The following is a 115,343-nucleotide window of genomic DNA, read 5'->3' as shown; positions in this document are numbered from 1 at the left end:
GCCGACTATTTCTCAGCAACAACAGACTCATCAGCCACTTTCTTTGCTGTTGGTTTAGGCAGTAAGGCTTCGCGAACTTGACCTTCAATTTCAGCAGCTATCTCGGGATGTTCAGCCAAATATTTAGCCGCATTCGCCTTACCTTGGCCAATTTTATCACCTTTATAGGCATACCAAGCACCGGCTTTGTCGACCAAGCCCTGCTTGACGCCCAAGTCAATGACTTCGCCAAGACGGTAGATACCCTGACCGTAAAGGATCTGAAATTCTGCTTGTTTAAAGGGTGGCGAAACCTTGTTTTTAACAACTTTAACTCGCGTTTCGTTACCAATCACTTCTTCGCCGTCTTTGACCGCACCGGTGCGGCGAATATCGAGACGTACTGATGCATAGAATTTTAGTGAATTACCACCAGATGTGGTTTCAGGGTTACCAAACATTACCCCGATTTTCATACGAATTTGGTTAATAAAGATAACGAGGCAGTTCGCGTTTTTAATATTACCCGTTAATTTACGTAGCGCTTGCGACATTAAACGCGCTTGCAGACCAACATGGGTGTCGCCCATTTCACCTTCAATTTCGGCTTTGGGCACTAACGCGGCTACCGAATCGATAACAATGACATCTACCGAGCCTGAGCGAACCAGCATATCGGTAATTTCTAATGCCTGCTCACCCGTATCTGGCTGGGAAACCAGTAAATCTTCAAGATTAACCCCCAGCTTTTCCGCGTACTGAGGGTCTAGTGCATGCTCAGCGTCCACAATCGCAACGGTTTTACCCGCTTTCTGAGCCTCGGCCATAACCTGTAAACACAGTGTGGTTTTACCAGAGGACTCTGGCCCGTAGATTTCAACTATTCGACCATAGGGTAGGCCGCCAATGCCTAGGGCAATATCCAGTCCCAGCGAGCCAGTAGAGACAGATGGCATCACTTCCCGTGAGCTATCGCCCATTTTCATGATTGAACCCTTACCAAACTGGCGCTCAATCTGGCTAAGTGCCGATTCCAGTGCTTTTTGCTTATTGGGATCCATATGTTCTCTACCCTTTGTGAATGCTGATATTAAAATGAATAATGGCTGACTGAACTACTGGCCAAACAACTGTATGTATAATCAGTATTATTCATGCTCTTGTCAATGCCAGAAGCTAAATTCTTTAGAACTCATCATATCCGCCCAGCGGGATAAACTTAGCCCCACTTGCCTATCGCAAACATTTCATTGCTGTTAAGCCTAAAACAGCCTGTGTTAAAGTGCAGCCCAACTTTAGCTCAGCTCCCAGAGGCCACATGATTCCCTGGCAACACCTTGGCACAGCACAAATACCCAATAACGGCGGCGAGCTGAAACTGAGCCGACGCGGTGAGGAGTTCTCTATTCGTTTATCTGGGGTGCGCGGCGAACTGATGAACAGCCGCTTGTACAACTCCGAAGAAGCACTGGCCGACTTGGCCTGCAAACAGCTTAAAGCCCGCGACAATAGCGCGGAAATCTCGGGCGCTGAGATTTTAGTTGGCGGCCTAGGCATGGGCTACACACTAGCGGCGGCGCTGCGCGCGGTGGGCAGCACGAGCCAGGTCACTGTCGCGGAACTGATTCCGGCCGTTGTCGAATGGAACCAAGGGCCACTAGGCGATTGCGCTGGCCAGCCCTTGAACGACCCTAGAACAAAGGTTCATATTGGCGACGTGGCCGAACTATTACGCGACAACCCCAAAGCCTATGACGCTATTTTATTGGATGTCGACAACGGCCCAGAAGGCCTGACTCAAAACGACAACAATTGGTTGTATTCTCAAGCAGGGCTCGACGACCTTTTTACCACCTTGCGCCCCGAAGGTGTATTGGCAATTTGGTCTGCGGGCGCCGACTCGATGTTTGCTATCCGCTTAAAGAAAGCGCGTTTTAAGGTCACTATCCACACTGTGCGCGCCCGCCCCGGCAAGGGCAGCCGCCACACTATATTTCTAGCCCAAAAGCCTTGGCAGGCAGTAGATCAAGGTCGTTAACAGCGGCAGAGAATTAGTGGTTTTTAATGCAATTTGCTATTCTTGCCTGCTTATATTTATTGTGTAATTTCATCGCAATTTCCAGCTTAAAGCTTGTACAACACACACTTTCGCCTAACGAATAAGGCCACTATCTAGCAATGACTAAAGACGCCAATACCAGCAGCGCCGAAGTATCCCACACGCCGATGATGGTTCAGTATTTAAAGATAAAAGCGGAACACCCCAATGAAGTGGTTTTTTACCGCATGGGCGACTTTTACGAGCTGTTTTTTGAAGACGCAAAAAAGGCGTCGGAACTACTGGATATTACCCTCACCGCGCGCGGCAAAGCCGGCGGCAACCCAATCCCCATGTGTGGTGTGCCCTACCACGCTGTAGAAGGTTATTTAGCCAAATTAGTCAAAGCCGGTGAATCGGTGGCAATTTGCGAACAAATCGGCGACCCGGCGACCAGCAAAGGCCCCGTTGAGCGCGCCGTCGCACGTATTGTGACGCCCGGCACCATCAGCGACGAAGCGCTACTCGATGAGCGCCGCGACGCGCTGCTTGTCGCCGCCTGTGGTGATTCAGGTGTATTCGGTATTGCCGTCTTAGACATGAGCAGCGGCCGTTTCCAAGTACTTGAGGTTAAAGGCCAGACTGCTCTTATTGGCGAATTACAGCGCTTGCGCCCGGCGGAGCTCCTTATTGCGGACGACCTCCACATCGACGACATGCCCAAATTTGGCGGCCTGCGCAAACTCGCTCCCTGGGAGTTTGATTTTGACGCCGCCACCCGTGGGCTCTGCCAGCACTTTGGCGTGCAAGATCTGGCCGGTTTCGGCTGCGAGCAGCTTCATCATGGCGTCGCCGCCGCCGGTTGTCTGCTGCACTATGTTAAAGACACTCAGCGCAGCGCCCTTCCCCATATTCGCCAACTCAAACATGAGTCTCGCGATGACGCCGTAGCCATGGACGCCGCAACCCGGCGCAACTTAGAACTGGATTTAAATCTGAGCGGGGGCACTGAAAACACTCTGGCATCGGTGTTTGATCGCTGCCAAACCGCCATGGGCTCGCGACTTCTGCGCCGCTGGCTACACCGACCATTGCGTAATCAAGCGATTTTGAGCGCCCGTCAAAGTGGTGTGGTCGGGCTAATTGACAATTATCAGTTTGAAACCCTGCGCGCTACGCTTAAACAAATAGGTGATTTAGAGCGTATTCTGTCCCGCGTTGGGCTGCGCTCGGCCCGGCCAAGAGACTTGTCACGCCTGCAGCGCTCACTGGCGACTCTGCCCGAGTTACAAAGCCAATTGAAACCATTTGATATCCCGTATTTAAAAGACTTAGCGCAGCAGATCAGCGAATTTCCAAGTCTGGCCGACCTGCTCAGCCGTGCCGTGGCCGAAAATCCGCCAATGGTACTGCGCGACGGCGGTGTCATCGCCGAAGGTTTTGACCCTGAGTTAGACGAGTTACGGAGTCTTAGCACCGACGCAGGTGAATTCCTATTGGCCATGGAGCGCCGCGAACGCGAGAAAACGGGCTTAAGCACGCTAAAGGTCGGCTACAATCGTGTTCACGGCTATTACATCGAAATCAGCAAGCTGCAGGCGCATCAAGCCCCGGTTGAATACATTCGCAGGCAAACCCTAAAAAATGCCGAACGGTTTATTACGCCAGAGCTTAAAACATTTGAAGACAAAGCCCTAAGCAGTAAAAGTCGGGCCTTGGCGCGAGAAAAATTCCTCTACGAGAGTTTGCTGGACGCCTTAAATGAAGAACTAGCCGCGCTGCAAACCAGCGCGCAAGGTCTGTGTGAACTCGATGTTATCGCCAACCTGGCCGAGCGCGCGATCCAGCTCGACCTATGCCAACCCGAGTTCAGTGACAAGCCAATACTGGATATCGAGCAAGGTCGTCATCCTGTCGTTGAAAGCGTGCTCGATGAGCCCTTTATTGCCAACGACCTCAAACTTGCCGACGACCGCCGCACACTCATTATTACCGGCCCAAACATGGGCGGTAAATCGACGTATATGCGGCAAACCGCGCTAATTGTACTGCTAGCCCACATCGGTAGCTTTGTGCCAGCCAAGTCCGTAAAACTCAGCTTGGTGGATCAAATATTCACCCGCATAGGCTCTTCAGACGACCTGGCCGGTGGACGCTCGACTTTTATGGTAGAAATGACCGAAACGGCCAATATTCTGCACAACGCCACCGCAAAAAGCTTAATTTTGATGGATGAAATAGGCCGTGGCACCAGCACCTTCGACGGCCTGTCTCTGGCCTGGGCCTGCGCCATTGATCTCGCCGACCGCGTTCACGGCTTTACTTTGTTTGCGACCCACTATTTTGAATTAACCGTTCTGCCAGAAAGCTACCCCAAGGCCGCTAACGTTCACCTCGGCGTCACCGAGCACAACGACCACATTGTGTTCCTACACCGGGTAGAAGAAGGTCCCGCCAACCGCAGCTACGGTTTGCAGGTGGCCAAATTAGCCGGAATTCCGGCCAAAGTAGTCAGTGCAGCTAAAATCAAACTTCAACAATTGGAATCACAAGCCATTAAGCACGGTCAACTTAATACGGCGGGGCCGCAAACCGATTTATTTGCCGCGCAAGCGGCGCCGGATCACCCCGTGGTCACGGAGCTTGAAGACATTAAACCCGACGACCTCAGCCCTCGCCAAGCCCATGAATTACTTTATCGGCTAAAGGACTTACTGAAATAAGCTGGCTAAACGGGCTAATGTGTAAAAACGATAATGCACAGTTAAATTATTGTTAAGGCTAAAGCTATACCCATATTTTTTACTGGTGTTACAATACCGCGCTCTGCGAGTTACTCAACCCACAGTCAGGATTTAAAAGGGGCTGACCAAAAATGACTTTTGTTGTAGGCGAAGATTGCATTAAGTGCAAACACACTGATTGTGTTGAAGTATGTCCGGTAGATTGTTTCTACGAAGGCCCGAATTTCCTCGTCATACACCCTGACGAATGTATTGACTGCGCGCTGTGTGAACCAGAATGCCCAGTCAACGCGATTTTCTCTGAAGACGAGCTACCCGAAGACCAGCAAGTATTCTTAGAATTGAATGCGGAATTGGCTGAGGTTTGGCCAAATATCACTGAAATGAAAGCACCGCCAGCAGACGCAGAAGAATGGGCTAACAAGCCCAATAAACTTCAGTACCTCGAGCGCTAGGCTATTCGCTAATTGCTTAGCTTGCTTTCTGCACCATAAAAAAACCCGCAAACGCGGGTTTTTTTATGGTGCTAACTATGGCGCGAACTCAGCTTAATGACTTTCAGCAAACAACGACGCTGCGTTTAAGCCATTCGCCTCAAACAGCACACGCATACTCTTCAGGGCTTCGACCTGTATTTGTCTTACGCGCTCTCGTGTCAGCCCAATCTCGCGACCAACCTCTTCAAGGGTGGCAGGCTCGTGGCCACGCAAGCCAAAACGACGAACCACAACCTCACGCTGCTTTGAGCTCAAATCGCCCAGCCACACATCGATGCTATTCGACAGATCCTCGCCCTGCAGAATATCACTAGGATTCAGCGCCTGCGTATCTGCGAGGGTATCGAGTAAGACCTGATCTGAATCTTGCCCCACCGGGACATCAACAGAGCCGACACGATCCTTTAAACCGCACAAGCGTTTAGCTTCAGCGACAGGTCTGTCTAGGGCTACCGCCATCTCTTCTGGCGAAGGCATATGATCGAGCTTTTGCGTTAATTCGCGCTCGGCGCGCAAATAGCTATTTAGCTCTTTTACTACATGGATTGGCAATCGAATGGTGCGAGTTTGGTTCATTATCGCCCGTTCAATCGTTTGACGAATCCACCACGTGGCATAGGTTGAGAAACGAAATCCACGCTCTGGGTCAAATTTTTCTACCGCGCGAATTAAGCCGAGGTTACCCTCTTCAACCAAATCTAATAGACTCAAGCCGCGATTAAGATAACGTCGAGAAATTTTCACCACTAAACGCAAATTGCTTTCGATCATGCGCTTGCGCCCAGACTCATCACCTTTTCTTGCGAGGCGAGAAAAATACACTTCCTCCTCTGCGCTTAACAACGGCGAAAAGCCAATTTCACTGAGATAGAGCTGGGTGGCGTCGAGATCACTCGACTGCCGACGACCACGACCTGGCTTAGCAGCCACTTTACTGGGTTTCTCCGGTGCAGAATCTTCGTCATCCCGCGCATCGGAACCTTCATGAATATCTGTGCTTGCTAGCACATCGTTAACATTTGAACGATGTCCATCTTTTTCATATACCCGCATCGTCGAATCCTTTTATACGTTTGTTATTGCTCGACTAAGTGATACTTAAGGTGCCTTGCTGGCTTTTATGACGTCAACGCCGTGGGAGCAGCCTTAAAGGATCAACCGGTTTTCCGTCTATACGAACTTCAAAATGTAATTTCACCGAATCAGTACCGCTATCGCCGACCTCCGCAATAAGCTGACCCGCTTTAACCTTTTCTCCCTCCCTTACCTTAATACGCCGATTATGGCCGTAAGCACTTAAAAAACGGTCTGAGTGTTTCAGTATCAGTAGATTGCCGTAACCGACTAAGCCACTGCCTGCATACACTACCTCACCGCTTCGTGATGCATATACAGGCTCACCCATTTTACCTTTTATATCAATACCCTTATGTTCTTGCCCGGAAGCAACAAACGGTCTCACTACAGGGCCGTTCAACGGCCACTGCCACCCTTCATTTACAGAGCTTAGCGGCGCTGTTCCCTTGGCAGTAGGCCTTGTTGTTCGCTCTTTTTTAACATTGTTTGATTTTGGTGTCGGCGCAGATGTAGCGACCGCATTAGTCGAGGCATTTTTAGATACTAGCGACTTACTACTCTCTTGTAGCAGTATCGCTTGGCCAGGATAAATGGTGTATGGCGGCCTGAGGCTGTTAGCAGACGCTAACCCTTGAAGCTCGAAACCATAACGCCAAGCAATGGAGAACAAGGTGTCGCCAGCACTAACAATATAATATGGAGGGGTACGCTCTGCAGGATTATAACGATCAGAAACAGGGGCGAAACTGCCACTGGTAGTACAGGAAACCAAGACACAAATTACACTGCAAAAACCAATAATTTGCTGCAATTTACTCATCACATTAAGGACCGATAAACCGCATGAAAAAACCTTTTTTGGGCAGATGGTAAGTTAAGTTTAAAAATATGCGTGACAACTCAATCCTATCAAAACGTTTAAATCTCAGTTTTGAGTACTATTTGACCTTTCAACTGATTCTATTAGAAATAAATATTCTTAAGAAAATTAGGCTTTTTTGGCAAACCTCTCTATCAAGAGTACCAAAACAACGCCAATCAAGGCCAATGCCAATGAAAAAAGCAATTGGGCATCGCCTTTTACCGCATATTGCCAGGGCAAAACATTTTGCCAGCCCGGCGCTAAAGACTCTGCGAGGATGCCGCCGGTGGCATCTAACTTCCAAGGCCAAATAATACTCAATGAGCCTATTAGCAGGCCACTTAAGCCCGCCAAGAGCTGGGGGCGGAAGTGTTGCATAAGCCAGGACAATAAGCGCACAAATAGCATCAAACCTACCCCACAGCCTGCCATAAAGCTCAGTAAGGCAAATAGATCCATGCTTTTAACGGCCTCGATCACCGGCTGATACATACCCAGAAGCAGCAAGATAAAGCTCCCAGATATGCCGGGTAAAATCATGGCACAAATCGCTAAGGCGCCAGATAGAAATAAATTGAGCGGTGTACTGGCAATGTCCGCCGGACGAAACTCGCCTATCAGCAGGGCGAAGCCAATACCGCACAATAGCCATCCGATTTGTCGGCCAGCGCCGGGAATCTGCCGATACACCAATACCGCAGATGCCAGTATCAAACCAAAAAATAAGGCTGCCAAGGGTACCGGGTGATGGTGTAATGCATAGGAAATAAAGCGCGCCAAGGACAAGACACTCGTCGCAATACCCAGCAGCAAACTCATTAAAAAGCCGCCGTTGATGTGCTGCCAAAATGCAGTAGGCCCAGATTGGAACAACAACTGAAGGGCCTGAATATTACACGACTTTAAACTTTCAATAAGTTCGTCGTAAATACCGGTGATAAAGGCAATCGTGCCGCCTGACACACCTGGCACTACGTCGGCGGCGCCCATGGCCAATCCGCGAATAAAAACCGCAGGATAAAATCCTTTCATTAAAATTCCTTCGTGGCCAAAATTGATATCGTTATTGCACTAAGACAATAAACCCGCGAGTAAAGGCACAAATAAAACAGGCTCAATAATTTGTTCTTGGATACCCTCTTCTGTCTTATCATAAACATAGAGGGCCTGCTGCTTGCCTTGCGGGCCAATTGGTATCACTAAACGGCCGCCCATCGCCAATTGCGCCAATAATTCTTGAGGGACTTCAGCCGGTGCTGCTGCCGATAAGATCGCGTCAAAAGGCCCACGGTCCTTCCAGCCCATACCGCCGTCGGCATGGCGTAACTGAACATTGGTCAGGCCCAGCTGACGCAGACGCTGACGGGCTTTTTCTTGCAGGGGTCGAATACGCTCAACGCTAAACACCCGCCCTACTAGTTGAGCCAATATCGCGGTTTGATAGCCCGAGCCGGTCCCCACCTCCAAAACCCGTTCTCGCGGGCCATTTGCCAGCAGTAACTCGGTCATACGAGCAACAATATAAGGTTGCGACAAGGTTTGCTGAAAGCCAATGGGCAGCGAGCTGTCTTCGTAGGCGCGATGAGACAGTGCCTCATCAAGAAAGATATGGCGCGGCGTGCCGCGAATCACATTTAGAACCGTGTTATCAGTGATCCCGCGTTCACTCAAGCGCTCAATTAAACGGTCCCGGGTTCGCTGGGAGGTCATCCCGATGCCTTGCAAATTTAAGATTGTCACCCAGTTATCTCTATTAACACTAATAAACAACGACGCTATTGCCGCCCCTAACTCGCCAGCGGGTAGCGAATTAATTCTCGCACAAGCGCTGTGGCGAAACAGCCCCTAGGCAAGGAAAAGCTCAGCTCCAGCGACTTATTACCCGTAAACTGCCATTGGAAATCTTGGGGGATCAGCCGCAGTGCCCGTCTCTCCATACTCAAACCATGTTTAAGCAAGCCCTCACATAAATCTGCGTGCAGGCTATACACAGCCTCTTCCGCACTGGCCGCGGCGGCACTCACTACTAAGCGCCCAGCCTTACCGAACAGCGGCCCAGTGGCTTGAATATCGCCACTGGCTAATCGGGCCAACGTCTCCTCGTTGCGTTCGGCGCTAAATACGCTACCGCTGTCTCGCAGCGCGTAAATTTCGCCCTCTAAACCGGTATTCCAACTGCCATCAAGCACCCGATTCGCCAATACGGTATTAAACAGGTAAGACCTAGCTGCAGAAAGATACATGCTGCGCTCAAAACGGCTCGGCGTTAGCGTACCCGCAAACCACTGTTGGCAAGCACTTATATTACCGCCTTGGTGGCCAAAGCGCTGCTCACCAAAGTAATTCGGCACGCCCTGAGATAGCTGCGCTGCCCGGTGGCCAAGCTCATCAAGATCACCTCCTAAGGCACTTAAGCACAAGGTAAATCGGTTATAGCGATGGCTGCCCAAACGCAGCTTTTGACGGTGGCGGCCCTTGCGCAATATTTTCCAGGTTTCCGCTTCCGGCACATCCCACGCGGGAAAGTTTTTACCGGGCAGGTGCACGCAAAACCACTGACGAGTGATGGCCTGGCGATCTTTCTGACCCGAATACGTTACGGCTTTAGGCTGCACACCCGCTAAGCGCGCCAATTGCCTAGCGACGTACTCCGTATTATCACCGCGCTTTTCTATCCACAACCAGTCAAACTCGCCATCGTCGCTAAATTCAACGGGGAAAACCTCTTCAACAACAAAATCTTCAGGTTGGGCTTTTAATACACCACTAAGCTGCGGAGTACCGAGTGCACGAGGCCAATCAGGCAACATCGCCACGCTCCAATAACACCACGGCGTCTACCGCAATACCTTCGCTGCGGCCGACAAAACCTAATTTTTCGGTGGTGGTCGCTTTCACGCTAATCTGACCAACTTCTAGATTCAAGACCTTGGCAATGGACTCGCGCATGGCGGGAATATAACTGGCCAGTTTAGGCGTTTGCGCTGCAATGGTGATATCCGCATTACCCAGCGCATAGCCCTCTTGCTGGATTAATTGATAGCAATGCGCCAATAACTGCGCACTGTCAGCGCCTTTATAGCGCGGATCGGTATCGGGGAAGTGCTTGCCAATATCACCCAATGCCAAAGCCCCAAGCAATGCGTCACAGAGCGCATGAAGGGCAACATCACCATCTGAATGCGCAATGAGTCGGTACGCACACGGCACCCAAACCCCGCATAAATGAATGCCTTCGCCCTCATCTAGGCGGTGGACATCATAGCCATGGCCAATACGAATTCTAGTCATTCACGCCTCCAGCCAAAAAAGCTGTCGCTATGGTGAGGTCATCAGGATAGGTAATCTTAATATTACGGTGACTGCCTTCAACCAAGAGGGGCCGCCCGCCAAATTGCTCTATTGCCGAGGCCTCGTCGGTTACCGGCAAAGCATGCTCACGACAGTGTTTGAGCGCAGCACGAAGCTCGCCGTAGCGAAATAGCTGCGGTGTTAACGCCCGCCACAAGGCATTTCTATCAACTGTTTCGACCGCTTCACGCTGGCCGTTGACTCGCTTAACAGTATCGACCACCCGCGCCGCCAATATTGCTCCAGGAGGATGCTCGCGCCCCTCTAGGAGTAAAGCGTGGATATCCGCATCACTAAGACAAGGCCTCGCAGCGTCATGCACCAGCACCCAATCCGTCGCCGCAGCACCGTTAAGTGCAGCCAGAGCCAACTCGACAGACTCCGCGCGTTCTAGACCACCGGTGACAGACCTTACCTTTGGATGCTTAGCACAGGCGAGTTTGATAAAGGTCTCGTCTTCCGCATGCAGGGCGACAAGGACCTCATTGATCTCAGGACAACGCAACAATGCAGCGATGCTGTGTTCAATTACCGTTTTTCCAGCTAGGGGCAAATATTGTTTGGGAAGCGCTGCACCAAAGCGGCTGCCTCGGCCTGCGGCGGGCACTACTGCCCAAAGGCGAGATGCAACTGCCTTATCCTCAATCATGTTAGCACTGCCTGTTTCGTTTCAAGCTATTATTCTGTTCCAACTATTCTTCAACGATGAGATAAAAGGTCTCATCGCTCTTAATCAAACCCATATCATTGCGGGCGCGCTCTTCAATGCTATCGAGATCATTCTTCAAGCTACGCACTTCGCCATACAGGCGCTCGTTACGTTGACTCAATTCGTCGTTCACCTTTTTTTGCTGAACGATATCCCGGCGCAAACTGGTAATTTGCTCCCAACTACCCGTACCCGTCCACAGCCTAAACTGCAGCATAGTCAAAATGACCAGCAGTAATAAAAGCAATCGCCGGCGCGTCATTGTGCTGCCATCTCACTCATATCCATACTGATCCTCAATACCCGCAATGTCATTAAGGGGCAGCGCAAGCTGCCCCTTAAAACTTAAGCGCGGAATTCGTCGCGACCACGGTATGCCGCGCCCAACTCAGCTTCAATACGAAGCAAACGATTGTACTTAGCGACGCGATCTGAACGACACAGCGAACCTGTTTTAATTTGGCCAGCCGACGTCGCCACGGCCAAGTCGGCAATGGTAGTGTCTTCGGTTTCGCCAGAGCGATGCGAAATAACCGCGGTATAACCCGCATCCTTCGCCATCTTAATCGCGTCTAGGGTTTCCGTCAGCGAACCAATCTGGTTGAATTTAATCAAAATGGAGTTAGCAATTTTGTTATCAATACCACGCTTTAAAATTTTAGTATTGGTTACAAACAAATCGTCGCCAACCAACTGCACACGGTCGCCAACTTTGCGAGTCAAGGTTGCCCAACCGTCCCAGTCACTTTCATCCATGCCGTCTTCAATCGAGATAATCGGGTATTTTTGGCTCAGCTCGTCTAAATAGCTCGCAAAACCTTCAGCATCGAATTCTTTACCTTCGCCGCTCAGCACGTATTTGCCGTTCTTGTAAAATTCGGAAGAAGCGCAATCCAGCGCCAGCGTGATGTCTTTGCCCAATTCATAACCGGCGTTGGCAACGGCCTCAGCAATGGCTTCAAGTGCGGCTTCATTCGATGGCAGGTTCGGTGCAAAACCACCTTCGTCACCTACTGAGGTGCTCAGACCACGAGCGACCAATACTTTCTTGAGGGAGTGGAAAATTTCCGCACCCTGACGCAAGGCTTCAGCAAAAGTCGGCGCGCCAACGGGCTGAATCATGAATTCTTGAATATCGACATTATTGTCGGCGTGCTCACCGCCATTAATGATATTCATCATTGGCACGGGCATAGTGTACTGACCTTCCGTGCCATTGATTTGCGCAATACGCTGGTACAGGGGAATACCCTTTTCAATCGCTACCGCTTTTGCCACCGCCAAGGAGACTGCCAAAATAGCGTTGGCGCCCAAATTTGATTTGGTCTCGGTGCCATCGGCAGCAATCATGGCATTGTCGATAGCACGCTGATCTTCAGCGTCCATACCGAGTAATAAGTCACGAATAGTCGTATTGATATTGGCAACGGCTTTAAGCACGCCTTTACCCAAATAACGGCTGGCGTCGCCATCGCGCAATTCTAGGGCTTCACGAGATCCCGTCGATGCCCCTGAGGGCGCACAAGCACTGCCTACAGCGCCAGATGCAAGTACAACATCCGCTTCAACGGTGGGGTTACCGCGAGAATCCAGGATCTCATACGCTTTAATATCGACAATCTCTGCCATGTGAGTTTTCTCCGTGTCAGTCTTTATAAAATTAAAAATCTATTGAATATCGAGTGTCGGCAAGGATTTAACAACATCGTCCACTGCCTTCATATGTTCTAGGAAGCCTTTAAGCGCAGACAAAGGCAGTGCGCTGGGGCCATCGCACTTGGCTTGATCTGGATTGGGGTGAGCCTCGAGGAATAAACCAGCGATACCCAAGGCCATACCTGAGCGGCCAAGCTCGGCAACTTGATTGCGACGTCCGCCCGACGCTGCCCCCATCGGATCGCGGCATTGCAGTGCGTGAGTAACGTCAAAAATCAGCGGCGCACCGCCGCTGACATCGCGCATAATTTTAAAGCCAAGCATATCGACAACGAGATTGTCATAGCCGAAATTGCTGCCGCGCTCACACAGCATAATTTTATCGTTACCACATTCGGCAAATTTTTCGACAATATTTTTCATTTGCGCTGGGCTTAAAAACTGCGGCTTTTTGATATTAATAACCGCGTCGGTGGCCGCCATCGCCGCCACTAAATCAGTCTGTCTGGCCAGGAATGCGGGCAACTGAATAACGTCACACACTTCAGCGACCGGGCCCGCCTGATAAATTTCGTGTACGTCGGTAATAACGGGGATGTTAAAAGTCTGCTTAATTTCTTGAAAAATGCGCAAACCTTCTTCCATTCCCGGCCCTCGGTAAGAGTGCACTGAGGAGCGATTGGCCTTATCAAAAGACGCTTTAAAAACGTAGGGAATGCCTAATTCAGCACACACCTTTACATAATGTTCGGCGACCTTCATGGCCATGTCCCGGGATTCAAGAACGTTCATGCCACCAAATAAAACAAAGGGCTTGTCATTCGCCACATCAATGCCGGCAACACTCACTACTTTATCTTTCATCTTTCTATTCCTTAAATCCCGAGACTGGTCAATGTGTTCGCAAGCGCCAGTTACGCTTTACTGTGGGCATACGCAGCGTTAACAAAACCACTGAACAGCGGGTGGCCATCGCGCGGCGTAGACGTAAACTCGGGGTGGAATTGACAGGCGATAAACCAGGGGTGATCTGGTATTTCTACCACTTCAACCAAGCTCTTGTCCGCTGACCAGCCGCCAACTTTCAAACCATTAGCCTGCATGTTTTCAACGTATTTATTGTTCACTTCGTAGCGGTGACGATGGCGTTCGGTAATCAATTCGCTGCCATAAACGGCACTTACCGCAGAACCTTCAACAAGATGACACTGCTGGGCACCGAGACGCATACTGCCGCCAAGATCAGTATCTTCATTGCGCTGCTCAACACCACCTTCAGCGGTGACCCACTCAGTAATTAAACCGATCACCGGATCGCTGCACTTATCATCAAATTCAGTACTATTGGCGCCGCTAATACCCAATACGTTGCGGGCAAATTCAATCACCGCGACCTGCATCCCTAGGCAAATACCCAAGTAGGGAATTTTATTTTCTCTGGCATATTGTACGGTGAGAATTTTACCTTCCACGCCCCGGTTGCCAAAACCACCAGGCACCAGAATGCCGTCAACGCCGTCGAGCACGCCAAGGCCTTCATTCTCGATAATTTCTGAGTCGATATAACGTACCGCCACCTTAGTACGACTGTGAATGCCCGCGTGTTTCAAGGCTTCGTTTAGCGATTTATAGGCATCAAGCAATTCCATATACTTGCCGACCATGGCGATTGTCACGGTCTGGTCCTGATGTAAATCACCGTCGATAACAGTATCCCACTCAGTGAGATCCGCTGGCGGGCAATCGAGGCCAAAGCGCTCAACCACTAGCTCATCTAAGCCTTCTGAAGCCAATAAAGATGGAATACGGTAAATTGAATCAACGTCGCGCAATGGAATAACCGCGCGGGACTCAACATTTGTGAACAGTGCTATTTTATGGCGGCTGCTCAAGTCGATTTCGTGGTCTGAGCGACACAGCAAGATGTCAGGCTGTAAGCCAATAGAGCGCAGCTCTTTAACAGAGTGCTGGGTGGGCTTGGTTTTGGTTTCACCAGCGGTGGCAATATACGGCACCAAGGTCAGGTGCATCAGCATTGAGCGTTTGGCACCTAATTCAACTTTTAACTGACGCGCCGCTTCAAAGAAGGGTAAACCTTCAATATCACCAACCGTGCCACCAATTTCAACAATAGCGATATCGGCATCACCGGCACCCGCGAGAACTCGGCGTTTAATTTCATCGGTAATATGGGGAATTACCTGTACTGTGCCGCCAAGATAGTCGCCGCGACGCTCTTTACGCAACACGGTTTCATAAACCCGGCCAGCAGTGAAATTATTACCCTTGGCCATTTTGGCGCGCACAAAGCGCTCGTAATGACCAAGATCAAGGTCGGTTTCTGCACCGTCTTCGGTAACAAACACCTCACCGTGCTGAAATGGACTCATGGTACCGGGGTCTACATTAATGTAGGGGTCCAGTTTCAACATGGTCACTTTGAGGCCGCGAGCCTCGAGAATAGCGCCCAGCGATGCTGAAGCGATGCCTTTACCGAGAGACGAAACAACACCGCCGGTGACGAATATAAAACGCGCCATGTCATGCCTTTTTGATAGTGCGATAAGATATAGGGCTGGAAAAAGCGGTGCTTCTTTGCCCCTTGAGATGGGACGTCAGTCTAACAGGAAGGCCCTAGCGAAACAATGAAATTAGGCCTCCGTCGCGCGCCGAGTCTCTGTTATAATGCGCCTCCAATTGCTTGCACATTCAAGGCCTTAGTACTATGCAACCCATGCTGAATATCGCATTGCGCGCCGCCCGTAAGGCGGGAGACATTATCGCTCGCGCATCTGAACAACTGGATCGCGTTCAAATCGAGTCCAAAGGCGAGAACGATTTTGTGACCGAAATCGACCGCAAAGCCGAGCAGGAGATCATTTACCACCTGCAAAAAGCGTATCCTGACCACGGTTTTCTGGGCGAAGAGTCCGGCGCGTCGGGAAATGCCGACAGCGATTACCAGTGGATTATCGACCCCATCGACGGCACAACCAATTTTGTGCGCGGCATTCCCCACTTTGCCATTTCGATTGCCTGTGTATTTCAGGGCCAAATCGAACACGCAGTGATTCTCGACCCGATTCGGCGCGAGGAATTTACCGCCAGCCGCGGTCGCGGTGCGCAGGTCAACGGGCGCAGAGTGCGGGTTACCATGAACCCCAGCTTAGAAGGCGCCTTAATCGGCACCGGCATTCCGTTTAAAGCCCATAACGCTCAACACCTGCCAGCCTATATGCGCAGCCTAGAAGCCGTGGCCGCAGAAACAGCGGGTGTCCGCCGCGCTGGCGCCGCATCGCTCGATTTAGCCTATGTTGCGGCCGGACGTCTCGACGGATTCTGGGAAATAGGCCTGAGTAAGTGGGATATCGCGGCAGGCATCCTGCTCGTGCGCGAAGCCGGTGGCTTGGTCAGCGATTTCAGCGGTGGTGGCAATTATTTTGAAAGCGGCAATATTGTTGCGGCCAATCCCAAGTGTTTGAAGGGATTACTGCAGGCAGTGCGCCCGCATTTAGAGAAATTGCGCTAGCCTCGGGAGAGGCTTGACGGGAGACGGGAGAGGCAAAAGACCTGCCCTAGCGCCTCCCGTCTCCCGTACAGCATTAAGCGCCTTTATGGCAAATCATCTACCTCTGCCCCTTCCTTCTCCTGCACGATCAAGTCATCTTGGCTGATATTCATTGTTACCAGCAAGCTGGCGACGATGTAAATCGACGAGTACGTACCCACACCAATACCAACGAGTAGCGCGAGCGCGAAGCTATGAATCATTTCGCCACCAACGACCGCTAAAGCAATCAACACTAATAAAGTGGTTCCGGATGTGACCAGCGTACGGTCGAGGGTTTCCGTCAGCGAGATATTGATGACTTCAACCGCGTCGTGCTTGCGTAATTTACGCAGGTTTTCACGAATACGGTCAGCTACAACAATTGAATCGTTTAGCGAGTAACCAATTACCGCCAAAACGGCCGCCAATACGGTGAGATCGAAATCCCAGCCCACCAAAGCGAATACACCTAAGGTTATGATGACGTCATGCCCCAAGGCCGCTACCGCACCGAGAGAAAACTTAATTTGGAAGCGCATCGCAACATAGATCAGCACCACCACCAAAGCTAACAGAACGGCTAGTCCGCCCTGCTCCCGCAGCTCCTCGCCAACTTGTGGGCCCACAAATTCAATGCGGCGCAAATCGATTTCGCCGGTGGTGCCGTTTTTCAGCACTTTTAGCACTTCTTCGCCGAGAGTCGGGCTCATACCCTGCGGTAAACGCACCAACACATCAGTATCAGAACCAAAATTCACCACCACCGCGTTGTCGTAACCAGCCGTCTTAAGCTGATCTCTCACTTCTGGCAGTGCGACAGGTTCTTCGTAAATGACCTCAATTAAGGTGCCGCCGGTAAAATCCAAACCAAAATTCAAGCCCTTAAAGGCAAGTAAGCCAATAGCAACCAAAACTAGGCTGGCAGAAAGCATAGTGGCCAGCTTACGCAAGCCCATAAAATCAATAATTTTTGTGTTCTCAGTCATATGTTTCCCCTAGATCGCCAGCTTAGTGACGCGACGACCGCCGTAAAGCATATTCACAATGGCTCGTGTACCCATAATTGCAGTAAACATTGAGGTGACAATACCCAACGACAAGGTGACCGCAAAGCCTCGTACCGGCCCGGTGCCTACCGCATACAAAATCACCGCCACCAGCAAGGTGGTAATATTCGAGTCCATAATAGTGACAAAGGCCCGACCATAGCCGGCCTCAATAGCATGCTGCACCGATAGCCCCGCTTTTAACTCTTCTCGTATTCGCGAGAAAATCAGCACATTGGCGTCGACCGCCATACCCACGGTCAAAACGATACCTGCAATACCCGGCAGCGTGAGTGTAGCGCCTAGCATCGACATACAGGCAGTGAGCAGAACAATATTAAAACCCAGCGCGGCAACGGCGATGACGCCAAACACGCGGTAGTACACCACCATAAACACCGCAACCAAACCAAGTCCGATTTTTACTGCATTGAAACCCTGAGCAATATTTTCGGCGCCCAGCGACGGCCCGACCGTGCGCTCTTCAACAAAGTCGATTGGCGCCGCAAGCGCACCAGCGCGCAGCAATAACGACAGCTCAGCTGCCTCACCCGGCGCGTCTAAACCAGTAATCCGAAACTGGACGCCAAGCGCATCTTTAATTGTGGCAAGACTAATGATTTTTTTCTCGTCATACGGCACTTTGACAATCTGCTCTTTACCTTGCGCATCCGTTTCATAATAAGTGCGACTTTTCCGTTCAATAAACAACACCCCTAAACGGCGATTGATATTGTGACGAGTCATGCGGTGCATCAGCGTACCGCCCTCACTGTCGAGGGTAATACTGACCTGGGGCATGCCGTTTTGGTCAAAACTTGCCTGGGCATTAGCCACCCGCTCACCAGTTATTACCACGTCGCGCTCTAACCAGGCGCTCGGCTCGCCTTGGCCTGGATTGCGAAATTCAAATTGCTCACGATCAGACACCGGTGCGTCGTAGCGGGCCTCTAATCTAAAGTCGAGGTTCGCGGTTTTACCCAAAATCCGCTTAGCTTCGGCAGTATCTTGAATACCGGGCAATTCAACCACAATACGATTGCGACCTTGACGCTGCACCAAGGGCTCTGACACGCCCAACTCGTTCACGCGGTTACGCAAAGTCGTCAAGTTTTGACCAACCGCGTAATCTTCAATTTCTTTGCGTTTGGCCTCACTAATTAAGGCACTGAGATAATAAGCGCTGTCTCCAGCCGGTGAATCCACCCGCTGCCCAGTTAATTCCGTAAACTCCTTCTTAATGATGCTCAACGCTGAGTCACGCAACTCGGACGACGTAAACTTACCGGTAATAACGCCGTCATCACCCAAACTAATAAAACCACGCACACCCTCTTCACGCAGTTTCTTTTTTATCCCAGAATTATAGTGTTCAAGGCGAGTAGCAATCGCTGAATCGGTATCGACTTCAAGTAAAAAGTGCACCCCACCACTCAGATCGAGGCCAAGCTTCATCGCTTGCGCACCAAGATTACTCAGCCACTCTGGCGTGTTGGAAGCCAAATTCAAGGCAACAATATAGCCGTCACCCAAACTACGCTGCACTACGCGCTGTGCGCGGAGCTGCACGTCGGCATCGTATAAACGAATCAAGCCGCTTTTACCGGTCTCATTGGCTTTTTCGCCAAAGTGTTTAATACCACTGGCTTCCAGTGCCGCCGACAAGCGTTCCATCTGAGCTTGGTCAATGATGACACCACTGCTCTCCCCAGATATTTGCAGCGCCGGATCGGGCCGATACAAATTGGGAACCGCGTACAGTAAACCTAAGCTCAGAACCGCCAAAATCAGCAGGTTTTTCCAGAGCGGATATTTATTTAACATTCTATTTCCACCAAAACCGCCTGTTGCGACGGTGTCCGTTTAACACTGGGCGAGACACCCCTAACACCCACATTACGAGACCTTCACACGCTCGCTATTTTCCCTTAGCAGAAAATAAAATCTCAGCGTGTGTGAAGATCTCTACATATATTAAAAGGCCGGTAAAAACCGGCCTCTTTTTATTAAACTTATCCCACCCAAACCCGAGCATTGCGGAATAAGCGCATCCAGCCGCTGTCCTCTACCGAGTTATCCGCGATCCAAGAATTCTGCACGGTGCGGAAAACCCGTTCGGGGTGAGGCATCATGATGGTTACGCGACCATCGGCACTACTGGCACCGGCAATACCTGCCGGAGAACCATTCGGATTGGCCGGATACTGCTCAGTCACCGCCAAATGATTATCAATAAATTGCAGCGCAACTTTACCAGACTGCTGCAAATTGCCAAGCTGAGTCGCATCTGCAAACTCCGCGCGCCCCTCCCCATGCGCAATGGCCACTGGCAAGTGAGAACCAGCCATGCCCGCAAGTAATATGGAGGGTGATTCCGGAATTTCAAGCTGCGCGACCCGCGCCTCGAACTGTTCTGAGCGGTTGCGCACAAAACGCGGCCAAAACTCAGCGCCAGGAATCAGCGAATGTAAATTCGACATCATTTGACAGCCATTACAAACACCGAGGGAAAAAGTGTCGTCGCGCTGAAAATAGGCGGCAAATTCGTCCCGCGCCCGAGCATTAAACAAAATTGTTTTTGCCCAGCCCTCACCCGCGCCCAGCACGTCACCATAAGAAAAACCGCCACAGGCCGCTAAGCCCTTAAAATCGGCTAGGCTTACACGGCCACTGAGAATATCACTCATGTGTACGTCAACCGCGCTGAAACCAGCACGGTCAAAGGCCGCCGCCATTTCCATTTGGCCGTTAACGCCCTGCTCACGCAGTATCGCGACTCGTGGCCGCACACCCGTTTTAATATAAGGCGCAGCAACATCCAATTGCGCATCAAAACTGAGCTTGCTGCTCAAACCGGGATCAGCCTCAATCAGGCCGTCGAACTCTTGTTGCGCGCATTCAGAATTGTCCCGCAGTGCCTGCATGCGATAGCTCAATTCCTGCCACTTGCGATGAAAATCTAAGCGCTGGCCATGCAACACGACGCTACCGGCAAAACGCATCTGCACATCGTTCCCCGCTACTGCGCTACCGATATTTTGAACCAAATCGCCTAGACCGTGCTCGGCAAATATCGCCATTACATCGCTAAGATCACTGGCCCTAACCTGAACCACTGCACCAGCTTCTTCCGCAAACAAGGCGCCATGAACCGTGCCACCAGAGCCGAGATCGATATCTAAACCGCAATGCCCCGCAAAGGCCATTTCCAGCAAAGTGATTGCAGTTCCACCGTCAGAGCGGTCGTGATAGGCAATTATTTTTTTGTCTTCTAGCAATTGCTGAATGGCATTAAAGAAGCCCGATAGCAATTTAGGATCGTCAATGTCCGGTGCGGTATCGCCAATCTGCTGATAAACCTGCGCCAAGCAAGAGCCGCCGAGGCGCTGCTTACCTGCGCCGAGATCAATCAACAGCAAGGCGGTATCGCCCAAATCGGTGCGTAGTTGCGGAGTAACCGTCTTGCGCACATCACTCACCGGACTAAATGCAGTGATAATTAGGGACATTGGTGCGGTGATGGCTTTATCGGCTTCATCCTCACGCCAAGTGGTGCGCATTGACATGGAGTCTTTGCCGACAGGGATGGTAATACCTAACGCCGGGCAAAACTCCATACCAACGGCTTTCACGGTATCAAACAGCACTTCGTCTTCGCCGCCGTAACCCGCCGCACACATCCAGTTGGCCGACAGCTTTATATCTGAGAGCCTTTCTATGCGCGTGGCAGAGATATTGGTGATAGCTTCGGCTACCGCCATCCGACCAGAGGCTGGGCCATTAATTAGGGCTAGCGGCGTGCGCTCGCCCATGGCCATGGCCTCACCGGCGTAGGAATCGTAACTCACTGTGGTTACTGCGCAGTCCGCCACCGGTACCTGCCAAGGGCCAACCATTTGGTCACGATGGACCTGACCGGTAATTGAGCGGTCACCAATGGTAATTAAAAAGCTTTTACTGGCGATGGTCGGCAGTGCCAGCAAGCGATCCAAGGCTTCATCTATTTTAATAGCCGCGGGCTCAAAGCTCGGTAAGCTTAGCTTTTGGCGATTAAATTCCCGGGTCATCTTTGGTGGCTTACCAAACAAAATCGACATCGGCAGATCGACGGGATTATTGTCAAAGTGGGTATCGCCAAGACGCAGACGTTTATCAATAGTCGACTCGCCAACAACCGCGTAGGCCGCACGTTCCCGCGCGCAGATTTCTTCGAATACCGCTAAATCTTTCGGCGCAATCGCCATGACATAGCGCTCTTGGGACTCGTTACACCAGATTTCCAGTGGCGACATACCCGGCTCGTCATTAGGCACTTTGCGCAGTTCAAAATTACCGCCACAACCGCCGTCTTTCACCAGCTCAGGAAAGGCGTTAGACAAGCCTCCAGCACCAACATCGTGGATAAAGGCAATGGGGTTGTTCTCACCCATAGCCCAGCAGCGGTCAATCACCTCTTGGCAACGGCGCTCCATTTCTGGGTTTTGGCGCTGTACGGAGGCAAAGTCGAGGTCTTCAGTGGATGCACCACTGCTCATAGATGAAGCCGCGCCGCCACCCAAGCCAATCAACATTGCAGGGCCACCCAAGGCGATTAATTTATAACCGGCGGGAAATTCAGTTTTAAGCACATGCTCGGCTTTTACATTACCGTAGCCGCCAGCGATCATAATAGGCTTGTGATAACCACGCCGCTCTTCGCCATTGGCACCAAAGGCATTTTCTTCAAAGCTGCGAAAGTAACCACAAAGATTGGGGCGGCCAAACTCATTATTAAAGGCGGCGCCGCCAATGGGGCCTTCCAGCATAATATCGAGGGCAGACACAATGCGACCAGGCTTGCCGTAGTCGGCTTCCCAAGGCTGCTCGTAACCGGGCACCCGCAAATTGGACACGCTAAAGCCAGAGAGCCCGACCTTGGGCTTGGAGCCCCGCCCTACCGCACCCTCATCACGAATTTCGCCACCAGAACCGGTACCTGCACCAGAAAAGGGTGAAATCGCCGTGGGGTGATTATGGGTTTCAACCTTCATAAGAAGATGAATATCTTCTTCGTGGTAAGTGTACTCGGCCGTACCCGGCTCAGGATAAAAACGTCCCGCACGATGCCCTTTAACCACGGCCGCATTATCGGAATAAGCGCTTAATACGTCTTCGCCACCTAACTGGTAGGTGTTTTTAATCATACCAAATAGGGAGTGAGACTGAGCCTCACCATCTATTGTCCAGCTGGCATTAAAAATTTTGTGGCGGCAGTGTTCAGAGTTCGCCTGGGCGAACATCATCAACTCAACATCACTGGGATTACGCCCCAATTGCAGGAAGCTCTCCAGCAAATAGTCGATTTCGTCTTCGGCTAAGGCCAAGCCCAATTCACTATTCGCTGCAACTAAGGCGTCTCGACCACCGACAAGCACATCCACCGCCTGCATTGGCTTAGGAGCTTGGCGGCTAAACAATACCTCAGCGCCCTCCGGACTGGTCAAAACCGTCTCGACCATGCGGTCATGAATCGCCGCCAACAAGGCCCTGCGCTCGCCATCTTCCAGAGGCGCGGAAAGATCAACGCGGTACAAAACCCCGCGTTCAATACGGGCAATCATATCAAGCCCGCAATTGCGGGCAATATCACTGGCCTTACTCGACCAAGGTGAAATAGTACCGGGTCGCGGCACCACAAAGAAGCTCAGGCCATCACTCTCGGCAAATGCGGCGCGGGGCCCATATTGCAAGAGTTGGCTTAATACTGCCGTGCGCTCACTATCGAGCGCCACCGCGGTATCGACCAAGTGAATATATTGAGCGCTCAGTCCGCGCAGGCTGGGAATATCACCTGTCAAACTGGCCACTAATTTAGCTATGCGAAAATCTGAAAGCGCCGGAGCACCTGGAATAATGAGCATTCGGGGCGACAACCTTGATCGAATGGATTGAAGCCGGCCATTGTAAAGGAAATACGCGGGAAATTTTATCCCAAATACTCTTTATGGTGCGATCAATCGCTAAGCGATACAATCGAGCCCCAGATTCTCGGAGCATCACACTTGCTAGATTGCCCCAAAACACGACGATTTCTGCTGCGCGCCCTGCTGCCAGTGCTTTTTATCGGCCTTTTTACGCACTGCAGTGAAAATAGCGACAGCCTGCAAAAAATTCGTGAAGACGGCGTTTTACGGGTAGTAACACGCAATGGCGCCACTACTTATTATGAAAGCCAGGGCGCACCAGCCGGTTTTGAGTATCAATTGGCCCACGCCTTTGCCGAGCACTTAGGGGTAAAACTGCAAATTATTCCGGTAGTCGGGCTCGACGAAGTGTTTGATAGCCTGGCCAATGGCAGCGCTGATATCGCTGCTGCAGGCCTAAGCATTACCCCTGAACGCCAAGACTCGCTTGTATTTGGCCCAAGCTACTTAAGCGTCAAGCAATTTTTTATCTACAACCGCGATGTAAATGACCCTATAAAAGGCGCGGAAGACTTAATCGGCAAGCAAATTCGAGTATTAGGAAATACCGCCCACGTCAACTTATTGAACGAATTAAAACAAACTCACCCCGACCTAACATGGGCTGAAAGCCGAGATTTTGAAACCATTGACCTACTTGAACAGCTCGCCGATGGCCAAATCGACGTGACAATCATCAATTCCAATGAGTTTTACGCCAACCGCGCCTTTTACCCCAGCTTTCGCATCGGCTTTAGCGCCGGCAAGCCCCGCAAGCTGGCTTGGGCTATGCAAGCAACACCCGCCAATGCAGGGCTAACCAAGGCCGTTGCTGAGTTTTTTAAAGTCATGATTGACAACGGCAAATTGCCGCGTCTCGTGGAGCGCAACTTCACATTCAATGAACGCCGCACATTTATTAACACTCACGCGTTCCTCCAACTAAAAGAAGAGCGGCTGCCAGAAGTAAAGGGCATGATCGAGCAAGTAGCTATTGAATACGACCTAGACTGGCGATTACTTGCCGCCATAAGCTACCAGGAATCCCACTGGAACCCGGACGCAAGATCGCCCACCGGGGTCCGAGGCATGATGATGCTCACCCGCGCCACCGCTGAAGAACTCGGCGTGGATGACCGCCGCGACCCCATGCAAAGCCTTAGAGGCGGTGCTCGCTACTACAAGAAAATGCTAAGTCGACTGCCCGGCTCAATAGAGAGCCCGGATCGTAGCTGGTTTGCCCTCGCCGCCTACAATATTGGCCTTGGCCACGTTGAAGACGCACGGGTCATCACCGAACAACTGGGCGGTAACCCCAACCTATGGAATGACGTCCGCGAAAATTTGCCATTATTGCGCCAAAGAAAATGGTTTAAGCCCACTCGCTACGGCTATGCGCGCGGTGACGAAGCAGCGCGCTATGTCCGCAATATTCGCGATTATTATTCACTGCTAACTTGGGATGAGCTGAACCGTTATCGCGTGCCACCGCCACGCATAGCCGCAGACTATTTACCCGCAGAATTAAACCGTGGTTTCGACGCCATGTAAGCTGGTAAAGCCGATATCTGAACTGAGTAGTCCGACAAAAGGTAGCTCTCACGTGCGAAAGCTACCTAAGAACACTGGAAGTTAACGAAGTACCATCGGTATAAGCTGAGCAGCAGGCTTGTAGCCGGGAATCAAACTGCCATTCTCTAGCACAATAGCAGGCGTCCCGGTAACACCCATTGCCGCCCCCAACTGATACTGAGCAGCGATGGGGTTATCACACTTCTTCGGCGTAACAAAACCGCCACTTTTTAAGGCATCCATTGCGGCATTGCGATCATCAGCACACCACGCCGATGCCATTTTGTCATAGGTTGGAGTTCCCAAACCTGCGCGGGGGTATGCCAAATAGCGAACCTCAATTCCCGCCGCATTCAGCTGCGGAACTTCTTGATGCAACTTCTGGCAGAACCCGCAATCCACATCGGTAAAGACATAAATCGCGCCCTTAGCCTTTCCTTTAGGGCTAAAGATGATCATATCTTCCCGCTTAACCTCACTAAGCCACTCTTGACGCTGTGGCGCGAGCTTTTTCTCGGCAACACTCTCAATTCCCGCAGCGCTGATTTCAAACATATCACCGACGATAAAATATTTACCATTTGCACTGGCATACACCACCGGGCCGTTTTGCATGGTCACCAAATAAAGACCCGGCAATTCTTCGCTGGCGACAACTTTACTAATCACAATATCAGGACGGGTGACTTTAAAAGAAGCCCTAATGGCAGTTTCGGCTGCCTTATCTACCACTACACTGCCAGCATTGACCTGCATCGCAGGCAGTATTAGCCCAGCTAAAACAATCGCCCACAAAGCCCCACCGGCAATGCGCTTATTTAAAATATTCAAATAATTTCTCCAAAAAATAATCGTAGTACTGCCAAACCAGTATTTTAAGAAACCCTTCAAGACAACAAGTTCAGTCACCCCAGGCAGCTCTAACCACGTGGATGATGCATGCTGTGCAAGGACTTCATCCGCTCCCGGGCAACATGAGTATAAATCTGTGTTGTACTCAAATCACTGTGACCCAGCAATAATTGCACGACCCGCAAGTCAGCGCCATGATTTATCAAATGTGTTGCAAAAGCATGACGCAAAGTATGCGGAGAAATCTGGCTGCTAAGCCCTGCATTCAAAGCATGATACTTAACGCGATGCCAAAAAGTCTGCCGGGTCATCATTTGCCCGCGACGACTAGGAAACACCACATCCGGCGCGGTTCCAGCCGCGAGCAAACTCGGCCGCCCGGCGCTCATAAACCGCTGTATCCAAAGACTTGCTTCTTCGCCAATGGGGACCAAACGCTCTTTATTACCCTTGCCAACGACCCTCACCAAGCCCTGAGATAAGCTAAGTTGAGCAAATTTTAAACCCACCAGCTCTGTAATACGCAAGCCCGAGGCATAGAGCAACTCCAACATGGCCTTGTCGCGTAATTCTAGGGGATCATCGGTGTTTGGCGCAGCCAGTAAAGCTTCAACATCTTGCTCGCTCAACGACTTGGGCAAGGGCCGCCCCAGCTTAGGCGAATCAATGTCCAGCGTTGGATCTGCCGCTATACGCTGCTCGCGGCACTGCAGCCGATAAAAGCCGCGCAAGCAGGATAACATCCTCGCTGCGCTGCGAGCAGAGAGCTTCTCGGCCCGCTGAGCGCCGAGATAGCTCAAGACATCAGCCTTGCTTATAGACAGCAAACTCTGACCGCGAGATGCCAGCCAGTCGCTAAAGGCCTGTAAATCCTGACGGTAGGCCGAAATTGTATTTGCACTCAAGCCCTTTTCTAGCCACAAGCTATCTGCATAGAGCTCAATAATATGGGTATCCTGCATTCTGGGGTCCATACCGCCAGCAACCTCGGCTTTGCAAAAGTAAACTCGGAGTTTTCGCTCATCCTAAAACAAAAAAGGCAGCCAATGGCTGCCTTTTTTTATCGCAAAAGAAAGTTTACGCTTTAGCGCCAAGCTTTTCTTTAATACGTGCTGCACGACCGCTCAGTTCACGCAAGTAGTACAGTTTGGCTTGACGAACGTCGCCGCGACGCTTGACTTGAATGCTTTCAATCAGCGGGCTGTAAGTCTGGAAAGTACGCTCTACACCAACGCCGTGGGAGATTTTACGTACGGTGAAAGCCGAGTTCAGGGCACGGCTACGAATGCCAATGACAACACCTTCGAAAGCCTGCAGACGCTCACGTGCACCTTCCTTAACTTTCACTTGGACAACAACGGTGTCACCGGGGCTGAAATCTGGCAGCTCTTTGGTGGACTGCTCTGCTTCCAGTGCGGCAATAATTTTGTTGGTGCTCATGGCATGCTCCTAAATTCAAAGGTTTGTAGCTTCGCAGCTAGATGTCAATTAATCGTCAAGCTCGCGGACAAATTCCGCCAGCAGTTTATTTTGTTCGTCGCTCAGTTCTACCTGTTCAAGTAAATCTCTGCGCCGCAACCATGTCCGACCCAGTGACTGCTTCAGCCGCCAGCGTCGTATCGCTTCATGATTACCACTTAACAGCACGTCTGGCACCGCCATGTCTCGGTAGTGCTCAGGCCGCGTGTAGTGCGGACAATCCAGCAAACCATCGGCAAAAGAATCTTGCTCTGCCGACAAATGATGACCCAACACACCCGGCAATAAACGACTTAATCCGTCAATCATTACCATGGCCGCTAACTCACCACCACTTAATACATAATCGCCAATCGACCATTCTTCATCGACTTCGCTGTCAATCAGGCGCTCATCCACACCTTCATAACGGCCCGCTAACAATACCAGCGAAGGCTTTGTCGCCAACTCAGCCAAACCAGCCTGCGTTAGCGGTCGCCCCTGGGGTGACAGATAAATCACTGTCGCCCCCGGCGCTACCGATGCCTTTGCAACCGCAATGGCACGCTGCAGCGGCTCGGTCTTCATCACCATACCTGGGCCGCCCCCATAGGGCCGGTCATCCACTGTTTGGTGACGATCCGTGGTGTAATCTCGAGGATTACAACACGTTATACTGAGCAAACCGTTCTGAACTGCTCGCCCCGTAACGCCGTAATCGCGCACTGCGGCAAACATCTCGGGAAACAGGCTAACCACCGATATTTCCACGACACTGTCCCCTATGGCCCAGCCTCGTTGGCCTAGCACCTTTGCCCCGTTTAACTAGAACTCAGGATCCCAGTCCACCGACATGATCTTGGCGTCAAGATCGATATCTTTTACAAACTGCCCCGGAACATAAGGAATCAAACGCTCCTTATCATCAATGCTGCCAGCGCACTTACGCACCACCAGCACATCGTTGGCACCTGTTTCGAGAAGGTGATCCACCTCACCCAATAAACAGATGTCACCGGAAGCCAGCAGCGTATTGACCTTTAGGCCAATCAACTGATGCCAATAATACTCATCACCTTCCAGCACCGGCAAGGCGTCATCAGCTACAGCAAGTTCTAAACCACAATATGCAGCAGCTGCATCGCGATCATCCACGCCCACCAAGTGACCGACTATGCCTTTGCCGTGAGGCCGACACTCGTCAAACTCGGCGCGCTGCCACTTTCCAGACCTGCAAAAGTAAACATCGCTGTAGCCAAAAAAATTACTTAGCGGGTCGGTGAAAGAATGTATCTTCACCCACCCTTTCACCCCATAAACCGCTGTAATCTTAGCGATTATCACCCGGCCTTGCGGGGCAAGCGCTGACATTTAAGCGACAGCAGATGCGTCTTTCAGCAACTTTGCAACGCGATCAGACACTTGCGCGCCTTTAGACACCCAGTGTTCAACGCGTGCGTTATCAACACGTAGACGCTCTTCATTGCCACGGGCAACTGGGTTGAAAAAACCAACGCGTTCAATAAAACGGCCGTCGCGTGAAGTGCGGCTGTCAGTAACTGTCAGATGATAAAATGGGCGTTTTTTAGAACCACCACGTGCCAAACGAATAATGACCATTCTTGTTCCATTTCCTAGCATTTGGGCAGGCAAAAAACGCCTGCTTATCGAAAAATTCGAAGCATTTACTGGCCGAAGCCATAAAGGCGCGGAATTATAAGGGAATTAAGTGATATATGAAACACTTAGCGCAGTTTTTCTTCCAAGGCGACCGCCCTAGGCAATATCATCGCGACAATATCGAGAAAAAATTACGCACTCAAAACATCAAACCCTTAATTATCAACACCTTAAGAATCAATTAAGAGATTAAATCTAGCTATAGCACACCGTTAATTCCACGAGAGAATTAACGGTCTTTAGGCGCTACTCACTGAGCAAAGACATCACATACCAGGAAAACGACCACCACCGGGTGGCATCATCCCACCCATGCCACGCATCATATTGGTCATTCCACCCTTTTGCCCCATCTTCTTCATCATTTTAGCCATCTGCTTGTGCTGCTTAAGCAAACGGTTCAAATCCTGAATCTCAGTACCTGACCCCATGGTAATACGGCGCTTGCGGGAGCCATTGAGCAAATCCGGGTTGCGGCGCTCAGCCGGAGTCATGGAGTTGATAAGCGCCTCCATGCGGGTAAACATTTTATTGTCAATCTGGCTTTGGGCCATTTGCGCCATATTGCCCATACCCGGCAACTTATCCAGCAAACTTTTCATACCACCCATATTCTGCATCTGCTGAAGCTGATCACGCAGATCCTCCAGATCGAATTTTTTACCCTTTTTAAGCTTTTTGGCGAGCTTTTCGGCCTTGTCTTTGTCGAGCTTAGACTCGGCCTCATCAATAAGCGACAGCATATCGCCCATCCCGAGAATGCGCGATGCAATGCGGTCTGGGTAAAAGGGGTCAAGTGCATCAGTCTTTTCACCAACACCCATAAACTTGATCGGCTTACCGGTAATATGACGCACCGACAGGGCTGCACCACCACGGCTATCCGCATCGGCCTTGGTTAAAATCACCCCCGTCAGAGGCAAGGCCTCGCCAAAGGCCTTAGCGGTATTAGCCGCATCTTGACCGGTCATGGCGTCTACCACGAACAAGGTTTCAACCGGATTAATCGCCGCATGCAGGTCTTTAATTTCGGTCATCATATCGGTATCGATATGAAGGCGACCCGCGGTATCTACAATCAGCACATCGTAAAAACGCAGCTTCGCTTCGGCTATCGCCGCTTTAGCGATATCGACTGGCTTTTGCTCGAGATTACTGGGGAAGAATCCCGCGCCCACATCCGCCGCGAGGGTTTCAAGCTGTTTGATTGCCGCAGGCCGGTAGATGTCCGCACTAACCACAAGCACTTTTTTCTTGTGCTTTTCTTGCAAGAATTTAGCGAGCTTGGCAACCGAGGTGGTTTTACCTGCACCCTGCAAGCCCGCCATCAAGATGACGGCTGGCGGCTGAGTTGCCAAATTCAGGGCTTCATTTTTAAGCCCCATGATTTGCTCCAGCTCCTGCTGGACGATTTTAATGAACATCTGGCCAGGACTAAGACTTTTACTGACCTCCTGCCCAACTGCGCGACCGCGCACCGCGTCGACAAAATCTTTTACCACTGGCAGCGCGACATCGGCCTCGAGCAAGGCCATGCGCACATCACGCATAGCGTCACTGATATTGTCGTCGGTCAAACGCGCCTGACCAGTAACATGGCGCAAGGTTTGCGATAGACGTTCCGTTAAACTCTCAAACATGCGTGAACTCTCTTAATATCTTTGATTCTGCAGAAGGTTTCAGGGAAAACGTGGTTCAAGTCGACATTATTGCGCGAACCCGCTTACAATCTTACCCACTTGTGTACTTCCGACTTACACGATAGCGCAGCAGTATAACCGAGTCTCAAGGCAGACCCAACGCTCAGTACACACATCAACGACATATTGGCCATACTGAACCTATGAATCTATACAGCAGCATCGCAGCCATCACGCTCTATCTTGTTGCCGCGGGTATCCAATACCGCTTAATAAACACCCCCATAAGCTACCGCAGCCTAGCGCCGGGCTTAATGGCAACCGTCTGCCACGCCCTCGCGGCATTTACTGCCATATCCACTCCTGTCGGCATGGATCTAGGCGTTATTCAGGTGCTATCCCTTATTACATGGCTAATCTGTGTCATCACCCTCAGCGCCAGCTTGCGCCGCCCATTACACAATTTATTAATAGCCCTATACCCCCTCGCCGCCATTAGCTTAACCGCCGAACTTCTCATACCGGGTAAGCAGCAATTCTTACAACACCAAAGCCCCGGCGTATTAAGCCACATACTATTGTCCATACTCGCCTACAGTATGCTCACCATTGCCGCCGTGCAGGCCATTGTTCTCGCTTTGCAAAACCGCATGCTGCGCGACCACCGCCTGAAAGGCCTACCGAGTATTTTGCCGCCACTTCAAACCATGGAGGCGATGCTTTTTGAGCTAATTTGGGCTGGATTCGTACTGCTAAGCCTGGCCATTATTACTGGCGCCGTCTATGTAGACGACATTCTTGCCCAACACCTGCTGCACAAAACCGTGTTTTCAGTATTATCTTGGGTGCTACTTGCGATTTTATTATGCGGTCGGGCGGCCTTAGGTTGGCGCGGCAATATCGCCATACGCTGGACACTGTGGGCCTTTGCCTGCCTATTACTGGGCTACCTTGGCACCAAAATTGCGCTATCACTAATCATTCATTAATACCGAAGCCGAGATTACGCTTGTCGTACCTCACATTTTTCTTCAAGATTGGCACTCATTTCATATTAAGGGGTTCTGGGCTTTTTGAACGAGGCACCGCTGGGTCTTCTCTTTGGCATATTAGCTGCACTGATCATTCTGTCCGGATTTTTTTCCGGCTCCGAAACCGGAATGATGTCCCTCAACAGATATCGCCTGCGGCATCGTGCCAAATCAGGCCATCGCGGCGCGAAACGCGCATCCAAATTACTGGAAGAACCCGATAGCCTTATCAGCACGATCTTGATCGGCAATAATCTGGTTAACAATTTAGCGGCGTCGATCGCTACCATTCTTGCCATTCGCATGTACGGCGACAACGCGGTGGTGCCAGCATCAATACTGCTGACCTTGGTATTTTTAATATTTGCTGAAATTATCCCTAAAACCATTGCCGCCTATAAATCAGAAGCCGTTGCCTACACGGTCAGCCATGTTTTACTGCCGCTAAAATCGCTGCTATTCCCCGTCATTTGGATGGTTAGCCACGTTACCCATTTTGTCTTGCGGCTAACGCGCATTGAGAAAAACGACGGTTCAGAACATATTGGCTTAGAGGAATTGCGCACAATCGTCGGTGAAGCTGGGCATTTAATCCCCAAACACCACAAGGGGATGTTGATGAATATCCTCGACCTAGAACAGATCACCGTCGACGATATTATGATTCCGCGCAATGAAGTGTTTGGCATTGATATCGACGCCAACACCGACACCATTATCCGCAAACTGCGCGATGCCGAGTTCACCCGCATACCCGTTTACCAAAACGACATCGACAATATTGTTGGCATCCTCCATCAACGCGACATTATCAATAGCGTCGATGAACAGGGTCGCGTGCAGCGCGACGCTCTACTGCAAGCTATACGGGACCCCTATTTCATTCCCGAAGGCACGCCGCTCAACACCCAGCTATTTAACTTTCAGAAACAAAAACGCCGACTCGGCATAGTGGTCGATGAATACGGCGTTATGCAGGGCATAGTCACTCTTGAAGACTTGTTGGAAGAGATCGTTGGCGAGTTTACCTCCAATTTAAGCACCGACACTGAAGACATAATTCATCAAGCCGACGGCAGCTATTTAGTTGATGGCACTACCACAGTTCGCGATATTAATAAGATTATGAAATGGGAATTACCCACCGACGGCCCCAAAACCCTCAATGGCCTTTTACTCGAAAAATTAGAGTCATTTCCGGAAGCCTCAGTCGGCGTATCAATAGGCCGCTACCGCTTTGAAATTATCGAAATGAAAGGCAATCTTATTCAATCAGTTCGCGCTTATATTAAGCCCAAAATACGCAACTAAAGGTCGTATTTGCTGCGGCAGCGCTGATTAGCCAGAAAAATCACCTCGCGCTTTGCCATATTGCTTAGCGCCGACCAGTCACTAATTTCATTCAGGCTGCGATAGCAGCCTGTACAGATATCGTACTCATCCAAGGCGCAGACCGACACACAAGGCGAGGCCACCGGCTTCTCTTTTATCTCTACGCTCATTTCTCTGGCATCACCTGGGGACGAAGCTCAGCAATAAAACGCTGACCATTTTCCACGTAATGTGCCGCAGACATCAGTAGTGCTGCCTGCTCTTCAGGGCTAAGCATGCGCTTAATTTTTGCTGGCGCGCCCATGACCAGAGCACCATCAGGAATCTCCATACCTTCAGTTACCAGCGAGTTGGCACCGATTAAACAGCCCCGACCAATCTTAGCACCGTTGAGTACCACTGAATTAATACCAATCAAGCTACCGGCGCCAATGGTGCAGCCGTGCAGCATCACCTTATGCCCTACAGTGACACCCTCACCGATATGCATAGGGATACCCGCATCGGTATGCAACACAGATGCGTCTTGAATATTGCTGCGGGCACCAATCACGATATCGTCTACATCACCGCGAATAATCACGTTAAACCAAATACTCGCCTGATCACCCACCGTGACCGAACCTATAAGCGTCGCGTTATCGGCAATAAAATGCTCGCCGCCCTCAAGAGTGACGCGTCGATCACCCAGTTCATACAACATAAGAATTCCTCAATTTGCACCAACTACCCTGCCTTCCGACATTACTAAGAATGCCATAAAACCATGGTTATATTTGCACTAGCGGTAAAAATTCATAAGCGGGCTCTTCAAATGGGTGCGCAGCAACGAGCGCAGCCTTCACCGCGCTGGCGCAGTCGGCAGGACAAAGCAATTCAACCCGATACTCGGCGACCGACTCTAGATTACCAAGCTCACCCAAAAACGGCGAACTTCCGGCCATCGGTCGGAATTGCCCTTTCCCCAACACCTGCCAACAGCAGTGTTCATAATTTCCCTGACACCCAGCTCCCGCCGCAAACACGGCCGCTTTGACCACCTCAACATGACTAGCTGGCACAAAAAATACGAGTTTAAGCACCGGACTCGTCATTCTCTTCACTCCGCTGGGCAGGCTGCTCAGCCTGATCCGGTCGCACTTCTTGACTGGCATAATACTCTGCGGCAAATTGCGCGAGACGCCCTTCCTCTATCGCCAAACGAATCGCCGCCATGTGATTTTGGTAGTAGCGCAAATTGTGGATGGTATTCAATTGCGCACCGAGAATCTCTTTGCACTTATCTAAATGGTGCAAATAGGCGCGACTAAAGTTCTGACAGGTATAGCAATCACAATTCGCATCCAGCGGCGCGGTGCTGGTTTTATGGGCTGCGTTACGGATTTTAATCACCCCAGTAGAGGTAAACAAATGGCCGTTACGAGCATTGCGAGTGGGCATCACGCAGTCGAACATGTCTACGCCGCGCATTACGGCTTCGAGAATATCCGAGGGCTTACCCACACCCATTAAGTAGCGGGGTTTGTCGGTGGGTAAATGATCTGCAAGGGAATCGAGCACCTTCAGCATCTCGTCCTTGGGCTCCCCCACCGACAGACCGCCAATGGCATAACCATCAAAACCAACCTCGGCCAGCCCCGCTAACGATTCCCTGCGCAGCTCAGGATACATACCACCCTGAATAATACCGAACAGCGCCGCATCATTGCCCGCGTGCGCCGCCTTACTGCGCGCCCCCCAGCGTAGCGACAACTCCATAGATGTGCGCGCCTCAGCCTCTGTTGCAGGGTATGGCGTACATTCATCAAAGATCATCACAATATCGGAGCCCAGATCCCGCTGAATTTGCATTGAGGTCTCGGGATCAAGGTAAACACTGCTGCCATCCACCGGCGATTTAAACGACACCCCCGCTTCAGTGATTTTACGCAGTTTACCCAAGCTCCAAACCTGAAAGCCGCCCGAATCCGTCAATATTGGCCCACTCCAACCAATAAAGTCATGCAAGCTGCCGTGGGCTTTTACCACTTCCGTACCCGGCCGCAGACTGAGGTGAAAGGTATTACCCAGAATAATGTCGGCGCCAATTTCATGAATATCCCGCGGCAACATACCCTTTACGGTGCCGTAAGTACCCACCGGCATAAATGCGGGGGTTTCGACCTTGCCCCGAGGAAAATCCAAACATCCTCGCCGCGCCATACCATCAGTGGTTTTTAGCGCAAACTTCATGCGACAGTCGCTCATACAGTATTTCCTGTTATCTCGGTATTAGTAGCGGGAAACACCAACATGGCATCACCATAGCTAAAAAATCGGTACTGCTCGGCCACCGCTTCGCGATAGGCATTTAGCACAGCAGCTTGGCCTGCAAAGGCGCTAACGAGCATGATCAAAGTCGATTCCGGCAAATGAAAATTCGTTACCATCATATCGACACTGCGAAATTGGTAACCTGGGTAAATAAAAATGCGGCTATCACCGGCAAAGGCCGCAATCTCGCCGGATTGCGAGGCGGACTCCAAACTGCGAACACTTGTTGTACCCACCGCCACTACGCGACCGCCTCGAACACGGGTGGCGCGCACTTGCTCAGCAACTTCCTCAGGTACTTCAATATATTCAGCATGCATTTGATGGTCGCGAATATCATCGGCGCGCACTGGCTGAAACGTACCCGCCCCCACGTGCAAGGTCACAAAGGCAAGTTCGACGCCTTTTGCCACACACTGCTGAATTAAGTTTTCCGTAAAGTGCAGACCTGCCGTTGGCGCTGCTACCGCGCCATCGCGGCTCGCGTAAACTGTTTGATAACGCTCGCGATCCTCGGCAGCATCCTCTCTTTCTATATATGGCGGCAGCGGCATATGCCCTAAACGAGACAAAACCGTCAACACCGGCTCAGCAAATTCAAGTTCAAATAGCGCATCGTGGCGACCAAGGACGGCAACAGACTCTGTGCCGGGGGCATCGGTATTATTTGCTGCGAGCCAGAGCGTCGCGCCAGCCTTTGGCGACTTGCTCGAGCGCACATGCGCTAACACGCGATATTCGTCGACAATCCGCTCAACCAATATTTCAATTCGGCCACCGCTTTCTTTGGTGGCAAATAGCCTGGCAGGAATTACCCGCGTATTATTAAAAACCAGTAAATCACCCGCCCGCAAATAATCCGGCAGCGCCTTAAACTGACGATGCTCGCATTGTTGCTGGGAATTCAATACCAATAAACGACTGGCATCGCGCTCTGGCATTGGATAATAGGCGATGAGGCTTTCGGGAAGCTCAAAATTAAAGTCGCTGCGCCGCATAATGTCTGCTTTCATTTGGAAGGGCGCAAGATTAGCGGAATTTGTCAAAAGACTCCACCGAGGCAAGCAACTCCCGAGTTTCAGCACTTAAATTGCAGATATATTAAGAAAACTGTCATGGTCGATTGACCCCAGAGAAAAGCTTGCTATAATCGCGCCCCAATCACATGCCAGTGTGGTGAAATTGGTAGACACGCTAGATTCAAAATCTGGTTCCCTCGGGAGTGGCGGTTCGAGTCCGCCCACTGGTACCAAAATACGCTGCGGTATCAATTACTTGCAGCTAGCGGAGAGCATGTCTCTCGGCAATAAAAAAACCGCCTCTATTGGCGGTTTTTTTATTTCTACAAATCAGCAACCCCCTCCCCAACTGGGCTCTACCCCATTATCGGGGGATAGCACTCATCAAACCCTGTTAATCACTCCGTCCCACCCGCAGTGGGCCAGCACTCTCATCCTGTAATTTTCAAAGTTTCTAAAACCATACGCTCGTCGTGTCATCATTTCCATTTTGTTGTGGAAGCCCTCAGTTATTCCGTTACTTTTACTAAATCGCCACATGGCCACAATGGGCTTCAACCAGGAGCGCAATGTGTTAGCTAGCGCTCGTAGCGGGCTCTCAGCTAGCTCATCAAGCAATTTCATGAATACCGGCAACTTGATGCTGGCTTTCTTGCGCGTCAGGGTCTTGAGCAACACAAATCGGATTAATCGTTGCTTGGCCACATACAGTGCTTGCAGCACTGGGTACTCAGCCAAATACTGCATAAGGTTGGCGTGCTGCTCATCCCGCAAATTCCATTGATGGCGACGCATTAAACTGATCAAACCGCGGTTCTTTCTGCCCTCAGGATCATGCTGCTTCCAGACACTTAAAAAGTGCTGGTTAATAAGCCTGACCACATGGAATCGGTCAGCCACGATCGCGGCATTGGGAAAGTAGCGGCGGGCAATGCTGCGGTACGTTTCCGAGAGATCCATCACCACAACCTGAACGCGCTCTCGTCCCTCAAGGGCCTTTAAATAGCGGCGCAAACTCAATTCTGATCGTCCTAGTTGGACATCAAACACTTTGTGATTCTTGAGGTCGGTAAGCGTGGTCGCATAACCCTTTTTACGGGTAAAGAAATGCTCATCTATCCCTAATACGCGAGGGCAATATCGGCGATCCCCCTCGGAACGCTTTTGCTTAATATGGTGCTGATACCAACGCTCTACCGTCGCTGGGCTGATTTGATGGGTTCGAGACAACTTGCGCTGCGTTACACCGCCATCGTGGGCTTCGAACACTTCCAGTCGATAGGCTTCTGAAGCGCGAAAACGCGGACGAATACCGGTAAAGGCGTGACGAAAATAGCGCTTACACTCCTGGCAATGGTACTTGGGTACTCGAAGGTGCAAGGTCATCACTTGATTCCCCTGACGAGTGTGCTTCACCGTCCTGAGATGCGTGGCTTTAATCCTCAGGCCATTGCCCTGACAATGCTTACAAGGCGGCCTGTGCACAGGCTTTGCCCAGACTTCGATCCCTTTCCTGCGGACTACCCGTTCAATCTCAAGGCCAGGTATGCCTATAATTCTTCCTGCGTGGGACATCGGTATTCTCCATCAAACTGTTTCTTCGCAAATTCAGTTTAATGAATGCCGGTGTCCCCCGTTAATGATGAAGAGCCCCCAACTGCCGAAACCGGGCACTGTCAATTGCGGAAAAGCCGAGTAGACAATTCGCCGTCCTTTTTCCACGATGACGCATTGGTCTGCATCAAGCAGTCGAACGCCTTCATCGCATTCTTTGTTACAGTGCTGTAACATCGAGTATTAGCGAAAATCGCAGCTTTTACCGGAGTCTTGCAATGCATCAATTACCTAAGGCGCTGCTTGCAGCCATTATTATTAGCTCCCTTGCCGCCTGCGGTGGAAGCTCCTCGAGTAGCAGCCGGCCTTCCACGCCGACAACGCCCAGCCCTCAATGTAGCGACGGTCTAGACAATGACCAAGACACCCTAATTGACAGCGCTGACCCCGGCTGCAGCAACGACCAAGACAACGACGAAACTGACCCACCACTTGACCCACGGTTAAGCCGCTATCAAATGAGCAACGCCTGCTGGGTAGTAAAGGCCGCCGGCAACGGCAAATATTTAGTCGCTGACGGAAGTAATTACAGCGCCACGGCTACCGACAGCGCTAGCGCTGAAGGGTTTTACCTAAAACCGACCGCACTGGGCAGCTATATGTTCTATAACAGCAGTCGGCAGCTAATGGCGGCAGGCAGCACACCAACCTTAACTAACCTCCCTAGCGCCAGTGCCAATGACAGTGCCGAATGGCGGGTTTTGGCCAGTGGCGACACCACTGATTACCCAGAAACACCGGCTTATCATGTAGAACCAAGCCCAGAACAAGTGGCAAATTGGCACGGTTTTGTTGACCCAGACATCAAGGCCGACACTTTTACGATTAGTGCCAGCGCACTCAATCGGAACTTAGCAATTGACGATACCGGCAAAGTCCAAACCGTTGCACCCGGCAGCGCCCCCGCCAACGAAGCCTTCATTTTCGAAGCGGCAGCAAATTGCGAAACCTTCCCCGAAGCCCAGAGCAATTTCAGCGGCCAACCGTTTAAAGGCACCCAACCCGACGGTACGGTACTCGGCCACGCCGATGTTCACGTACATATTAGTGCCACTGAATTTCTGGGCGGCGCTCACTGGGGCAAACCCTTCCATAAATTTGGTGTAGAACAAGCACTGGGCAATTGCGCTGTAGACCACGGTGACGATGGCCGCCGCGACGTCGTCGGCGGGCTATTTAGCATGAACCCTAATGGTCACGCTACTGATGGCTGGCCAACGTTTAGCGAATGGCCAAAGCGCGACAATTTAATTCACGAGGCGATTTACTGGAAATGGTTGGAGCGCGCTTGGGCCGGCGGCTTACGCGTTATCGTCAACGATTTGGTCGACAATGAAACCCTCTGTGAATTACAGCGCAATGTCTCTGGCGACCTCACCCAAGATTGCAATTCAATGAATAACGCCGGTCGACAGGCTGGCACCATGTACGCCATGGAAAATTATATCGACGCCCAATACGGTGGTCCCGGCAAAGGCTTTTTCCAAATTGTGCACACGTCAGATGAAGCTCGCGCAGTCATTGAAGACGGCAAAATTGCCGTGGTCCTCGGCATAGAAATTTCTAATTTATTCGACTGTAAACTAAAATTTAACCCCCTCCGCCAGCAGCGTCCCCATGAAGAAGACGGCAGCGGCTTTCCGGAAAACAGTTATGAATGCACGGTGGAAGAAGGCAAGCCCAACTCCATCGTTACGCAAATGCAGCGGGTTCACGACTGGGGCGTACGGCAAATTATTTCCATTCACGAATTTGACAATGCCTTTGGCGGCAACGGCATATTTGACGGCTTAATCTTAAACCTCGGCACCCGTGAAAACAGCGGCGGCATACCGTCTGGAGACCTCGCCGGACTCACCAGTTTATTTAGTGGCCAGCCAAATGAAGCGCAATTTACTGAACTAGTCAGCAATTTACCTACAACCGAGCTGGCCACTGGCGAATGGTGGACGACCTACAATTGCCCAGAAGAAGGCAAAACACCTGGATTTACTGGCTATCTCTGGGGCAGCACTGGCGGTAGCACTCAAAGCTACCTGCCGCAGCCCGCCTGCATACCAACTGGGCAAGATGGCCGCTCTGGCGGAACAACGCCCTGCTACCCCGCCGATGTTCGCCAATGTAATGCCCGCTGGATGACGCCTGCAGGCTTATACACCTACGGTAAAATGATGGAAATGGGCTTTATCTTTGACTGGGATCACATGGAAATGGGGATGAAAACCCAAGCCCTAGAGCTAGCGGAAGCACAAACTCCCGTTTACCCATTCGTGTCTACTCACGGCACGTTTGGCGGCACCACCATAGATCAAGCGACTCGCCTCATCGCGAATGGCGGCATACTGTACCCCAGCAATGGTTCCAGCAAGGGCTTTAGGGAAGACATGAACGAAACCGTGGGCATTTACGCCAACGCAATGACCAAACGCGCCAGCGCGGGCAAGCCTTCATTACTGTTTGGCTTTGGCTACGGCACCGACACCAATGGCCTATCGGCCCAAACCGGGCCGCGCAACAACCCGGCAAATCCCATTGAGTATCCCTTCACCCTATTTAGCGGCGCACCGTTCAACACCATGACGGAATTCGATAATACCTCGGTCGTCAGCTTTGAGCAGCCCAATAGCATTGATGCTGATGGCAATATTAGCCGTACCTGGCATGAAGATCTTGACGGCAATGCCCACTACGGCATGCTCAGTGATTTCGTAAAAGAAATTGTTCTCGACAGCCCCAATGCCGCCAGCCAAGTTCGGCATTTATTCAACTCAGCTGAAGTGTTTTTGCAAACATGGAAGCGCACCGAATTGGCCAGCGCAGCAATTCAAGCCAATGGTTTAAAGAATATTCCGGCGACCGCACCAGCCATCTTACGCCCCGCTCCACCAATCGGTAGCTACGCACCGTAAACCACTCAATTTAGCGCTTTATCCAGCCCGCAATTGCGGGCTTTTTTAGATCTTAGCTTCCGATAGGCTGTGACAATATCCACAAACCACTTACCGTAAACACGAGCATTAGCAGCAGCAAAGGCAACTGACTCAGCGTCGCATTACGCGAGCTTACAAAGCTGCGCAATGCCAGCACATGGGAGACGTAAACACTGGCAATATGCCCCGCAATAATTAAGGTCAGTTGGACATGCCATGTTGTGGAGGTATCGGGAATGAAAACGCGCTGCAACCAGTTTGCGGTGCCAAACCAATTACTGCCCCAACCAAAAGGGTCCGACACCAAACTGACGATTTTAATGCCCTGGGTTTGAATCAAGGTGTAGTAATGGGCAACATGATAAACCAGCGCAATGGGCAGTAACGAATAGCTAAACCTAAACAGTAAGACCTTAACCGGCACCGGCGATTTAGTAATAAATTTGCCCATTGCAATAAAAGCAGCAAACACCAATAAATATAAAAATGGTGACAACAGTAAACACAGACCTTGCCAATAGCTGTACAAGCGCGACATTGCCGCAAAAGCAACAAATGGATTAGTGTCGGTCCAGTATTGTAAAAATCCGTGGTAAAAATCCAGCCAAAATAATTTTTTCCACACCACTGTTTCGTGAAGGCCGTCAAAGGCCGTAGAGGACAACATGAACAAAACAAAAACCAATAAACTTAACTGCTTCGGTGGTTCAGCAAGCACGCCGCTAAAGGGAATACGTAGACGCAAATGCCCGCCCTCGCCGTGTGCATCGCTCGGTTTGTAGTCGATGGGCGCCATGACCGCAAGGAGTCTAAAGAAAACGCTAAAAAACTCACAATACTCAAACCAATTGTGACGGCCGATTAAGGCCACCCCAAGAATATTTAATGCGGTATAGCCCGTTAATAGCACCGCCAGCGTAAATGGCGTATTTTGAGCAAACAACTCGAACCAAATAAACCCAATATACAGAAACAGTGCGGGCCAAAACGCCAAGAAACTCGGATAGCCCACACAGCCGCGCAGCAGACTAGGTTTGATCCTAGCGAGAATATCGATCATGAATTGCCAAGGATTTATTGCTGCGTAGAGATTGCCAAAGACTACCGTTGCGTAGCTAAAGCCCAAAACAAAAACAATCCAAAAAAACGTCATATTGAAATTGCCATAGGGACTGCGAACGCCCCAAAAGCCCGTTGCAATGCAAAAAAGCAAACTGCCAAGACTAAACAGTTTCAATAATTTCAGCAATTGCCAACGCTTAAGGAGCTTGATCAGGGCCGTGTCGCCGATATCGCGCGTACTCCCCTCGCGAGTAAGCAGCCGCTCTCGATCAACAAAAATCAAAACCAAAAAAGACGTAACCAAGGCGGCCACGGCGCCCCAGGCATACAGCCAGAAGGGTAATGGCAAGGTATAAACAACACCAAAGGAATGGGCCTGACTCTCGGTTGCCGCAACCAAGAAAAACAGTAGTAATAAAGTAGGCGGACATTTTTTTAACATATTGCCAATTTCGCTAAAAATAACATTAAGGACCAAACCGATATCAATCACATCCAAGCTTGTTAGGATATCCCAATAAGCCCCTTCCTGCTTAGATATGAGAAGTGGGTAACCGAGGACGATGACTGCAACGGTAATCCCGAAATTTTAGCCTTTGCGACGGTCCTGCGCTTTCCAATCGCCTTAAGGGCTATTACACTCAGGCGCTCAATAATTCACTCACGAGCAAATTTATCGATGCCGGCAAGCGAATCACAGCGCCAACAACTAAAAGGGATCATAGAGCAGCTCAGCATAAGCATAGAAGCGAGCCAAACCCTAGGCGGCACCAGCAGTGAACTGGCCGAAATTGAATCGACATTACAGCAGCTAAATCAAAAAATGATGAAGCTTAGTAATCGCAAGATATTAGAATTCTACGACCCAGACTACGGTAATGATTTACGTAAAATTCTACCCTGCAGCCCGTTTAGCGGATACTTCAACCCGATTGCGGCCAAACTTAAGATCTATAGCGTCGACGATACGGTGGTCGCCGAGGGCGAGTTTGGTCTTATTCATCAGGGCCCACCCAATTGCGTGCATGGCGGCATAATCAGTGGGGTATACGACCAAGTTTTAGCCTATTGCGGCATTGCCAATGGCACCCCCGGCTTTACCGCTAGCCTACGAATTAACTATCTCAAGCCCACCCCACTCTTCAAGCCCCTGCGCTTTAGCTGCCAAATTAGTAAAATCGATGAACGGCAAATTCACATCGAAGGCCAATGCTATTGCGTAGAAGAGCTACTAAGTACCGCCGAAGGCCTATTTATTCATTATGAAAAACGCGACAATCCCTAGTTCAGCAGATTCAATTAAAGGACAGTCTCAGCAATGATAACAAAACAATTAAGCCCCCTTGCTCTGGCATTCTGCCTGCTACCGAATACCGGCGTGGCCGCCGAGTCCAACACTGAACCGGCCCAAGAAGTTGTCTCCGTGACCGCAGATCGTATAGAGAAGCAAATACGAGAACAGAGCCTGGCCATCAGTGTTATCGACAAACAAGACATCGACAATATCGGCCACACTCACATCAGTGAAATTCTGAGCCAAACTCCCGGCGTATGGATCAGTCGCGGCAATGGGCAAGAGCACCTCACCGCCATTCGCTCGGCGGTACTTACTGGCGCAGGCAGTTGCGGTGCATTCTATTTTGCTGAAGATGGTATTCCCCTGCGCGCCCCCGGCTTTTGTAATGTGAATGCCTTATTTGACGTCAATGCCGAGCAAGCCGAGCGCATCGAAGTCATTCGTGGCCCAGGTACCGCCGTTCACGGCTCAAATGCCTTAAATGGCGTAATAAATATCATTAGCGCCGCGCCCTCCGAAGAAGCTGAGACACATCTTTCACTGGAAGGTGGCCCAGATGACTATGGCCGCGTAAAATTTAGCCACAGCGATACTAACGGCAAGCATGGCTACCGCCTGAGTGCTCAAGGCAACCACGATGGCGGCTATAAAGACGATTCTGGCTTCGATCAACAGAAGCTCAATTTTCGTCATGATTTCCAAGGTGATATATGGACAATTCAATCCCTGTTGTCTGCCAGTAATTTAAATCAAGAAACAGCGGGCTACCTGATTGGTAAAGACGCCTACAAAGATGCCAGCCGTAAGCGTGAAAACCCCAATCCTGAGGCCTTCCGCAATAGTCAGAGTGTCCGCTTTTATAGCCGCTTTGAACGTGAAGGCGACAAAGATTCGCGATTTGTCGTCACCCCCTATGCACGCTTTACCGAAATGGCCTTTCTACAGCACTTTCTTCCAGGCACGCCCCTTGAGGAAAATGGTGAACGCAGTGTGGGCGTACAAACCGCTTTCTACCAAAACTACAGTGAAAACGTGACACTCTACAATGGCTTCGACATGGAGCTTACTAGCGCTTATTTAGAACAAAGCCAAGCGCTCCCAGGCGTCGGCCCCTTCCCGACCGGCCAACACTATGACTACGATGTCGATGCATTCTATGCTGCGTGGTTTGTGGGCGGTGATTGGCAGGCGGCAAAAAACACCAAAATTAATTTTGGCGCGCGCTACGACCTGCAATTTTACGATTACCAAAACAATATGATTAGCGGCAATACCGCGGCTGATGGCAGCGCTTGCCTCCCGAGTGGCTGCCGTTACGCTCGCCCAACAGATGACAAAGAGCATTTTAAAAACAGCTCCTTTAACGCCGGCATTATTCAAAGCCTTAGCGCCAATACCGACCTTATAGCCAACGCCAGCCACGGCTTTCGCGCTCCCCAAGCAGCAGAGTTATATCGCTTACAGGCACAGCAGCTCAATGCTGATCTCGACGAAGAGTCTCTGAATAGTGTGGAATTTGGTTTTCGGGGAATTTGGCCTGCATTGAACTACCGGGTAGCCCTGTATTGGATGCAGAAAGACGATGTCATTATTCAAGACAGCACCCGCCGTAATATCAACGGTGGCAAAACCCTAGATCGCGGCATTGAAGCTGATTTTAATTGGCAGCTCAGCCAAACTCTACAGTGGCAGCTACAGGCCAGCTATAGCAAGCACCAGTACGGCAATGACGCGCTGGCGCCAGAAGGCAATGAACTGGACACCGCGCCCCGTCAACTAGCGAGCACCCGTCTGCGTTGGCAGCCATTTATCAGCAGTACTTTTGAATTTGAAGTGCAGTATCAGGGCGATTACTTCTTGGATGGCGACAATCTGCATCGTTACGAAGGGCACACCCTGGGTAATGTGCGCTGGCGCCAGCAATTAAATGAGCAGGTTTATACGGTATTGCGAATAAACAATATTGCCGGTATAGACTATGCGGAACGCGCCGATTATGCCTTTGGCAACTACCGCTATTTTACCGGTGAACCCCGCGCAGCTTATATCGAGCTGGGCATCGACTTCTAAGGCTTTAAATACGGCCCTATTGGGCCGTATCTTCTTTGCGCTTTACGCAAACCAAACATTAGTGCTCTGCATAAAGCGACTCTCGCAGACCTACTTACGAAAACGCCGCCAAGCCAACCGCCTTGCGCACCTTCGCTAACATCGGCGCGGCGTGGGCCCGCGCTTTTGCTGCGCCTTTCAGCAGTTCAGCTTCGAGCAGGCCGCCATCGAGCAAAAGCTCGTCATAACGTTCGCGGGCTGGCGCAATATGAGCATTAATTAATTCAAACAGTTCCTTTTTAGCCTGTCCCCAGGCAATACCCTCAGCGAATTTTTTTCGCATTTCTGCCGTTTGCTCAGGGCTGGCAAACGCCTGCCAAATTTCAAATACAGTCGAGGTGTCGGGGTCTTTCGGCTCGCCAGGTTCCAGCAAATTCGTTTTGATTTTATTAATGTGCTTTTGCAATTTCTTTTCAGGCAAAAATAGCGGGATGGTATTGCCGTAGCTTTTACTCATTTTACGACCATCTAGCCCGCTTAGTACCGCAGCGTCATCACCAACCACCGCCTCTGGCAACACAAAGGTGTCGCCATAAAGATGATTAAATCGCTGGGCCATATCTCTGGCCATTTCAAGATGCTGTATCTGATCGCGACCAACCGGCACTTTACTGGCGTTAAAAGTTAAAATGTCAGCAGCCATCAAAATCGGATAGCTAAACAAGCCCATCGTTACGCCAAAGTCCGGATCATCACCCTTTTGCTCATTGTCTTGCACCGCCGCCTTATAGGCATGGGAGCGATTCATCAAGCCCTTGGCACACACACAAGTTAAGATCCAACTTAACTCCGTAATTTCAGGAACGTCAGACTGGCGGTAAAAGGTGGTCGCATCGGTGTCGAGACCCAGAGCCAGCCACGTTGCGGCAATTTCGCGACTCGATTGATGAACCACGGCCGGTTCGTGGCTTTTAATAAGCGCGTGATAGTCGGCCAGAAAGAAAAATGCGTCGTACTCACCGCGCTGGCTTTCCGCAATAGCAGGTTGAATCGCCCCCACGTAATTACCTAAATGGGGTGTGCCGGTGGTGGTGATACCGGTAAGAACCCGCTGCTTGCCCATAATATTATCCTATTGCCGATACATAAGGCCGCCACAACGACCTTGAATATGATGCGAATTTACAGCCGCTTATGATACTGGCTCACCTCCTTGCTGTCACCGCAGATTGCCGCTACAAAGTAAGCTCCACTATGTATTTCAGCCCTCGGCTAAGCACTGTAATAACTGACGGTACAAGGGCGCCAGTTGCGGCCATGTCAGCGCCGCAACATCAGCCACAGGCAGACTGCCCGCACGCTTGCAGCTCAAAAAATGGACGAGTTTTTCACTCGCGCCTATCGCCTCTTGGGCAATATCATCGCAGTGAGGATAACGAAACATTGGCTCAAACCACTGGGGATAACACAGCCGGTCAGGAACCAATGGCGTGCAGCCCGCTGCAGCCGCTTGCAACACCGCTAGGCCCTGAAAATCGTGAATTGCAGTCGACATCACCACGTCGCAGCTCATGATCAACTCTGCGTAGTGCTGGGCGTCTTTTACAAAGCCAAACTGATTCAGAGTCAGGCTACTGCTGCGTCGAATAAGCACTTCAATTTGCGCAAATTCCGGGGGCCGCTGCCGGAATTGTTGCCCCGCAATATAAATATCCAGTGGTAAGCCGCGTTTGTCGCACTCCGCGATTAAGGCCAGTAGACGGTCTGGCCCTTTGTCATACTCCCAGCGGTGATTCCAAAGTACTTTAAGCCGCTCACCCGCAGGCCGTAGAGCAATTGTTTGACTGCCAACAGCAACCCCCACTGGCAGAACGCTAGCACGAGAAAGTAGCGCTGCTACTTGCTCTCGCGGCGCATAATCCGGCAATTTCGCGAGTAGCTGGTCGCAGCCGTCCAACATGGTCTGGCGATTATAGTCACTATTAAAGACCACTTTATCCGCCGCTAGCGCGGTATACAGATTCAGTATTTGCGGCTCAACGCCTTTGCGCTGCAGCTGGCTTTGGGGATAAGCAAACTGATTCTCATGAAAATACACCAGCGTTGGCCAACGACAAAGCTCAGGAACCAGTCCACGCAGGGCTGACAGGTCGGTCATTGATGTCGCTACGACCACCTCGTAGTCTGCTGTAAGAATTTCGCGATTCATCATCGCCCACGTCAAGCTATTGCCGCGAATACGCCAGCTAAAATACCGTGGCGGCAAGCTCAGTACCGTCCAGCTAAGTTCTGGTAAATGCAGCATCAAGCCGTCTAACCAACTGCGATGACTGTCGGCGTGATAGGCCGACAAAACTAAAACCCGCATTTGTGTATCACCCTTTATAAAACGCGTCGGCTAAAATAAAGCAAATTGACCCAGACGATAAGCTCCATTACCCTCTTGGCAATTATTTATTCCAGCCGCTGAGAAATGACTATGCATCAATATAAAACCCTGTTGTGGGAACAAGCCAATGGTGTCGCTACAATCACTTTAAATCGACCTGATTCCGCCAATAGCCTAAATTTAGAAATGGCCCGAGAATTGATGCTCGCCGCCATGCGCTGCGATGAAGACGAGGATATTCGCGCAGTGATTATTACGGCCAGCGGCAAAATGTTCTGCGCTGGTGGCGATGTTATGAGTTTCATAAATGCCGGCGATGATATTGGCATATTACTGAAAGAAATTACGGCCTATTTGCATTCTGCAAATGCTCGCTTCGCGCGAATGTCGGCGCCCCTGATTGTTGCCGTAAACGGCACCGCCGCCGGTGCAGGCTTTAGCTTAGCGATTTCTGGTGATTTGGTTCTCGCCGCCGACACTGCCAAGTTCACCATGGCCTATACTGGTATTGGCGCCAGCCCCGACGGCAGTTCAACTCACTTTTTACCGCGCTTGATCGGCCTGCGTCGCGCTCAAGAGCTGATGTTGACTAACCGCGTTTTAAGTGCCGAAGAAGCACTTGACTGGGGAATGCTGACCAAAGTCGTCAAAGCCGACGAGCTGTTAACAGAGGCCCAAACGTTAGCCCGTAAATTGGCCGACGGCCCCAGCCTCGCTCACGGCGAAATTAAATCTTTATTGCTGTCTAGCTATGCCAACACCCTCGAAACCCAGCTCGAGTTGGAAAGCCGCGGCATCGCTAAATGCATGAACAGCAGCCAGGGCAAAGAAGGACTTAAGGCATTTAAAGAAAAGCGCAAGCCGACGTTTAACCCCAGCTAAACTACACGCCAGGATCGGTGTTGCAAACAGAATGTCAGTTTGCGACACCCAGCTCCGCCAAACCGTAGAACGCCGCTAACACTTTCGTTAATTTAAACGCGTCTTGGCTTCCCGCCAGCTCCCTAATCGAATGCATAGCAAAGGTTGGCACGCCAACATCCAGGGTTTTAACTCCGAGTGCCGCCGCAGTTAACGGCCCTACCGTACTGCCACACGCCATATCACTGCGCACCACAAAGCTTTGCACGGCCATGCCCTCATCTGCGCACAGGCGTCGAAATAGCGAGCTGGTGTCGCTGTTAGTGGCGTAGCGCTGATTGACATTATTTTTAATAACCGGACCGGCATTTAACAAGGGGCCGTGATTGGCATCGTGACGATCACTAAAATTAGGGTGAATACCGTGAGCATTATCGGCTGAAATCATCATGGAATTCGCCATCGCTCGCTGCAGACTCACCTCGTCGCCGGCAATCCGGCGCAACACCGACTCCAGCATTGGCCCCTGCGCCCCTACAGCCGATTGACTACCTACCTCTTCGTGATCATTGCACACTAATATCGTATGAGACTGGGCATCGCTATTTAACAAGGCCTGCATACCAATATAACAAGACAGCAAATTATCCAGTCGCGCACTGGCAATAAAATCGCCATTCCAACCCACTATTGCGGCATTCTGACAATCGTAAAAGCTTAATTCGTAATCCAGCACCGTCGCAACATCGGCGACCCCTTGCGCGGCTAACGCCTCGGCCAACAAGGCGCGAAAGTCCTGCTTCTCCTCGCTTTGCAACAACACTACGGGCAAATCCTTTTGCGGATTAACTGTCCGGCTATTATTTGCTTCGCGGTCAAGATGTATTGCCAAACTGGGGATCAAGCCAACAGGACGCGCGATATTCAGCAAACAGCTACGCATATCGCCTTGGCTATTTTCATAATTTACACGCCCCGCCAAACCTAAATCCCGATCAAACCAAGGATTAAGCAAGGCGCCGCCATAAACCTCCACGCCAAGCTGAAAATAGCCGTGACGATGTAATTCCGGCGTCGGTTTAACTTTTAGGTTTGGACTATCAGTATGCGCACCGACCATTCGCCAGCCGCGTTGTAATAAATTGCTTTCGCCACAGGAAAACGCCACTAACGACGATCCGTTGCGTACCACAAAATAACGACCACCTGGTTTGAGCTGCCATTCATCACGTTCATCCAGCGCTTCAAACCCCGCCGCGCGCAAAGCGATGGCCATGGTCTCGACCGCGTGAAATGGCGTGGGGCTCGCATCTAAAAAGCGCAGCAAATCTTCATTAAAACCGTGTATATCGCTCATTTATTTCAACCTTTAACGACGCGACTCAGCGCCTTGCTGTAACGCGAGTAATAAACTGGAGGTATCGAGTTGACCGCCATCCATATTTTGAACTTGGCCATAAAACTGGTCGACCAGCGCGGTAACCGGCAGACTTATTTTACGCTGCCTAGCCTCGTCCAACACATATCCAAGGTCTTTACGCATCCAATCTACCGCAAAGCCAAAATCAAACTCACCAGCGAGCATCGTTTTAGCGCGATTATCCATTTGCCACGATTGAGCGGCGCCAGCACCAATGACATCAAGCACCGCGTTCATATCTAGCCCGGCCGCAGCGCCAAAGTGCATGCCCTCCGCCAGCCCTTGAACCAAACCCGCGATACAGATTTGATTTACCATTTTAGCCAACTGCCCTGAACCAACCGGACCTAAACACTGATAACGAGTAGCATAGGCCGCCAAAACAGGTTCAATTCGCGCAAATACCGTTTCATCACCGCCCGCCATTACCGTCAAACGACCGTTAATTGCACCTGCTTCACCGCCAGATACTGGCGCATCAATAAAAGAGATGCCGCGCTCTTGAGCGCAAGCAGCCATTTCTCTCGCCAAGGCTGCCGAAGTCGTCGAGTGGTCAATTACTACGCCACCACGAGGCATGGCAGAAAACACCCCGCCATCTCCGGCTAACACTTCTCGAACATCCGCGTCTGCACCTAGGCACACCGCGACAATTTCAGCCTCTGCCACGGCCTTTGCCAGCGTAGTACTGGCGGCAATTTGGTATTGCGTAGACCACTGCTGCGCCTTGTCTTTGCTGCGGTTATACACCGACAAGTCAAAACCTTTTTGTTGTAAATGACCGGCCATGGGATAACCCATAGTACCTAAGCCAATAAAACAAACCTTCATATCCAGCCTCGTGTTTTCAATACTTAATTAGCCAAGACCGCAAACAAAATACCCGCTAAAACAACGCGATAAATCGCAAATGGCATCATTCCCATCCGCTCAACCCAACGCATAAACACATGAATACAGGCGTAGGCGGTCACCGCCGACACAGCAAAACCAATAAACAACAAATCCCAGGGAACATCGGCACTGCTCTGGATTAATTCCAATAACTTGTAGGAACCTGCCGCCGCAATAATTGGCATCGACAATAAAAAGGAAAAACGTGCGGAGTCACTGCGACTCAAGCCCAACATTAGCGCCGCCGTAATGGTAATGCCCGAACGCGACGTTCCGGGAATGAGCGCGATGGCTTGGGCAAAACCAACAATCAACGCAATACGCAAGCCAATATCGGCAATATGCTTGGTGTGTTTGGCGTACCGGTCAACCAGACCCAAGATCACACCAAAAACCAATGTTGTAGTCGCCAACACATAACCGGTTCGCAAATTTAGCTCAATAAAATCATTAAAAATAAGCCCGGCAACAACGGCGGGAATAGTGGCGACAATCACCATCCACCCCAAGCGGCTATTCTCATTTTGACCACCGCCGAAAAAACTGCCAAACCAATCTTTTAATATTCCGGCGACTTCAACGCGAAAATACCAAAGTACCGCCAGCAGCGAGCCTACATGTACTGCAACGTCGAACGCCAAACCTTGATCAGCCCAGCCGAGGAGCGTCTGAGGCAACACCAAATGCCCAGAGCTGGACACCGGTAAAAATTCAGTGAGACCTTGAATTGCCGCCAGAATTACCGCTTGAAACGCATCCATTGTGTTGTATTCCCTCAATCAATATTAGGATTTCTGCCAAGCGACACTGTCGCGTAAGTACACGGGTTGGGCTAACTCGGCAGTGGTGTGTCGACCCGCTGAAAATTCACGATTTGCCAAGCGTAATACTGCGCTCGCTCTGGGATAAACCTCGACGTCAACCACATCCATTGTGCGGTTTAGACTAAAGCGCGACTGGTATGACCAGCCACTCCCTATTCCCAAAATTCGGCCGCCCTCTGGCATGGCCTGAATACTCTCTGGGGTACGCAAACTATCGGGGATGATCGCCTGGGCAAAACCGGAAACAATTTGATATTGCCCCCAATAAATTTCATCCATGCGGGCATCTAAGGCGGGCAAAACAATATCGCCATCGCTGATTTGTCGATTGACTACAGCATCTTGAGCCAATGCCTGTAAAGTAGACACCGCCACAACGGGAATATTTTGCGAAAACGCAAGACCTTGAACAACCCCTGCGCAGACTCGTAAACCCGTGAACGAGCCGGGGCCCGCGGCAAAACCAATAGCGTCAATTTGCGACAAACTCAGATCTGCTTCAGCGAGAATTTGGGCTACCATTGGCAATATAAATTGAGTGTGAGCACGGGGCAGCATACGGAAATCTTCTATTTCTCGGCCCTGATGTAATAAGGCTACCGAGCATGCTTCTGTTGAAGCCTCTATCGCGAGTAAACTGCTCATGAAGGGAAAACCAAAAATGAAGTATGGCGTGAATCATACCATACTGAGATTAAGCACTTCATAAATTAGCAAGACATTCATCCACTATGACAGCAAAAATAAACACCACTCAAACAAATACAGTCACCGTCCTTATCTTGGCCGGCGGCGCGGGTCGGAGGATGAATGGCCAGGACAAAGGTTTACTTCTGTGGCAATCCAAACCCCTCATCGCACACATTATTGACCGCCTACCAAAAGATGTTGCCCAGGTCTTAATTAGCTGTAACCGAAACATCGACCACTACCAGCAATACGCCGCTACCGTCTGCGATGACTTGCCGGACTACCAAGGACCGCTAGCAGGCCTCTATGCCGCCTTGCAGACCATTAACACCCAGCAGACACTCATATTGCCCTGCGACTGCCCAACACCGCCAAGGGGCTTGTTAGACCGACTAAACAGAGAGCTAACAAAACACCAAGGGGATATTTGCTACGCCCACGATGGCAAACGCGGCCAGTACCTATTTGCTTTGCTCAATACCGAGCTCAAAACCCATTTAGCGGGGTATTTACGCTCGGGCGAGCGCAGTGTCAATCAGTGGTACAAGCAACTAAACTGCGTGCCTGCCGACTTCAGCGATCAGACCAGCGCTTTTCGCAACATCAATGAGCTCAGCGATTTTCCGTCAAATGACGAAATTTAAAACATAAAAAAAGGGGAGCTGATTAAAGCTCCCCTTTTTTTCTAAGCAAACAAGAAATTAATTGCTAGTCGGCTCAGTCGAAGTTGCTACCGGGCTTGGTGCTGGTGCTGCCGCAGCTGCTTTCGCTGGCGCGCGCTTGGCACGAGGCTTCTTAGCCGCCGGTGCCTTTTTAACGGCTACTTTCTTCGCCGCTGGTGCCTTCTTTGCAGCAGGCGCCTTTTTCGCTGCTACTTTCTTGGCAGCAGGCTTCTTAGCCGCCACCTTTTTAGCTGGCGCTTTTACTGCGGCTTTCTTCGCAGCCACTTTCTTTGCTGGTGCTTTCTTTGCAGCCGCAGCAGGCTTAGCGGTTACCTTTTTAGCTGGCGCCTTTTTAGCAGCAGCTTTTTTAGCACCACTAATTTTAGCGTTCAACTGCTTTACTGCCAACTTGTGCTTAGCCAGTAATTTCTTCTCAATTAAGGCTACCTTGGCTTTATTGGCCGCCGCGCGCTTCTTCTTAAAGCGCTGCTCGAACAATTTCACCGCTTTTGCAAGATCAGCATCAGCCTTTTTGCTAAGCGCCAACGAGCGCTCGGCTACCTTTTGGCTTATCGCGGTTTCAGATGCCTTGATTCGGGCAACTGCTTTAGTGTTGGCAAGGTCGGCTTTACTCACAGCCACTTTAGCGCGAGCTGCTTTTAACTTCGCATTCACTTTCTCTGCTGCAGCAACCGCACGCTTAACTGCATTTTTATCTGCTGCACGGGCGGTTTTTTTCGCCTTGGCGCGCGCCGCTTCAATTTTGGTTTTAGCCTCAGCAAGCGCCTTGCGCTCGTTGGCAACTAATGCCTCAACTTTTTTCAAACCTTCCTCAGCTTTAACAACTGCGGGGTTCGCTAAAGCGGCATTTTTACTTCTTGGTTTACGCTTTGCTGGGGCTGCTTTTGCACGTGCTTTTTTTGCTGCGGGCATCATGTATTCTCCTTGGCGTCGACGATGCTAGTTTAATTGCTCTAAAAATAGCACATAAAATAACCAACGCAAAAAAAAGTCGTTGAATTAAGTACAAATTCTTACTTTTTTACGAAAATAAATGCGTTTTTTCTTCAATAAAGGACTGACAAAGTAAAAACATAAGATTTTGATGCGCCTCGCTGTCATTCAAACACGGTATGTAACGAAATTCTTCTCCGCCATTTTCGACAAAATATTCATGAACTTCACCGTCAATTTCTTCAATTGTTTCTAAACACTCAACCGCAAACGCCGGGCATAAAACATCCAGCTTTTTTATCCCAGACATTGCCAAACTGATTACCGTTTTATCTGTGTAGGGCTGCAACCATTCCGCTTTTCCTAACCGCGATTGATAGCTGAGCTGCCACTCGTTGCTATTTAAGCCCAGCGTTATTGCCAGCGCCGAAGCGGTCTCTTCGCAGTGGCGCTGATAAGGGTCGCCCAACTCTACATTTCGTTTAGGTATGCCGTGAAAAGACATCAATAAGCGCTCACCGCGGCCATGCTCAGACCAATACTGCCGGACGCTCTGTGCCAAAGCTTCAACATACGCCGCTTGGCGATGGTAATTCCTAAGCCAGGACCACTGAGGGATATCTCGGCGCCGCGAAAAAATTCGATTTATTTCATCGTGTACTGCCGCCGTGGTCGTTGCGGAATACTGAGGAAATAACGGCAGAAAAAATAAACGCTCGCAACCCGCCGCCAACAATTCATCAACGGTGTCTGAGATTGATGTTTGCCCGTAATTCATTGCCAAACGCAGTTCAATTTCGTCATTCGGGTAACGCTCCCGAACTTTTTTTGTCACGCCATCAACTAAGCGCTGGGAAAAATACCTCAGCGGCGACATATCGTTCATCCAAATCTGCTGATATGCCTTAGCGACTCGAGGGGAACGGAATGGCAAAATTATGCCATAGAGAATAGCAAGCCAAATTAAACGAGGTACTTCCACAACCCGGCGGTCAGAAAGAAATTGTTTCAAGAACTGCCGAACAGCGGAGGTAGTCGGCGCGGCGGGGGTACCCAGATTAATAAAAACAATCCCTGACTTCATGTTTGCACCTGCGTTAACAAATATCGGCAAGATAATAAGGCGTTCAGCATACTAAATGATAATAAAAAAGGGCGCCCTAAGGCGCCCTTTTTCGATCTTTCTTAGCAATTTTAACCCGCAAGTGCGGCAAAAACCTTGCGCGTGATCTCTTCTACCGAACCAACACCCTCGATGCGAGAATATTGCGGCGCATCACTGCCCTGGAGATTGCTATAAAAAGCGACCAAGGGCTTTGTTTGTTCGTGGTAAACCTTGAGACGGTTGCGAACCGTATCTTCATGGTCATCTTCACGCTGCACCAACTTTTCGCCGGTAATATCATCTACCCCATCTACCTTAGGAGGGTTGTAAATAAGATGATAGGTTCGGCCAGAACCCTCATGGCTGCGTCGCCCACTCATGCGCGTCACGATTTCTTCGTCAGCTACGGCAATTTCGAGCACATTATCAATGCTCACACCAGCGGCAATCAGCGCTTCAGCTTGTGGAATTGTCCGAGGGAACCCGTCAAACAGGAAGCCATTTTGACAATCGGCTTCGGTAATCCGTTCTTTTACCAAGGCAATAATAATTTCATCAGATACTAGGCCGCCAGAAGACATCACCTCCTTCACCTGTAAACCCAAGGGGCTGCCGGCTTTCACCGCCGAGCGAAGCATGTCGCCGGTAGAAATCTGAGGAATCGCAAATTTCTCGGAAATGAACTGTGCCTGAGTACCTTTACCTGCCCCAGGAGGGCCCAATAATATAACGCGCATAGCGGGAAACTCCCCAATAATTACAATTTATAGCCTGCGCCGTAGGGGCCGCCGCAGCAAAAGCGCACAACGATACACAGCAATCGCCCAGCACACAAGACTTATGGCACCTCTACGACTAAAGGACGAGACCAGAAAGCGTGGGAAATACTCATTTTACACCAAGCAAACCGTAAAGAAGGACAAATACCGTGCTTAAGCCTGAATTCATTCAAAAACCGACCACACTGGGCAATCCATCTACAACCATCAAGATAATTTGCGCGGTGACTGTGTAAAACGACAGTTATACAAAAAAGAGTTCCCTAACAATAAGGAATAGTATTTACAACGATAATGCTAGTAAAAACACCCCTCTCGTAGGTATTATTTATTTACGGGTGGCTATTTTTTGCTGCCCCTGGATGACAGGTACCGCATTATGAAAGTACGAGAATTGTTATCTCTTTGGGAAGAAACCGCCAGCGGCACACTAACCGCTGACTGCTATGAGGTTCGCCTATCCATAAAAGACGCCGCACGGTTAAATGCTTTGGCTGAGCTTTTCCCGCGCCGAAACATAGAGGAGTTAATCACCGATTTGTTAAGTGCAGCCCTTGATGAGATGGAAAGCGTTATGCCGTACCGACAAGGCACTAAGGTAGTTGCCACTGACGAGCAAGGCGACCCCTTGTACGAAGACGTTGGCCCCACTCCCCGCTACCTCTCGTTAACTGAAAAACACCTTAACCGCTACAAACATCAAGAGAGCCATTAAGCTCAACGCAGGTCTTTTCTCTAAAGACCTGCCGCTTTTGCCTCATTCCAAAACAATTCCATTTGCGAATTATGCTGGCCCTTAGCCGCGATAACCCCCGTTTCCTCACAGCGCTGTTCAACGAAACGAAACCGCCGCTCGAATTTAGCACAGGCACCGCGAGTCACTGCCTCAGCGTCCAAATTAAGGTGGCGCGCCACATTCACAGCAGAAAACAGTACGTCCCCCATCTCATCGGCAATTTGCTTAGGATTAGCCGCGCCAATGGCCTCTTCCAGCTCGTCTATTTCAGCTCGAAATGCACTGATGACTTGCTGTAATTCCTGCCAGTCAAACCCCTGCTGTGCGGCTCTTTTTTGTAGTTTGGATGCTCGTGTTAGGCCCGGCAATGCCTGGGGCACATCGTCCATAGCGCTGTGCTGAGACTTTTGTTCGCGCTCTTGTTGCTTTATCTCTTCCCAACGCGCCTTAATGGCCTCGTCGGCCGGCGCATCAATTTTACGCTCGGAATTCAACTCTCCGCTCGGAAACACGTGGGGGTGGCGTCGCAACAGCTTAGCGACAATCCCGTCTACCACTTCAGCAAAACTAAACTGGGCGGATTCCGCCGCAAGCTGGCTGTAAAACACAATCTGGAATAAGACATCACCCAGCTCTTGGCGAATTTGATCGCTGTCACCTTGTTCAATAGCGTCAACTAGCTCATATACTTCTTCAAGCGTGTGAGGCACCACACTGGTGAATGTTTGCTTTAAATCCCAAGGACAGCCGGTCTCCGGATTCCGCAGTCTCGCCATTAAATACTGCAAATCACTAATAGTATAAGCCACAATCAGTTCTCTCTAATTCGGCGCACAGCCACAACGTTAGGCAAGCCGTTAAGTCGATTGAATAAATCGGACAAGGTCGCAAGGTCGCGAATTTCCAAGCGAATATTCATCGTGGCCATGTGGTTGGCCTTATCGGTAACCGTGCTCATGGACAGAACATTGACTTTCTCGGTGGCCAATTGCGAAGTAATATCCCGCAGCAAACCCTGTCGGTCATAGGCCTCCAGCTCAATGTCCACAGGGTAGGTTTCAATCTGAGTATCTGCCCAGTCCACCGCGATAATGCGTTGGGGCTCTACACTTTGTAACTGCAATAGCTTTTTACAATCTTGTAAATGCACACTCACCCCTCGGCCAACGGTGATATAACCCGCTATCGCTTCACCGGGCAGAGGCTTGCAACACTGAGCAAAATTAGTCAGTAAGTTGCCCACCCCACTAATACGTATCTGACTACCGTCGCTACTTTTGGCACTAGGCGCCCGCAATCTAAGGGCCGCTTGCGGGTTGTCCTCTTCCCTACCCGCCAAATTATGGGCGGCTTTAATTAACTGGAAAGTGCTAATTTCACCAGCACCTACCGACGCATACATATCTTCGACACTTGCGCAGTGCATTAGATCAGCAAGGTATTTGTAATCAATGCTGTTCAAGGCCAAGCGCTTGAATTCTTTTTCCAACAAGGCGCGACCGGCGAGAATATTGTCTTCTTTTGCCTGTAATCGAAACCAATGCTGAACCTTGGTTCGCGCCCGCGATGTTTTGAGGTAGCCCAAGTTACTTTGCAGCCAATCTCGACGGGGCTCACTGTCTTTACCCGTTAAAATTTCGACTCGTTCACCCGTCTTTAAGGTGTAGGTGAGCGGCACAATCCGGCCATTTACCTTGGCGCCGCGGCAACAATTCCCCACCTCAGTGTGGATATGGTAGGCAAAATCTAATGGGGTCGCGCCGTTTTGCAAGTTGACCACATGGCCGTCTGGGGTAAAAACGTATACACGATCTTGGGTATGGGTAAATTGCTCGGCAACATCGCTGCTGCTGCCACTCTCCTCGTGCCAGTCGAGGACCTGACGCAGCCATGCGATTTTTTCGTCATAGCTATTACTACTTTTTGCACTTTTATCGGCGCCCTTATACATCCAGTGCGAACACACACCAAATTCCGCTTCCTCGTGCATGGCCCGGGTACGAATTTGTATTTCCAGCACTTTGCCATCGGGTCCAATAACCGCCGTGTGCAAGGAGCGATAGCCATTTTCCTTGGGGTTGGCAATATAGTCGTCAAACTCATTGGGAATATTACGCCAAAGGCCGTGCACTAAGCCTAATGCGGCATAGCATGACTTTGTATCCGGGACTAATACGCGAACAGCACGTATATCGTATACTTGGGAAAAACCGATTCCCTTGCGCTGCATTTTTCGCCAAATACTGTAAATATGTTTCGCTCGCCCAGCAATATCGGCCTGGATATTGTCTGCAGCTAATGCCTCTTCCAACATCGTTATGGCATGTTCAATATAATGCTGACGGTCTAAGCGTTTCTCATCCAGAAGTTTGGCAATTTTTTTATAGGCCAAGGGCTGCAGATAGCGAAACGAAAGGTCTTCCAGCTCCCATTTAATGTGCCCAATTCCAAGACGATGTGCTAGCGGCGCATAGATATCCGCCACTTCTCTAGCAACTCGGTAGCGCTTTTCTGGTTTGTTTTTTACAGCTCTTATTGCCGAGGTGCGCTCGGCAAGCTTAATAAGCGCTACGCGGACATCGTCAACCAGTGCTACCAGCATTTTGCGGATGGTTTCACTTTGCGCCTCGGACTGACCAAGCACCGGGGCGTCTAATTCAGCGTTGACCCGCGAAATCGCCGCCATGCCCAAGACACCATCTACCAATTTTGCGACGGAGCGACCAAAATCTCGCTCCAACGCCGACATACTTAGGCGGCTTTCACGCACAGCCCTAAATAGGGTTGCCGCAATCAAACTATCTTGATCCAAGTGTAAATCAGCGAGAATTTCGACCATTTCTAGCGCTGTAAAAAAGCTACTTAGCCCTTCGGCCTTTGGCGCCTGCTCAGGCGCCGGCAATGCCGCACACGCCTCTGCAACCGCAAGTGCCCGCTGTAATTCAGCGCTATCAACAACCTGGCTATCCATCGGCAGCCGAGCAATCCAGCTCACTACATCCACTCGGCCATCGTCGAGGAGTGGAAAATCTTCCCTTACTTTAACCATGGATTCCCACCCTACGCAGTTCGAACACTGCCGTGTCTCTAGTTGGCCAAGGCGGCATCGAACACACCCGTTGACAAGTACCGATCACCTCGGTCACATACAATTGCTACGATAATCGCATTTTCAAGATTTTCACTGATTCTCAAGGCGCCAGCCACTGCGCCTCCCGAGGACACACCGCAAAAAATACCCTCTTGCGCCGCGAGCGCGCGCATTGTGTTCTCCGCCGTCACTTGGTCCATATCAATAACCCGATCAACTCGCGCAGAGTCATAGATACTAGGCAAATATGCCTCGGGCCAACGCCGAATACCCGGAATACTTGAACTGCCATCTGGCTGTAAACCTATGACTTCAATACTGGGATTTTTCTCCTTTAAATAGCGAGATACACCCATTATGGTGCCCGTGGTGCCCATGGAGCTTACAAAGTGGGTAATGCGGCCGTCTGTTTGCTGCCAGATTTCCGGGCCAGTACTGTCGTAATGAGCTTTGGGGTTATCAATATTAGAGAACTGGTCCAAGACCTTGCCCTTACCTGCCGCTTGCATCTCCAGCGCCAAATCCCTGGCCCCTTCCATCCCCGAGGTTTGGGATACCTCAACGAGCTTGGCGCCGTAGGCCGCCATTGCCAGTTTACGCTCTACGCTCATATGGCTGGGCATGATAAGAATCATCTTATAGCCCTTTATTGCCGCTGCCATGGCCAGCGCGATGCCAGTATTGCCGCTGGTGGCCTCGATTAGCGTATCACCGGGTACAATATCTCCGCGCTGTTCGGCATGTTCAATCATACTCAGCGCGGGACGATCTTTAACTGAACCAGCCGGGTTATTACCTTCGAGCTTGACCAAAATCGTATTGCTCGTATTGCCCGGCAAACGCTGTAACCGTACTAAGGGCGTGTTACCTATATACTGATCAATCGTTGGAAACGCTTTCATATGGGAATTCAAACCTCTAAACACCGCTGACGTCTGCGTTAGCAAGCCAGCTAAAGTACACATTGCCGATTACGTCATTGCAGCGTTGGTTTCTCTGCACAATAATAGCAGCGGTCGTATTTTTCGGTCATGATAATACCACTCCAACCCCAGAAGGCTCCACCAAGCAATGCCTAGGCGCTTAGGAATCCGAAAACTAATCTTGATTATGGGCTTACTGCCCGTACTGACACTATCTCTTGGTCTCAGTACCTATCTTATGTACAGCCAAATTCAAGAGTTGCGCAACATGATGACCGCGCGCGCAAAGACCTCGATTGAGCACCTCGCGATTATTGCCGAACATATGCTGGCATCAGATCATGGCGAGTCTTTACAACAAATTGCCACGGCCGCGCTTGAGGAGCAAGCCGTTAGAGCCGTGGGAATTTACAACGCTAAATTACAGCGTGTCGCCCAAGCTGGCCCTAGATCAAACTTGCCTGACGAACAAATAGTGCAAGGCAGCGCCACTGCGCAACTGTATTTTGAAAAAGACGGCCTTTTTATTCTGCAACCCATATTTAGCCCCGCCGACCATGACGTGGCACCCTTAGGCTGGGTGGGGATGCAATTTAACTGGCAGCAACTTGAAATTCAGCAATACCAAACCCTACTTATTGGCACAGTATTTTTAATCTGCTCCATTATTATTTGCATCCTGCTGTGTAGCTATATCAATCAACTGTTAACCAGAGACTTAAACACTCTGCGCCAGACCGTGAGACGGATGGCCACCGGCCCCAAAAATTTCCACGCACACATTCCGGGCAATGATGAATTCAGTGAAATTGCCGAAGAGCTAAACCTGCTCAATAATGCCCAGCAAAACGAGCTACAGGAACTGCAGCGAAATATTGAACAAAGCAATACCGATTTACGAGAGACCCTAGAAACCGTTGAAGTTCAAAATATCGAACTGGACCTAGCAAGACGTGAAGCGGTCAATGCTAGCCGGATTAAATCGGAGTTTTTAGCCAATACCAGCCACGAAATTCGCACGCCACTCAATGGCATCATTGGGTTTAGCAATATTTTGCTGAAATCAGAGCTGGAAATTCGTCAGCGTGAAGCAATTGAAACCATCAATAGTTCGGCCAATAGTCTGTTAACCATTATTAATGACATTTTGGACTTTTCAAAGCTCGAAGCGGGCAAATTGGTGCTCGATAGCGCGCCAGTCAATCTCCGCGAGCTTATTGAAGATACCTTACAAATTCTCGCCCCTGGCGCCACGGATAAATCGCTAGAATTGATTCTAACGATCCAGCAAGGATGCCCCAAAACCGTATTAGCTGACGCCCTACGTTTAAAGCAAATCCTGACTAACCTAATTAATAATGCCATTAAATTCACACAGGCTGGCCATATTCTAATAAACGTTCTGAGCAGTGACCACAACGAGCAACATGCCGCAGTTACTATCCAAGTCAGCGATACCGGAATTGGCCTATCCAAAGAACAGCAAAAGAAAATATTTAAAGATTTTGCTCAAGCCGACGCGTCAATAACCCGTCAATACGGTGGCACTGGACTAGGACTGGTCATTGTCAAAGGCTTAATTGAACAAATGGGCGGTGAAATCGGTATCGAAAGCGAGCTGGGGCAAGGTACTACATTCTGGTTTACAATCAACTTCCCGATTGCCCACAATGCTATTAAATTACGCGATTTCACCACACTTAAGAATAAATCTCTTGAGCTATATGACCCGAGTCCATTGCATGCAAACTCGCTCAAGATGCTTTTCAATAGCTGGGGTTTGGTCGTTCGTCATTACAATAATATTGATCATGTGCAGGCCGACGCCGATTACCTCGTTATTTGTGTTAACAACCATGATGAACGCGCAGGGAATTTTATAACGCGCCTAAATAGCTCGGCCATTATCCTCAGCCCCTTCACGCATGACCCTGACGAGAGTGACCAGCATTACTATCTGAGCAAGCCCATCTCGCATATTAAATTATTTGACGCACTCAACCGGGGAGTAAAGGCTGCCCCGCGCAGTAAAGCGTCCTCCTATTCTAATATCAGTATTTTAGCGGTAGATGACAATCCCTCAAACCTACATATTTTAGATCGATTCTTAAGCGATTTAGGTGTCACCACGACCAGCGCCAAAGACGGCAGCGAGGCTGTCGAGCAGTGCACAAAGCAGCGCTTTGATCTTATTTTTATGGACATTCAAATGCCCAAAATGGACGGCATAGAAACTAGCCGCCGCATTCGCGCCAATGGCCTAAACCGAGAAACGCCCATCATCGCGCTCTCAGCCTATCTGTCGCCGGAAAATCCATTGCAACTGCGGGAAGCAGGTATTAACGATTACCTCAGCAAGCCGGTTACCGAGCATCAACTCGATGAACTTCTTCATAACTATTTAGTGGAAGCAAACCAAGTTGAAGTACCGCGACCGGTAGATATCTCGCAATGCTTAAAATTGAGTAAGGGGCGGCCAGCTCTTGCGGCAGAAATGCTTGGCATGCTTTTGGAATGTTTACTCAACAGTAAAAATGAGCTTATAGCTGCCCAGCAGCACAATGACCTTAGCAGTCTCACAGAAGTAAACCACAGCCTCAAAGGCGCCTGCTGCTACACTGGCACACCCATTTTACACCGCCGTGTTATCGAGCTTGAAAAGGCGCTTGAGAATAACGAAGAAATTAATAACGCGGTTGTTAATGTCATCGCCGCTATCGACGAATTATTACAATGGCAAGATCAACACGAACTCAGTGCCGTATTCGAAAGCTAAAACGCACTTACTCCACTTTTACCGCGGCCGTAAATAGCGCGCGACTGCGCAGCGGTTTACTTCCAAGCAAACCATGCAGCGCTAATCTACTGAGCCGTTTTGCAGCCAGCTGCGCGTCACCACTAAAATCCCCGCTAGCCAGCTGTAACAGGACCTCGCCGGAAAATCGCGACGTCGTTACCTCTTCGTCGGCCAAGATTAAACCTTCGTCGGGGTGAAAAATATAAAATCTATCAGGACTAAATGCCTGGCCAGAACGATTGCAGTGGGTAAAATTTAATCCGTAGCCCAGCTTTTCCAATAAGCCAAACTCAAAACGCCGAAGACTTTCTTCGAGCTCAACACCGCCAATAAGCCGCGTCAAACATTGGGTATACAATACAAAAATGTCGGCTTGAGGGTCATGTTGATGCAGGAGGCGCTCAAGCAGCTCATTAACATACAAACCACAAAACAAGGCTCTGCCCTGTAAGCAGTAGCTTGCCTGATGCTGTACGTCGAGAAGGGATTTTAACTCACTTCGCCCCTGCCAACTGACTGACACCAAGTTAAAAGCCTGCAGATTCGCTCGCCAGGACTGCCTCGACTTACCACCGCCACGCAAACCCTTAGCAACGCAGGTGAAACGGCCGTAATTAGGGCTAAAGAAATTAACAAGGGCGCTAGTATCGCGGTATGGTCGAATATGCAGAACAAAACACGCTTCGCCATCAACGCGATTCATAGCTTACTTCAAATTAATATCGGTATAGCCTAGGCTACGTAAAGCACGCTCGTCGTCTGACCAGCCAGACTTCACTTTAACCCACAGGCGCAGCATGACTTTATTGTCAAAAGCGCGCTCCATGTCTTTACGGGCCTCAGTACCGATTTGACGAAGGCGACTACCACCCTCACCGATAATGATCTTTTTCTGACCGTCGCGCTCCACCAGAATCAATGCGCTGATCTCGAGTAAACGCGGAGACTCGCTAAACTCTTCAATTTCTACGGTCATTGAGTAGGGAATTTCCTCCCCCAACTGACGCATAATCTTTTCCCGCACCAACTCTGCCGCCAAAAAGCGCTCGCTGCGGTTGGTTATTTGATCCTCAGGATACATATGGTCGTTTTCAGGCAAGAAGCGCGCGATCACCTTTTCCAACTCTTCGCGATTATGGCCCTGCAATGCAGACACAGGCACGACATCCGCAAATTTGTATTTGCTCTGTAATTCGCTAATTAATGGCAGCAGCTGGCCTTTGTCGTCCAGTCGATCTACCTTATTAATAACCAGAACGACGGGGCTGCGCGCATTTTCGAGAATTCTTAACACCATCTCGTCGTCGTCGGTCCAGCGATCTCGATCGACCAAGAATAGGATCAAATCAACATCTTTAATCGCCGCACTCGCGGTTTTATTCATGTAGCGATTTAGGGCCTTCTCTTCTTTTAAGTGCATCCCTGGAGTATCGACATAAATCGCTTGGACCTCACCTTCAGTCTTAATGCCCAAAACCTGATGACGTGTAGTCTGGGGTTTGCGCGAGGTAATACTGAGCTTCTGCCCGAGAATATGGTTAAGCAAAGTCGATTTACCGACATTGGGACGACCAATAATGGCCACAAAGCCGCAGCGCTGTGGTCCCAACTGTGTATCTTCTCCACTCGAACTCATTCTATTTCCTTTAATGCCAACAACACCTTTTCGGCGGCGGCTTGTTCAGCTTTACGACGACTACTTCCAGAGGCGGAAACAGACGATTTTAATAGGCTAATTGAGCAGGACACAATAAAGGTCTGCTGATGATCAGCACCAGCGGTTTCAACCAGCTGGTAATCTGGCAAAGGTTGCTTACGCCCTTGTAAAAATTCCTGCAAGCGCGTTTTCGGGTCTTTATGGCTGACCTCGGGATTCAGAGATGCTAATCGAGGTGCAAACCACGCTAACACTCTTTCGCGACACACTTCAAAGCCAGATTCTAAATAAATCGCACCAATAAGTGCCTCAACCGCATCAGCTAGTGTTGAGGCTCGGCGCTGCCCGCCGCTGTTCTTTTCACCAGCGCCCAGGCGTAAGAAACGACCTAATTCAAATTCTACGGCGACCGTAGCCAAGGTCTTGCCACTGACAAGTAGCGAGCGAATTCGACTTAAATCACCCTCATCGACATCCGGAAAACGAAGATACAAGGCTTCAGCAATAATCATATTAAGTAGCGAGTCACCTAAAAATTCGACTCGCTCATTATTCACCGCGCTAAAGCTGCGATGGGTCATTGCCATCGTCAGTAACTCGCTATCCTTAAAATGATAGCCAATTTTCTGGCAAACTTCGTCTAAACTAGCCAAACTCAAGTCCGAGGCACAAGAAACTGAGCGTCGTCAAAGTGCACCACGGCGTCAACATTGAACATAATGGGTACCCTTTTCTCATATCGAGCATCGATGATAATGCCTGTTTTATCGCTGCTAATTTTAATGTCTTTCAAGTCTACTGACTCTACCCGGTTAGTGATGAACCGGTTCGACAGCTCTCTTCTAACCGAGGCCGGCGTCGCATCGCTGGTGCGAGATTCTTCCGTTATATCCGTAATAATACGGCTGAGCGTCCAATAATCCAGGTAGATTGGCGCCAAGCGTACGGCCAGAGTGGCAAAAAACAAGACCACGCCCAACACGCACAGCGCGGAGAGCATACTCATACCTTGCTGTTTTGCTTTCATGACTATTTCCTATATTAGCGTATGCGGCCTACGCGACTAAAACTGGGTAAATCATTGAAGGACTGCCAATGCATCCATATAGCAAAGGCCTGACCGACAATGTTTTGCTCCGGCACCTGCCCCCACACTCGACTATCGCTGCTATTGTCACGATTATCACCCATCATAAAGTAATGACCAGGTTTAACGGTGGTGACAAAGTCACCACGATAAATTCGCTTATCGTGGTGCACTAAATGGTCAACATTATCCAATTGCTCTTTAATAACTTGAGTAATTGGCTGCAGCGGCGGCACTTCGGCCAGCACAGTTTGCTGCACTAGCTCATCATTAATATAGAGCTGTTTGTTGATATAGCGAATTTCATCGCCGGGTAACCCAATTACCCGCTTAATAAAGTATCGCTTATCATTTGGCGGGAAAAACACCATTACGTCGCCACGTTTTGGTTCCCCAACCTCAAAAATTTTGGTGCCCAACACCGGCAAACGCAAACCGTAGTTGAATTTATTTACCAGTATGTAATCCCCCACCTCCAAACTCGGCACCATCGATGCAGACGGAATTTGAAAGGGTTCAATCACAAAAGAGCGCAACACCAAAACCACTAAAAGTACCGGAAAGAATGACCGTGCGTTTTCAGCAATCGGCAAGGGTCCAGCAAATTCATTTTTAAGTGAATCTTGGTCTTTTTTAATAAAATAGGTGATATAGACCGCGACGTTGCCGGCGCTGACATAGGCTTGACGAGCCTTTTCAAAGACAAAGCGGTCAAGCCCACCAATGATGCCGGCGATTATCGTTAACACCACTAAGGCTAAGGCAAAGTCCCCGTCCTTAATCAGCACCACACTGGCAATCCACACAAACCAGCCCAGCAAGACCAGCCGATAGCTCCACTCGATCCAGCCGGGCAACGCCTGTTGACGCAAAGTAGCCGCATCGCTGGCGGTGCGCTTTTCTGAACACCACTGCAAGGCCTGCTGCATCTGGCGGCGGCCTTTCACTTCTTGGACTAACCATACGACTAAAGAAAGCGCCGCAACCGAGATTAGAATCAAATTTACCATGCGGCTAGTTTCCTTTAACCATCAATATTGAGCACAGCCAAAAACGCTGACTGGGGGATTTCAACATTACCCACCTGCTTCATGCGCTTTTTGCCCGCTTTTTGTTTTTCTAACAGCTTGCGCTTACGCGACACGTCACCACCGTAGCATTTTGCGGTCACGTTTTTACGCAAAGCCTTGACCGTTTGCCGAGCAATAACTTGGCCGCCAATCGCCGCTTGAATCGCCACATCGAACATTTGCCGCGGAATCAATTCCTGCATCTTTTCAACCAATGCGCGGCCTCGGCTTTGGGCGATATCCCGATGAACAATCATGGCTAGCGCGTCAACGCGATCGCCGTTAATCAATATATCCAATTTAACAAGATTAGCAGCCTCGAATCGCTCAAAACTATAATCTAATGAGGCAAAACCACGGCTCACCGATTTTAAACGGTCAAAAAAGTCGAGTACAACCTCACTCATCGGAATTTCCCAATTAAGTGACACTTGCTGCCCTAAAAACTGCATATCTTTTTGAACGCCGCGTTTCGAGGCACACAAACTAATGACGTTACCTAAATGCTCTTGAGGCACAAGAATATTCACACGCGCAATGGGCTCCCGAGTCTCTTCTAGCTCACCAGGGTCAGGCATAGATGAGGGGTTATCGACCATTACGATCTGGCCATTTTTCTTTAGCACTTCATAGATAACGGTCGGCGCAGTGGTAATTAGGTCTAAATCATATTCCCGCTCAAGACGCTCTTGAATGATTTCCATATGCAAGGTGCCAAGGAAACCGCAGCGGAAGCCGAAACCCAATGCATCGGAGCTCTCGGGCTCATAAAACAAAGAGGCGTCGTTTAAAGTCAATTTGCTCAGGGCATCACGAAAATCTTCGTAATCCTCGGTCGACACCGTAAATAGACCGGCATAAACCTGTGGCTTTACCTTTTTAAAACCCGGTAAAGCAGGCACATTGGGGGTGGAGGCATGGGTAAAGGTATCCCCTACCGGTGCGCCGAGAATATCTTTAATACCGGCGATAATAAATCCTACTTCACCGGCTTTCAGAATCCCTGTAGACGTTTGTTTAGGTGTAAATATACCAACTACATCAACAATCTGCGGCTTACCCAGGGTTTTGCTAATGATTTTATCACCGCGTTTGAGGGTGCCATTTTTCACTCTAACAAGAGACACCACACCTTGGTAATTATCAAACCATGAGTCGATGATGAGTGCTTGCAGGGGAGCTTCAGTATCGCCGACGGGCGGCGGTATCTTAGCCACCAAATGCTCCAGCGCTTCGTGGATGCCCATTCCCGACTTTGCCGATACCGGCACAGCCTCTGACGCATCAACCCCAATGATTTCTTCAATTTCATGTTTTACTTTATCGGGGTCGGCCTGGGGCAGATCCATTTTATTAAGAATTGGCAAGACCTCGAGGCCCTGCTCTATCGCGGTATAACAGTTCGCTACCGACTGGGCTTCCACGCCCTGCGCCGCATCGACGACCAGCAGCGCACCCTCACAAGCCGCCAAGGAGCGCGAAACCTCATACGAGAAGTCGACGTGACCAGGTGTGTCAATGAAGTTGAGCTGGTAGGTTTTACCATCGTCAGCCAAGTAATTTAAGGTTACCGACTGGGCTTTTATCGTAATCCCCCGCTCCCGTTCAATATCCATTGAATCGAGGACCTGAGCGGACATTTCACGCTCGGTTAATCCACCACAGGTTTGTATAAAACGATCCGCTAAGGTCGATTTACCATGGTCAATGTGGGCGATAATAGAGAAATTACGAATCAAATCGAGACTAGACACGCTCGCTTTATACCTCAGGGCAACAAAAATGATAAAAATTCAGGGGCGCGATTGTAGCGCAAAGCCGGGGGTCTAAGCTATGAATAGACTCAAACAGAGTGGGGGGAATTTAATACGGAGACCAGTTGCGGACCAGACGTCGGCTTTTTTGCTAAAACGCTTGGCTGGTATACCGGATTATTGCGATTTATCTGAGAGTGTGTCCGCAACACCACTAAACCACCAGCAAATCCGAACAAGGCCCCGAACGCCGCGGCAACATCACCAGCAATAAATTGACTAACCACTGCCATCGAAATCAACATAGTCAGCAAGGGCAACAAATATACTAACATCGCACCGCCAACTAAGGCGCGCTCAGGTATACAAATTTCGACTTGGTCATCTAAGTTAAAATCGTCTGCACACTGATTTTGCAGCATCACTCTCAGCTGATTGCGTCGCCCATCAAAGGCCTTGTTCATTAAGCCCTGGCCGCAACCTTTTTGCGCACTGCAACTACTGCAGGTACTGCGCTGTATGGTTTCAACCCACAGAGCATCAGAATCGATGCCTACAACCCGGCCAGTCTCCGTAATCACTGCGCTGCCCAGTTTAGCGATTTAGCAACCTGTTTAGCTGTTAACATGGGTACTTCACCGACCACCGTGGCAAAACTGCCTTGCTCAGGAAAAGCGACCGTGTAACTCACCGAAGCGCCCCGCCGCATGCCACCTTCAACAATCGCCGGAGAACCATCGGCCGCTTTGATCAAGGGCTCAACAAAAACAGACATAACCGCCAAGCCATCGGTATAGGTCATGCCTGCTTCATCATTGTTTTCTGATTGCGCCAAGGTAAAGCCTGCGGGAATCCAATTTGGCTGCCAAGTACGCTGCGATACCTGCAATGCCGCATCACCGACTTTATTATCGCGATGCTGAACTTCTTTGGCGTCCTCGACTACCGGCTCGTCTGCCGAAATATTTAAATTTAGCATAACGTACTGAAAACGCTCTAAAACTTTGCCTTGCTGGTTGACTATATCCGAACGCAGCAACAGGCCAGTCTCTTTATCGAGGGACAATTTATAGCCAAGACGGTAGACATCTCGAGGGCGAATCATCAAGTTTATCGCCTCGCGCCCAGCAACGCGGGCCGCGCCTTTCACTTCAAGATCGTAATACCGATAAAACCCCTGCTCCTCATCTCCGCTAAACAAGCGAATTAACTGAGGACCTGGATGCACACAATTAACATCATGACCGTGGTAGACCAAGTCCTGATGACTGCCATCCAGCGACTCAAGAGATTCAAACTCTTTGCCATCGCGAACGATGTGGGTTATTCGGTAACTACTAAGCTGATCACCCACTTGATAGCTTACTATTGCCCGGTAATTAAGCTCGCGATGACTGTGGGTCATCTTATTGAGCAAATCACTACCCGCTTCAGCACTGGGCTCTATACTCGCAAGCTCGGGCTCTAAACTCAGTGCATAGGCACTGCCAAACATTAAACTCATCGCAACGATAGCAAACCGCAATCTCACGCTATTTGGACTCCTGAGACACAACTCGCGCATAAGACACCATTCCCTGACCATTATTAAAGGCCGCACGATCAGTATGCTTGCGCAAATAGGCTTCAAAACGTTTGCGGGCTTCGGCGTCGTCATTCAGCAGCAAACCGGCCGGAGAACTTTGAGCTTGCGCATTAACGGCCACACCACCCACTGCCGGGCTGGCTTGCGCGGGGTACACCCGACCGCCGAGCCCATTATTGTCAGCAATTTTAGGCGCAGCGCCACCAAAAATGCTGCTTCCCATCGACCCAACCACCACCACCGTGGCGACACTGGCCGCAATGGCTAGCCCGGAAAACACTTGCTTCCAGCTAGTCGAATTGGCAATGTACTGATCATTTTCAATTTCAGCCATCACCCGCGATGAAATATCCCAGCCAGCAAAACGCTGATCATTACCTTTCAGAAGATCTTGGCCGCGATGCAACTCAGCCCAATCTTGGCGAATTTCATTTTGATCCGCACTAAGAATTCGCCGCAACTCAAGCTCGCTGGCTTCGCCATCCATCAATGCTGACAGTGACTCTCTAATGATATCGCTCATATTTCCACCTCTTCGCCACCAATCTGGGCCTTAATCCGCATATCCACCGCCTCTCGAGCACGAAAAATTCGCGACCGAACCGTACCCACCGGGCAGTCCATGACCGATGCAATATCTTCATAACTCAGGCCGTCAAACTCGCGTAAGCTCAAGGCCGAACGTAAATCTTCAGGCAATGCTTTAATTGCATCTTGCACTACCTTTTTTAGCTCTTCACCAAACAGGTGGTTCTCGGGTGTTTCAATATCTTTGAGGGCCGAAGGGCCATCAAAATATTCCGCATCCGCCGCATCAACATCTACCCCCGGGGGGCGGCGGTTACGCGCGACCAGATAATTTTTTGCCGTATTAATGGCAATCCGGTACAGCCAAGTATAAAAGGCGCTGTCACCACGAAATTTTGGCAGCGCCCGATACGCTTTTACAAAGGCTTCCTGAGCGACATCTTGAATTTCGTCGTTATCTTTCACATAGCGTGAAATTAAACCAAAAATCTTATGCTGGTATTTGAGTACAAGAAGATCAAAGGCGCGCTTATCGCCCTTTTGCACTCGCTCGACCAGCTGCTGATCCGTTTCTTTAGGCTGGGCCATGTTTGCTCACCGTCAGCCCTTCGGCAGCATGTATCAAATAGACCGTAGTGGTCAGAAGAAGTTCTGTCATCGTATCCCTTTTTGGCAGTTAAACCTTTTTATGCGGCCAAGCTGCAGGCAAATATTGGTAAGGCGGCGGTGTAACAGTATACTTTGCGCCAATTCACATCCCGAGCGGCATAATATAGCCGCACAGTGGCAGGAGCAAATACCGGGCATGAACCATTACCATTCCCACGATGTTTTGGTGGTAGGCAGCGGCGCTGCAGGTCTCACTCTGGCCTTACACCTTGCCGCCAGCGCACGCGTTGCAGTCATTTGCAAAGGCGAGCTCAACGCAGGCTCCACTTATTGGGCCCAGGGCGGCATTGCCGCCGTACTTCACGACGGTGACACTGTCGATGCCCACGTCAACGACACGCTCATTGCTGGCGCCCAACTCTGTCACGAAGACAGCGTGCGCTTCACCGTTCAAAATAGTAGTGACAGCATAAAGTGGCTGCTATCCCAAGGCGTGCAATTCAGTCGTTTCGAACAACACAGCGATACCTTCCACCTTACCCGAGAAGGTGGCCACAGTCAGCGCCGGATCATTCACGCCGCGGACGCCACCGGCCGAGCCGTATCAGAAACATTGACCCAGCGCGCTGTTGAAAACCCCAATATTGAAATCTTCACCAGCCACGTCGCTGTTGACCTCGTCATGCGCAATAATCGCTGCCACGGCGCTTATGTGCTCAATAGAGACAGCGGCCACGTCGGATTGTTCCACGCCAAAGTAGTTGTATTAGCCACTGGCGGCGCAAATAAGGCTTACCTTTATACCAGCAACCCCGACGGCGCCAGCGGTGACGGCATTGCCATGGCGTGGCGCGCTGGCTGCCGCGTCGCCAATATGGAGTTCAACCAGTTTCACCCGACTTGCCTTTATCACCCCAAGGCAAAATCGTTTTTAATTACCGAAGCCATTCGCGGCGAAGGCGGTAAATTACTCTCTGCCAATGGCGAACGCTTTATGTTTCGCTACGACGAGCGCGGTGAGCTCGCCCCCCGCGACGTGGTCGCAAGGGCCATTGACCACGAGATGAAACGCCTCGGTAGCGACTGCGTCTATCTCGATATTAGTCATAAGTCGTCAGACTTCTTACTCGAACATTTCCCTACCATCAAAGCTCGCTGCCTTGAATTAGGCATTGATATTGGCCGCGAGCCAATTCCGGTGGTTCCTGCAGCCCACTACACTTGCGGCGGCGTAATGGTTGACCAAAACGGACGGACGGACATCCCCGCCCTTTATGCGATTGGAGAGACTTCATTTACTGGCTTACACGGCGCCAATCGTTTGGCCAGCAACTCGCTGCTGGAATGCTTTGTTTACGGCACGTCTGCCGCCAAAGACATCCAGGCTCAGCTAGCCAGCCTGCCGTCACCTCAAATTGCCCCGCCGTGGGATGAGTCCCAAGTTACTGACTCAGACGAGGACGTAGTCATATCTCACAACTGGGACGAGCTGCGCCGTTTTATGTGGGATTACGTGGGTATTGTGCGCACCAACAAGCGTCTACAGCGCGCGCTCAACCGCGCGGCGCTGCTCCAGCAAGAGATCGACGAATATTACTCAAACTACAAAGTCAGCAACGATTTGCTAGAACTGCGTAATTTAGCGGTAGTCGCCGAATTAATCATTCGCTCCGCGATGGAACGTAAAGAGAGCCGAGGCTTGCATTTCACCCTAGACTACCCTGAGACCTTAGAAATCCCCGAGGACACAATCCTCGTCCCAGAAAATTACCGCAAGGCAGACTGACTATCGCTTTTTGGTAGACGCGCAAAGCGCGCAATGACCCGCAAGCGCCGAAAGGTTTGCGGGTCTAGCTGATCGGCTGCAACGACAACACTAAAGTTTCGCCCGCGCCCATCTCGAAATCGAAGCACCAGCATAAACGGCAAAAACGCCGCATCGCGCCACTCAACAAGCTCATTTTCTAAAGCAGCAACCCGGCTCACTCGCCAATTGTTTGCGGTAAACAGCAATTGCGTCGCAGCACCGGACCCGGTCAGCGCAACAGAGTGTCGCCAATAATATTGTGCACTAAGCACAACAAAAACCAGCCCAAGTACCGCCCAGCCCACTGGCAAAATCGCAACAAACACCCACGCGACAGAGCCGTGTACAACCGCTAAATATGCAGCCAAACAGCGTGAAGGCTTTAACTCAAGATGCAGCGGCTTTGGCGTGCGCATTGATAATACGAACAATTTTAGCGAGCTCAGGATCTTCAGGCTCTAGCCGACCCAAAAACCAGCTAAAGAGCTCGGTGTCTTCGCACTCAAGCAATTTAATAAAGCGCTGTTGATCCTCCTCGTCGAGATCGCGAAAGCGCTTTTGTACAAAAGGCTCCATGACCAGATCCAATTCCAGCATGCCACGACGGCAGGCCCAGCAAATTCGCTTGAACTCGTTTTCCGAAACCATTATTTTCCACTACGTCACTGCCCGCTGAGCTAACCGCGCGCAAAACGCGTATTATAGCGTCAATCTGCGGCCAGCACACAGCAGTGCGCCCAGTAAGGTATTTAATCTCGACCGTTTTATCATTGAGACACTATGAACGCATTTTGGCAGCACATCAGCAAAACCTACCCTGACAGCTATTTTAGCGCTTGCTATTGGCAAGCCGACCATCAAGATAGCAAGCCACGCCCTAGTGGCGAGCGAGGGCTGCAGCTAAGCCCCTTAAGTCAATACGGCTTTCTCGCCATAGAAGGCCCCGACTGCAGTAAATTCTTACAGGGGCAAACCACTTGCGACTGGCGAGCCATCAGCACCGAACAGGCATCGCTGGGAAGCTATTGCAATATCAAAGGCCGCATGGTCATCAGCTTTATTGCCGGTATGGCATCACCGGAAGCCGCACTATTACGCCTGCACGCAGACACCGCGGAGAGCGGTCGTGACACCCTTGGCAAATACATTGTATTTTCCAAAGCCAAGATTCGTAACGCCAGTGACGAGCGTGTCGCCATCGGTATCAGCGGCAAGTCTGCGCGCCAAGATTTACAGGCCATCTTTAACGAACTGCCAAGTAAAGCCATGGCCCAGATCAGCTGCGACAAGGGCATTATTGTGCAGCTCGACGAGGCCGGCGAGCGTTTTGAGTACTGGGGGCTGTGTGAACACGCCATTAGTATTTGGCAACAGCTCAGTCCCACAGCCGACATTTGTAGCGCAGATTACTGGGAGGCCCTTAATATCGCGGCGGGCATTGGCGAAGTCTGCGCCAGCAGCCAAGATATGTTTATTCCGCAAATGCTGAACTACCAAGTTATTGGTGGCGTCAGCTTTAGCAAAGGCTGCTATACCGGACAGGAAGTCGTTGCTCGCATGCAATATCGCGGCAAGCTCAAACGTCGCCTTTATAAAGCAACACTCCCAGCAAGCGGGCTGAATTATCCGCCGGGCACTGAATTATTTGGTGGTGAAGCTCAGCAAAGTATTGGCAATTTAGTGAGCATGGTAAGCGACGATCAGAAATGCGAGTTACTGGCAGTGTTAACTGAAGACGCGGTGGCAAGTGGAGAAATTCATTTTGCCAACAGTTCAGCGCTGCTCACTGTCGCTGAACTGCCCTACGCGATACCAAGTAAAGAATAACCCTCAAACCCGCTTTAAAGCCATGCGCGTGCCGACTGTCATCATCGGCACAAGCAAGCGGTCATACCAAGCGGGAAACAGGCGCTGAATTTTGTCTAAAAACCACGCGTCGCTGCCGATCAAAACCCGTGGCTTTGATTTCCGCATCCCCAACATTATTTTCTTGGCGGCCTGCCTGGGGCTCGTTGCCGCAATGCTATTAAACAGTGCCGCCGTTTTATCGACATCAGCGGCATTGCCGGTAATCGAATGCAAATGGCGACCATTATTGGCAATATTGGTCTGAATACCGCCTGGGTGAACCGTTACCACTTTTATTGAGGTCTCTCGCAGATCTTGCCTCAGCGACTCGGAGTAGCCCCTCACGGCAAATTTCGCCGCATTATAGGCCGACTGCGAAGGTACGGACAGCAAGCCAAACAACGACGAGATATTAACAATGCAAGCCTCTGGGCGGCGCATTAATTCCGGCAGAAAGGCTTCCACACCGTTAATCACGCCCCAGTAATTAATATTAAACAGCCACTCCATTTGCTCCCGGGGTTGATCACTCGCATGGCAGCTGAGCGCCACACCGGCGTTATTGATTACGCCATCGACCTCACCAAAATGAGTTTTTACCTCATTCGCCCATGCTTGCATTGCCGCCTGATCACTGACGTCGACGCTAGACAGTAACAGCAGCTCGGTAGCAGCAAGTTCTCTAAGACGCTGCAAATTAGTATTGTCGACATCAGATGCAGCAACCCGCGCACCACTGGCGAGCAAACCCTCGACCAAGGCACGACCGATACCTGATGCTGCGCCAGTAACTGCAATAACCTTATTTTTAAAATTTTTCACCACATCCCCTTAGCTTTGTGCAGCCAGTTCAACGCCAAGCTCGGCGTCATCTTCACGTGACGCTCCGACTTCAACAAATTCATATTCTGCATTATTAAAACGCCGCGTGCGCAATCGGTATAGCCACGAAAAACTCGGCCACAAGGTGGTATTCTTGCCGTCAGCCGTTAAATACCAACTATTGCAGCCCGAGGTCCACGTGGTTCCTTTAAACCGGCGCTGCACATCCTCGTTAAATGTACGCTGAACCTCCGGCTTTACATTTATGTATTCATTTGGCGAAGCTCGCAAGGCGCTTAAATACTGTAAAATATAATGAATCTGCGACTCGATATAAAAAATCACTGACGTATTACCCGGCCCCGTATTCGGGCCCATGATGTAAAGTAAATTGGGGTAGCCAGAGACTGTCATCCCTTTGTAAGCCTCAGAGCCGATAGCCCAATCATTATTTAAGTCGCGCCCTGCCAAGCCCCGCACGGGCATTGGCGCCCCCGATACAGGTACTTTAAACCCCGTGGCCAACACCACCGCATCCACCTCTATGCGCTGACCATCGGCGCTATAAATCGCGTGTTTATCAATATGGCTAATCCCTGCACTTAATAAGCTGACATTACTCTTGGTTAACGCTGGGTAGTAATTGTCTGATAGCAACACTCGCTTACATCCCATTGCATATTGCGGAGTAAGCTGTTTTCTCAACAAGGGATCGCTGACCACTTTTTTAAGATAGCGCCGCCCCATCGCCTCACCAAATCGGGTTAAGACACTGTCCCACATAAATGCAGGCACCACGCTTTCGGCGATCAAATATTGGAGGTTTCGAATAAGCCTCTGCAGAAAGGGCCAACGCCGAAGTCGAGCCTGACGAACAGTACTTTGGCGACGGTCAAACTTTGGCATTACCCACGGCGGCGTGCGCTGAAATAAGGCTAAGGACGCCACCTCTGGCTGAATCGCTGGCACAACCTGAATCGCACTCGCGCCCGTACCAATTACCGCGACACGCTTATTTGTAAGTGAATAGTCTTGATCCCATTTAGCGGTGTGCATAATTTTACCGCCAAACTTTTCTAGGCCATCAATCTTAGGGTATTGAGGAATATTTAAGGCGCCAATTGCCAAGACCACCGCGCGCGCAGTGCTCTGCGTGCCATCGGCAAAATTGATCGTCCATAGACCATTCTTCTCGCAGAATGCGAGACCACTCACCGTCGTATTAAATTGAATGCGGCTATTTAATTGGTATTTTTTGGCACAGTGCTGCAAATAGCGGTGAATCTCCTCTTGAGGCCCATAGCTGCGCCCCCAATCTGGATTTGCCTCAAATGAAAATGAATACAGGTGTGAAGGCACATCACACGCCGCGCCGGGATAAATATTGTCTCGCCAAACGCCGCCAACATCCGCCGCCTGCTCGTAGATCACAAAATCTTGAACGCCCTGCTGCTGCAGGCGAATAGCTAAACCTATACCGCCGAAACCAGCACCAATAATCGCTACCTCAACCGCAGGTTTTACTTCCTTTTTATTATCAGACATATGCATTCTTACTCTCTAATTCGCACACCAAAAATCGTGTAGTAGGCGCGCAGTCAATCCCGGCACCTCCAGCATTGGTAGATGCCCCACAGCGGGTAAAATCATGGCTTTAGCATTGGGGATGCGCTCGCAAAAACCATCTGCGCAGCTGACATCAAGCACTTGGTCTGAGTCCCCCCACAACACGAGTGTCGGCGCACCAATTGACGGTAGCTGTATAAATGTATCCGCCAGGGATTCAACTAAGCTCCCAAACAAAAAGTCATTGAGAACCTTACGATGACTCATTGCCGAACCCATAAGAAAAGCAAACGCGAGTCCTAGCCAACGGCGCTGAGGATGCAGGGCAATCGCAAACACCTGCCATGCATCTTTGGCCTGGCTTGGCGCTAAATAATTAACCCCTGCAGCGAGACCGCTTTCCAGTTGCGTTAGGTGCTTACCAGGCACACCAGCAGCATTCATCAAACAAAGTTTATTCATTAAGCCTGGGTGCCGAGCCGCGATTTGTGCGGCAATTGCACCGCCCATCGAGCTGCCGACAAAATGGGCGCGGTCGACACCGAGATCCTTTAGCCACTGCGCCAGTCGATCTGCTTGAGCAGCAAGGCGATAATCTGCATCAAAAATAAAATCGCTCTGCCCAAAACCCGGAATATCAGGCACCAATAAACGATACGTCTTACTTAACTTGGCAGTGAGATAAGCCCAATTTTCTTTGCTTGAGCCAAACCCGTGAAGTAGGACTACGACAGGACCTGCTGCACATCCCCCCGCCCAATAATGCAAGCGATGCCCGTCGACCTGACTCAGCTTAGACTTAAGGCCTGCCTGGCGCCCCAAAAGTGGCAGCAGGCGCTGCCACAAAAACTTCTTTGGACGCCAGGTCTTTAATGTTTGTGGATCAACACTGGCCAGAGGGGTTAGCTGGAATTGCGCGCGCATATCCTTGAACGCGGCAAGCGCCGCGTCATTTCCGACCAACTCAGCGTGGTGCGGTCTCATGCAACCGCACCCGTGGGCGCGCCATAGTTATCTACCTCCGCGACCAAGGCATCCAGCCCGTCTAAATAATGTGCATTGTTGTGATCCCAGGGGTGAAAGCCAGGCTTAAAATAATCTAACCAATCCGGAATCGTGCGACGTAGCACGCCCGGCGCCCCCCATAAAAAGTTAGTCACTTTAATCCAGCCGCGCACATTCCATAGCTGGCCTTCCTTGCGTACCAAACCGATATGAAATGGAATAACCAACACCCAAAATATAGATGTAGCCATTAACAAAGCCCAGCAACGATGGAAATAGCCCATTAATCCCCCACCGACGACCTGCTGATAGACATCATAGGCAACAGCTTTATGTTCAGTTTCTTCCATTGCATGCCACTTCCATAACGCAGCAAACCGCGGCTCCGCATTGTGCAGAATACGAGGATCGCTCAATACCATATTGGCAAGAATGGCAGTCAAGTGTTCTAAGGCTATTGTTCCTGCTAGCTGAGAAACCTTCGGCGAAAAGCGAGTGAAAAAGCCCAGCAAGCGAATGACAATACGACCATAGCGATCAGATGGCATGCCTTTATCTACCAGGGCCTGATTGTATTCTTCGTGTTCGCGCCCGTGCATCGCCTCCTGACCAATAAAGCCACGTACTGACTCCTTTAAAGCGGGGTCCTTAATTCGGTCGCGGTAATGACGAACGCTATCAATGAAAAAGCGTTCACCGTCAGGGAAAAATATCGACAAAGCATTAAAAAAATGAGTGATGTGAGCACCACCCGCATGCCAATCACCGATACGCTCTTTGGGCAGGTGAAACTCAAGATTACGGCGAACTGGTTGCACTATCTTTTTGCTCTGGCTTTCCATAAAACGCTCCTTAATTAGACATATTATTATGTAACATTGAATGATGTCACATTAAATGCGACATCATTCAATGTCAAGTTAATTTGATTAAAATCTGAACAAATTTTATAAGCGCGAAGCCGCGCATAAGCCCGCGGAAATACGCGGCTAACGCCGCGTAACAAGATAGGATCGAGTAATCAGAAAGGATTAAAATTGGCGTATTCAGGCCTCACGGCTTGCTTAGCCAGTGCCTTCAAGGTCTCAAAGGGATTATCGACTATGAGCGCGTTCACCAAGCCTGCGGGCAAACCACCACCAGGATCTAAATGCAGCTGAAATATCACCTTGGTTTGCGTATCGCTTACTGGGCTAAGTTCAAAGAAGCCCTGCACCGCCTCCATACGAACCGCTGCCCCCGTTTTGGGCATAGCCTGCCGAGCTGGAGCGGGTAGTTTTTCAAGCGCAACTGAGCTCAATTTTACCGTGGTCACTCGGCTTGCAGGATCTTGGCTAATTTCATTGCGCAAAATCATCTCTCGATCCTTCGCCGGCCAAGGGAAGTCATTTTGTAGGTACTGATAGCGGTCTAATAAACTCGCCTTATACAGTAATTTTGGTGATTTGCAGTTGTACATCCAGTTCGAAAAATTAGCGGTATCGTCCAACACCGCCATCAGCTGATTAAGCTCAGCATCAACAACAATCTCACCCCGAAAGGCTTTGTATTCCGAGCCAGCAACTGCGCCAGTAAATACTTTTACCCCCTCAGCGTCTTTGGCCAACTCCCAGTCAACGGCTTGTGCACTAAAGCCAGAAAAAAATAAACCCGCGAGTAGCACAAATTGTTTTATTTTTAACATTAAAGCCAACTCCTGTTCCGTTGATAAAATGAGGACGGTGCTAGGCATAAGCATCGTCCTCAATATGAATCACATGCGATAAGTAAATTGCATGGCGATTGAACGAGGTGGCTCTAAAAAGCCGGTATGGCTGGTGGCGCCAAAAATCGTTTTAGACAACGGCGTGTCGGCAGCGTAAACAATAATCACTTCGTCAGTCAGGTTTTTACCCACGAGCGCCAGCTCCCAATGTTTATCAATTGCGCCAATGCCAATGCGGCCGTTGACTTTAACAAAACCATTTTGTTCAACTCGCGGATCGAGGTTTGAGGATGGGTTGTATTTATCAGTGAAGACAAAATCAAGGCCCAAGCCAATACCTAAAGTCTCACTAATCGGCCTAACATAGCCCATCAAAAATGTACCTGACCAATCGGCAACGTATTGATTGCTCATGCCGGTGTAGTCACAGTTCACACCATTACTCGATGTCGGCGCTTGATCCTGACGACACTGACCATTTTCAAAATCGGTAAACTCAAAATCCATTACCGCCAGCGCGCCACCAAGACTAAAATAATCTGTCAGCTGCCAACGACCATCCATTTCAATGCCCTTGGTCACCGCCTCTTTAGCATTGCCGACATTAAAACCTAAGGTGCCATCAAAAATACTGATCTGTAGGTCTTCATACAGAGTATAAAATAGCGCCAAGTTTAGCTCTGCGGCACCGTCTAGCAACCCCGTTTTTAAGCCAATTTCTAAGCTACTCGCCTCTTCTTCTTCATATTCAAAAGTACCGATTAACACACTTTGATTAGCAACTACCGCACCCGGGTTGCGGGGAGTGGGCTCGGCACTTGGTGACATATTGGAGCGCGCATCAAAGCCGCCCGCTTTCACACCTTTAGTTGCAGTGAAATAAGCCATACCATCGGCAGAGTAATCCCACTGGAAATTTAACAAAGGTGAGAATGACTTTTCCGTGCGCTTGCCTCGAAGGTCATGGCGCTCAGCTGAAAATGTAATACCTGAAACGGTATCTACCTCGCCGATAGGCAGCGAATTCCCATCGAGATCCGCCAAGTCTAGCTTACGACTACCGGTCTTTTTCTCTATCGTTTCGCGACCACCCAAGGTCATACGCCAATCATCACCAAAATGGAAAGTGGCCTGTAAGAATGCAGAAAATATATTCGATGTACTTAAAAATGTCCGAGGCGCGGTAATATTCTCAACCGCATTACCGGCATCGCCAATCCCCAGAATTTCGGCAGGTGATCCGCCTAGGGGATTAGGGTCAACATCACCCCGTCCACCCGCTTCAAGATAATCAGCCGCGTTAAGCAACTGAACAACCACGTCGGAATCTTGAATCAGCTTATCGCGGAAATCGAGTTCATTGCGCTGCAGATAAATTCCACCGATGTATTCAACCGCTTCGCCCGATGGCGACACCCAGCGCAATTCTTGGCTAAACTGCGAATAATCTTCACCTAATTCGAGCTTAAACAATTCTGCCGGCGTTGCATCGCAGTCACAAAGATCATTGTATTCATAGTGCAAATAACCGCTTATAGAGGTGAACTCATGCCCACTTTCGGTCATATTTGTCACATTCAAAGTTAAATTTGTTGTGTCGTTATTACTGTAGTTACCGTTAGTGGCAGACTTATAATCCTGGTAATTATTGCGGACCGAATCATCTGTATCGACATTAACCACACCCGGAAATTGGGTGTTATCCAAAATTTCAGCTTCTGTCTTACCGGTAAACAGGAAAACATCTGACGTTGAGGGTTCATCATTAATAATTTCGGCTTGGCGCCCCAGAGAATCAAAGCTGCCAAGTTCAGCTTTCAGTGCAACTTTGGTGGCATCTGTAGCCTGCCAATTAATTTTTAGGCGAAAGGTTTGCTGATCATACTGCGGGCCATCTATTTTCTGAAACAAGTCCTCGACAAACCCGCCATACTCGCGCAAACGAGCAGAAAAGCGCACACCAACGGTGTCCGTCAATGGCCCAGAAAGCATTAAGTCATACACTTTTTCATCAAAATTTGGTTCGTAGAGTGTCGACAGTAGGCCTTCGAAATACTCACTCGCGTCGGCGGTAACCAGGTTTACTGCACCTGCAATACTGTTTTTACCATGCAGAATATTCTGGGGGCCACGTAGTACTTCAACTCGGGCCAAATCCAAAAAGGGAGCACGTGCTAATTGCGCTCTACCATAGTAAATACCATCAACATACATGCCCACTGACTGTTCAAAGCCCTGATTCATACCCGTGCCAATACCGCGAATATAAATATCAGTACTGATACCACTTTCGGTGACCGTTAAATTGGGAACGTAAGCCTGTAAATCTTCCATTCGGTTAATGCCGGCTTCCATCATTTTATCGCCACTTATTGCACTGACCGACACCGGAACATCCTGTAGACTTTGACTACGGTGCTGAGCGGTCACAATGACTTCCTCTAACACTGCTGCATTTGCCAACGGCGACAAAGCAACTAACGTAGCCATCCAAGATCCATGTAAAATGGAACGCTTACCCATAACACTACCTCAAGTTTGATTATTTTTATGCAACACAAAGCTATGAACCATCAGATAATGTAACATTAATTTGAGAATACAACTGAGTCAAGCTATTTTATTCACAGTGCCATTATTACAATTTGGCAACATTGGCTGAGCAGACAAATTTTTAATGTCACTCACCCCACTAATTGCAATTGATGCTAGCTTTAGTGAGAATCAACGCCTTCAGGGCTCATCACTACCCATCTTCCTTCATCGAGACGGCTACCCAGCAACAATGAAATTTCCCGAAGACACCATCACGAGCATGGCCCAACTCTTACCTCAGACTGGGCAAACTGAAGACCACAGCGAAGCGGATGCGCAGCGCGATTATTCGGTTGAACAATTGGCTATCGCTGCCAATACAACCGTACGTAATATCCGCGCCTACCAAGACCGAGGGGTACTCCCACCGCCGGCATTACAGGGCCGCAAGGGTATATACAACAACCAACACTTATCGCGCTTGCGGCTAATCGCCAATTTATTAGATCGCGGCTACACCCTGTCCTCAATACGAGAATTATTGTCCGCGCTAGAAGAAGGTGTAGGGCTAAGTGAAATACTGGGCATAGAAACGGCAGTTAACTCGCCGTGGACAAATGAGGCCCCGACCACACTCCCCATGACAGAGCTCGTAAGGATGTTTGGCACCAAACTCACGCCGTCAGCGATTAAAACAGCCCATGACCTAGGCCTATTTAGTGTCTCAGGCAGTAAAATGCGCATATCCAGCATGAGCACTCTCAAAGTTGCCGAGGAGCTATGCGGCACCGGTATTCCATTAGACGAGTTGCTCGACATTTTGCGCATGATGCGGGGCAACGTTCAAAAGGTGGCCAATGAGTTTGTTAAACTCGTGTCTCAACACGTGCTGGAGCCTTACGCCGAGCAGAAATTACCGCCGAAGGAAGAATTGCCCAAAATTGCCGAACTGATATGGCGTCTCAGACCGCTAGCCGAAAAGGTTGTTGATGCAGAACTAGGTCGCGCCATGGAAATTGCCGCTAGTCGCTTTTTGGCCGACACCCTTGAAACCATTATGGATGACTTACCTAAGGAATAAGCTGGAACGCTGGCTCGGGCAGCGCTGGAATCTGCCAATCTATGGGCTGCTGGCCATTTGCCGTCAAATAAGCATTCGCCTGCGAGAAATGACCGCAGCCCAAAAAACCTCGATGCGCCGACAAGGGCGATGGATGAGCTGCGCATAAAACCAAGTGACGATCTTGATCAATGTCCGCACCTTTTTTTTGCGCCTGCGCCCCCCAGAGCATAAACACTAGCCTTTCGCGCTCAGTGTTGAGAGTTGATACAAGGGCCTCACTAAAGCGCTCCCAACCCTGGCCCTGATGAGACCCCGCCTTACCCTCTTCCACCGTGAACACGGTATTCAGCAGAAGCACACCCTGCCTCGCCCAGCTATTTAGGCAGCCGTGGTGAGGTATCGGCAAATGCAGATCACGGTGCAACTCCTTGTAAATATTTCTCAGTGACGGTGGCGTTTTCACGTCAGGCAGCACCGAGAAACACAGACCATGGGCCTGCCCCTCTGCGTGGTAAGGGTCTTGACCAAGAATAACCACCTTAACATCAGTCAATGGCGTAGAAGCCAAAGCAGAAAACCATGCCTCTTGCGGCGGAAAAATCTTGGCTCCCGCGGCCTTTCGCTTTTCTAAAAAGGCCATTAATTCACGGTAATAGTCTTGAGCAAACTCCCGCTCTAGCAGATGCCTCCAGGAGGGATCGACGGTAATCTCTGTCACTGCGTTAATGCCTAGCTATTAATAATAAATTCAAAACTGGTACTCGCTCGTGGGTATTACATCAATTTCATCAAAATCGATAAAATTTTGACAGCTAGAAATCATTTTTTGGCAATTGGCTTGGTACTTTTCAGGGTCGCCTTTCGCCGCATAAAACACTTCAGGGTCTGTCATTGCCTCAGCGGGGAAACATTCTTCAACAATAGCGTGATAACAGCCCACATCACTACCGGCAAGTTCAGTGACCACATTTTGTACATAGCGAAAACTCGACTGCGTGTCGATGGCAATCTGGGTGTGCGTGCCCTGCCAGTAGCCTCGCCAATCTTCATAGGCCATGTTCTGAGGGCAACGCAGTAGCGCCACCTGACTAAAGCCCGGTGTCCGCTGCCCGCGTCCCACGCGTTGCGTTGTATTCTCCAGCGCCTCAAACTCATCCACATGATAGCGACTAAATTGGACACAACACGACTGGATGTACTCCTGAAGCACCAGCCGCTCTGCTCCATCATCCAAATAGAGCGAGCACATTGCGTCAAACCCCTGCGCTGAATTTTCCATGCGCAACGCGGAGGCAGCAGCCACCGCGTCATCAACCAGATTCAACTGAATGCGTTTAACGCCAGCTTGAGCAGCCAGTTCAGGTGCCAACCAAGACAATAAACGCTGATTAAATTCTGGCCCAGGCACACCAGCCCACATTAAATAAATAACTTTTTGCACGCATTCTCCTTATTTTTATAATGCAATTAATCATAAATACCGCATCCCGACTTACATGCCAATTGGCGGTGTCGCAGTGGAAGCATTATCAATCAACATTTCCGCTGCATTCACAAACTTCGACTCATCCGATGCCAAATAAAGCACCAGCGCAGCAATATCTTCCGGCTCGCACATTGGGTGTTCAACGGTAGAAAGGGATTCAATCTCTTCTCTGGTGGCGGAATCTTGACCGGTTGCAACTTTAAATACCATGGGCGTTTTAACGCCATCGGGGTGAATAGAATTACAGCGGATGCCATTGCGCTTTTCACGGCAATACAGCGCTACCGACTTGGTCAACGCCATTACCGCTCCTTTGCTCGCGCTGTACGCCGCCACAAAAGACATGCCATGAATCGCCGCCACCGAGGACATATTAATGATGGAACCACCATTACCCGACGCTTCCATTGCCGGTATTGCCGTCTTACAGCCTAGAAAAACACCCTCGCTGTTGACCGCATTAACACGCCGGTAGTCCTCAAGACTACAATCAACAACATTACCCAAGGTCATCATACCAGCGTTATTCACCAGCACATCCAAGCGGCCAAAATGCGCCACAGCCGTGCTCACTACCCGCTGCCAATCTTCTTCGCTCGTCACATTGTGTTTCACAAAAATGGCAGACTCTCCAATTTGCGCGGCAACAGCCTGGCCGTCGGCCTCGTTAAGGTCTGTCAGCACCACTTTTGCACCCTCGGCGGCGAGCATAATCGCGTCAGCCTTGCCCATGCCACTTGCCGCACCCGTTACTATGCATACCTTGCCGTTTACACGTCCCATTCCTTATTCCTCATTTTTATACTTCGTGTTAGTCTGAATCCACAGGTTACAGACCGATAACCAAGTAAATCACGGCAAGGCCTAAAAAAACAGTACATGGCTATTACCCTTTGGTAAGATTATGAAAAATAACATAGGTCGCAGTATGACTATTGCCAGATTGACCCAAACCCTTGCCATTTGCTCGCTACTATTACTCCTTATTGGCACAGCTGGCGTCCGCCTTCAGGCGTTTGACTACCAAATCGGCCTATCGATGTTTAGCCTTGCAGGCCTATTCAGCTTCATTAGCATTTGCGCATCGGCACTGTTTACCCGGCGCGCAAAGCACGCCGAAGCGCGACGTAAACTCAGCAACGCCGCCCTAATAGCCCTGCCCGCCGCCATTTTTTTTAGCCTCAGCCTATTTCAGGGCGCAGGCGCACCATTGATTCACGACATTAGCACTGACCTCAGCAACCCACCGGAATTCATCAAGGCACCCAGCCTGCGCAAGCCAAGCGACAATAGCCTAAAATACCAAACGGCGAATATTTCACTGCAGCAGCAAGCCTACCCTGAGCTAAACAGCCTCATTAGTTCCCTTTCAGTTCCCGCAGCTCAAAAACGAGCATACAAAATTGCTAGCGAAATGGGATGGCTGGTCTATTATCAGAATGACGGGCATTTGGAGGCCGAAGATCGCAGCTTTTGGTTTGGCTTTGTCGACGATATTGCCATTCGCATACAGGCCAGCGATGACGGCAGCATAATAGACCTGCGCTCAGCATCGCGCACAGGCAAAGGGGACCTAGGCGTAAATGCAAAAAGAATTAAGGCATTCAGCACCTTATTTGCTCAAACCGATTCGGTTCACCCCTGAAAAAGCTCATGTAACTGTAAAACGTGGTATTCATAAAATTATGATTGAATTGATGGCACCACAGGATTATGTTGTGAAAAGCTCAAAAACACGCACTGCCAATGCGCGCAAATACTGGCAGAAAATGATTCCAAGCTTGTGTTTAGCATCGTTACTATTGTGCAGTAGCACTCACGCTGAAGTCATTCGCACCGCCATGAACGAGGCCGGTGTCGTGGTCCTCACAAATAGCGAAGTACAGACAGGCGAGCTTAACTTAAGTAATCTGCGGGCAATTTTCACTATCCGCAAAAGAAGCTGGGACGACAAAACGCCCATAAAGGTGTTTGTTCTACCTGACCAAAACCCCCTGCACCAACAGTTTTGCAAATCAGTTCTCAAAGTTTACCCCTACGTGCTGCGCGAACAGTGGGACAGGCTAATATTCAGCGGAACCGGTATTCCGCCAACTATCGTGAGCAATGAGCAGGAGTTGCAGGCAATTATTAATGCTACGCCTGGCGCCATTGGTTACGCTCCAAGCGACACCCTGAGCAGCACCGCAGAATTAAGCCGATCTTCATCCGAACTGTTCGTTCTTCGAACCAGCAGCGAGTACTAAACAATGCCTTCTTTTTTTAAAAATCTCATACAATGCTTAACACTCGGTGTCGTGTCTCTGAGCGTCACCTGCCCGACTCAGGCGAACATCAACAATGATTTGCAATTTCACGGCTTTTATTCCCAAGCTTATCTTTTGAGTGATGGCAATAACTTTTATGGCGACAGCCAGCGCGGTAGTTTTGACTATAGCGAGGCGGCTATTAACGGAACTTGGCGCGCCACACCAAACTTAAATTTTGCAGGCCAAATACTTAGCCGCGACGCTGGTAGCGCAGATAATGGCAGCGTTAAAATAGATTTTCTCTTTGCCGACATTAAAGCAGTGGAATCAGATAATTCCGGTTTAGGCTTTAGAATCGGCCGGGTGCGTAACGCCTACGGCTTTTATAACGACACCCGTGACGTCTTGTTTACCCGCCCTACCATATTAATGCCACAAGCCGTTTATTTTGAAGGCAACGGCTTAAGAGAATTGCTCTTTGCCAGTGACGGTGCCCAGCTTTATAGCTACTGGGACGCCGACGAGAATTCCACCTCTTTTAATTTAACCATGGGTCGCAACAGCAGTCTTTCCGCCGACACTATCAACATCCTTTTTGGTCCTCGTGCAGCCGCCTTCATTCACAAAGGCGAACTCAGAACGCCCATTTTTGGCCAAATACTGCATTCCAGAAACGGTGGCGACACTAAATTCGCACTGTCGATACTCGATGCGCAAATTGATCTACATTCTAACTTAGGCAGTTTTGCTGAACTCAACCTCGACGCCAGCGGCTACGTACTTTCAGCGCAGAAAAACCTCGCCACATGGAGCTTCACCACGGAATACAGCTTAATCACCACCAACTTTCACAGTTCGCAAGGTTCCCAAATCCAGGAAATTGAAGCAGCCTACTTACAAGCACAATATCGCCTGCGACCGACCATCACTCTAACCGGACGCTACGAATTAAGCGTGCTAGACCGGGATCGTCGCAACGAAACTGATAGCCACAATTTGGTTGTTGGCGCCCGCTGGACTCCCACCCCAAACTGGATTGTCGACGTAAACGTTTACGGTTTGCGGGGAACCAGCGGTATACCAGCCATTGATAACGAAGAGAATATGCCCCTTAATGAGCGCACTGAAATCTTTGGGATTATGCTAGGGTACCGATTCTGAAAACGCGAAAACACATGGATCTGATCAAGACCAGCAGCCAACAAGTCAACACCGTTAACCTTGGCCTTCAGCGCAAGCTCAGTGTTGTGCTATTTCTGGCCGTTGCACTTGTCATGGGCGGTCGGGGCTACTTGAGCTACATCCAAACCGTGCAGTTACAACATAAGCAAGTAGCCGCAAACTTAAACCAGTTAGAGAGTACTTTTCTCGCCCTTAAAGATAGATCGAGCGAAGAGCTCTTTCGCCTCGCTGACCAACAAAGCATACCCAGCCAAGATGAATTCAGCAGCGACTCAATTCAGCCCCCGTCTTTGCTGTCTGGCATTGAATCCATATACTATCTAAGCAAAGATGGCACCGTATTAGGCCGCTCAGTTCAAGATGGCGCAAGTATTCAGGCGACTAAAGCCCAAGTATCTAAGGCTGTCAGCTTGCTTAATGACAGCCAACGCCCTATTGCCACCCTAAACTGCATATTGCAATGTTTTCAGAGCGTCTATATTCCAATAATTGCGGACGACGGCCGCGAGCTTATTATTAATATAAACCGTTCGGCGACATTACTTATCCAAGATTTCTACGAAATCACCGGCGCCGATATCGCTCTATTAGCCATCAATCAGGAAGACGGCATATTAACAGCTGAGCGCATCATTGCAGCAAGCCATGCAAAAACAACGAGCCGGAATTTGAGCGATATTTTTAAGTTCATCGACTTTAACACCCGCGCTCCGCAGAATTTCTTTGACACAACACCAAATGGCTATTTTAGTGCCCGATTCTTCCCAATAAGTCATAACAGCGACATCACCTCTTATGCGGCAGTGATCGAAGATCAATCCCAAGTCGAGGAGCTACTCTCACAAGCGGTAAAAGACATATTATTTTCTACCCTCATCACCCTCGGGCTTATTATTATTTTGATTAGTCTCATTTTAAAGCCCTCGCTTGATCGTTTGATGAAACTAGCTAAAATCCTGCCAATGCTACCTGACGGTCATTTCCAAAAGGCCCAAACGCTTTTACAAGAACAAATTTCTCAGAAAAAATATTCTGATGAAATTGATATTCTTCATCACACCGTCGGCGAGGTTATCGACTCATTGGAGCGCATGAATGCCAGTGTCGACCAACACCGCAATGAACTTAAATCAAAAATTGAAGCCCTTACTGAAGCAAAAGTATTCAATGAGCTAATACTTGATGCCTCGCCGTTAACAGTCATTATCCACGACAGTATCGGCACTATTCGAAATATAAACAAAATGGGTAGGGAGCTAACCGGGCTCAACATAAAGGCGCCACAAAATGCCAATATAAATACGTGGGTAAGAAACGAAAATCAGAGCAAATCGCTTTCGGCTTCATTACAAAGTATTACCGACACCACCGGCAAAAAATCGCAAGGCCAAATGCCTTTTTTTACCGACGATGGTCGTAAACTGTATTTTCTGTGGACACATACTTGCCTGCATGTAAATGACGAAGCGCACATCTTGTCGATGGGCATCGACATCACCGAGCGTAAGGAAGCGGCCGAAAGTCTCCATTGGTTGGGCCAGCACGACCGTATTACTGGCCTTCTCAATCGCAGTAGCTTTACCGAAAACGCCAATGAGTATATCGCCAAGCATCGCGACAATGACCTTATCGAATTGGTCATGTTCGATATTGATGACTTTGCAATTTTCAATGATCGCTTTGGTTTCGACGCCGGAGATCGCTTATTAAATGACCTGGCCGCACATTTACTTGATGCTTTGCCAGAAAACAGCCCCCTAGCAAGAACCGGTTCTGGCGAATTTTGTGCAATCGTTCATCACCCAAAGGATTCAAATCAAAGTGTAAAAGACCTCGGCCTTGAAAAACTAACTCGCTACGCGTTCAGCAAGAATAATGTCAGCGAAGAGATTTGTATTTCCATTGTCGTTGACAGTTACGACGACAGTTTAAGTGGTATCGACGAACTGATCTCCAACACCACATCAACAATGATAAAAGTCAAAAGCAAGGCGCGGGGAAGTCTGTATTACGCGGCAGAATCCGACGACACCAGCCGAGTATCTCGGCACGAAAAGTATCGAATGAAAGAGCAATTACAATCAGCGCTAAGCGGCAACCGGCTTGTGCTATTTTATCAGCCAATTTTAGACTTAAGCCTAAACAGCATTAGCCACTGCGAATGTTTAGTGCGCATGCTCGACGACGAAGGCCAATTTATTTCCCCCGCCCACTTCCTCGGCATCGCCGCTGAATCTGGCTTAATGCCACGACTAGACTTCTCCGTAATGGAAAAGGCCATGCGCCAGCAGCGCATGTGGGAAGATTCTGGCATCAATACCGGCCTTAGTATCAATATTACCGCGCCAACCCTTGAACAGGCTGATTTTGAAGAACGCCTAAGCGAAATTTTAAAACGGACTGGCGCCAATCCCGACCGTCTCATCTTTGAGGTTGTCGAGACCGACGCCTTAGAGAACTTAACTGCCGCAAGAAAACTGCTTAATAATTTTAAAGCGGTGGGCGCTAAAGTCGCGTTTGACGACTTTGGCATTGGCTTTACGTCCTTTGAATATGTGCGCGAACTACCAGTAGATTACATTAAAATAGACCAGTCCTTTATTCGCTTTATTCACGAGCGCGAGAGCGACCAAGTACTGGTAAAATCAATGGTGGAAATGAGCCACAATCTCGGCAAAAAAGTAATTGTCGAAGGTGTAGAAAACCGCGAAGCTCTGGAAATTGTGCGAGATATGGGCGTAGAGTACGTGCAAGGTTATTATGTTTGCCGACCGATGCCCATCAGCGCGCTGGATCTTTCATTGCGAATTCACGACTTTTAACTGGCGCTCGCATTACGGCTCCGAGCGCCAGTTAAAGATTGCGTTGCTATTGCGTTCTAACCCGCGCTACCGCGCTTTTCCAGCCGGTGTAGCGTCGAGCGCGATCAACTTCATTCATTGCCGGATCAAAGCCCCCTTCACACTGCCAGAGCGCGGCAATTTCCTCGAGCGACGCGTATACGCCTAATTGCAAACCCGCTAAATACGCGGCGCCGAGTGCTGTCGTCTCGCTGACGAGTGGACGCTCGCAGCGACAATCAAGCATATCGGCAAGACGCTGCACCACCCAATCGTTAGCGACCATTCCGCCATCCACCCGCAGCGTCGCAAAGTCAGCGCCATCACCGCGCATGGCCTCTAATAAATCGCGGGTTTGGTAGCAGACCGACTCCAAGGCCGCCCGCGCAATGTGTGCGATGCCGGTATCTCGGGTCAGCCCCAAAATTGCGCCGCGGGCGTCGGGGTCCCAATATGGCGCACCCAGCCCGGTAAAAGCTGGCACCATATAAACGCCGTTCGAACTTGCCACGCTTTCTGCCAAGGGTTGGGTCTCTGAGGCTGAACCAATGAGGTGTAAGCCATCACGTAGCCATTGCACAGCGGCACCAGCGACAAAAATACTTCCTTCTAAGGCATAGGTGACCTCACCCTTAATGCGGTAAGCCACCGTCGTCAGCAGGCGATGTTTAGAGCTTAAAGCCTTGGTTCCGGTATTTAGCACCACAAAACACCCTGTCCCGTAGGTGCTCTTTACCATGCCGGGTTTAAAGCACGCCTGACCAACCGTGGCCGCCTGTTGGTCGCCAATTAATGCGCAAATCGGTATCGCTGAGCCAAACAAGTCTGACGTGCATCGGCCATAATCATCGCAGCTGTCTTTCACTTCGGGCAATAGAGTCTGAGGAATATTAAACAATTCCAGTAGTTCGGCATCCCATTGCTGCTTATGAATATTAAACAATAAGGTACGAGATGCATTTGTCGCATCGGTGGCATGCTGCTCGCCGTCGCTTAGGCGCCACAATAAAAAACTATCGATCGTGCCAAACGCCAGCTCCCCTGCCTCTGCACGCTTCCGGGCACCCTCGACATTATCCAGCAGCCACGCCACTTTAGTCCCAGAGAAATACGGATCTAACAGCAAGCCGGTACGTTGCGACACCAAGTCTTCAACGCCCTGCGACTTCAACTCAGCACACTGCTTAGCCGTGCGTCGGTCCTGCCAAACAATCGCTGGATAAATCGCTTTCCCCGTTTTCCGATCCCAGATCACCGTGGTTTCACGTTGATTGGTGATTCCAATGCCAGCAATCGCCGACGCCTTTAGGCCAGCATCCGCTATCGCCTTACGGCAACTATTTAAGGTCGTTTGCCAAATTTCCTCTGGGTCGTGCTCTACCCACGCGTCCTCAGGATAGTGCTGACTAAACTCCTCTTGGCCAAGCCCACAGACCTCACCCCGACTATTAAAGACGATTGCCCGTGAACTGGTAGTACCCTGATCAATCGCCAGCACATAAGTTTCCGTCATTTTTCATTACTCTTGTGAATTGCTAAGGGCAATGATGGCAGAGTCGGTGGTCTGCGGCCATAAATCGGCGGGATTTTTACGCGTAATTGGGGCCTAGGCCAAAATTCCACCGTCAACGCGAATATGCTCTCCCGTGATATGACAGCCATCTTCGGACGCCAGCATGGCAACAACACCGGCTACGGTCTCAGGCCCTTTGGCGCCACTCAGGGAGGTGATGCGGCTAAGCAAGTCAAAATCGGCGTCTTCCGGAAAACTTAAGCCCTGTACCATATTGGTATTAATATCACCTGGGCAAACACAATTGGCACGCACCCCGCGTTTGGCGTATTCAACTGCAATACTCCGAGTCAGGGCGAGTACCCCGCCCTTGCTTGCGCCATAGGCTGCGCCCCATGGTAAACCCTGCAATGATGCCGTAGACGCCGCATTGACAATATTGCCCTGGGTTTTAAGCAATTCAGGTAAGGCGGCCTTACACAGCATAAACGTGCCGGTTAAATTTACTGCAATAATCTGCGACCACATGTCAAAGCTGGTCTCATGGCAATTTGAAAAACGCAAAATACCTGCCATATTAACGACGACATCAAGCTTACCGTAATGAGCCACACAAGCAGCCACGGTGGCCTCCGCGGCGCCCGGCGCACTCACATCAAAACACTCCGCTATCGCCGTGCCGCCCGCGGCATTGATCTCTTGAACTAAACTCGCCACATCGCCTTGTTGGATATCGGTGCAGTAGAGTTTACCGCCTTCTGCAGCAAGCCTGAGTGCACAAGCTCGACCGATACCAGAGCCGGCACCAGTAACTAAGATCACTCTATCGGTAAATCGCTTCATACTGTCTCCTATTGTTATTCTTAAAATGTATCTAGAAATTTTATCGATATCACTTAACGGCCGATATGCCCCAATTGCAGTAGACCAAACTCGCCAGCAACACTGCGGCGACCAGTGACCCCATTTGCCAATGAGATGACGTGTTTCGTTCTTGTCTTAATTTCCTTGTCGACTAAGCTGGCCGCAACCGTAATAATTTTTGTCATTAATACATTTGAGACCATCACCATGAGCGATCTCGACGACTTCCGCGCCAGCGTCAAAGCCTGGCTGCAGGACAACTGCCCAGTATCCCAGCGCCAGCCCATTACCAGAGAAGAGCAGGTTTGGGGCGGCCGCAATATGAGTTTTCCGAGTGCCGACGCCAAATTATGGTTTGAGCGGATGCGCGACAAAGGGTGGACCGTGCCGGAATGGCCGTGCGAATTAGGCGGCGGCGGCTTAAATGAGCGCGAGGCGAAAATACTGAAGGAAGAAATGAAGGCCCTTGGCTGCCGTACACCACTGTATGATCTTGGTATATGGATGCTCGGCCCCGCCGTATTGGAATATGGCAGCGAGGATCAACGTCGCCAACATATACCCAAAATCGCCCGTGGTGAGGTGCGCTGGTGCCAAGGTTACTCCGAGCCCGGTGCCGGTTCTGATCTTGCGAGTCTGCAAACCCGCGCCGAAGACTGTGGTGACCACTTTTTAGTAAACGGCAGTAAAATTTGGACAACCAACGCCGATAAAGCTGACTGGATATTTTGCCTAGTGCGTACCGACCCGGATGCCAAAAAGCAGGAAGGTATCAGCTTTTTATTGATCGACATGGATCAGCCCGGCATCACGGTGAAGCCCATTCCATTGATTAGCGGCGATTCTGAGTTTTGCCAAACCTTTTTTGACGATGTCAAAGTCCCTAAAAGTAATCTTATCGGCGAGTTAAATAAGGGCTGGTCGGTCGCCAAGTCTCTGCTCAAACACGAGCGCAAGCTTATGGCCGAGATTGGCGGCGATACCCCAGGGCCAAGCTTTTCGCCAGCACAAGCGGCCTTAAAGTACGTTGGCTTAGATGCAGAAGGAAAGCTTAAAGATCGTGGCCTGCGCGAGCAATTGGTCGCCCATGAGATGCGCTTTCGGGCACTTGGGCTCACTCATTTCCGCAGTTTTGAAGAACGTATGCACGGCAATACCGATAACAGCATTCCCTTAATTATGAAGTATGTAGGCACAGAAGAAACCAAGCGCAAGGAAGAGGTCTTAATGGCAATTCTGGGCAATCGCGCCCTCGGCTGGGACGACCCAGAGTTTAGTGACGACGAGTTGCTAAGCAACCGAGGCTGGCTATTTTCAAAAGCCCTCTCGATTGCCGGTGGCACCTCAGAAGTGCAATTGAATATTATCGCCAAGCGCGTATTGGGACTTCCGGTATGAATGCCCGCAACCAATTCACGGTAAATACGCTTGTCGCAAACGCTAAGGAGACCCGCAATGCCACTCGTACTCAATGAAGAGCAGCGCTTGCTGAAAGACACCGCCAAAGACTTTTTAAATAAAACCGTGCCCGTTGAGGCGCTGCGACAACTTCGCGACAGCAAAGATGCGCTCGGCTATAAACCAGAGCACTGGCAGAAAATGTCGGAACTGGGCTGGGCAAGTATGATCATACCCGAAGCCTATGACGGCTTAGATTTCAGTTTTTTAGGCTTAGGTGCCGTATTTGAAGAGAGTGGCCGCACGCTGGCTGCGTCGCCCCTTTTCGCCAGTGTCGTGCTTGGTGCGTCTGCCATTATTATTGGCGGTAACGAAACACAAAAGGCAACACTATTGCCGCAAATTGCGAGTGGCAATTTGCGGTTTGCCCTCGCTATTGACGAGAGCGCTCACCACAGCCCTGACGAAATTAACTGTACCGCAACAGCAACTGACAACGGCTATAAGCTGAATGGCAGCAAGACCTTTGTTCTGGATGGCCACAGCGCCGACCAGCTCATTGTTGTTGCCCGTAGTCAGTCTCAAAGCCGCGGTCGAGATGGCCTAAGCTTGTTCATTGTCGATGCAAACACCGCTGGCATTGAGCGTAAACGCCACTATATGCTCGACAGCCGCAATGCAGCGAGCATCCAATTTGAAGATGTTCATGTCTCGAGTGAAGCGCTACTTGGCGATGCAGACCAAGGCTGGTCACTACTCAATAATGTTTTAGATCGCGGTCGTATTTGCCTCGCGGCAGAAATGCTCGGCGGCGCGCTAGAATGTTTTGAGCGCACAGTTAGCTATCTCAAAGAGCGAGATCAATTTGGCGTTAAAATTGGTACGTTCCAAGCCCTGCAACATCGCGCCGCGATTATGTTCACCGAGCTGGAATTAGCAAAATCTGTCGTGTTAGATGGTTTGTCGGCTATTGACGACAATAGAACTGACCTCGCACAACTAGCCAGTTTAGCCAAGGCACGCTTGAACGATGTGTTTGAATTAGTGACAAATGAAGCTGTGCAAATGCATGGTGGCATCGGTGTTACCGACGAGCTGGATATCGGTTTATTCCTAAAGCGCTCCAGAGTAGCGAATCAAATCTTTGGTAACAGCAGCTTCCATCGCGACCGCTACGCCAGCCTCTGCGGCTATTAGCCAGTACAGCCCCTGCGCTAACGGCGCAGGGGCTAATATTTAAAGCCTAATCGGAATTTAGAAGCGCAACACAAAGTCGGCATTATTGCGTGGCGCACCCAAAAACAGGGTTAAACTTTTAAACAACTCACTACCAGGCGCTGGCGACAGCGTAAGATTACCGCTCGCCCGACCACTATTCATCAACTGCACCTGGCCACGCACACGGTTCGGATTATTCTCATCCACCAGTACTGTTAGCAAGCCATTTACACAGCTCAGCTCAGCAGACACTGGCGCGATAGTGCTGATACCGTCGATATCACCAAGCAATGAGGCCAAGGTAAGCGTCCCCTCGATCGAACTGCAGCCTGTGCTGCTCAGTCTAGCCGACGCCAACACCAAATCGACGCCACCATCAAAACCCATACTCGGCAGCTGGGCAATGCCCATCAATTCAGCAATTTTGCCGTGCGCCTCAACATCGCGCAGCTTTAGGGTATCTCCTGCAGCCAAACCCAGTAGCGCAGTCGCCTTCACCGGGCTAGCAATACTAATCGCCAATGGCACACCACGAAACAGCCCCACCGGACTAAAGCGCCACTGCAATTGACTGGCATGAACATCACCGAATTGGACATGATCAATCTGCCCCCGCCACGCACGGCCAGTGACCGTTCCAAGTTTCAGCTCAGGCACTTGTTTGGCTAAAATATCCGTCACCAACCACGCTGGGCTCGTCATCAACAAACACACTAAAAAGAAGACCGTACCGCAAACAACCCACAGGGAACGCCTCATCCCTCGCCCCCAACTGATGCCCGCAAAGACACACTGCCAGGCACATCCAATAAACTCATATTGACCGAATACAATGTCATACCCGCAGTAGATAGGGCTTCAATTAGCTGCACTGCGCTAGTGTAATCGGTGCTGGCCACCCATAGACTGTAGCGCCCAGCCGACTGTGGCTCAATGCGGTTAACATTGACGCCCAGCGCCGCTGCCGCGCGGGTTATTTGCTGCTGCAGCGAGCCCGATAGCGCACTCGCCGGCACATTGCCATGTGCGGCTTGCAATTGCTTTGCCGCTTGCTGCATCCAAAGATAGGAACTACGACGCTGTTCTACGCGAGTTTGGGCATTATCGCGGGCCGCTAACAATGGCTGCCACAACAGCAGCCATATCATTAAGGGCACCGCCACCGCGGCCCCAGCGATTAGCGTAAAGCGCTCTTGCTCGCTGCGGCCCTCAAGCAGTTGGTTTAACCATTTCATTGCGCGTCACCCCGTATGCTTATCTGTCCCGCTATGCCGCCATCTTGCTGGCCGAAAGCGCCCCGCTCCACATTAACGCCCTGCGCCTTCAGCGTCGCCAGCCATTGATCTATCACTTCATAGGAGGCCGCGCTCAGGATTAATTTCATCACCGCAGGGTCGTTCTCATAATTTAGCTGTGCAAGCGTAATACCCGGCTTGGTCTTAGTCGTCGCCGCGACTTTTTCGAGCCAAGGCATCATTAAGTCTTTACCGCCCGTCTTTTCAAGCGCATTGAGCTGGCTGCGCATCTGACTGCGGGCGTTAACCACGCGACTCCCCGGAAAGGTCTGCTGATATACCGCGACCATTGCCTCATCGAGGGCGTCCGCCTCACGATTATCCCGATACGTCTGCAGGCCTAAACTCATCCAATGCAAACCCAAAAGGGCCACCAGCAAGATAAGTGGCCACCGCAAACGAGCAATCGCCTCACCGCTTTCGTCTTTTAGTAAATACGGGCCACTTAGCAAGGACAGTGGCCAAGCTTGAAAACCGATTGCGAAGGCACGCAGCCTATTTTCACATTGTTCTATAACATGCTCACCCTCACCAAATCGGCTTTCCTCGCAGTCGCCAATGCAATACACCTGCACGGGCGTCGCGCTGATTTCAGGCCCGACAATTTGCTGCCACACCGCAAAGTTTTCGCTGCTCATGCCCATAGGCTGAGCATGAATATTCGCCGCCACCTGAGTATTATCGATAACAACCGTATTGGGGGGTAACACTGCGTAGTCAGGTAGCAGTGCTTTAATGCGCAAACCGCTTTGCCGCAAAAGGTCTAAACTGGCTTTTACCACACCGTGATCGGCCACCAGCACATCCGTAGGCTGCTTTGCCTGCAATACACCGACCGCAAGATGAACTGTGTCTAAATCAGTGCAGAGTTTATCTTCAAGCTGATAGGGCAATGCCGCCATACCAACCCGACCACCCTTGGGTAATACCACGCGATGGGCGCTGACCGCCGCGCCCGGTAAAAGTGCGTAGCACGGTACCGCAGCGCAAGATTCTGCCAACGTGCCGAGTTCACGGCCATTAGCCAACACCCCTTCGGCAATCACCTTGTGATGCTCATTGTCCCAATGCAGCCAGGGCACAGGGGCCTCTGCATCAAGGGGTAGATCTAGTAACAACAGCGCGCTCAAAAAACTTCTCCATACTCACGGGCATAGACAACTGCCTTGCCATTTCGTAACACGATTCGACTATATAAATGCAGCTGACGCTGTTCGTAAAAAACATCGCTCAGCCCTTTAAAATAGTGCGAGCTGACACCCAAACCCTGAATATAAACAGTTGGCAATGGCTCTTCTGCGGAAAGCCCCAATTCAGCAATAAAGCTGGCCACATCGGGCCAACCATTTTCCGGACGCCGCTCTAAAATCGCAAGTACTTCAGCAACGCCGAGTACATTACCAATCGCCGCAGCAAGCAATGGGGCCTGAGCCGGGCTAAGGGTATTGATATTTAATACTGTATTGACCTCGGGCAAAGCGCAGAGGTATGGCGCCAGTCGCGACTGCTCACCCTCTTCAAACTCGGCAAAAAGGCCGAGCTCACTGACCGAGTCTATCAAACTATTTGGCGGCAGATAGGGATAATCTTTGGCGGTGTAAAGCAAGTCTTCAGCGCCGTAGATACCTTCTGGAGAAAAGTCCTCGTCAATCCAATCTTGGGCGCGTCCCATAATAAATTCAGCCCGCTGCGGAGAAAACTCGAGATTGCTTAACAAACCACTAAACACCTGCTCGGCAGTCGTTAACTCCACGCTGCCTCCTGTCGCCGATTCTGGTTTATACAGCGAATTGATATTAAAACAGGCCTGCTCATCGGTAATTAAACCGGCAATTGAGCCACCGTCAATGGGAAAAACAATATCCTTGCGCGCCCAATCTTGACCTAAATGCACCACAGACTCGCCGGCAATATCCTCGAGGGCAAAGACTTCAATACGCTCCCCGCCCAATGAATACCAATACGCCTGATCCATAATTCGCTGATTTAATAGACGCTGGCTGCTATAACGCACACCATCAACAAGCCCTACCGCCAGCACCACCATTACGGCAACAATCAACAGGACCATCATCAGCGCCGCGCCGCGCTGGCGCACGAGTGTAGAAGACCTCACTGAATCGCCTCCGGCAACAAGACATTCAGTCGAATATCGTCCCACACCCCAACGGCCGTCAACATCCGCAGCGCCTTGGGTTGGCTGGCATTTATTTGAGTACTTGGTGGCCAAAACGTTGACCAGCGTTCGCCATCATATAATTCAACAACAAACTGACTCACATCGGTCAATAAAACTTGACGCTGCCAATGGGTATTACTCGCAGGATCGGCAACCCCCGCGCTGTAACGAATTAGCGCTTCGTCTTCTTTTACATAGCGAACCCGCTCTAACTTGCTGCCCAAACCTCGCCCCGGCAAAACCCGGCGGCCAGCATGTACAAACTCCAATTCGCTGTCTTCACCGACCTGCGCCGCAATAATATTTGCAGGCATTACGTCGCCCTGTGAATCTCTCGGAATACGCGGAGTAAGCTGCTCTACGTCGTGGCGAAATATTGTCAATGCCAGCGCGAGGCGCTCTAGATTCTGCTGACGCTGTTCAATAACCGCCTGATTATTAAGCGAGCTATTCAGCAAGAGTGAACCTGCGGTGCCGATTAGCGCCATAATGCCGACCGCAATCAGTAACTCAACTAGGGTAAACCCCCGCATGCCATTATACGTTTTCATTTATTGAGGAATGCCGAACGCGTGGCCAACACATCAGTAGCCTTTTGCAGCGTCACCGTTATGTCCACGCGACGAATATCTGGGTGTGGCGTTTGCTCAACACTGCGCTGCCAATTAAAGTCAAAACCTGCCATGGATTCTTTGCCACTATTATTCGTTCCATAGCCATCGCGAAGAATATCAATTAAAACATTGTGGGCCACTAAATCGGCAAACTGTCGCTCTTCAATCGCGCTAATACTGCGCGCGCTCTCGGTGAGACTTTTGGTTAGCGTCACCGCAGCAGTGGCAAAAATCATCAGCGCTACCATAATTTCCAATAAGGTAAACCCACGCTGACGATCCTGTAAATTAGGCCTCATGGTCGATCAACCGTGAGCTGTTCGTCAAAACTAAGTGACTCTGTGCCAGCCGTTGATAAACGCCACTCAAAAGGCGAGACTTGGCCGTCTGACAAAAACAACAACTGGGGGTTCACCTCCTGTTCCGTATCCTCACTATCCAATCGTGCTTTTTCATGCAAAACCTCGCCATCAACGAGAAGCTCGGTCTGAACATTGTCGTCCAGTGCAATGCTTTTTGCTAAAACACCTTGCGCTATTTTCTGCCAGCCATCGGCAGTTAATACGTAAAAATTGCCGCGCTGATTCCGCCATTGCAAGCCCAAACTATGACCACTAAAAACGGCTTCGGCACGCGCACTGCGCAAACTGCCAATCAGTTTAAAGCGCTGCTCTTGCAGTAAGGCGCCGCCGTCTTTAGACGGCAGCGTTAATGCTGCGACACCACTGAGCAGGCCGATAATAAAAACAACGACCATTAATTCTAGCAGTGAAAAGCCGGACTCATTCCTGCCAGTTGACGATATCACGTGCAAGCCCTTCTCCACCTTCTTCCCCATCAGAACCGGTAGAGTACAAATCGAAAGGTCCATGTTCACCCGGCTGGATATACACATACGGTGTTCCCCATGGGTCTTCAGGTAGGCGCTTAATATACCCGTTACTGCGATAATTTTTGGGCTGATTGCCCGTCTCTGGCCGAGTAATCAGCGCCTGCAAACCCTGGTTGGTAGTGGGGTAAACATGGTTATCAAGCTTGTACATATCCAGTGCTTGCTCAAGTACCGAGATATCGGCACGGGCTTTTTCGACCATGGCGCGATCTTGATTTTGTAAGACATTGGGGGCAACCACAGCCACTAGCAAACCCATAATAACGATAACAACCATGATTTCGAGAAGGGTAAAACCCGACTGGCGGCGTGCTACCCTAGACGACTTTTTTATCTCAAACATATCCACAAACTCCTAAAACTGAGTCAAATTATTTAACTGTAATATCGGCAGCATAATCGCCAGTACAATGGATAGAACCACCCCACCCAATACCACTATTAATAGCGGCTCAAATAGGCTTACAAACATCTGTACCCGCTGCTGCAACTCTCTTTCAAGATTGCTTGCAGCACGCTGTGTCATGGCTTCCATTTCACCACTGGCCTCACCACTGGCAATCATATAAATCGCAAGCGGGGGCAGTTCAGCCTCATCCTGAAGGCAGCGGCTAAAGCTTTTGCCTTCGCGCACTTGCTCCCGCACCAGCGCCATGCTTTTCTTTAAATGAGTATTACCCAAGGTATCGCAAGCGACTTTGAGGGTTTCCAAAAACGGCACACCAGACGACATCAATATCGCGAGGGTTCGCAACATCCTTGCGGCATCCAGCTCCAGCATCAGCAGTCCCCACAAAGGCAGTTTCAAAATAGCCTTGTCAGCTTGCAAGCGATGCTCCGGCGAGTTCAGCCACCAACGGCCAAGTACCGCTACCGCAATAACACCTAAAATAATGTATAGCCAATTCGCAATTAAACCGTCACTCAAGGTAATGAGCACGCGAGTTAGCGTCGGCAAGGCTTGATCATAGTGAGCAAATTGGGCGGTGACCTTGGGCACCACAAACGTCATTAAGGCGCCAACCACCGCTAGGGCAACAAACAATAACACCACCGGATAAAGAGCCGCCTGCACAATAACACCGCGCAGTTTTTGACTGTCTTCGGTGTAATCCGCTAACTGATCCAATATTAGCCCCAGATCGCCGGATTTTTCTCCGGAACTCACTAAAGCGCGGAACACCGGATTAAATACCCGAGGGTGTTCGTTCAAACCATCGGCGAGTGAATGCCCTTCTAACACCCGCGCCCGCAAATCAAGTACCACCCGCTTCAGATAAGGCTTACGGGTATGTTTGGCGGTTGCCGCCAGCGCTTCTTCTAGGGGAATACCAGACTGAATCAAGGTCGCCAAATGCCTTACAAACAAAGCCAGATCGGCAATACTAACCCGCGCACCAGCAAAGCTGCGGCGGGCATTATCGGCGCGAGTCTTGTCACGAGTTTGCTTTAGGTCGATGGGGAAAAGCTGCTGATCACGCAGCATCTGCCGAGCCTGACGACTGGAGTCGGCCTCGATCATGCCTTTTTTATTGGCACCAGCACTGTCTAGGGCGCGGTATTCAAAGGCCGGCATTGCTGCTCTCGCGTACGCTGCGCAATAATTCGTCAAGGCTAGTTTGGCCGTCTAACACAAGGCGCCGCCCCTCACCCATCAAGGACGGCATATGATCGCCAACCTGACGTAAAATATCTTGTTCGCCAGCACGGTTGTGAATTAATTCTGCAACCTCGCGGTCAATTACCAGCAACTCGTACACGCCTTGTCTACCGCGATAGCCAGTATGCTGACACTCATCACAACCCGCCGCATTAAAGGCGCCCTGACCTTCTAGTTTTGGGTCGCCCAACAACCGCGCTTCGGTCTTGTCTAAGACAATGGGGTGACGGCAAGTTTGGCAGAGTTTTCTGACCAGACGCTGAGCTAATACGCCCTTCAAGCTCGAGGCAATCAAATACGGCTCAACGCCGATATCAACTAAGCGCGTCACTGCGCCAACGGCGGTATTGGTGTGTAAAGTCGACAGCACCAAGTGCCCTGTCAAAGAGGCTTGCACTGCGATCTCTGCAGTTTCCTGGTCGCGAATTTCACCCAGCATCACCACGTCCGGGTCTTGACGCAATATCGCCCGCAAACCTCGCGCGAAGGTCATACCGACCTTGGCGTGCACCTGAGTTTGGCCGATGCCTTCAATATCGTATTCCACCGGATCTTCAACAGTGAGAATATTGCGGCGCCGGTCGTTGAGGGCCATTAAACCCGCATACAAGGTCGTCGTTTTACCCGAGCCCGTGGGGCCGGTGACCAAAATAATCCCGTTAGGCTGCTGCAAAAGATCTTTAAGGGTATCTAGCGTGCGCGACGGCATACCCAGCTGCTCTAGATCGATACGCGCTGCTTGTTTGTCGAGCAATCGCATTACCACTCGCTCACCGTAATTCGAGGGGATGGTCGATACCCGCACGTCAACTGCACGGCCAGCAATACGCAAAGAAACGCGGCCATCTTGCGGCACCCGTTTTTCGGCAATATCAAGTCTAGACATAACCTTAATTCGCGACACCAGCAATGGCGCCAAACGGCGACTTGGGGTTAAAACTTCCTGCAAAATACCGTCAACGCGCAAACGCACCGACATCGTTTTTTCATAGGTTTCAATATGAATATCAGAGGCATCACGCTTTAATGCTTCACCAAATAAGGCGTTGATTAAACGAATAACCGGCGCGTCATCTTGCGCATCGAGCAGGTCTTGAGACTCGGGGATCTCCTCGGCGAGGCGATCGAGATCCACCTCACTGGAAATATCACCCATTGCCGACATTGCGTCGCCCTGCTGACGCTGGAAGGTCTCATTAATTTTATCCTGTAAAACTTTTTCTTCACAGAGCGTAAATACTAAGGGCTGGGGAATAACCCGCTGCACTTCGGCAAGCGCCGACGGTGGCGTTTGTTTGCAACACAGCAGCATTAATTCACCGCTGGCATTCTCTTCAATAAGAACGCGGTTACTGCGGGCGAAGGCATACGTTAGGGTTTGCGACATATCAGTGTGAAGCCTCGTTCACACTTACTAGATCGGCCTTGGCACAATCGCCCTCTGTTTCACAATCGGCGTGCAGTTCAGGCGCAGTTGCCTTATCGTCATTTGGTTGACGCTCACTGGGAACCTCGCTGCGCTTATCTGATGACGGTTGAATTTGGCGTTTTTCAACGGCGTCTTCGGCTGGCGACATTGGTGGCGGCACCGGCTTATGGGGCAATATATTTGGCGGGGATGCATCCATACCCGTCCATTCAGGCAACACAGCGAGATCGGTAAATGGGAATAAATTAATGCCCTGCTCCGCCTTCACTAATTGCTCGGCACGAATAAAGTTGTATTTGCGGGCACTTAAATCCGACAAAGTGGCTTGATCGCGCACAATGGTGGGACGAATAAATACCATCAAATTACGCTTAACCTTGCTGGTGCTGTCAGAGCGGAATAAACGGCCAAGAATCGGAATATCACCGAGCAAAGGCACTTTTGCAGTCTGCTCTGTCACCTGGTCGTCAATTAAACCGCCAAGCACAATTGTCGCGCCATCATTCACTAAGACCGAGGTCTTAATGGTACGCTTATTGGTGATGACGTCAGCGGCGTTGGTTGATGGGCTTAATGAAGAAACTTCCTGCTCAATATTCAGTTGCACTGCGTCGCCTTCATTTATCTGAGGCGTAAACAAAAGTTTGATACCCACTTCCTGACGGCTAATCGTCTGAAAGGGGTTGGTATTGGTGGAGCTTGCGGTTGAACCAGTAATGACCGGAATTTCTTGGCCAACTAAAATAGACGCTTCTTCGTTATCCAAGGTCAATAGGCTTGGCGTAGACAAGATATTCGATTCTGAGTCGCTCGCTAACGCAGTTAACAAGGTAGCAAAACTAAAAGCACCATCGCGCAGTTTACCCAGACCAATCGCCGCGCCACGTACACCGCTGGCGGCCGCTGCCGCCGCCTCTTCACCGGCGAGTAAACTAATAATACCAGGGGTGCTACTGCTACCCGAGGCGCCGCCACCAAAGTTAATGCCACCGGCGGGCTGATTGCCGCCATTTGCCCCTTTAAACAACCATTGCACACCCAGTTCCTTAGCGCGATTGTCTGAGACTTCGATAATAATTGCCTCAACCAATACCTGGGCGCGGCGGATATCGAGGTCGCGAATAACCGAGAGCAAATCCGTAATAATATGAGGGCTGCCCGACAGCACAATAGAATTGGTTTGTTCGTGGGCTTCTATATTAATTAATGACGACGAGTCGCCCGCGGCAGCTGGTCGACCAGCTGCCTGGTCGCCTTTCACAATGGTATCGCTAATGCTTTTAAGCACCGGTGCTAAATCGACCGCTTTCGCGTACTTGAGGTATTGCACGCGAATATTAGACTGGCTACTCACTTCGCTGTCGAGATCAACCACTAGGCGCCGCAAATAGCTCCGTGCCTCATCGTCGCCAAACAAAATCAAGGTGTTCGTGCGAGGATCAGCCGCGACAACCGGCTTGGACGCACCGCGTTTACGGGTTTGTTGCGACAGAACCTTAGTAAGAATACGCTCGACTTCTTCAGCCGAGGAATTTTTTAAGACCACGGTTTCCATCAATTGCGAATCAACCGAGTTGATCGCATTAATAATCGACATCAAACGCCGCACATTAGATTCGCGGTCGGTAATCAGAATAATATTGGAGTCAGCGTAGCTCGTGATGACGCCAACTTTATTATCGACCAGCGGCCGTAGCGACTTAACCAGCTCATCGGCATCGGCATTTTGCAGTTGCGCGATACGGGTAATAATAGATTCGCTGCGGCCGGTTGCATTACGACCGAGCTGCACCTCTATGCCTTCAATTTTTGCCGCTTGGTTGGGAATAACCTTGAGTATTCCGTCACCCACCTCAATGGCAGAATAGCCTTCGACACCCAGCTGTAACAAAAATATTTGGTAAAGTTCATCGGCATCGAGCTTACGATGGCTCTGCACCGTAATTTTACCTTTCACCCGGCTATCAACCACAATGGTTTTACCCGTGAGCTTGGCGACGGTGTCGATAAATTCGCCAATATCAACATTTTGCATATCCAGTTCAAAGCGCTCGGCCAAGGCCGTGCCAGAGACAGTTAGAAATAGACAAAATGTGATGCTTAACTTCAGTAGCAAGGATTTCATAGATCAAATCTTTTGGTGAGTATGGTATCTGCGCGTTTAATCAGCAGCTCGTAGGAACTGGTGTTTTCCATCATTTTCATTAATTCTTGGGTCGACATATCGGAGAGCGACTGGCCATTAACCGACAGCAACACGTCGCCAGGCTCCAGTGACAGCTGCGAGAATAGGCGTGTATCCCGCCCCGGCTTCACTTCATAACCGGTAAGTCTGCCGCCATCCATAACCGGGTTCACGGAAAAAAACCGCACTAACTGCAATGGACTGTTTTGCAAGGTGTCGCGGGGGTCACCCACTAATTCCCGAATTCCTGCAGTGCTTAAATCGACATTTTCCGCATTGCTTGGACGGCTGTTCGTCGAGGCGGCCCGCAAACCGGTCGCACCGGCTTTCTGATCTAGCTCGATTTTTTCCTGTTTACGATTGTTCTCAATAATTATGTGGTCGGCCAATACCGCGAGTAAGGTAACGGTACCCGGCACTTCAATTTTCTCACCGATGCCATAGGCCTTCGTTTTATTACCGTGACGCAACACCGCAACGCCGCGCTCATCGTTACCCGCCACAAGGCCGATTACAGTAATTTTTAGAGCGCTGCGCCGAATGTCTTTTTGAATTTCTGTCGCGGCCACCGCGTTACTCGGCCTCAGACCAAACAAAGGTACTGCCAGCAAACTTTGCACATCGTAATTTTTGGCGCTAGATTTGCTTATCGAGGTCGCGACCACTGGGCCGACACTCGGTAGCTGCACGCCACGAAAAAGCGCAACCACCTGCCAACACAAGCCCGCAAGAACAGCCAAAAGCAAAGCCGCTATTAGGGCAGTTAAGCAGCTAGCCAACCGAGGCGTGAGCATTTTCACCCATGTCATAGACTGCTCCACGTCTCAGTTTTCCCCCTGAAAGAAGGCTAGGCGCCGAATAGTAGCGGAATAATATGACATTTTTCTTACATCATCCTGTGTAATATGCGACACCCGAAACAGGCGCGTGCCCGACTTGCACTGCAGATCTAGGCCTATTTAAACACGCAGTGCTTAGCGTAATCTTTGGCCTCATTGCCAGACCAATCACCCTTGGGCTTGTTTTCCATGGCTGTACACCACGCATCACTACCAACTTCCGGCGCGCAGGCTGCGACTACAGCCACCGACAGGAGCAAAGCAACCACTGTTATTATTCTCTTCATGAGATCTTCCTAGCAGCACAAATATTCACAGAGTGTAACAGAGGGCGACACCCACAGGCACGACCCCCGGCTCAATTACGCTTAAAAAATAGCGATAGCTCAAACTTCAACCATATCAAAGTCGAATTTGCTAATACCGCAGTCTGGGCACTCCCAGTCTTCTGGCACATCGGCCCAAGCCGTTCCGGCGGCAATGCCGTCGTCAGGCCAGCCCTCAGCCTCATCGTATACAAACCCACAAATCACACATTCCCATTTTTTAAACTCGCTCACAAACATCTCCTCTTTCGGCTTAAGCGCCTAGCGATAGTAATATAGTTATCTCAGCTCGTGCGCGGAGCCGACAGCTGGCGAGTATACTATTGAATCAGTGACGCAAATATTAAGTAAATTCAATAATGTATGCTATGCATATGCGTAAAAATGGCCCAACTTAAAACCGCAACAGCAATACCACGCGCTGCTCACCCCGCTCCAGAGTGAGGGCCAACTGCTCAATATTTGCTAAAACACCATATATATCTGTCAGCGCTTCACTGCTGGCCAATGATAATCCATTAATCGCAACGACTCGGTCACCAGCTCGTAAAGCTAACGTTTCGAATAGAGCCTGATCTTTACCCGGCGACAAATAGTAGCGCCGCTCACCCAAAGGGTCGACCCTAACCTCGATATCGACAGCCCCCCGCAAAGACAGTGGGCGCTGGTATAAACGCTGGCGGTAATCGGCGATCAACTTCCTTGCCGCAGAATTATTCCGCAAATCGACAATGCGCGGCTCAGCCAAATTTAATGCATCATATTGCTCAATATTGAGCGCAAATATGTCACCTGCAGACGTCAATAGCGGCGCCAACAAAGCGTAGCCGCCACAATTATTAATTAGCACAGAATCATCAAGGATCTTGGCAAGCACCACACAGGGCAAAATAGTCTCGCCTGCGCGCAGCTGCTGTACATCACTGCCGATCTTGAGCTGGGCAAACGCGCCGCCCTCGTCATGACCTAGTGTCAGTAACTGAAGCTTGCGACGTGGCTGAGGCTCCTCGCCAAATGTACTGGCATTATCGGCATTAAAAATCATCTCCTCTTCACTCGCCGCATCATTCGCCGGGGACAAAGTATTTAGCATCATCAGCAACATCGCCGTCACACCACCAATACTCAATGCCTGAAGCCACTTCAACAACACATCAACCTCCGCTAGCCAAGTTCAAACCACGCCTCATATACGAGACAATACCGGTATCAGATAATTACTGTAGGCCCACCACTGAGGTACAATAGCGCTTTTGGGCAATGACTCCCTGTAATGCAACTACATCTCGCCCCAATGGAAGGCGTTGTTAACGCCCGTATGCGCGCCCTGCTTACCGCTGTGGGCGGCATAGATCGCTGCGTAACCGAATTTGTCCGAGTTAGCGACCAGCTATTGCCGCCACGGGTATTTCACCGCTTGTGCCCCGAGCTTAATAACAACGGTCTCACGCCCAGCGGCGTGCCCGCTTACCTGCAATTACTCGGCGGCGACCCGGGGCCAATGGCTGAAAATGCAGCCCGCGCAGCCAGCCTAGGCGCTCCCGGTATCGACACCAATTTTGGCTGTCCCGCAAAATGCGTTAATCGGCACCGCGGCGGCTCAGTTTTATTAGACGAACCAGAGCTACTACACCAAATCATTAGCGCTATGCGTGCGGCTGTACCTAAAGAAATACCTGTGACCGCAAAGATTCGCCTTGGTTTTAAGGACAGTAGTCGACTCGCTGAAATTATCGCCGCTATCAGCGAAGCGGGCGCGAACGGTATCACCATTCACGCCCGCACCAAAGAGGATGGCTATAAACCACCAGCGCACTGGCACCAACTTGCGCAAGTACACAAAATCACAAATATACCTATTATTGCCAATGGCGAAGTGTGGAGCCCCACCGACTTTACGCAATGCCGAGCCCAAAGCCATTGCGAAGATGTGATGCTGGGCCGAGGACTACTAGCGCGGCCGGATCTCGCCCTCGAAATCAAATCAGCATCAGAAGGCTTGCACTATAAGCGCGACACCTGGCCCGCAGTACTTCATCTTGTTGAGGCTTTATTTGCAGACAGCATTGTAAATTGCGCACCGCGCCATGTCGGCGGACCTATAAAACAGTGGCTGGGTTACTTGCGCAGAGAATACCAAGAAGCGCAGCGATTATTTGAGCGAATTAAACGCCTAAACACCGCTGCAGATATTACGGCGGCGCTAGACGAACACCGCCACTACCTAGCCATAGCAGCCTAAAGGCTAAGCAGTTAGCTTCGCTTTCAGATAATTCAGCTCATCCAAAGCGCCATCGTCGGTCTGAGACAGCACGTACTTTTCGACCTTACCGCCCACCAAGGGGATTTTCGCCTTGCAGTGATGACTCACAATGTACTCACAACCCGACGCCGTCGGCAGCAAAGACATTGTTGCACCCAGTTGCACTGGCTGCTTTTTAATCTCGATACTCATCTTACCTTCCCAGCCACCGTCTTTAGGCTGCCAATTTTCAACAAACACCAAGCTTTGCTGGGCATTAAACACCCGAGCCAAAACCGACGGTAACTCGCGCACCACCTCTCGGCTCATTTTAACCGTGACTTGCTCGCCATCCTCTTCCACATCGCACTCTGCACTCAATTCACCTAGCGCTATACTGCGCTCTACGCGAAAATCTGGGTCACACAACAATGCCCAAACCTCATCAATACTGCGGTCAAACTGACATTTAACAGCCATAGTGCATCCTCAAAAATTGCATTATTTTTATCAACACTGCCAGTTTAACCTATCAATTCAGTCTGGCACACTATTTCTCAAACACCTGCTTATGCAGCAACATGCCCGAAAACATTGCCAGCGCAAAAATCAGGAAAGAGCTTGCCCCCGTCAATAGGGCAACAAGTGCTGGTGCGGGGCATAAGCCACTCAAACCCCAACCAGCACCAAACAAAACCGCGCCCAATATTAGTTTAGTATCGACATCTTTCTTTGTTGGCAAAGCAAAGGCGTCAGCGAACCGGGGCTTTTGCCGCTTAAACACCAAGAAAAAGCCAGGTGTGGTAATAAGGAGCGCAGCCCCCATCACTAGGGCGAGACTAGGATCCCACTGCCCAGTAATATCCAAAAAGTTTTGGACTTTAGCTGGATTTGCCATGCCCGACACGGTAATTCCGGCGCCAAATAAAGCGCCCGCAAACACTACAAATAAGCGGCTCATACACCCTCTCCCAACAAATGACGCACAACAAATACCGTTACGGCGCCACTCGCCATAAATACCGCTGTAGCAACCATTGAGCGCTGTGAAAATCGTGAGATTCCACACACCCCGTGACCCGACGTACAACCGCCGCCCATTCGGGTGCCAACACCAACCAATAAACCCGCTACGACTAGCACCGGCGTCGACGCGACGCTCTGCACGCCCTCCAGGGCACCACTGAAATAAGCGGCCAATATTGCCCCAAGAAAAAGCCCAAGCAAAAAGCTTAATCGCCAAGTCCGCTCATCGCCGCGCTCACTTAGCGCCCCAGCAACGATACCGGATATACCTGCGATTCGTCCCTTAGACCACATTAACAGGACAGCAGCCAAGCCAATTAAGCTGCCCCCAATTATTGCCAACCAAGGTGTGAACACTGTGCTTTCAACCATCGCTACAAACTCCTAACATTAGCGCAAATCTGCTTTAAAAGTCATTCGTGAGGCAAGTAACAACATACCCCCCACGGTATTAAGCAGTATACCTTTATCACCACCAAACACCAGTGATCAAGACCAATCAGCTATTGCCTCACGCTACGTAATATCCTCGCTTATTCAACACAGTCAATACTGCACCTAAAGGCCCGAATATCGAGCAAGCGCTACACCAAACCCAGAAACAACAAACCCCAGTATTTCTACTGGGGTTTGTGTGCGGAACAAAGACCGGACTAGGCCATATAAGAGCCTAGAAATAACTAGGCGCGAACCTTACTCCGCGTCATTTCCCCGCCGAGATGATGGGGCTTCGACTGAGACAATCGACTAAACTCTTCCGCCTCATAAACTTCCAGTATCTGACTGAGCTTACGACTTATCTTCGTACTCGCACGAATCATTTCCAGCTTGGGCCAGGTCGCCCGCTCACCCTCAAGTATAAAGAACTGCAACTCCTCCGGCTTTAGTTCAGTCAATAGCTTGCGGGGATCAAAAAAGCGGTATCGAGGAATAATATTAATATCGCCGGTGTACTCCTGATTAATCACGGAATAGACAATATTGGCAATCCGTCGCACCCGAGGTGAATTTTTGAAGTACTTTCTGGCAACACTACTACCGACTTTAGAAACTTCTTTAAGACTGCGTCCACCCAGCTGACGTAGTGCTGGTATTAAACCGCTATTTTCCGCCTTGGCGTCGTGTACAGCCCATAACACGATGGGGTTGGTCTGGCTTACAATAAAGTGGTTAACACCGTACAGACGAGCGAGTCGCTTAGCAGGAAGGTCATCACTTACCGAACCATCAATCCAACGCCGAGTTGCGAGGTAAGGCTGGGGGTGACCGTGCACATTTTTGGCTTCAAGCATGACTGGCGGATAAATTCCGGGAACCGCGCACGACGCCAGAACCGCTTTACGAATATAAACATTGGGGGATGCTATCGCATTCAAAAGCCGAGAGGTCTGATGGACGTCGGAAGGCGAAATAGAAATATTAATATGGCGCCCCGTCCGCTCAAAGGCTTCTTGAAAGGTAATATCGGGAATCAGCTTAGCGATTTTTTCTTTTAATAGCTGATGATTAATCCGTGGCGAGGACTCAGACAAGCGACCATTGACCAAGGCAACCTCGGTCAGTAAAACCTTGCCCAAATTGTCAGCGTCAAGAAAAGCTTTTAGCTCTTCATCTGTCCGCGTGCCCAATACCGCAGCGATCATTGAGCCAGCACTTGAACCGGAAATAACGTCCGGCAATAAATCCTGCTCTACCAGCGCTTTGACAACGCCAACGTGGAAATTGCCAAGCACCGCGCCACCACTCAGCATTAACGCCGATTTACCGTAGCATTTATTAGCTCGCCTGAAGAAATCTAATCGCTCGAGAAAACTGGGATGATCTGAATCAAGCTGGGCTAGATGATCAAGTGAGTCGCTTATGGCATCAACATAATCGTGAACCAGCTGTTTGGTACCAAATTTTGCTCTAGCATACAGAACGGGCTTACCCATCCCGCCCATATTGCCATGAATACCTTCATTCAAGGAAAAGAGTAGACCAATATTATCGTTGTTTTCGCGAAAATAACGCAGCCGCTCCAAGCGCGATCGAATTGACGCATAGTCATAGAGGCTGGTCTTATCAATCTTTTTCCAATGCTCTCTACCAGAACAGCGATCATGCTCTTTCGCTAGCGCTTTCCACTCTTCATAACTTGTTGAAAGCCGCAGTTTATTTTCTAGTTTCTTCACAATTTGCCCTATTCATCCAAACCACATACAGAGTTTATCAACAACACTGCTGTAAAACAGTAACGATCTTCAAGACGTAGACTTAGGATGACTCCAAATGCACTACCGGCACGATAAAACGCCGAAAAATCGATAAATCAACGAAATTAGTCTAAATTTCACTGCAAAATTAGTCAAAATTCCTGTATTTCTTAAAATGCCAACACGCTCTCACGGCCGACTTAATTTAATACTAGAATCTTATAACATGCCTTTGGGTAATGCTCTATGGCCCAAACCGCCGTTTTTTTTAACAATAAGGCCACATAAACTCGGGGCAATACGGCGATAAGCGTACCTACCGTCTAGATAGCTAGCAATTCACGGTGTGCGGTTACGCCGTCGCAAAGAAGCTTAGGCTACGTCCAGAAGGTCTTGCGGCTTGCCGTGTAAATGCCCCTGAGCATAATCAACTCCCAAGGCGCGAAGTTGATCCATAATTTCTTGTCGCTCCACAAACTCGGCTATCGTTCTCTTACCGAGCACATGACTAATGTCATTTATTGACCGCACCATGGCTTCGTGAACGGGGTTTTTGTCCATATCATGCACAAAAAGCCCATCAATCTTCACAAAATCAACGGGCAGCTCTTGCAGATAGCCAAAGGACGACATTCCCGTACCGAAATCATCAAGGGCAAACTTCCCGCCCAATTCGTGAACTCGGTGAATAAAGCGAGTAACTACCGAGAAGTTCGTGATCGCCACAGTTTCGGTGATTTCAAAACAGATGATCTCTGGATTAACCGTGCTGCGGCGCAGACAGCGGTAAACGAACTCTAAAAACGACTCCTGACACAGGGACTGCCCTGAAATATTAATGGAATACATCACATTTTGCGTATTTAACTCAGGATTACGCTGCAAATAATTGAAGAAGCTTTTAATTACCCAACGGTCAATCTGAGGCATCAAGCCAAAGCGCTCTGCCGCGGGCATGAACTGACCTGGACTGAGTATTTCACCGTTATAGCGCATTCGAACCAGCAGCTCGTTATACAATGTTGTGCGTCGATTCTCATCCACCAGCGGCAAAATTCGCTCGGTTACCAAGCAAAAATCGTCGGCCGCTAGCGCTTTATTAATTCTATGCACCCAATCCATATCATCGTGCAAGCGGCTAAGTTTCTTATCTCGCGTATCGTAAACATGCACCCGACCACGACCATCCTCCTTCGCTGAATACATCGCGACATCGGCCTGACTCATCACGGTTTCACGGTCTAGTGAGTACTCGTCTACCAACACCACACCAATACTAATTGACACTTTATGCGCGATACCACTCCACATAAAGGTCATGCGTTTCACTGCCTTCACTAGACGATTTGCGACAGAACGGGCTTCAAAGGTGTCGACATTACTGAGCAAAACACCGAACTCATCGCCACCCAAGCGGCATAACATATCACCGGTAAAAAGCTCTAGCTGCAATGCCTGCGCTATATTTTTAATTAAATTATCACCAGACACATGCCCACTGGTATCGTTAATTAACTTAAACTGGTCAATATCAATATAGAGTAAAGCATGGGTACGAGAACTCGTCGCCGCATCGTTAACAAGATTGGCCAAGCGCCGTTCGAATTCCTTTCGGCCCATTAGCTCAGTCAATGGATCAAGGCCA

Annotated in this window: 110 protein-coding genes and 1 tRNA gene (1 of these 111 only partly in view); 26 read left to right on the top strand and 85 right to left on the bottom strand. The window is 50.1% G+C overall.

The window, feature by feature from the left end; all coding sequences use genetic code 11:
* Positions 1-5: 5 nt before the first annotated feature.
* Positions 6-1,040 carry a recombinase RecA gene (recA, locus tag AZF00_RS07490; protein WP_008247521.1) on the bottom strand — a complete coding sequence of 345 codons (1,035 nt, stop codon included), beginning with the start codon at positions 1,038-1,040 and terminating at the stop codon, positions 6-8.
* Between the two features lie 257 nt (positions 1,041-1,297).
* Between recA and AZF00_RS07485 the strand changes: the two genes are divergently transcribed.
* The 3 genes from AZF00_RS07485 (at position 1,298) to fdxA (ending at position 5,216) form a co-directional block, all read left to right on the top strand.
* The gene (locus AZF00_RS07485; protein WP_008247520.1) at positions 1,298-2,017 is read left to right on the top strand and encodes a spermidine synthase; all 720 of its coding nucleotides are present in this window, start codon (positions 1,298-1,300) and stop codon (positions 2,015-2,017) included.
* A gap of 140 nt (positions 2,018-2,157) precedes the next feature.
* The gene (gene mutS, locus AZF00_RS07480; RefSeq protein WP_008247519.1) at positions 2,158-4,740 is read left to right on the top strand and encodes a DNA mismatch repair protein MutS; all 2,583 of its coding nucleotides are present in this window, start codon (positions 2,158-2,160) and stop codon (positions 4,738-4,740) included.
* 152 nt (positions 4,741-4,892) lie between these two features.
* Complete coding sequence (fdxA, locus tag AZF00_RS07475; protein ID WP_008247518.1) at positions 4,893-5,216, top strand: ferredoxin FdxA; 324 nt, start codon at positions 4,893-4,895, stop codon at positions 5,214-5,216.
* 93 nt (positions 5,217-5,309) lie between these two features.
* Here fdxA and rpoS read toward each other — a convergent pair whose 3' ends face one another.
* From rpoS to AZF00_RS07420, 11 genes are all read right to left on the bottom strand, one after another.
* A complete protein-coding gene (gene rpoS, locus AZF00_RS07470) occupies positions 5,310-6,311 on the bottom strand; it encodes an RNA polymerase sigma factor RpoS (RefSeq protein ID WP_008247517.1) in 1,002 nt (333 codons plus the stop codon).
* Positions 6,312-6,384: 73 nt separating this feature from the next.
* A complete protein-coding gene (locus AZF00_RS07465; RefSeq protein WP_008247515.1) occupies positions 6,385-7,155 on the bottom strand; it encodes a peptidoglycan DD-metalloendopeptidase family protein in 771 nt (256 codons plus the stop codon).
* A gap of 168 nt (positions 7,156-7,323) precedes the next feature.
* Complete coding sequence (locus AZF00_RS07460) at positions 7,324-8,229, bottom strand: DUF368 domain-containing protein (RefSeq protein WP_008247513.1); 906 nt, start codon at positions 8,227-8,229, stop codon at positions 7,324-7,326.
* Positions 8,230-8,268: 39 nt separating this feature from the next.
* Positions 8,269-8,907, bottom strand: a complete 639-nt coding sequence (locus AZF00_RS07455; RefSeq protein WP_008247511.1) for a protein-L-isoaspartate(D-aspartate) O-methyltransferase — start codon at positions 8,905-8,907, stop codon at positions 8,269-8,271.
* Positions 8,908-8,984: 77 nt separating this feature from the next.
* On the bottom strand, positions 8,985-10,007 hold the full coding sequence (gene truD / locus AZF00_RS07450; protein WP_008247509.1) for a tRNA pseudouridine(13) synthase TruD: 1,023 nt from the start codon (positions 10,005-10,007) through the stop codon (positions 8,985-8,987).
* On the bottom strand, positions 9,997-10,488 hold the full coding sequence (ispF, locus tag AZF00_RS07445) for a 2-C-methyl-D-erythritol 2,4-cyclodiphosphate synthase (protein ID WP_008247506.1): 492 nt from the start codon (positions 10,486-10,488) through the stop codon (positions 9,997-9,999). The genes truD and ispF overlap by 11 nt, the downstream gene beginning before the upstream one ends.
* Complete coding sequence (gene ispD, locus AZF00_RS07440) at positions 10,481-11,197, bottom strand: 2-C-methyl-D-erythritol 4-phosphate cytidylyltransferase (protein ID WP_008247504.1); 717 nt, start codon at positions 11,195-11,197, stop codon at positions 10,481-10,483. Before ispD ends, ispF begins: the two co-directional genes overlap by 8 nt.
* Positions 11,198-11,240: 43 nt before the next feature.
* Positions 11,241-11,519 (bottom strand): cell division protein FtsB, encoded by a 279-nt coding sequence (gene ftsB / locus AZF00_RS07435; protein WP_008247502.1) that lies wholly within the window; start codon positions 11,517-11,519, stop codon positions 11,241-11,243.
* Between the two features lie 83 nt (positions 11,520-11,602).
* Positions 11,603-12,886, bottom strand: a complete 1,284-nt coding sequence (gene eno, locus AZF00_RS07430) for a phosphopyruvate hydratase (protein WP_008247500.1) — start codon at positions 12,884-12,886, stop codon at positions 11,603-11,605.
* A gap of 39 nt (positions 12,887-12,925) precedes the next feature.
* On the bottom strand, positions 12,926-13,777 hold the full coding sequence (gene kdsA, locus AZF00_RS07425) for a 3-deoxy-8-phosphooctulonate synthase (protein ID WP_008247499.1): 852 nt from the start codon (positions 13,775-13,777) through the stop codon (positions 12,926-12,928).
* 50 nt (positions 13,778-13,827) lie between these two features.
* Complete coding sequence (locus tag AZF00_RS07420; RefSeq protein ID WP_008247497.1) at positions 13,828-15,453, bottom strand: CTP synthase; 1,626 nt, start codon at positions 15,451-15,453, stop codon at positions 13,828-13,830.
* 185 nt (positions 15,454-15,638) lie between these two features.
* Here AZF00_RS07420 and AZF00_RS07415 point away from each other — a divergent pair, with 185 nt between their 5' ends.
* Entirely contained in the window at positions 15,639-16,442 is an 804-nt protein-coding gene (locus AZF00_RS07415; RefSeq protein ID WP_008247495.1) for an inositol monophosphatase family protein, read from the top strand.
* Positions 16,443-16,525: 83 nt separating this feature from the next.
* Here the strand turns inward: AZF00_RS07415 and secF are convergent, their stop codons facing one another.
* The 3 genes from secF to purL form a co-directional block, all read right to left on the bottom strand.
* Positions 16,526-17,449 (bottom strand): protein translocase subunit SecF, encoded by a 924-nt coding sequence (secF, locus tag AZF00_RS07410; RefSeq protein WP_008247494.1) that lies wholly within the window; start codon positions 17,447-17,449, stop codon positions 16,526-16,528.
* Positions 17,450-17,458: 9 nt separating this feature from the next.
* Positions 17,459-19,333 carry a protein translocase subunit SecD gene (gene secD, locus AZF00_RS07405; RefSeq protein WP_008247493.1) on the bottom strand — a complete coding sequence of 625 codons (1,875 nt, stop codon included), beginning with the start codon at positions 19,331-19,333 and terminating at the stop codon, positions 17,459-17,461.
* A 188-nt stretch (positions 19,334-19,521) separates the two neighbouring features.
* Positions 19,522-23,409, bottom strand: coding sequence for a phosphoribosylformylglycinamidine synthase (gene purL / locus AZF00_RS07400; RefSeq protein WP_008247491.1), 3,888 nt, complete (start codon positions 23,407-23,409; stop codon positions 19,522-19,524).
* Positions 23,410-23,550: 141 nt separating this feature from the next.
* Here purL and mltF point away from each other — a divergent pair, with 141 nt between their 5' ends.
* Positions 23,551-25,002 carry a membrane-bound lytic murein transglycosylase MltF gene (gene mltF / locus AZF00_RS07395; protein WP_008247489.1) on the top strand — a complete coding sequence of 484 codons (1,452 nt, stop codon included), beginning with the start codon at positions 23,551-23,553 and terminating at the stop codon, positions 25,000-25,002.
* An 81-nt stretch (positions 25,003-25,083) separates the two neighbouring features.
* Here mltF and AZF00_RS07390 read toward each other — a convergent pair whose 3' ends face one another.
* The 6 genes from AZF00_RS07390 to rpsP all read right to left on the bottom strand — a co-directional run bounded on the left by AZF00_RS07390 (position 25,084) and on the right by rpsP (position 28,953).
* A complete protein-coding gene (locus tag AZF00_RS07390) occupies positions 25,084-25,854 on the bottom strand; it encodes a DsbC family protein (RefSeq protein WP_143829327.1) in 771 nt (256 codons plus the stop codon).
* Positions 25,855-25,943: 89 nt separating this feature from the next.
* On the bottom strand, positions 25,944-26,837 hold the full coding sequence (gene xerD / locus AZF00_RS07385) for a site-specific tyrosine recombinase XerD (RefSeq protein WP_040802681.1): 894 nt from the start codon (positions 26,835-26,837) through the stop codon (positions 25,944-25,946).
* Between the two features lie 115 nt (positions 26,838-26,952).
* A complete protein-coding gene (gene rplS, locus AZF00_RS07380; RefSeq protein WP_008247482.1) occupies positions 26,953-27,315 on the bottom strand; it encodes a 50S ribosomal protein L19 in 363 nt (120 codons plus the stop codon).
* Positions 27,316-27,363: 48 nt separating this feature from the next.
* A complete protein-coding gene (trmD, locus tag AZF00_RS07375; RefSeq protein WP_008247480.1) occupies positions 27,364-28,104 on the bottom strand; it encodes a tRNA (guanosine(37)-N1)-methyltransferase TrmD in 741 nt (246 codons plus the stop codon).
* A 54-nt stretch (positions 28,105-28,158) separates the two neighbouring features.
* Entirely contained in the window at positions 28,159-28,632 is a 474-nt protein-coding gene (gene rimM / locus AZF00_RS07370) for a ribosome maturation factor RimM (RefSeq protein ID WP_335338876.1), read from the bottom strand.
* A gap of 72 nt (positions 28,633-28,704) precedes the next feature.
* Entirely contained in the window at positions 28,705-28,953 is a 249-nt protein-coding gene (rpsP, locus tag AZF00_RS07365; RefSeq protein ID WP_008247469.1) for a 30S ribosomal protein S16, read from the bottom strand.
* Between the two features lie 116 nt (positions 28,954-29,069).
* On the opposite strand from rpsP, the gene AZF00_RS19700 reads away from it, so the two are divergent.
* The gene (locus tag AZF00_RS19700) at positions 29,070-29,198 is read left to right on the top strand and encodes a hypothetical protein (protein ID WP_257722011.1); all 129 of its coding nucleotides are present in this window, start codon (positions 29,070-29,072) and stop codon (positions 29,196-29,198) included.
* An 81-nt stretch (positions 29,199-29,279) separates the two neighbouring features.
* Here the strand turns inward: AZF00_RS19700 and ffh are convergent, their stop codons facing one another.
* Positions 29,280-30,653, bottom strand: coding sequence for a signal recognition particle protein (ffh, locus tag AZF00_RS07360; RefSeq protein WP_008247467.1), 1,374 nt, complete (start codon positions 30,651-30,653; stop codon positions 29,280-29,282).
* 203 nt (positions 30,654-30,856) lie between these two features.
* On the opposite strand from ffh, the gene AZF00_RS07355 reads away from it, so the two are divergent.
* Together AZF00_RS07355 and AZF00_RS07350 are read left to right on the top strand one after the other, a co-directional pair.
* Positions 30,857-31,642: a cytochrome C assembly family protein gene (locus AZF00_RS07355; protein ID WP_008247465.1), complete on the top strand. Its 786-nt coding sequence runs from the start codon at positions 30,857-30,859 to the stop codon at positions 31,640-31,642.
* A gap of 84 nt (positions 31,643-31,726) precedes the next feature.
* On the top strand, positions 31,727-32,995 hold the full coding sequence (locus AZF00_RS07350) for an HlyC/CorC family transporter (RefSeq protein WP_008247463.1): 1,269 nt from the start codon (positions 31,727-31,729) through the stop codon (positions 32,993-32,995).
* Here the strand turns inward: AZF00_RS07350 and AZF00_RS07345 are convergent.
* The 5 genes from AZF00_RS07345 to queA all read right to left on the bottom strand — a co-directional run bounded on the left by AZF00_RS07345 (position 32,992) and on the right by queA (position 36,327).
* The gene (locus tag AZF00_RS07345; RefSeq protein ID WP_008247455.1) at positions 32,992-33,186 is read right to left on the bottom strand and encodes a DUF1289 domain-containing protein; all 195 of its coding nucleotides are present in this window, start codon (positions 33,184-33,186) and stop codon (positions 32,992-32,994) included. The genes AZF00_RS07350 and AZF00_RS07345 overlap by 4 nt on opposite strands.
* Positions 33,183-33,719, bottom strand: coding sequence for a gamma carbonic anhydrase family protein (locus AZF00_RS07340; RefSeq protein ID WP_008247452.1), 537 nt, complete (start codon positions 33,717-33,719; stop codon positions 33,183-33,185). Before AZF00_RS07340 ends, AZF00_RS07345 begins: the two co-directional genes overlap by 4 nt.
* 67 nt (positions 33,720-33,786) lie before the next feature.
* Positions 33,787-34,110, bottom strand: a complete 324-nt coding sequence (locus tag AZF00_RS07335) for a YqfO family protein (RefSeq protein ID WP_197465726.1) — start codon at positions 34,108-34,110, stop codon at positions 33,787-33,789.
* A complete protein-coding gene (gene tgt, locus AZF00_RS07330; protein WP_471633757.1) occupies positions 34,091-35,248 on the bottom strand; it encodes a tRNA guanosine(34) transglycosylase Tgt in 1,158 nt (385 codons plus the stop codon). The genes AZF00_RS07335 and tgt overlap by 20 nt, the downstream gene beginning before the upstream one ends.
* 11 nt (positions 35,249-35,259) lie before the next feature.
* Positions 35,260-36,327 carry a tRNA preQ1(34) S-adenosylmethionine ribosyltransferase-isomerase QueA gene (gene queA, locus AZF00_RS07325; protein WP_040802844.1) on the bottom strand — a complete coding sequence of 356 codons (1,068 nt, stop codon included), beginning with the start codon at positions 36,325-36,327 and terminating at the stop codon, positions 35,260-35,262.
* Positions 36,328-36,496: 169 nt separating this feature from the next.
* Between queA and AZF00_RS07320 the strand changes: the two genes are divergently transcribed.
* Positions 36,497-36,581: transfer RNA gene (locus AZF00_RS07320), tRNA-Leu, on the top strand.
* 151 nt (positions 36,582-36,732) lie between these two features.
* Here AZF00_RS07320 and AZF00_RS07315 read toward each other — a convergent pair.
* Positions 36,733-37,923 (bottom strand): ISL3 family transposase, encoded by a 1,191-nt coding sequence (locus AZF00_RS07315; protein WP_062382734.1) that lies wholly within the window; start codon positions 37,921-37,923, stop codon positions 36,733-36,735.
* A 257-nt stretch (positions 37,924-38,180) separates the two neighbouring features.
* Between AZF00_RS07315 and AZF00_RS07310 the strand changes: the two genes are divergently transcribed.
* Positions 38,181-40,871 (top strand): hypothetical protein, encoded by a 2,691-nt coding sequence (locus AZF00_RS07310; RefSeq protein ID WP_008247445.1) that lies wholly within the window; start codon positions 38,181-38,183, stop codon positions 40,869-40,871.
* A gap of 52 nt (positions 40,872-40,923) precedes the next feature.
* On the opposite strand, the gene AZF00_RS07305 is transcribed toward AZF00_RS07310, so the two are convergent.
* Entirely contained in the window at positions 40,924-42,447 is a 1,524-nt protein-coding gene (locus AZF00_RS07305; RefSeq protein WP_008247443.1) for a hypothetical protein, read from the bottom strand.
* 186 nt (positions 42,448-42,633) lie between these two features.
* On the opposite strand from AZF00_RS07305, the gene AZF00_RS07300 reads away from it, so the two are divergent.
* Both AZF00_RS07300 and AZF00_RS07295 read left to right on the top strand, forming a co-directional pair.
* On the top strand, positions 42,634-43,239 hold the full coding sequence (locus AZF00_RS07300; protein ID WP_008247442.1) for a PaaI family thioesterase: 606 nt from the start codon (positions 42,634-42,636) through the stop codon (positions 43,237-43,239).
* A gap of 33 nt (positions 43,240-43,272) precedes the next feature.
* Complete coding sequence (locus tag AZF00_RS07295) at positions 43,273-45,321, top strand: TonB-dependent receptor (RefSeq protein WP_008247440.1); 2,049 nt, start codon at positions 43,273-43,275, stop codon at positions 45,319-45,321.
* A 94-nt stretch (positions 45,322-45,415) separates the two neighbouring features.
* On the opposite strand, the gene trpS is transcribed toward AZF00_RS07295, so the two are convergent.
* Positions 45,416-46,423, bottom strand: a complete 1,008-nt coding sequence (gene trpS / locus AZF00_RS07290; protein WP_008247438.1) for a tryptophan--tRNA ligase — start codon at positions 46,421-46,423, stop codon at positions 45,416-45,418.
* Positions 46,424-46,561: 138 nt separating this feature from the next.
* Positions 46,562-47,668, bottom strand: a complete 1,107-nt coding sequence (locus tag AZF00_RS07285) for a tRNA-queuosine alpha-mannosyltransferase domain-containing protein (RefSeq protein WP_008247436.1) — start codon at positions 47,666-47,668, stop codon at positions 46,562-46,564.
* A gap of 111 nt (positions 47,669-47,779) precedes the next feature.
* On the opposite strand from AZF00_RS07285, the gene AZF00_RS07280 reads away from it, so the two are divergent.
* On the top strand, positions 47,780-48,571 hold the full coding sequence (locus AZF00_RS07280) for an enoyl-CoA hydratase/isomerase family protein (protein ID WP_008247434.1): 792 nt from the start codon (positions 47,780-47,782) through the stop codon (positions 48,569-48,571).
* A gap of 34 nt (positions 48,572-48,605) precedes the next feature.
* On the opposite strand, the gene AZF00_RS07275 is transcribed toward AZF00_RS07280, so the two are convergent.
* Genes AZF00_RS07275 through tsaB form a run of 4 tightly spaced genes read right to left on the bottom strand, consistent with a single transcriptional unit; the run spans position 48,606 to position 52,333 of the window.
* Positions 48,606-49,907 (bottom strand): M18 family aminopeptidase, encoded by a 1,302-nt coding sequence (locus AZF00_RS07275; protein ID WP_008247432.1) that lies wholly within the window; start codon positions 49,905-49,907, stop codon positions 48,606-48,608.
* 12 nt (positions 49,908-49,919) lie between these two features.
* On the bottom strand, positions 49,920-50,801 hold the full coding sequence (locus AZF00_RS07270) for an NAD(P)-dependent oxidoreductase (protein ID WP_008247430.1): 882 nt from the start codon (positions 50,799-50,801) through the stop codon (positions 49,920-49,922).
* A gap of 23 nt (positions 50,802-50,824) precedes the next feature.
* Positions 50,825-51,625, bottom strand: a complete 801-nt coding sequence (locus AZF00_RS07265; RefSeq protein WP_008247428.1) for an undecaprenyl-diphosphate phosphatase — start codon at positions 51,623-51,625, stop codon at positions 50,825-50,827.
* A gap of 24 nt (positions 51,626-51,649) precedes the next feature.
* Complete coding sequence (gene tsaB / locus AZF00_RS07260; protein ID WP_008247425.1) at positions 51,650-52,333, bottom strand: tRNA (adenosine(37)-N6)-threonylcarbamoyltransferase complex dimerization subunit type 1 TsaB; 684 nt, start codon at positions 52,331-52,333, stop codon at positions 51,650-51,652.
* Positions 52,334-52,419: 86 nt separating this feature from the next.
* Between tsaB and mobA the strand changes: the two genes are divergently transcribed.
* Positions 52,420-53,022, top strand: coding sequence for a molybdenum cofactor guanylyltransferase MobA (gene mobA / locus AZF00_RS07255; protein WP_040802678.1), 603 nt, complete (start codon positions 52,420-52,422; stop codon positions 53,020-53,022).
* Positions 53,023-53,079: 57 nt separating this feature from the next.
* On the opposite strand, the gene AZF00_RS19465 is transcribed toward mobA, so the two are convergent.
* The 3 genes from AZF00_RS19465 to adk form a co-directional block, all read right to left on the bottom strand.
* The gene (locus tag AZF00_RS19465) at positions 53,080-53,976 is read right to left on the bottom strand and encodes a hypothetical protein (RefSeq protein WP_197465725.1); all 897 of its coding nucleotides are present in this window, start codon (positions 53,974-53,976) and stop codon (positions 53,080-53,082) included.
* Positions 53,977-54,082: 106 nt separating this feature from the next.
* Positions 54,083-55,078: a ferrochelatase gene (gene hemH, locus AZF00_RS07245; protein ID WP_008247420.1), complete on the bottom strand. Its 996-nt coding sequence runs from the start codon at positions 55,076-55,078 to the stop codon at positions 54,083-54,085.
* 110 nt (positions 55,079-55,188) lie between these two features.
* The gene (gene adk / locus AZF00_RS07240; protein WP_008247418.1) at positions 55,189-55,836 is read right to left on the bottom strand and encodes an adenylate kinase; all 648 of its coding nucleotides are present in this window, start codon (positions 55,834-55,836) and stop codon (positions 55,189-55,191) included.
* Positions 55,837-56,257: 421 nt separating this feature from the next.
* On the opposite strand from adk, the gene AZF00_RS07235 reads away from it, so the two are divergent.
* The gene (locus tag AZF00_RS07235; protein WP_008247415.1) at positions 56,258-56,593 is read left to right on the top strand and encodes a hypothetical protein; all 336 of its coding nucleotides are present in this window, start codon (positions 56,258-56,260) and stop codon (positions 56,591-56,593) included.
* A gap of 20 nt (positions 56,594-56,613) precedes the next feature.
* Here AZF00_RS07235 and mazG read toward each other — a convergent pair whose 3' ends face one another.
* The 3 genes from mazG to cysM are packed head-to-tail and all read right to left on the bottom strand — an operon-like array spanning position 56,614 to position 60,607.
* A complete protein-coding gene (gene mazG / locus AZF00_RS07230; RefSeq protein ID WP_008247413.1) occupies positions 56,614-57,423 on the bottom strand; it encodes a nucleoside triphosphate pyrophosphohydrolase in 810 nt (269 codons plus the stop codon).
* Positions 57,424-57,425: 2 nt separating this feature from the next.
* The gene (gene relA / locus AZF00_RS07225) at positions 57,426-59,663 is read right to left on the bottom strand and encodes a GTP diphosphokinase (protein WP_008247410.1); all 2,238 of its coding nucleotides are present in this window, start codon (positions 59,661-59,663) and stop codon (positions 57,426-57,428) included.
* Positions 59,664-59,701: 38 nt separating this feature from the next.
* Positions 59,702-60,607: a cysteine synthase CysM gene (cysM, locus tag AZF00_RS07220; protein ID WP_008247408.1), complete on the bottom strand. Its 906-nt coding sequence runs from the start codon at positions 60,605-60,607 to the stop codon at positions 59,702-59,704.
* 289 nt (positions 60,608-60,896) lie between these two features.
* Between cysM and AZF00_RS07215 the strand changes: the two genes are divergently transcribed.
* Positions 60,897-63,404: an ATP-binding protein gene (locus AZF00_RS07215; protein ID WP_197465724.1), complete on the top strand. Its 2,508-nt coding sequence runs from the start codon at positions 60,897-60,899 to the stop codon at positions 63,402-63,404.
* 7 nt (positions 63,405-63,411) lie between these two features.
* Here the strand turns inward: AZF00_RS07215 and recO are convergent, their stop codons facing one another.
* The 10 genes from recO to rpoE form a co-directional block, all read right to left on the bottom strand.
* The gene (gene recO, locus AZF00_RS07210; protein WP_008247405.1) at positions 63,412-64,128 is read right to left on the bottom strand and encodes a DNA repair protein RecO; all 717 of its coding nucleotides are present in this window, start codon (positions 64,126-64,128) and stop codon (positions 63,412-63,414) included.
* Between the two features lie 3 nt (positions 64,129-64,131).
* Positions 64,132-65,061, bottom strand: coding sequence for a GTPase Era (gene era / locus AZF00_RS07205; protein WP_008247403.1), 930 nt, complete (start codon positions 65,059-65,061; stop codon positions 64,132-64,134).
* Positions 65,058-65,735 (bottom strand): ribonuclease III, encoded by a 678-nt coding sequence (gene rnc / locus AZF00_RS07200; RefSeq protein WP_008247402.1) that lies wholly within the window; start codon positions 65,733-65,735, stop codon positions 65,058-65,060. Before rnc ends, era begins: the two co-directional genes overlap by 4 nt.
* Before the next feature lie 2 nt (positions 65,736-65,737).
* Positions 65,738-66,109 (bottom strand): DUF4845 domain-containing protein, encoded by a 372-nt coding sequence (locus AZF00_RS07195; RefSeq protein WP_008247385.1) that lies wholly within the window; start codon positions 66,107-66,109, stop codon positions 65,738-65,740.
* 14 nt (positions 66,110-66,123) lie between these two features.
* The gene (gene lepB / locus AZF00_RS07190) at positions 66,124-67,179 is read right to left on the bottom strand and encodes a signal peptidase I (protein ID WP_008247383.1); all 1,056 of its coding nucleotides are present in this window, start codon (positions 67,177-67,179) and stop codon (positions 66,124-66,126) included.
* Between the two features lie 14 nt (positions 67,180-67,193).
* Positions 67,194-68,993: a translation elongation factor 4 gene (lepA, locus tag AZF00_RS07185; RefSeq protein ID WP_008247381.1), complete on the bottom strand. Its 1,800-nt coding sequence runs from the start codon at positions 68,991-68,993 to the stop codon at positions 67,194-67,196.
* An 89-nt stretch (positions 68,994-69,082) separates the two neighbouring features.
* A complete protein-coding gene (locus AZF00_RS07180) occupies positions 69,083-69,574 on the bottom strand; it encodes a SoxR reducing system RseC family protein (protein WP_008247379.1) in 492 nt (163 codons plus the stop codon).
* Positions 69,571-70,524: a MucB/RseB family sigma factor regulatory protein gene (locus AZF00_RS07175; protein ID WP_008247377.1), complete on the bottom strand. Its 954-nt coding sequence runs from the start codon at positions 70,522-70,524 to the stop codon at positions 69,571-69,573. The genes AZF00_RS07180 and AZF00_RS07175 overlap by 4 nt, the downstream gene beginning before the upstream one ends.
* Before the next feature lies 1 nt (position 70,525).
* Complete coding sequence (locus AZF00_RS07170) at positions 70,526-71,101, bottom strand: sigma-E factor negative regulatory protein (RefSeq protein ID WP_008247375.1); 576 nt, start codon at positions 71,099-71,101, stop codon at positions 70,526-70,528.
* Positions 71,098-71,694 carry an RNA polymerase sigma factor RpoE gene (gene rpoE, locus AZF00_RS07165; RefSeq protein ID WP_008247373.1) on the bottom strand — a complete coding sequence of 199 codons (597 nt, stop codon included), beginning with the start codon at positions 71,692-71,694 and terminating at the stop codon, positions 71,098-71,100. Before rpoE ends, AZF00_RS07170 begins: the two co-directional genes overlap by 4 nt.
* 217 nt (positions 71,695-71,911) lie before the next feature.
* Here rpoE and nadB point away from each other — a divergent pair, with 217 nt between their 5' ends.
* Entirely contained in the window at positions 71,912-73,501 is a 1,590-nt protein-coding gene (gene nadB / locus AZF00_RS07160; protein ID WP_008247372.1) for an L-aspartate oxidase, read from the top strand.
* Here the strand turns inward: nadB and AZF00_RS07155 are convergent.
* A complete protein-coding gene (locus AZF00_RS07155) occupies positions 73,483-73,938 on the bottom strand; it encodes a protein YgfX (RefSeq protein WP_008247371.1) in 456 nt (151 codons plus the stop codon). The genes nadB and AZF00_RS07155 overlap by 19 nt on opposite strands.
* Positions 73,910-74,170: an FAD assembly factor SdhE gene (locus tag AZF00_RS07150; protein WP_008247370.1), complete on the bottom strand. Its 261-nt coding sequence runs from the start codon at positions 74,168-74,170 to the stop codon at positions 73,910-73,912. Before AZF00_RS07150 ends, AZF00_RS07155 begins: the two co-directional genes overlap by 29 nt.
* A 132-nt stretch (positions 74,171-74,302) precedes the next feature.
* Between AZF00_RS07150 and ygfZ the strand changes: the two genes are divergently transcribed.
* A complete protein-coding gene (gene ygfZ / locus AZF00_RS07145; RefSeq protein ID WP_008247369.1) occupies positions 74,303-75,349 on the top strand; it encodes a CAF17-like 4Fe-4S cluster assembly/insertion protein YgfZ in 1,047 nt (348 codons plus the stop codon).
* 3 nt (positions 75,350-75,352) lie between these two features.
* Here ygfZ and AZF00_RS07140 read toward each other — a convergent pair whose 3' ends face one another.
* The 6 genes from AZF00_RS07140 to AZF00_RS07115 form a co-directional block, all read right to left on the bottom strand.
* A complete protein-coding gene (locus tag AZF00_RS07140; protein ID WP_008247367.1) occupies positions 75,353-76,192 on the bottom strand; it encodes an SDR family NAD(P)-dependent oxidoreductase in 840 nt (279 codons plus the stop codon).
* A 9-nt stretch (positions 76,193-76,201) separates the two neighbouring features.
* Complete coding sequence (locus AZF00_RS07135) at positions 76,202-77,737, bottom strand: flavin-containing monooxygenase (protein WP_008247366.1); 1,536 nt, start codon at positions 77,735-77,737, stop codon at positions 76,202-76,204.
* A 15-nt stretch (positions 77,738-77,752) separates the two neighbouring features.
* On the bottom strand, positions 77,753-78,742 hold the full coding sequence (locus AZF00_RS07130) for an alpha/beta fold hydrolase (protein WP_008247364.1): 990 nt from the start codon (positions 78,740-78,742) through the stop codon (positions 77,753-77,755).
* On the bottom strand, positions 78,739-79,605 hold the full coding sequence (locus AZF00_RS07125; RefSeq protein WP_008247362.1) for a metal-dependent hydrolase: 867 nt from the start codon (positions 79,603-79,605) through the stop codon (positions 78,739-78,741). Before AZF00_RS07125 ends, AZF00_RS07130 begins: the two co-directional genes overlap by 4 nt.
* 179 nt (positions 79,606-79,784) lie before the next feature.
* Positions 79,785-80,447 carry an START domain-containing protein gene (locus tag AZF00_RS07120; protein WP_040802674.1) on the bottom strand — a complete coding sequence of 221 codons (663 nt, stop codon included), beginning with the start codon at positions 80,445-80,447 and terminating at the stop codon, positions 79,785-79,787.
* 69 nt (positions 80,448-80,516) lie between these two features.
* Entirely contained in the window at positions 80,517-82,958 is a 2,442-nt protein-coding gene (locus AZF00_RS07115) for a TonB-dependent receptor (RefSeq protein ID WP_008247359.1), read from the bottom strand.
* Positions 82,959-83,145: 187 nt separating this feature from the next.
* On the opposite strand from AZF00_RS07115, the gene AZF00_RS07110 reads away from it, so the two are divergent.
* Positions 83,146-84,084 (top strand): MerR family transcriptional regulator, encoded by a 939-nt coding sequence (locus tag AZF00_RS07110; RefSeq protein WP_008247343.1) that lies wholly within the window; start codon positions 83,146-83,148, stop codon positions 84,082-84,084.
* Here AZF00_RS07110 and ung read toward each other — a convergent pair.
* From ung to AZF00_RS07095, 3 genes are read right to left on the bottom strand one after another with little or no spacing between them, the layout of a single operon-like run.
* Positions 84,074-84,784, bottom strand: coding sequence for a uracil-DNA glycosylase (gene ung / locus AZF00_RS07105; protein ID WP_008247342.1), 711 nt, complete (start codon positions 84,782-84,784; stop codon positions 84,074-84,076). The genes AZF00_RS07110 and ung overlap by 11 nt on opposite strands.
* Positions 84,785-84,814: 30 nt before the next feature.
* On the bottom strand, positions 84,815-85,507 hold the full coding sequence (locus AZF00_RS07100; RefSeq protein WP_008247341.1) for an EthD domain-containing protein: 693 nt from the start codon (positions 85,505-85,507) through the stop codon (positions 84,815-84,817).
* 51 nt (positions 85,508-85,558) lie between these two features.
* Positions 85,559-86,335 carry a glucose 1-dehydrogenase gene (locus AZF00_RS07095; RefSeq protein ID WP_008247340.1) on the bottom strand — a complete coding sequence of 259 codons (777 nt, stop codon included), beginning with the start codon at positions 86,333-86,335 and terminating at the stop codon, positions 85,559-85,561.
* Positions 86,336-86,456: 121 nt separating this feature from the next.
* On the opposite strand from AZF00_RS07095, the gene AZF00_RS07090 reads away from it, so the two are divergent.
* The 4 genes from AZF00_RS07090 to AZF00_RS07075 all read left to right on the top strand — a co-directional run bounded on the left by AZF00_RS07090 (position 86,457) and on the right by AZF00_RS07075 (position 91,805).
* Positions 86,457-87,197: a DUF1499 domain-containing protein gene (locus AZF00_RS07090; protein ID WP_008247339.1), complete on the top strand. Its 741-nt coding sequence runs from the start codon at positions 86,457-86,459 to the stop codon at positions 87,195-87,197.
* Positions 87,198-87,270: 73 nt separating this feature from the next.
* A complete protein-coding gene (locus tag AZF00_RS07085) occupies positions 87,271-87,798 on the top strand; it encodes a hypothetical protein (protein ID WP_197465723.1) in 528 nt (175 codons plus the stop codon).
* Positions 87,799-87,801: 3 nt separating this feature from the next.
* Complete coding sequence (locus AZF00_RS07080; protein WP_008247336.1) at positions 87,802-88,962, top strand: hypothetical protein; 1,161 nt, start codon at positions 87,802-87,804, stop codon at positions 88,960-88,962.
* Between the two features lie 14 nt (positions 88,963-88,976).
* Positions 88,977-91,805, top strand: coding sequence for a GGDEF domain-containing phosphodiesterase (locus AZF00_RS07075; RefSeq protein ID WP_008247335.1), 2,829 nt, complete (start codon positions 88,977-88,979; stop codon positions 91,803-91,805).
* A 46-nt stretch (positions 91,806-91,851) separates the two neighbouring features.
* Here AZF00_RS07075 and glpK read toward each other — a convergent pair whose 3' ends face one another.
* From glpK to AZF00_RS19330, 3 genes are all read right to left on the bottom strand, one after another.
* The gene (gene glpK, locus AZF00_RS07070) at positions 91,852-93,336 is read right to left on the bottom strand and encodes a glycerol kinase GlpK (RefSeq protein WP_008247333.1); all 1,485 of its coding nucleotides are present in this window, start codon (positions 93,334-93,336) and stop codon (positions 91,852-91,854) included.
* 93 nt (positions 93,337-93,429) lie between these two features.
* Positions 93,430-94,179, bottom strand: coding sequence for an SDR family NAD(P)-dependent oxidoreductase (locus tag AZF00_RS07065; RefSeq protein ID WP_008247332.1), 750 nt, complete (start codon positions 94,177-94,179; stop codon positions 93,430-93,432).
* A gap of 53 nt (positions 94,180-94,232) precedes the next feature.
* On the bottom strand, positions 94,233-94,385 hold the full coding sequence (locus tag AZF00_RS19330; RefSeq protein ID WP_156474852.1) for a hypothetical protein: 153 nt from the start codon (positions 94,383-94,385) through the stop codon (positions 94,233-94,235).
* A gap of 22 nt (positions 94,386-94,407) precedes the next feature.
* Between AZF00_RS19330 and AZF00_RS07060 the strand changes: the two genes are divergently transcribed.
* A complete protein-coding gene (locus AZF00_RS07060) occupies positions 94,408-95,598 on the top strand; it encodes an acyl-CoA dehydrogenase family protein (protein WP_008247330.1) in 1,191 nt (396 codons plus the stop codon).
* 57 nt (positions 95,599-95,655) lie between these two features.
* A complete protein-coding gene (locus tag AZF00_RS07055; protein ID WP_008247328.1) occupies positions 95,656-96,795 on the top strand; it encodes an acyl-CoA dehydrogenase family protein in 1,140 nt (379 codons plus the stop codon).
* Between the two features lie 57 nt (positions 96,796-96,852).
* Here AZF00_RS07055 and gspN read toward each other — a convergent pair whose 3' ends face one another.
* The 15 genes from gspN to AZF00_RS06985 form a co-directional block, all read right to left on the bottom strand.
* Positions 96,853-97,575: a type II secretion system protein N gene (gene gspN, locus AZF00_RS07050; protein ID WP_008247326.1), complete on the bottom strand. Its 723-nt coding sequence runs from the start codon at positions 97,573-97,575 to the stop codon at positions 96,853-96,855.
* Complete coding sequence (gene gspM, locus AZF00_RS07045; protein WP_008247324.1) at positions 97,572-98,051, bottom strand: type II secretion system protein M; 480 nt, start codon at positions 98,049-98,051, stop codon at positions 97,572-97,574. The genes gspN and gspM overlap by 4 nt, the downstream gene beginning before the upstream one ends.
* Complete coding sequence (gene gspL, locus AZF00_RS07040; protein WP_008247323.1) at positions 98,048-99,241, bottom strand: type II secretion system protein GspL; 1,194 nt, start codon at positions 99,239-99,241, stop codon at positions 98,048-98,050. Before gspL ends, gspM begins: the two co-directional genes overlap by 4 nt.
* A complete protein-coding gene (gspK, locus tag AZF00_RS07035; RefSeq protein ID WP_143829325.1) occupies positions 99,238-100,227 on the bottom strand; it encodes a type II secretion system minor pseudopilin GspK in 990 nt (329 codons plus the stop codon). The genes gspL and gspK overlap by 4 nt, the downstream gene beginning before the upstream one ends.
* Positions 100,224-100,841: a type II secretion system minor pseudopilin GspJ gene (gspJ, locus tag AZF00_RS07030; protein ID WP_008247319.1), complete on the bottom strand. Its 618-nt coding sequence runs from the start codon at positions 100,839-100,841 to the stop codon at positions 100,224-100,226. Before gspJ ends, gspK begins: the two co-directional genes overlap by 4 nt.
* Positions 100,838-101,203: a type II secretion system minor pseudopilin GspI gene (gspI, locus tag AZF00_RS07025; protein WP_008247317.1), complete on the bottom strand. Its 366-nt coding sequence runs from the start codon at positions 101,201-101,203 to the stop codon at positions 100,838-100,840. Before gspI ends, gspJ begins: the two co-directional genes overlap by 4 nt.
* On the bottom strand, positions 101,200-101,712 hold the full coding sequence (gene gspH, locus AZF00_RS07020; RefSeq protein ID WP_197465722.1) for a type II secretion system minor pseudopilin GspH: 513 nt from the start codon (positions 101,710-101,712) through the stop codon (positions 101,200-101,202). The genes gspI and gspH overlap by 4 nt, the downstream gene beginning before the upstream one ends.
* Positions 101,687-102,139, bottom strand: a complete 453-nt coding sequence (gene gspG / locus AZF00_RS07015; RefSeq protein WP_008247307.1) for a type II secretion system major pseudopilin GspG — start codon at positions 102,137-102,139, stop codon at positions 101,687-101,689. Before gspG ends, gspH begins: the two co-directional genes overlap by 26 nt.
* 12 nt (positions 102,140-102,151) lie before the next feature.
* Positions 102,152-103,372, bottom strand: coding sequence for a type II secretion system inner membrane protein GspF (gene gspF, locus AZF00_RS07010; protein WP_008247306.1), 1,221 nt, complete (start codon positions 103,370-103,372; stop codon positions 102,152-102,154).
* The gene (gene gspE, locus AZF00_RS07005; RefSeq protein WP_008247303.1) at positions 103,359-104,843 is read right to left on the bottom strand and encodes a type II secretion system ATPase GspE; all 1,485 of its coding nucleotides are present in this window, start codon (positions 104,841-104,843) and stop codon (positions 103,359-103,361) included. The genes gspF and gspE overlap by 14 nt, the downstream gene beginning before the upstream one ends.
* A 1-nt stretch (position 104,844) precedes the next feature.
* On the bottom strand, positions 104,845-107,010 hold the full coding sequence (gene gspD / locus AZF00_RS07000; RefSeq protein WP_008247301.1) for a type II secretion system secretin GspD: 2,166 nt from the start codon (positions 107,008-107,010) through the stop codon (positions 104,845-104,847).
* Complete coding sequence (gene gspC, locus AZF00_RS06995) at positions 107,007-107,879, bottom strand: type II secretion system protein GspC (RefSeq protein WP_008247300.1); 873 nt, start codon at positions 107,877-107,879, stop codon at positions 107,007-107,009. Before gspC ends, gspD begins: the two co-directional genes overlap by 4 nt.
* Positions 107,880-108,025: 146 nt before the next feature.
* A complete protein-coding gene (locus AZF00_RS19145) occupies positions 108,026-108,196 on the bottom strand; it encodes a DUF3012 domain-containing protein (RefSeq protein ID WP_008247297.1) in 171 nt (56 codons plus the stop codon).
* 99 nt (positions 108,197-108,295) lie between these two features.
* Complete coding sequence (locus AZF00_RS06990; protein WP_040802670.1) at positions 108,296-108,475, bottom strand: rubredoxin; 180 nt, start codon at positions 108,473-108,475, stop codon at positions 108,296-108,298.
* Positions 108,476-108,629: 154 nt separating this feature from the next.
* The gene (locus AZF00_RS06985) at positions 108,630-109,388 is read right to left on the bottom strand and encodes a hypothetical protein (protein WP_062383492.1); all 759 of its coding nucleotides are present in this window, start codon (positions 109,386-109,388) and stop codon (positions 108,630-108,632) included.
* Between the two features lie 120 nt (positions 109,389-109,508).
* Here AZF00_RS06985 and AZF00_RS06980 point away from each other — a divergent pair, with 120 nt between their 5' ends.
* Complete coding sequence (locus AZF00_RS06980) at positions 109,509-110,477, top strand: tRNA-dihydrouridine synthase (protein ID WP_062383488.1); 969 nt, start codon at positions 109,509-109,511, stop codon at positions 110,475-110,477.
* Between the two features lie 3 nt (positions 110,478-110,480).
* On the opposite strand, the gene AZF00_RS06975 is transcribed toward AZF00_RS06980, so the two are convergent.
* From AZF00_RS06975 to AZF00_RS06955, 5 genes are all read right to left on the bottom strand, one after another.
* Positions 110,481-110,957: a DUF2505 domain-containing protein gene (locus tag AZF00_RS06975; protein ID WP_008247289.1), complete on the bottom strand. Its 477-nt coding sequence runs from the start codon at positions 110,955-110,957 to the stop codon at positions 110,481-110,483.
* A gap of 70 nt (positions 110,958-111,027) precedes the next feature.
* Positions 111,028-111,438 carry a DUF6691 family protein gene (locus AZF00_RS06970; RefSeq protein ID WP_062383485.1) on the bottom strand — a complete coding sequence of 137 codons (411 nt, stop codon included), beginning with the start codon at positions 111,436-111,438 and terminating at the stop codon, positions 111,028-111,030.
* Entirely contained in the window at positions 111,435-111,875 is a 441-nt protein-coding gene (locus tag AZF00_RS06965; RefSeq protein WP_008247287.1) for a YeeE/YedE family protein, read from the bottom strand. The genes AZF00_RS06970 and AZF00_RS06965 overlap by 4 nt, the downstream gene beginning before the upstream one ends.
* Before the next feature lie 308 nt (positions 111,876-112,183).
* The gene (locus AZF00_RS06960; protein ID WP_008247286.1) at positions 112,184-113,677 is read right to left on the bottom strand and encodes a DUF3336 domain-containing protein; all 1,494 of its coding nucleotides are present in this window, start codon (positions 113,675-113,677) and stop codon (positions 112,184-112,186) included.
* Positions 113,678-114,070: 393 nt separating this feature from the next.
* A protein-coding gene (locus AZF00_RS06955; protein WP_062383481.1) for an EAL domain-containing protein crosses the window boundary here: on the bottom strand, positions 114,071-115,343 show its 3' portion. 368 nt of this gene lie beyond the right edge of the window; only the last 1,273 of its 1,641 coding nucleotides appear in the window; its start codon lies off the right edge, out of view; it ends in the stop codon at positions 114,071-114,073.

This window comes from Zhongshania aliphaticivorans, from assembly GCF_001586255.1.
GTDB classification, from domain to species: Bacteria; Pseudomonadota; Gammaproteobacteria; order Pseudomonadales; family Spongiibacteraceae; genus Spongiibacter; species Spongiibacter aliphaticivorans.
Note: the sequence above shows the minus strand (reverse complement) of the source record. Positions and strands in the feature narration are given on the sequence as shown.

Coding starts and splice junctions, on each gene's coding strand:
- recA (WP_008247521.1), bottom strand. CDS start 1,040: ATGGATCCCAATAAGCAAAAAGCACTGGAATCGGCACTTAGCCAGATT.
- AZF00_RS07485 (WP_008247520.1), top strand. CDS start 1,298: ATGATTCCCTGGCAACACCTTGGCACAGCACAAATACCCAATAACGGC.
- mutS (WP_008247519.1), top strand. CDS start 2,158: ATGACTAAAGACGCCAATACCAGCAGCGCCGAAGTATCCCACACGCCG.
- fdxA (WP_008247518.1), top strand. CDS start 4,893: ATGACTTTTGTTGTAGGCGAAGATTGCATTAAGTGCAAACACACTGAT.
- rpoS (WP_008247517.1), bottom strand. CDS start 6,311: ATGCGGGTATATGAAAAAGATGGACATCGTTCAAATGTTAACGATGTG.
- AZF00_RS07465 (WP_008247515.1), bottom strand. CDS start 7,155: ATGAGTAAATTGCAGCAAATTATTGGTTTTTGCAGTGTAATTTGTGTC.
- AZF00_RS07460 (WP_008247513.1), bottom strand. CDS start 8,229: ATGAAAGGATTTTATCCTGCGGTTTTTATTCGCGGATTGGCCATGGGC.
- AZF00_RS07455 (WP_008247511.1), bottom strand. CDS start 8,907: ATGACCTCCCAGCGAACCCGGGACCGTTTAATTGAGCGCTTGAGTGAA.
- truD (WP_008247509.1), bottom strand. CDS start 10,007: ATGTTGCCTGATTGGCCTCGTGCACTCGGTACTCCGCAGCTTAGTGGT.
- ispF (WP_008247506.1), bottom strand. CDS start 10,488: ATGACTAGAATTCGTATTGGCCATGGCTATGATGTCCACCGCCTAGAT.
- ispD (WP_008247504.1), bottom strand. CDS start 11,197: ATGATTGAGGATAAGGCAGTTGCATCTCGCCTTTGGGCAGTAGTGCCC.
- ftsB (WP_008247502.1), bottom strand. CDS start 11,519: ATGACGCGCCGGCGATTGCTTTTATTACTGCTGGTCATTTTGACTATG.
- eno (WP_008247500.1), bottom strand. CDS start 12,886: ATGGCAGAGATTGTCGATATTAAAGCGTATGAGATCCTGGATTCTCGC.
- kdsA (WP_008247499.1), bottom strand. CDS start 13,777: ATGAAAGATAAAGTAGTGAGTGTTGCCGGCATTGATGTGGCGAATGAC.
- AZF00_RS07420 (WP_008247497.1), bottom strand. CDS start 15,453: ATGGCGCGTTTTATATTCGTCACCGGCGGTGTTGTTTCGTCTCTCGGT.
- AZF00_RS07415 (WP_008247495.1), top strand. CDS start 15,639: ATGCAACCCATGCTGAATATCGCATTGCGCGCCGCCCGTAAGGCGGGA.
- secF (WP_008247494.1), bottom strand. CDS start 17,449: ATGACTGAGAACACAAAAATTATTGATTTTATGGGCTTGCGTAAGCTG.
- secD (WP_008247493.1), bottom strand. CDS start 19,333: ATGTTAAATAAATATCCGCTCTGGAAAAACCTGCTGATTTTGGCGGTT.
- purL (WP_008247491.1), bottom strand. CDS start 23,409: ATGCTCATTATTCCAGGTGCTCCGGCGCTTTCAGATTTTCGCATAGCT.
- xerD (WP_040802681.1), bottom strand. CDS start 26,837: ATGCAGGATACCCATATTATTGAGCTCTATGCAGATAGCTTGTGGCTA.
- rplS (WP_008247482.1), bottom strand. CDS start 27,315: ATGAGCACCAACAAAATTATTGCCGCACTGGAAGCAGAGCAGTCCACC.
- rpsP (WP_008247469.1), bottom strand. CDS start 28,953: ATGGTCATTATTCGTTTGGCACGTGGTGGTTCTAAAAAACGCCCATTT.
- AZF00_RS19700 (WP_257722011.1), top strand. CDS start 29,070: ATGAAACACTTAGCGCAGTTTTTCTTCCAAGGCGACCGCCCTAGGCAA.
- ffh (WP_008247467.1), bottom strand. CDS start 30,653: ATGTTTGAGAGTTTAACGGAACGTCTATCGCAAACCTTGCGCCATGTT.
- AZF00_RS07355 (WP_008247465.1), top strand. CDS start 30,857: ATGAATCTATACAGCAGCATCGCAGCCATCACGCTCTATCTTGTTGCC.
- AZF00_RS07345 (WP_008247455.1), bottom strand. CDS start 33,186: ATGAGCGTAGAGATAAAAGAGAAGCCGGTGGCCTCGCCTTGTGTGTCG.
- AZF00_RS07340 (WP_008247452.1), bottom strand. CDS start 33,719: ATGTTGTATGAACTGGGTGATCGACGCGTCACTCTTGAGGGCGGCGAG.
- AZF00_RS07335 (WP_197465726.1), bottom strand. CDS start 34,110: ATGACGAGTCCGGTGCTTAAACTCGTATTTTTTGTGCCAGCTAGTCAT.
- tgt (WP_471633757.1), bottom strand. CDS start 35,248: ATGAAGTTTGCGCTAAAAACCACTGATGGTATGGCGCGGCGAGGATGT.
- queA (WP_040802844.1), bottom strand. CDS start 36,327: ATGCGGCGCAGCGACTTTAATTTTGAGCTTCCCGAAAGCCTCATCGCC.
- AZF00_RS07315 (WP_062382734.1), bottom strand. CDS start 37,923: ATGTCCCACGCAGGAAGAATTATAGGCATACCTGGCCTTGAGATTGAA.
- AZF00_RS07310 (WP_008247445.1), top strand. CDS start 38,181: ATGCATCAATTACCTAAGGCGCTGCTTGCAGCCATTATTATTAGCTCC.
- AZF00_RS07300 (WP_008247442.1), top strand. CDS start 42,634: ATGCCGGCAAGCGAATCACAGCGCCAACAACTAAAAGGGATCATAGAG.
- AZF00_RS07295 (WP_008247440.1), top strand. CDS start 43,273: ATGATAACAAAACAATTAAGCCCCCTTGCTCTGGCATTCTGCCTGCTA.
- trpS (WP_008247438.1), bottom strand. CDS start 46,423: ATGGGCAAGCAGCGGGTTCTTACCGGTATCACCACCACCGGCACACCC.
- AZF00_RS07285 (WP_008247436.1), bottom strand. CDS start 47,668: ATGCGGGTTTTAGTTTTGTCGGCCTATCACGCCGACAGTCATCGCAGT.
- AZF00_RS07280 (WP_008247434.1), top strand. CDS start 47,780: ATGCATCAATATAAAACCCTGTTGTGGGAACAAGCCAATGGTGTCGCT.
- AZF00_RS07275 (WP_008247432.1), bottom strand. CDS start 49,907: ATGAGCGATATACACGGTTTTAATGAAGATTTGCTGCGCTTTTTAGAT.
- AZF00_RS07270 (WP_008247430.1), bottom strand. CDS start 50,801: ATGAAGGTTTGTTTTATTGGCTTAGGTACTATGGGTTATCCCATGGCC.
- AZF00_RS07265 (WP_008247428.1), bottom strand. CDS start 51,625: ATGGATGCGTTTCAAGCGGTAATTCTGGCGGCAATTCAAGGTCTCACT.
- tsaB (WP_008247425.1), bottom strand. CDS start 52,333: ATGAGCAGTTTACTCGCGATAGAGGCTTCAACAGAAGCATGCTCGGTA.
- mobA (WP_040802678.1), top strand. CDS start 52,420: ATGACAGCAAAAATAAACACCACTCAAACAAATACAGTCACCGTCCTT.
- AZF00_RS19465 (WP_197465725.1), bottom strand. CDS start 53,976: ATGATGCCCGCAGCAAAAAAAGCACGTGCAAAAGCAGCCCCAGCAAAG.
- hemH (WP_008247420.1), bottom strand. CDS start 55,078: ATGAAGTCAGGGATTGTTTTTATTAATCTGGGTACCCCCGCCGCGCCG.
- adk (WP_008247418.1), bottom strand. CDS start 55,836: ATGCGCGTTATATTATTGGGCCCTCCTGGGGCAGGTAAAGGTACTCAG.
- AZF00_RS07235 (WP_008247415.1), top strand. CDS start 56,258: ATGAAAGTACGAGAATTGTTATCTCTTTGGGAAGAAACCGCCAGCGGC.
- relA (WP_008247410.1), bottom strand. CDS start 59,663: ATGGTTAAAGTAAGGGAAGATTTTCCACTCCTCGACGATGGCCGAGTG.
- cysM (WP_008247408.1), bottom strand. CDS start 60,607: ATGAAAGCGTTTCCAACGATTGATCAGTATATAGGTAACACGCCCTTA.
- AZF00_RS07215 (WP_197465724.1), top strand. CDS start 60,897: ATGATGACCGCGCGCGCAAAGACCTCGATTGAGCACCTCGCGATTATT.
- recO (WP_008247405.1), bottom strand. CDS start 64,128: ATGAATCGCGTTGATGGCGAAGCGTGTTTTGTTCTGCATATTCGACCA.
- era (WP_008247403.1), bottom strand. CDS start 65,061: ATGAGTTCGAGTGGAGAAGATACACAGTTGGGACCACAGCGCTGCGGC.
- AZF00_RS07195 (WP_008247385.1), bottom strand. CDS start 66,109: ATGAAAGCAAAACAGCAAGGTATGAGTATGCTCTCCGCGCTGTGCGTG.
- lepB (WP_008247383.1), bottom strand. CDS start 67,179: ATGGTAAATTTGATTCTAATCTCGGTTGCGGCGCTTTCTTTAGTCGTA.
- AZF00_RS07170 (WP_008247375.1), bottom strand. CDS start 71,101: ATGAGCGATATCATTAGAGAGTCACTGTCAGCATTGATGGATGGCGAA.
- rpoE (WP_008247373.1), bottom strand. CDS start 71,694: ATGGCCCAGCCTAAAGAAACGGATCAGCAGCTGGTCGAGCGAGTGCAA.
- nadB (WP_008247372.1), top strand. CDS start 71,912: ATGAACCATTACCATTCCCACGATGTTTTGGTGGTAGGCAGCGGCGCT.
- AZF00_RS07155 (WP_008247371.1), bottom strand. CDS start 73,938: ATGCGCACGCCAAAGCCGCTGCATCTTGAGTTAAAGCCTTCACGCTGT.
- AZF00_RS07150 (WP_008247370.1), bottom strand. CDS start 74,170: ATGGTTTCGGAAAACGAGTTCAAGCGAATTTGCTGGGCCTGCCGTCGT.
- ygfZ (WP_008247369.1), top strand. CDS start 74,303: ATGAACGCATTTTGGCAGCACATCAGCAAAACCTACCCTGACAGCTAT.
- AZF00_RS07135 (WP_008247366.1), bottom strand. CDS start 77,737: ATGTCTGATAATAAAAAGGAAGTAAAACCTGCGGTTGAGGTAGCGATT.
- AZF00_RS07130 (WP_008247364.1), bottom strand. CDS start 78,742: ATGAGACCGCACCACGCTGAGTTGGTCGGAAATGACGCGGCGCTTGCC.
- AZF00_RS07125 (WP_008247362.1), bottom strand. CDS start 79,605: ATGGAAAGCCAGAGCAAAAAGATAGTGCAACCAGTTCGCCGTAATCTT.
- AZF00_RS07120 (WP_040802674.1), bottom strand. CDS start 80,447: ATGTTAAAAATAAAACAATTTGTGCTACTCGCGGGTTTATTTTTTTCT.
- AZF00_RS07115 (WP_008247359.1), bottom strand. CDS start 82,958: ATGGCTACGTTAGTTGCTTTGTCGCCGTTGGCAAATGCAGCAGTGTTA.
- AZF00_RS07110 (WP_008247343.1), top strand. CDS start 83,146: ATGTCACTCACCCCACTAATTGCAATTGATGCTAGCTTTAGTGAGAAT.
- AZF00_RS07095 (WP_008247340.1), bottom strand. CDS start 86,335: ATGGGACGTGTAAACGGCAAGGTATGCATAGTAACGGGTGCGGCAAGT.
- AZF00_RS07090 (WP_008247339.1), top strand. CDS start 86,457: ATGAAAAATAACATAGGTCGCAGTATGACTATTGCCAGATTGACCCAA.
- AZF00_RS07080 (WP_008247336.1), top strand. CDS start 87,802: ATGCCTTCTTTTTTTAAAAATCTCATACAATGCTTAACACTCGGTGTC.
- AZF00_RS07075 (WP_008247335.1), top strand. CDS start 88,977: ATGGATCTGATCAAGACCAGCAGCCAACAAGTCAACACCGTTAACCTT.
- glpK (WP_008247333.1), bottom strand. CDS start 93,336: ATGACGGAAACTTATGTGCTGGCGATTGATCAGGGTACTACCAGTTCA.
- AZF00_RS07065 (WP_008247332.1), bottom strand. CDS start 94,179: ATGAAGCGATTTACCGATAGAGTGATCTTAGTTACTGGTGCCGGCTCT.
- AZF00_RS19330 (WP_156474852.1), bottom strand. CDS start 94,385: ATGACAAAAATTATTACGGTTGCGGCCAGCTTAGTCGACAAGGAAATT.
- AZF00_RS07060 (WP_008247330.1), top strand. CDS start 94,408: ATGAGCGATCTCGACGACTTCCGCGCCAGCGTCAAAGCCTGGCTGCAG.
- AZF00_RS07055 (WP_008247328.1), top strand. CDS start 95,656: ATGCCACTCGTACTCAATGAAGAGCAGCGCTTGCTGAAAGACACCGCC.
- gspN (WP_008247326.1), bottom strand. CDS start 97,575: ATGAGGCGTTCCCTGTGGGTTGTTTGCGGTACGGTCTTCTTTTTAGTG.
- gspM (WP_008247324.1), bottom strand. CDS start 98,051: ATGAAATGGTTAAACCAACTGCTTGAGGGCCGCAGCGAGCAAGAGCGC.
- gspJ (WP_008247319.1), bottom strand. CDS start 100,841: ATGAAAACGTATAATGGCATGCGGGGGTTTACCCTAGTTGAGTTACTG.
- gspI (WP_008247317.1), bottom strand. CDS start 101,203: ATGAGGCCTAATTTACAGGATCGTCAGCGTGGGTTTACCTTATTGGAA.
- gspG (WP_008247307.1), bottom strand. CDS start 102,139: ATGTTTGAGATAAAAAAGTCGTCTAGGGTAGCACGCCGCCAGTCGGGT.
- gspF (WP_008247306.1), bottom strand. CDS start 103,372: ATGCCGGCCTTTGAATACCGCGCCCTAGACAGTGCTGGTGCCAATAAA.
- gspE (WP_008247303.1), bottom strand. CDS start 104,843: ATGTCGCAAACCCTAACGTATGCCTTCGCCCGCAGTAACCGCGTTCTT.
- gspD (WP_008247301.1), bottom strand. CDS start 107,010: ATGAAATCCTTGCTACTGAAGTTAAGCATCACATTTTGTCTATTTCTA.
- gspC (WP_008247300.1), bottom strand. CDS start 107,879: ATGACATGGGTGAAAATGCTCACGCCTCGGTTGGCTAGCTGCTTAACT.
- AZF00_RS19145 (WP_008247297.1), bottom strand. CDS start 108,196: ATGAAGAGAATAATAACAGTGGTTGCTTTGCTCCTGTCGGTGGCTGTA.
- AZF00_RS06990 (WP_040802670.1), bottom strand. CDS start 108,475: ATGTTTGTGAGCGAGTTTAAAAAATGGGAATGTGTGATTTGTGGGTTT.
- AZF00_RS06980 (WP_062383488.1), top strand. CDS start 109,509: ATGCAACTACATCTCGCCCCAATGGAAGGCGTTGTTAACGCCCGTATG.
- AZF00_RS06975 (WP_008247289.1), bottom strand. CDS start 110,957: ATGGCTGTTAAATGTCAGTTTGACCGCAGTATTGATGAGGTTTGGGCA.
- AZF00_RS06970 (WP_062383485.1), bottom strand. CDS start 111,438: ATGAGCCGCTTATTTGTAGTGTTTGCGGGCGCTTTATTTGGCGCCGGA.
- AZF00_RS06965 (WP_008247287.1), bottom strand. CDS start 111,875: ATGGTTGAAAGCACAGTGTTCACACCTTGGTTGGCAATAATTGGGGGC.